At 74.1% G+C, this 111,477-nt stretch carries 103 protein-coding genes, 1 tRNA gene and 3 pseudogenes (2 of these 107 only partly in view); 53 read left to right on the top strand and 54 right to left on the bottom strand.

What is annotated here, in order from left to right; all coding sequences use genetic code 11:
- Positions 1-37, bottom strand: the 5' portion of a protein-coding gene (locus ACH499_RS26745) for a hypothetical protein (protein ID WP_399018846.1). The gene continues 374 nt to the left of window position 1, outside the view; 37 of the gene's 411 nt are visible here — the first part of the coding sequence; the start codon lies at positions 35-37; its stop codon lies beyond the left edge, outside the window.
- A 343-nt stretch (positions 38-380) separates the two neighbouring features.
- Here ACH499_RS26745 and ACH499_RS26740 point away from each other — a divergent pair.
- Positions 381-757, top strand: a pseudogene (locus ACH499_RS26740) (nuclear transport factor 2 family protein).
- A gap of 43 nt (positions 758-800) precedes the next feature.
- On the opposite strand, the gene mgrA reads toward ACH499_RS26740, so the two are convergent.
- The gene (gene mgrA, locus ACH499_RS26735) at positions 801-1,793 is read right to left on the bottom strand and encodes an L-glyceraldehyde 3-phosphate reductase (protein ID WP_356201301.1); all 993 of its coding nucleotides are present in this window, start codon (positions 1,791-1,793) and stop codon (positions 801-803) included.
- A 126-nt stretch (positions 1,794-1,919) separates the two neighbouring features.
- Between mgrA and ACH499_RS26730 the strand changes: the two genes are divergently transcribed.
- Positions 1,920-2,804 (top strand): LysR family transcriptional regulator, encoded by an 885-nt coding sequence (locus ACH499_RS26730; RefSeq protein WP_399018844.1) that lies wholly within the window; start codon positions 1,920-1,922, stop codon positions 2,802-2,804.
- A 25-nt stretch (positions 2,805-2,829) separates the two neighbouring features.
- Complete coding sequence (locus ACH499_RS26725; protein WP_399018842.1) at positions 2,830-3,345, top strand: DinB family protein; 516 nt, start codon at positions 2,830-2,832, stop codon at positions 3,343-3,345.
- Here the strand turns inward: ACH499_RS26725 and ACH499_RS26720 are convergent.
- The 5 genes and pseudogenes from ACH499_RS26720 to ACH499_RS26700 all read right to left on the bottom strand — a co-directional run bounded on the left by ACH499_RS26720 (position 3,327) and on the right by ACH499_RS26700 (position 6,660).
- A complete protein-coding gene (locus ACH499_RS26720; RefSeq protein ID WP_399018840.1) occupies positions 3,327-4,397 on the bottom strand; it encodes an adenosine deaminase in 1,071 nt (356 codons plus the stop codon). The two genes, ACH499_RS26725 and ACH499_RS26720, sit on opposite strands and share 19 nt — an antisense overlap.
- A 43-nt stretch (positions 4,398-4,440) precedes the next feature.
- Positions 4,441-4,836, bottom strand: coding sequence for a VOC family protein (locus tag ACH499_RS26715; protein WP_356201307.1), 396 nt, complete (start codon positions 4,834-4,836; stop codon positions 4,441-4,443).
- A gap of 111 nt (positions 4,837-4,947) precedes the next feature.
- Positions 4,948-5,877 carry an oxidoreductase gene (locus ACH499_RS26710; RefSeq protein WP_399018838.1) on the bottom strand — a complete coding sequence of 310 codons (930 nt, stop codon included), beginning with the start codon at positions 5,875-5,877 and terminating at the stop codon, positions 4,948-4,950.
- A gap of 28 nt (positions 5,878-5,905) precedes the next feature.
- Positions 5,906-6,280: pseudogene (locus ACH499_RS26705) on the bottom strand (chitinase); the annotation flags it as partial.
- 182 nt (positions 6,281-6,462) lie between these two features.
- Positions 6,463-6,660: a hypothetical protein gene (locus ACH499_RS26700; RefSeq protein ID WP_399018836.1), complete on the bottom strand. Its 198-nt coding sequence runs from the start codon at positions 6,658-6,660 to the stop codon at positions 6,463-6,465.
- A gap of 179 nt (positions 6,661-6,839) precedes the next feature.
- Between ACH499_RS26700 and ACH499_RS26695 the strand changes: the two genes are divergently transcribed.
- Entirely contained in the window at positions 6,840-7,280 is a 441-nt protein-coding gene (locus ACH499_RS26695; protein WP_356201312.1) for an SPW repeat protein, read from the top strand.
- 132 nt (positions 7,281-7,412) lie between these two features.
- Complete coding sequence (locus tag ACH499_RS26690; protein WP_399018834.1) at positions 7,413-7,898, top strand: nucleoside deaminase; 486 nt, start codon at positions 7,413-7,415, stop codon at positions 7,896-7,898.
- 168 nt (positions 7,899-8,066) lie between these two features.
- On the opposite strand, the gene ACH499_RS26685 is transcribed toward ACH499_RS26690, so the two are convergent.
- On the bottom strand, positions 8,067-8,765 hold the full coding sequence (locus ACH499_RS26685) for a TetR/AcrR family transcriptional regulator C-terminal domain-containing protein (protein WP_356201314.1): 699 nt from the start codon (positions 8,763-8,765) through the stop codon (positions 8,067-8,069).
- 134 nt (positions 8,766-8,899) lie between these two features.
- Between ACH499_RS26685 and ACH499_RS26680 the strand changes: the two genes are divergently transcribed.
- From ACH499_RS26680 to ACH499_RS26650, 7 genes are all read left to right on the top strand, one after another.
- The gene (locus tag ACH499_RS26680) at positions 8,900-10,729 is read left to right on the top strand and encodes a glycosyltransferase (protein WP_399018832.1); all 1,830 of its coding nucleotides are present in this window, start codon (positions 8,900-8,902) and stop codon (positions 10,727-10,729) included.
- Between the two features lie 14 nt (positions 10,730-10,743).
- On the top strand, positions 10,744-11,811 hold the full coding sequence (gene galE / locus ACH499_RS26675; protein WP_399018940.1) for a UDP-glucose 4-epimerase GalE: 1,068 nt from the start codon (positions 10,744-10,746) through the stop codon (positions 11,809-11,811).
- 6 nt (positions 11,812-11,817) lie between these two features.
- Positions 11,818-13,140, top strand: a complete 1,323-nt coding sequence (locus ACH499_RS26670; protein WP_356201319.1) for a UDP-glucose/GDP-mannose dehydrogenase family protein — start codon at positions 11,818-11,820, stop codon at positions 13,138-13,140.
- Positions 13,137-14,099, top strand: a complete 963-nt coding sequence (locus ACH499_RS26665) for a UDP-glucuronic acid decarboxylase family protein (RefSeq protein WP_399018830.1) — start codon at positions 13,137-13,139, stop codon at positions 14,097-14,099. The genes ACH499_RS26670 and ACH499_RS26665 overlap by 4 nt, the downstream gene beginning before the upstream one ends.
- Positions 14,100-14,104: 5 nt before the next feature.
- On the top strand, positions 14,105-15,724 hold the full coding sequence (locus ACH499_RS26660; protein WP_399018828.1) for a right-handed parallel beta-helix repeat-containing protein: 1,620 nt from the start codon (positions 14,105-14,107) through the stop codon (positions 15,722-15,724).
- A gap of 120 nt (positions 15,725-15,844) precedes the next feature.
- Positions 15,845-20,305, top strand: coding sequence for an aminotransferase class I/II-fold pyridoxal phosphate-dependent enzyme (locus ACH499_RS26655; protein ID WP_399018938.1), 4,461 nt, complete (start codon positions 15,845-15,847; stop codon positions 20,303-20,305).
- A 7-nt stretch (positions 20,306-20,312) separates the two neighbouring features.
- Complete coding sequence (locus ACH499_RS26650) at positions 20,313-21,050, top strand: class I SAM-dependent methyltransferase (protein ID WP_399018826.1); 738 nt, start codon at positions 20,313-20,315, stop codon at positions 21,048-21,050.
- Here the strand turns inward: ACH499_RS26650 and ACH499_RS26645 are convergent.
- Both ACH499_RS26645 and ACH499_RS26640 read right to left on the bottom strand, forming a co-directional pair.
- Positions 21,022-22,800 carry a glycoside hydrolase family 15 protein gene (locus ACH499_RS26645; protein WP_356201324.1) on the bottom strand — a complete coding sequence of 593 codons (1,779 nt, stop codon included), beginning with the start codon at positions 22,798-22,800 and terminating at the stop codon, positions 21,022-21,024. The genes ACH499_RS26650 and ACH499_RS26645 overlap by 29 nt on opposite strands.
- Positions 22,801-23,308: 508 nt before the next feature.
- Positions 23,309-24,007, bottom strand: coding sequence for a chaplin family protein (locus tag ACH499_RS26640; RefSeq protein ID WP_399018824.1), 699 nt, complete (start codon positions 24,005-24,007; stop codon positions 23,309-23,311).
- Positions 24,008-24,257: 250 nt separating this feature from the next.
- Here ACH499_RS26640 and ACH499_RS26635 point away from each other — a divergent pair, with 250 nt between their 5' ends.
- The 4 genes from ACH499_RS26635 (at position 24,258) to ACH499_RS26620 (ending at position 29,841) form a co-directional block, all read left to right on the top strand.
- Entirely contained in the window at positions 24,258-25,919 is a 1,662-nt protein-coding gene (locus ACH499_RS26635) for an alpha/beta hydrolase (RefSeq protein WP_399018822.1), read from the top strand.
- 90 nt (positions 25,920-26,009) lie between these two features.
- Positions 26,010-27,104: a chemotaxis protein gene (locus tag ACH499_RS26630; protein ID WP_356201330.1), complete on the top strand. Its 1,095-nt coding sequence runs from the start codon at positions 26,010-26,012 to the stop codon at positions 27,102-27,104.
- 107 nt (positions 27,105-27,211) lie between these two features.
- Positions 27,212-28,231, top strand: coding sequence for a Gfo/Idh/MocA family protein (locus tag ACH499_RS26625; RefSeq protein ID WP_399018820.1), 1,020 nt, complete (start codon positions 27,212-27,214; stop codon positions 28,229-28,231).
- A 272-nt stretch (positions 28,232-28,503) separates the two neighbouring features.
- Positions 28,504-29,841 carry a SpoIIE family protein phosphatase gene (locus tag ACH499_RS26620; protein ID WP_399018819.1) on the top strand — a complete coding sequence of 446 codons (1,338 nt, stop codon included), beginning with the start codon at positions 28,504-28,506 and terminating at the stop codon, positions 29,839-29,841.
- 14 nt (positions 29,842-29,855) lie between these two features.
- Here ACH499_RS26620 and ACH499_RS26615 read toward each other — a convergent pair whose 3' ends face one another.
- Entirely contained in the window at positions 29,856-31,403 is a 1,548-nt protein-coding gene (locus ACH499_RS26615; RefSeq protein ID WP_356201335.1) for a hypothetical protein, read from the bottom strand.
- A gap of 279 nt (positions 31,404-31,682) precedes the next feature.
- Between ACH499_RS26615 and ACH499_RS26610 the strand changes: the two genes are divergently transcribed.
- Positions 31,683-32,807 carry an aminoglycoside phosphotransferase family protein gene (locus ACH499_RS26610; RefSeq protein WP_399018817.1) on the top strand — a complete coding sequence of 375 codons (1,125 nt, stop codon included), beginning with the start codon at positions 31,683-31,685 and terminating at the stop codon, positions 32,805-32,807.
- 280 nt (positions 32,808-33,087) lie between these two features.
- Positions 33,088-35,064 carry an N-acetylmuramoyl-L-alanine amidase gene (locus tag ACH499_RS26605; RefSeq protein ID WP_399018815.1) on the top strand — a complete coding sequence of 659 codons (1,977 nt, stop codon included), beginning with the start codon at positions 33,088-33,090 and terminating at the stop codon, positions 35,062-35,064.
- 7 nt (positions 35,065-35,071) lie between these two features.
- On the opposite strand, the gene ACH499_RS26600 is transcribed toward ACH499_RS26605, so the two are convergent.
- From ACH499_RS26600 to ACH499_RS26575, 6 genes are all read right to left on the bottom strand, one after another.
- The gene (locus ACH499_RS26600; protein WP_356201339.1) at positions 35,072-35,569 is read right to left on the bottom strand and encodes a hypothetical protein; all 498 of its coding nucleotides are present in this window, start codon (positions 35,567-35,569) and stop codon (positions 35,072-35,074) included.
- A 106-nt stretch (positions 35,570-35,675) separates the two neighbouring features.
- The gene (locus ACH499_RS26595) at positions 35,676-36,578 is read right to left on the bottom strand and encodes a universal stress protein (RefSeq protein WP_399018812.1); all 903 of its coding nucleotides are present in this window, start codon (positions 36,576-36,578) and stop codon (positions 35,676-35,678) included.
- 160 nt (positions 36,579-36,738) lie between these two features.
- Positions 36,739-36,948 carry a DUF397 domain-containing protein gene (locus ACH499_RS26590; protein ID WP_392834892.1) on the bottom strand — a complete coding sequence of 70 codons (210 nt, stop codon included), beginning with the start codon at positions 36,946-36,948 and terminating at the stop codon, positions 36,739-36,741.
- Positions 36,949-37,104: 156 nt separating this feature from the next.
- Complete coding sequence (locus tag ACH499_RS26585) at positions 37,105-37,944, bottom strand: alpha/beta fold hydrolase (protein ID WP_399018811.1); 840 nt, start codon at positions 37,942-37,944, stop codon at positions 37,105-37,107.
- A gap of 59 nt (positions 37,945-38,003) precedes the next feature.
- The gene (locus tag ACH499_RS26580) at positions 38,004-38,561 is read right to left on the bottom strand and encodes a hypothetical protein (RefSeq protein ID WP_399018810.1); all 558 of its coding nucleotides are present in this window, start codon (positions 38,559-38,561) and stop codon (positions 38,004-38,006) included.
- 47 nt (positions 38,562-38,608) lie between these two features.
- On the bottom strand, positions 38,609-40,108 hold the full coding sequence (locus ACH499_RS26575) for an acyl-CoA synthetase (RefSeq protein ID WP_399018809.1): 1,500 nt from the start codon (positions 40,106-40,108) through the stop codon (positions 38,609-38,611).
- 293 nt (positions 40,109-40,401) lie between these two features.
- Between ACH499_RS26575 and ACH499_RS26570 the strand changes: the two genes are divergently transcribed.
- Positions 40,402-42,177: a serine hydrolase gene (locus tag ACH499_RS26570; RefSeq protein WP_399018808.1), complete on the top strand. Its 1,776-nt coding sequence runs from the start codon at positions 40,402-40,404 to the stop codon at positions 42,175-42,177.
- A 49-nt stretch (positions 42,178-42,226) separates the two neighbouring features.
- Here ACH499_RS26570 and ACH499_RS26565 read toward each other — a convergent pair whose 3' ends face one another.
- From ACH499_RS26565 to ACH499_RS26555, 3 genes are all read right to left on the bottom strand, one after another.
- On the bottom strand, positions 42,227-42,418 hold the full coding sequence (locus tag ACH499_RS26565; RefSeq protein ID WP_356201351.1) for a DUF2795 domain-containing protein: 192 nt from the start codon (positions 42,416-42,418) through the stop codon (positions 42,227-42,229).
- 91 nt (positions 42,419-42,509) lie between these two features.
- Positions 42,510-44,072 carry a phytoene desaturase family protein gene (locus tag ACH499_RS26560; RefSeq protein ID WP_399018806.1) on the bottom strand — a complete coding sequence of 521 codons (1,563 nt, stop codon included), beginning with the start codon at positions 44,070-44,072 and terminating at the stop codon, positions 42,510-42,512.
- Positions 44,073-44,453: 381 nt separating this feature from the next.
- Positions 44,454-44,828, bottom strand: a complete 375-nt coding sequence (locus ACH499_RS26555) for a four-helix bundle copper-binding protein (protein WP_356201355.1) — start codon at positions 44,826-44,828, stop codon at positions 44,454-44,456.
- A gap of 143 nt (positions 44,829-44,971) precedes the next feature.
- Here ACH499_RS26555 and ACH499_RS26550 point away from each other — a divergent pair, with 143 nt between their 5' ends.
- The 4 genes from ACH499_RS26550 to ACH499_RS26535 all read left to right on the top strand — a co-directional run bounded on the left by ACH499_RS26550 (position 44,972) and on the right by ACH499_RS26535 (position 47,874).
- Positions 44,972-45,376, top strand: coding sequence for a ChaB family protein (locus ACH499_RS26550; protein ID WP_399018805.1), 405 nt, complete (start codon positions 44,972-44,974; stop codon positions 45,374-45,376).
- Positions 45,377-45,413: 37 nt separating this feature from the next.
- Positions 45,414-45,773, top strand: a complete 360-nt coding sequence (locus ACH499_RS26545; RefSeq protein ID WP_356201359.1) for a DUF6479 family protein — start codon at positions 45,414-45,416, stop codon at positions 45,771-45,773.
- A gap of 81 nt (positions 45,774-45,854) precedes the next feature.
- A complete protein-coding gene (locus ACH499_RS26540; protein WP_356201361.1) occupies positions 45,855-46,205 on the top strand; it encodes a hypothetical protein in 351 nt (116 codons plus the stop codon).
- Positions 46,206-46,260: 55 nt separating this feature from the next.
- A complete protein-coding gene (locus ACH499_RS26535) occupies positions 46,261-47,874 on the top strand; it encodes a cytochrome bc complex cytochrome b subunit (protein ID WP_399018802.1) in 1,614 nt (537 codons plus the stop codon).
- Here the strand turns inward: ACH499_RS26535 and ACH499_RS26530 are convergent.
- From ACH499_RS26530 to ACH499_RS26510, 5 genes are all read right to left on the bottom strand, one after another.
- Entirely contained in the window at positions 47,802-48,260 is a 459-nt protein-coding gene (locus ACH499_RS26530; RefSeq protein WP_356201365.1) for a cytochrome c oxidase subunit 4, read from the bottom strand. The two genes, ACH499_RS26535 and ACH499_RS26530, sit on opposite strands and share 73 nt — an antisense overlap.
- Positions 48,257-49,933: a cytochrome c oxidase subunit I gene (gene ctaD / locus ACH499_RS26525; RefSeq protein ID WP_399018799.1), complete on the bottom strand. Its 1,677-nt coding sequence runs from the start codon at positions 49,931-49,933 to the stop codon at positions 48,257-48,259. The genes ACH499_RS26530 and ctaD overlap by 4 nt, the downstream gene beginning before the upstream one ends.
- 233 nt (positions 49,934-50,166) lie before the next feature.
- A complete protein-coding gene (locus tag ACH499_RS26520) occupies positions 50,167-50,745 on the bottom strand; it encodes a hypothetical protein (protein ID WP_399018797.1) in 579 nt (192 codons plus the stop codon).
- A complete protein-coding gene (locus tag ACH499_RS26515) occupies positions 50,742-52,256 on the bottom strand; it encodes a sensor histidine kinase (protein ID WP_399018795.1) in 1,515 nt (504 codons plus the stop codon). The genes ACH499_RS26520 and ACH499_RS26515 overlap by 4 nt, the downstream gene beginning before the upstream one ends.
- On the bottom strand, positions 52,253-52,942 hold the full coding sequence (locus ACH499_RS26510; protein ID WP_399018793.1) for a response regulator: 690 nt from the start codon (positions 52,940-52,942) through the stop codon (positions 52,253-52,255). Before ACH499_RS26510 ends, ACH499_RS26515 begins: the two co-directional genes overlap by 4 nt.
- 114 nt (positions 52,943-53,056) lie before the next feature.
- Here ACH499_RS26510 and ACH499_RS26505 point away from each other — a divergent pair, with 114 nt between their 5' ends.
- From ACH499_RS26505 to fdh, 4 genes are all read left to right on the top strand, one after another.
- Positions 53,057-53,977, top strand: a complete 921-nt coding sequence (locus tag ACH499_RS26505) for a DUF3152 domain-containing protein (RefSeq protein WP_399018791.1) — start codon at positions 53,057-53,059, stop codon at positions 53,975-53,977.
- 102 nt (positions 53,978-54,079) lie between these two features.
- Positions 54,080-55,111: a 4Fe-4S dicluster domain-containing protein gene (locus ACH499_RS26500; protein WP_399018789.1), complete on the top strand. Its 1,032-nt coding sequence runs from the start codon at positions 54,080-54,082 to the stop codon at positions 55,109-55,111.
- Positions 55,108-56,121 carry an NrfD/PsrC family molybdoenzyme membrane anchor subunit gene (gene nrfD, locus ACH499_RS26495; protein ID WP_399018787.1) on the top strand — a complete coding sequence of 338 codons (1,014 nt, stop codon included), beginning with the start codon at positions 55,108-55,110 and terminating at the stop codon, positions 56,119-56,121. The genes ACH499_RS26500 and nrfD overlap by 4 nt, the downstream gene beginning before the upstream one ends.
- 96 nt (positions 56,122-56,217) lie before the next feature.
- Positions 56,218-59,478: a formate dehydrogenase gene (gene fdh / locus ACH499_RS26490; RefSeq protein WP_399018785.1), complete on the top strand. Its 3,261-nt coding sequence runs from the start codon at positions 56,218-56,220 to the stop codon at positions 59,476-59,478.
- A gap of 25 nt (positions 59,479-59,503) precedes the next feature.
- On the opposite strand, the gene selD is transcribed toward fdh, so the two are convergent.
- Positions 59,504-60,529 (bottom strand): selenide, water dikinase SelD, encoded by a 1,026-nt coding sequence (selD, locus tag ACH499_RS26485; protein ID WP_399018782.1) that lies wholly within the window; start codon positions 60,527-60,529, stop codon positions 59,504-59,506.
- Positions 60,530-60,591: 62 nt separating this feature from the next.
- Here selD and ACH499_RS26480 point away from each other — a divergent pair.
- Positions 60,592-60,684 (top strand) — tRNA-Sec (locus tag ACH499_RS26480).
- Between the two features lie 35 nt (positions 60,685-60,719).
- Here ACH499_RS26480 and ACH499_RS26475 read toward each other — a convergent pair.
- The 5 genes and pseudogenes from ACH499_RS26475 to ACH499_RS26455 form a co-directional block, all read right to left on the bottom strand.
- Positions 60,720-62,453 (bottom strand): annotated as a pseudogene (locus tag ACH499_RS26475) (SelB C-terminal domain-containing protein); the annotation flags it as partial.
- Positions 62,453-63,760, bottom strand: a complete 1,308-nt coding sequence (gene selA / locus ACH499_RS26470) for an L-seryl-tRNA(Sec) selenium transferase (RefSeq protein ID WP_399018935.1) — start codon at positions 63,758-63,760, stop codon at positions 62,453-62,455. The gene selA and the pseudogene ACH499_RS26475, both read right to left, overlap by 1 nt.
- Before the next feature lie 228 nt (positions 63,761-63,988).
- Positions 63,989-65,380: a PP2C family protein-serine/threonine phosphatase gene (locus ACH499_RS26465; protein WP_399018779.1), complete on the bottom strand. Its 1,392-nt coding sequence runs from the start codon at positions 65,378-65,380 to the stop codon at positions 63,989-63,991.
- Positions 65,381-65,700: 320 nt separating this feature from the next.
- Positions 65,701-66,624, bottom strand: coding sequence for an aminoglycoside phosphotransferase family protein (locus tag ACH499_RS26460; protein WP_399018777.1), 924 nt, complete (start codon positions 66,622-66,624; stop codon positions 65,701-65,703).
- Positions 66,621-67,232 carry a DinB family protein gene (locus tag ACH499_RS26455; RefSeq protein WP_399018775.1) on the bottom strand — a complete coding sequence of 204 codons (612 nt, stop codon included), beginning with the start codon at positions 67,230-67,232 and terminating at the stop codon, positions 66,621-66,623. Before ACH499_RS26455 ends, ACH499_RS26460 begins: the two co-directional genes overlap by 4 nt.
- A 403-nt stretch (positions 67,233-67,635) precedes the next feature.
- Here ACH499_RS26455 and dhaK point away from each other — a divergent pair, with 403 nt between their 5' ends.
- The 3 genes from dhaK to ACH499_RS26440 are packed head-to-tail and all read left to right on the top strand — an operon-like array spanning position 67,636 to position 69,681.
- On the top strand, positions 67,636-68,628 hold the full coding sequence (gene dhaK, locus ACH499_RS26450; RefSeq protein WP_399018774.1) for a dihydroxyacetone kinase subunit DhaK: 993 nt from the start codon (positions 67,636-67,638) through the stop codon (positions 68,626-68,628).
- A gap of 50 nt (positions 68,629-68,678) precedes the next feature.
- Complete coding sequence (dhaL, locus tag ACH499_RS26445) at positions 68,679-69,278, top strand: dihydroxyacetone kinase subunit DhaL (RefSeq protein WP_356201384.1); 600 nt, start codon at positions 68,679-68,681, stop codon at positions 69,276-69,278.
- A complete protein-coding gene (locus ACH499_RS26440; protein ID WP_356201386.1) occupies positions 69,271-69,681 on the top strand; it encodes a PTS fructose transporter subunit IIA in 411 nt (136 codons plus the stop codon). The genes dhaL and ACH499_RS26440 overlap by 8 nt, the downstream gene beginning before the upstream one ends.
- A gap of 89 nt (positions 69,682-69,770) precedes the next feature.
- Here the strand turns inward: ACH499_RS26440 and ACH499_RS26435 are convergent, their stop codons facing one another.
- Positions 69,771-70,619, bottom strand: a complete 849-nt coding sequence (locus ACH499_RS26435; RefSeq protein ID WP_356201387.1) for a glycoside hydrolase family 75 protein — start codon at positions 70,617-70,619, stop codon at positions 69,771-69,773.
- A 419-nt stretch (positions 70,620-71,038) separates the two neighbouring features.
- Here ACH499_RS26435 and ACH499_RS26430 point away from each other — a divergent pair, with 419 nt between their 5' ends.
- Together ACH499_RS26430 and ACH499_RS26425 are read left to right on the top strand one after the other, a co-directional pair.
- Positions 71,039-72,034 (top strand): fibronectin type III domain-containing protein, encoded by a 996-nt coding sequence (locus ACH499_RS26430; protein ID WP_399018771.1) that lies wholly within the window; start codon positions 71,039-71,041, stop codon positions 72,032-72,034.
- A gap of 136 nt (positions 72,035-72,170) precedes the next feature.
- Positions 72,171-72,728 carry a hypothetical protein gene (locus ACH499_RS26425; protein WP_399018769.1) on the top strand — a complete coding sequence of 186 codons (558 nt, stop codon included), beginning with the start codon at positions 72,171-72,173 and terminating at the stop codon, positions 72,726-72,728.
- Positions 72,729-72,746: 18 nt separating this feature from the next.
- On the opposite strand, the gene ACH499_RS26420 is transcribed toward ACH499_RS26425, so the two are convergent.
- From ACH499_RS26420 to ACH499_RS26410, 3 genes are all read right to left on the bottom strand, one after another.
- The gene (locus ACH499_RS26420) at positions 72,747-73,298 is read right to left on the bottom strand and encodes a PadR family transcriptional regulator (RefSeq protein ID WP_356201393.1); all 552 of its coding nucleotides are present in this window, start codon (positions 73,296-73,298) and stop codon (positions 72,747-72,749) included.
- A 41-nt stretch (positions 73,299-73,339) separates the two neighbouring features.
- Complete coding sequence (locus ACH499_RS26415; RefSeq protein ID WP_399018767.1) at positions 73,340-75,355, bottom strand: FAD-dependent oxidoreductase; 2,016 nt, start codon at positions 75,353-75,355, stop codon at positions 73,340-73,342.
- Positions 75,356-75,465: 110 nt separating this feature from the next.
- Complete coding sequence (locus ACH499_RS26410) at positions 75,466-75,837, bottom strand: hypothetical protein (protein ID WP_356201396.1); 372 nt, start codon at positions 75,835-75,837, stop codon at positions 75,466-75,468.
- A 333-nt stretch (positions 75,838-76,170) separates the two neighbouring features.
- Here ACH499_RS26410 and ACH499_RS26405 point away from each other — a divergent pair, with 333 nt between their 5' ends.
- Positions 76,171-78,249: a SpoIIE family protein phosphatase gene (locus ACH499_RS26405; protein ID WP_356201397.1), complete on the top strand. Its 2,079-nt coding sequence runs from the start codon at positions 76,171-76,173 to the stop codon at positions 78,247-78,249.
- A 15-nt stretch (positions 78,250-78,264) separates the two neighbouring features.
- Here ACH499_RS26405 and ACH499_RS26400 read toward each other — a convergent pair whose 3' ends face one another.
- The gene (locus tag ACH499_RS26400) at positions 78,265-79,080 is read right to left on the bottom strand and encodes a putative protein N(5)-glutamine methyltransferase (RefSeq protein WP_399018764.1); all 816 of its coding nucleotides are present in this window, start codon (positions 79,078-79,080) and stop codon (positions 78,265-78,267) included.
- A 173-nt stretch (positions 79,081-79,253) separates the two neighbouring features.
- Complete coding sequence (locus tag ACH499_RS26395) at positions 79,254-80,351, bottom strand: hypothetical protein (RefSeq protein ID WP_399018762.1); 1,098 nt, start codon at positions 80,349-80,351, stop codon at positions 79,254-79,256.
- Positions 80,352-80,438: 87 nt separating this feature from the next.
- Between ACH499_RS26395 and ACH499_RS26390 the strand changes: the two genes are divergently transcribed.
- From ACH499_RS26390 to ACH499_RS26375, 4 genes are all read left to right on the top strand, one after another.
- The gene (locus tag ACH499_RS26390) at positions 80,439-80,921 is read left to right on the top strand and encodes a MarR family winged helix-turn-helix transcriptional regulator (protein ID WP_399018933.1); all 483 of its coding nucleotides are present in this window, start codon (positions 80,439-80,441) and stop codon (positions 80,919-80,921) included.
- A 92-nt stretch (positions 80,922-81,013) separates the two neighbouring features.
- Positions 81,014-81,619 (top strand): sulfite oxidase-like oxidoreductase, encoded by a 606-nt coding sequence (locus ACH499_RS26385; RefSeq protein WP_356201402.1) that lies wholly within the window; start codon positions 81,014-81,016, stop codon positions 81,617-81,619.
- Positions 81,612-82,391 carry a ferredoxin reductase gene (locus ACH499_RS26380; protein WP_399018761.1) on the top strand — a complete coding sequence of 260 codons (780 nt, stop codon included), beginning with the start codon at positions 81,612-81,614 and terminating at the stop codon, positions 82,389-82,391. The genes ACH499_RS26385 and ACH499_RS26380 overlap by 8 nt, the downstream gene beginning before the upstream one ends.
- A gap of 173 nt (positions 82,392-82,564) precedes the next feature.
- Complete coding sequence (locus ACH499_RS26375; protein ID WP_356201403.1) at positions 82,565-83,149, top strand: hypothetical protein; 585 nt, start codon at positions 82,565-82,567, stop codon at positions 83,147-83,149.
- 141 nt (positions 83,150-83,290) lie between these two features.
- Here ACH499_RS26375 and ACH499_RS26370 read toward each other — a convergent pair whose 3' ends face one another.
- From ACH499_RS26370 to ACH499_RS26360, 3 genes are all read right to left on the bottom strand, one after another.
- The gene (locus ACH499_RS26370; RefSeq protein ID WP_356201405.1) at positions 83,291-84,016 is read right to left on the bottom strand and encodes a class I SAM-dependent methyltransferase; all 726 of its coding nucleotides are present in this window, start codon (positions 84,014-84,016) and stop codon (positions 83,291-83,293) included.
- Between the two features lie 73 nt (positions 84,017-84,089).
- Complete coding sequence (locus ACH499_RS26365; RefSeq protein WP_399018758.1) at positions 84,090-84,485, bottom strand: DUF302 domain-containing protein; 396 nt, start codon at positions 84,483-84,485, stop codon at positions 84,090-84,092.
- 95 nt (positions 84,486-84,580) lie between these two features.
- Complete coding sequence (locus ACH499_RS26360) at positions 84,581-85,504, bottom strand: LysR family transcriptional regulator (protein WP_399018931.1); 924 nt, start codon at positions 85,502-85,504, stop codon at positions 84,581-84,583.
- Between the two features lie 206 nt (positions 85,505-85,710).
- Here ACH499_RS26360 and ACH499_RS26355 point away from each other — a divergent pair, with 206 nt between their 5' ends.
- From ACH499_RS26355 to ACH499_RS26345, 3 genes are all read left to right on the top strand, one after another.
- The gene (locus tag ACH499_RS26355) at positions 85,711-86,646 is read left to right on the top strand and encodes a ketopantoate reductase family protein (protein ID WP_399018756.1); all 936 of its coding nucleotides are present in this window, start codon (positions 85,711-85,713) and stop codon (positions 86,644-86,646) included.
- Positions 86,646-87,110: an ASCH domain-containing protein gene (locus ACH499_RS26350; RefSeq protein WP_399018755.1), complete on the top strand. Its 465-nt coding sequence runs from the start codon at positions 86,646-86,648 to the stop codon at positions 87,108-87,110. The genes ACH499_RS26355 and ACH499_RS26350 overlap by 1 nt, the downstream gene beginning before the upstream one ends.
- Positions 87,111-87,193: 83 nt before the next feature.
- Complete coding sequence (locus ACH499_RS26345; protein ID WP_399018753.1) at positions 87,194-87,733, top strand: SRPBCC family protein; 540 nt, start codon at positions 87,194-87,196, stop codon at positions 87,731-87,733.
- A gap of 70 nt (positions 87,734-87,803) precedes the next feature.
- Here ACH499_RS26345 and ACH499_RS26340 read toward each other — a convergent pair whose 3' ends face one another.
- Positions 87,804-88,391: a PadR family transcriptional regulator gene (locus ACH499_RS26340; protein ID WP_399018751.1), complete on the bottom strand. Its 588-nt coding sequence runs from the start codon at positions 88,389-88,391 to the stop codon at positions 87,804-87,806.
- Positions 88,392-88,461: 70 nt separating this feature from the next.
- Between ACH499_RS26340 and ACH499_RS26335 the strand changes: the two genes are divergently transcribed.
- From ACH499_RS26335 to ACH499_RS26325, 3 genes are all read left to right on the top strand, one after another.
- A complete protein-coding gene (locus tag ACH499_RS26335) occupies positions 88,462-88,854 on the top strand; it encodes a nuclear transport factor 2 family protein (RefSeq protein ID WP_399018749.1) in 393 nt (130 codons plus the stop codon).
- Between the two features lie 363 nt (positions 88,855-89,217).
- Complete coding sequence (gene rho, locus ACH499_RS26330; protein WP_399018747.1) at positions 89,218-90,357, top strand: transcription termination factor Rho; 1,140 nt, start codon at positions 89,218-89,220, stop codon at positions 90,355-90,357.
- A gap of 88 nt (positions 90,358-90,445) precedes the next feature.
- Positions 90,446-91,627, top strand: a complete 1,182-nt coding sequence (locus tag ACH499_RS26325; protein ID WP_399018745.1) for a D-alanyl-D-alanine carboxypeptidase family protein — start codon at positions 90,446-90,448, stop codon at positions 91,625-91,627.
- A 28-nt stretch (positions 91,628-91,655) separates the two neighbouring features.
- On the opposite strand, the gene ACH499_RS26320 is transcribed toward ACH499_RS26325, so the two are convergent.
- Positions 91,656-92,579, bottom strand: a complete 924-nt coding sequence (locus tag ACH499_RS26320) for a glutaminase (RefSeq protein WP_399018743.1) — start codon at positions 92,577-92,579, stop codon at positions 91,656-91,658.
- Positions 92,580-92,701: 122 nt separating this feature from the next.
- On the opposite strand from ACH499_RS26320, the gene ACH499_RS26315 reads away from it, so the two are divergent.
- Positions 92,702-93,760: an acyl-CoA desaturase gene (locus ACH499_RS26315; protein WP_356201420.1), complete on the top strand. Its 1,059-nt coding sequence runs from the start codon at positions 92,702-92,704 to the stop codon at positions 93,758-93,760.
- A 21-nt stretch (positions 93,761-93,781) separates the two neighbouring features.
- On the opposite strand, the gene crcB (ACH499_RS26310) is transcribed toward ACH499_RS26315, so the two are convergent.
- The 3 genes from crcB (ACH499_RS26310) to crcB (ACH499_RS26300) are packed head-to-tail and all read right to left on the bottom strand — an operon-like array spanning position 93,782 to position 94,973.
- Positions 93,782-94,153, bottom strand: coding sequence for a fluoride efflux transporter CrcB (gene crcB / locus ACH499_RS26310; protein ID WP_356201421.1), 372 nt, complete (start codon positions 94,151-94,153; stop codon positions 93,782-93,784).
- Positions 94,150-94,512, bottom strand: coding sequence for a DUF190 domain-containing protein (locus tag ACH499_RS26305; RefSeq protein ID WP_356201422.1), 363 nt, complete (start codon positions 94,510-94,512; stop codon positions 94,150-94,152). Before ACH499_RS26305 ends, crcB (ACH499_RS26310) begins: the two co-directional genes overlap by 4 nt.
- The gene (gene crcB, locus ACH499_RS26300) at positions 94,509-94,973 is read right to left on the bottom strand and encodes a fluoride efflux transporter CrcB (RefSeq protein ID WP_399018740.1); all 465 of its coding nucleotides are present in this window, start codon (positions 94,971-94,973) and stop codon (positions 94,509-94,511) included. Before crcB (ACH499_RS26300) ends, ACH499_RS26305 begins: the two co-directional genes overlap by 4 nt.
- Before the next feature lie 226 nt (positions 94,974-95,199).
- Here crcB (ACH499_RS26300) and ACH499_RS26295 point away from each other — a divergent pair, with 226 nt between their 5' ends.
- Positions 95,200-95,598, top strand: a complete 399-nt coding sequence (locus ACH499_RS26295; RefSeq protein WP_356201425.1) for a MarR family transcriptional regulator — start codon at positions 95,200-95,202, stop codon at positions 95,596-95,598.
- A gap of 64 nt (positions 95,599-95,662) precedes the next feature.
- On the opposite strand, the gene ACH499_RS26290 is transcribed toward ACH499_RS26295, so the two are convergent.
- On the bottom strand, positions 95,663-96,064 hold the full coding sequence (locus ACH499_RS26290) for an SseB family protein (protein WP_356201426.1): 402 nt from the start codon (positions 96,062-96,064) through the stop codon (positions 95,663-95,665).
- Between the two features lie 245 nt (positions 96,065-96,309).
- Here ACH499_RS26290 and ACH499_RS26285 point away from each other — a divergent pair, with 245 nt between their 5' ends.
- From ACH499_RS26285 to ACH499_RS26270, 4 genes are all read left to right on the top strand, one after another.
- Complete coding sequence (locus tag ACH499_RS26285) at positions 96,310-96,891, top strand: hypothetical protein (RefSeq protein WP_399018737.1); 582 nt, start codon at positions 96,310-96,312, stop codon at positions 96,889-96,891.
- Positions 96,892-97,064: 173 nt separating this feature from the next.
- The gene (locus ACH499_RS26280; RefSeq protein ID WP_399018735.1) at positions 97,065-98,510 is read left to right on the top strand and encodes a glyceraldehyde-3-phosphate dehydrogenase; all 1,446 of its coding nucleotides are present in this window, start codon (positions 97,065-97,067) and stop codon (positions 98,508-98,510) included.
- Positions 98,511-98,882: 372 nt separating this feature from the next.
- A complete protein-coding gene (locus ACH499_RS26275) occupies positions 98,883-101,096 on the top strand; it encodes a hypothetical protein (RefSeq protein ID WP_399018733.1) in 2,214 nt (737 codons plus the stop codon).
- 182 nt (positions 101,097-101,278) lie between these two features.
- A complete protein-coding gene (locus tag ACH499_RS26270) occupies positions 101,279-101,734 on the top strand; it encodes a cyclic nucleotide-binding domain-containing protein (protein ID WP_356201430.1) in 456 nt (151 codons plus the stop codon).
- A gap of 54 nt (positions 101,735-101,788) precedes the next feature.
- On the opposite strand, the gene ACH499_RS26265 is transcribed toward ACH499_RS26270, so the two are convergent.
- From ACH499_RS26265 to ACH499_RS26250, 4 genes are all read right to left on the bottom strand, one after another.
- Complete coding sequence (locus tag ACH499_RS26265) at positions 101,789-102,301, bottom strand: flavodoxin domain-containing protein (RefSeq protein WP_356201432.1); 513 nt, start codon at positions 102,299-102,301, stop codon at positions 101,789-101,791.
- Positions 102,302-102,338: 37 nt separating this feature from the next.
- A complete protein-coding gene (locus ACH499_RS26260) occupies positions 102,339-103,202 on the bottom strand; it encodes a universal stress protein (protein ID WP_399018730.1) in 864 nt (287 codons plus the stop codon).
- 61 nt (positions 103,203-103,263) lie between these two features.
- Positions 103,264-104,169 carry a universal stress protein gene (locus ACH499_RS26255; RefSeq protein WP_399018729.1) on the bottom strand — a complete coding sequence of 302 codons (906 nt, stop codon included), beginning with the start codon at positions 104,167-104,169 and terminating at the stop codon, positions 103,264-103,266.
- Positions 104,170-104,452: 283 nt separating this feature from the next.
- Positions 104,453-105,004 carry a YciI family protein gene (locus tag ACH499_RS26250; RefSeq protein ID WP_399018727.1) on the bottom strand — a complete coding sequence of 184 codons (552 nt, stop codon included), beginning with the start codon at positions 105,002-105,004 and terminating at the stop codon, positions 104,453-104,455.
- A gap of 141 nt (positions 105,005-105,145) precedes the next feature.
- On the opposite strand from ACH499_RS26250, the gene ACH499_RS26245 reads away from it, so the two are divergent.
- On the top strand, positions 105,146-105,559 hold the full coding sequence (locus ACH499_RS26245; protein WP_356201437.1) for a pyridoxamine 5'-phosphate oxidase family protein: 414 nt from the start codon (positions 105,146-105,148) through the stop codon (positions 105,557-105,559).
- A gap of 375 nt (positions 105,560-105,934) precedes the next feature.
- Here ACH499_RS26245 and ACH499_RS26240 read toward each other — a convergent pair whose 3' ends face one another.
- The gene (locus ACH499_RS26240) at positions 105,935-107,140 is read right to left on the bottom strand and encodes a globin domain-containing protein (protein ID WP_399018724.1); all 1,206 of its coding nucleotides are present in this window, start codon (positions 107,138-107,140) and stop codon (positions 105,935-105,937) included.
- 320 nt (positions 107,141-107,460) lie between these two features.
- On the opposite strand from ACH499_RS26240, the gene ACH499_RS26235 reads away from it, so the two are divergent.
- Both ACH499_RS26235 and ACH499_RS26230 read left to right on the top strand, forming a co-directional pair.
- Positions 107,461-107,691 (top strand): hypothetical protein, encoded by a 231-nt coding sequence (locus ACH499_RS26235; RefSeq protein ID WP_399018722.1) that lies wholly within the window; start codon positions 107,461-107,463, stop codon positions 107,689-107,691.
- Entirely contained in the window at positions 107,688-108,314 is a 627-nt protein-coding gene (locus tag ACH499_RS26230) for a CBS domain-containing protein (RefSeq protein ID WP_356201443.1), read from the top strand. The genes ACH499_RS26235 and ACH499_RS26230 overlap by 4 nt, the downstream gene beginning before the upstream one ends.
- A gap of 37 nt (positions 108,315-108,351) precedes the next feature.
- On the opposite strand, the gene ACH499_RS26225 is transcribed toward ACH499_RS26230, so the two are convergent.
- The 3 genes from ACH499_RS26225 to ACH499_RS26215 form a co-directional block, all read right to left on the bottom strand.
- Positions 108,352-110,079 carry a GAF domain-containing sensor histidine kinase gene (locus tag ACH499_RS26225; protein ID WP_356201444.1) on the bottom strand — a complete coding sequence of 576 codons (1,728 nt, stop codon included), beginning with the start codon at positions 110,077-110,079 and terminating at the stop codon, positions 108,352-108,354.
- 136 nt (positions 110,080-110,215) lie between these two features.
- Positions 110,216-110,905: a response regulator transcription factor gene (locus ACH499_RS26220; RefSeq protein WP_356201446.1), complete on the bottom strand. Its 690-nt coding sequence runs from the start codon at positions 110,903-110,905 to the stop codon at positions 110,216-110,218.
- A gap of 251 nt (positions 110,906-111,156) precedes the next feature.
- Positions 111,157-111,477: the end of an Acg family FMN-binding oxidoreductase gene (locus ACH499_RS26215; protein WP_399018718.1), read on the bottom strand. Its footprint extends 672 nt past the window's final position; the window shows 321 of its 993 coding nt (coding positions 673-993); its start codon lies off the right edge, out of view — the gene reads right to left on this strand; it ends in the stop codon at positions 111,157-111,159.

Genomic DNA, 111,477 nt, shown 5'->3' with positions numbered 1-111,477 from the left:
CGTAGGCGGTGACATGGCACAGGAATTCGTCGTGCACTGCTCCCCTCCCCCGTCGCCCAGCTCGCCTGCCGGTCGGGCCTGGCGTCCGGGCGGCTCGTGTGCTGTGCGTGAGGGCGCCGTCTCGTGGTGTGAGGCGCCTACGGGTGAGTATGTTCACTGCTGAATCACTGTCACCATGAGTTTTTGGCCAGTCTCCTGGCATATTCGGCCCGCCGGTTGGCCGAAACTCCGCGCAGGGCGGCAGGCGGGGGCGGAGGCGGGCATGACCTCCGGGGCAATCGACCGTGCCGACGGATGCGGGCATGGTTGCGGTACCGGGTCGCCGAGGCCGGCACCCGGTTCCTGACCAGCGCGAACACCGTCGATGGAGGCTGATCGCCATGTCCGCACCCACCCACCGTCACGAGGACGCCGTCGCCCGCTGCTTCGAGGCCTGGAACGCCGCACCGGAGGCTCTACCCTGGTCGCCGCGGCCTGGACCGAGGACGGCCACTACACCGACCCCCTCGCGGACGTCCGCGGGCACGAGGGGATCGCGGCCGTGATCGCGGCGGCGCACGAGCAGTTCCCCGGCTTCGCCGTCCGGCTCTCCGGTGCCGTCGACGGGCACCACGACACGGCGCGCTTCTCCTGGGAGCTGGTCCACGAGGCCGACGGCTCGGCGCCGGTGGCCGGCTCCGACGTGGTCACGCTGGACGACGAGGGGCGCATCCGGGCCGTGTTCGGCTTCCTGGACCGGGTGCCCGAGGGGGCGTGACCGTGCGCGGCGGCGCTCCCCCGCGCCGTCGCGCACGTGGGCTCTAACGGTTGACGATCTCGTCGATCCGGGCCAGTTCGTCGGCGGTGAACTCCAGGCGGGAGACGGCCGCGACGCTGTCCTCCAACTGCCGCGGGCTGCTCGCGCCGACCAGCGCCGAGGTCACCCGCCCCTCGCGCAGCACCCACGCGAGGGCCATCTGGGCGAGCGACTGGCCGCGGGACGTGGCGATCTCGTCCAGGGCGCGCAGCTTGCCGACCAGCTCCTCGGTGACCGCGTCGGAGTTCAGGAAGGGACTGTCGCTCGCGGCACGCGAGTCCTCGGGGATGCCGTCGAGGTAGCGGCCGGTCAGCAGGCCCTGCTCCAGCGGGGAGTAGGCGATGGAGCCGACCCGCAGCTCGTCGAGGGTGTCCAGCAGGCCGCTGGTCTCGGGGCGCCGGTCGAGCATGGAGTAGCGCGGCTGGTGGATGAGCAGCGGCGTGCCCAGCTCCGCGAGGATGCGCGCCGCCTCGCGGGTCTGCTCCGGCGAGTAGTTGGAGACGCCGACGTAGAGCGCCTTGCCCTGCTGCACCGCCGAGTGCAGGGCGCCCATCGTCTCCTCCAGCGGAGTCTCCGGGTCCGGGCGGTGCGAGTAGAAGACGTCGACGTGGTCGAGGCCCATGCGGGCCAGGCTCTGGTCGAGGGAGGACAGCAGGTACTTGCGTGAGCCCCATTCCCCGTACGGGCCGGGCCACATGAGGTAGCCGGCCTTGGTGGAGACGACCAGCTCGTCGCGGTACGGCGCGAAGTCGGCCTTCAGGGCCTCGCCGAGCGCGGACTCGGCGGCGCCGGGCGGCGGGCCGTAGTTGTTGGCGAGGTCAAAGTGGGTGACGCCGAGGTCGAAGGCGCGGCGCAGGATGGCGCGCTGGGTCTCCACGGGCCGGTCGGGGCCGAAGTTGTGCCACAGGCCGAGCGAGAGCGCGGGGAGTTTCAGGCCGCTGCGTCCGGTGCGCCGGTAGGGCATGTCCGCGTAGCGGTCGGGGTGTGCGGTGTACAACGCGACTCCAGAGGGGTTGGCCCCGAGGTACGGGGCGTGGCGGAACCGCCTCCCACTCTGTCGTGACCTGCGGGCAGTGGTCCAACAGGAGAATCCGATGGAATTCAGCGGATACGCTGCTCAGTCATGGAACTGCGTCATCTCCGGCACTTCGTGGCCGTCGCCGAGGACCAGCACTTCACCCGGGCGGCGGAACGGCTGATGGTGTCCCAGTCCGGTCTGTCCGCGTCCATCCGGGCCCTGGAACGGGAGCTGCGGGCGCCGCTGTTCGTGCGGACGACCCGGCGGGTGACGCTGACCGAGGCGGGGCGGGCGCTGCTGGACGAGGCACGGCGGATCCTGGCGCAGGTGAGGTCGGCGCACGAGGCGGTCGCCGCGGTGCAGGGCGTGCTGCGCGGCACGCTGTCGCTGGGCACCGAGCAGTGCATCGCCGGGGTGCCGGTGGCGGGGCTGCTGGCCGCGTTCCGGCGCCGGCACCCGGACGTGGAGATCCGGCTGCGGCAGGCGGGCTCGGGCGAGCTGGCGGAGGAGGTCGCGGCCGGGCGGCTGGACCTGGCCTTCGCCTACCGGACGCAGGCGGACACGGAGCAGTTGCGCTGCGTCTCGCTCGCCGGGGAGCCGATGACCGTCCTGTGCCATCCCGGCCACCGCCTGGCGACGGACGGGGCGGTGCTGACCCCGCGGGATCTCGCCGAGGAGGTCTTCGTCGACTTCCACCCGGACTGGGGCCCGCGGCGCGTCACCGACGCCGCCTTCGCCGCGGCGGGCGTACGGCGGACCGTCGCGCTGGAGGTGAACGACGTGCACGGGCTGCTCGACCTCCTCGACGAGAACCTCGGCATCGCGGTCGTGCCGCGGCACTTCCGGCACAAACGGGCCTCCCTCGCCTCGCTGCCGCTGGAGGGCTGCGACGGCACGGCGTACGAGACCATCGCCCTGCTGCCGCCCGACCGGTCCACCAGCCCGGGGGCGCGGGCGCTGATGGGGCTGCTGGAGACGGGGAGCGGGTGAGCGCCCGCCGCGAGATGGTGGACGCATGCACGCGAAGGACATCCTCATCGAGGGCTACGGCCGCATCCGGGAAGAAGTCCACGCCGCCGTCGGGGGCCTGGACCCCGACGGCCTGAACACCCGCCCCGCGGACGGCACCAACTCCGTCGCCTGGCTGGTCTGGCACCTCACCCGCGTCCAGGACGACCACGTCGCCGACGCCTTCGGCCTCGACCAGGTGTGGCTGGGCCAGGACTGGGAGAAGCGGTTCGGGCTCGGCCTGCCGCGCCGGGACACCGGGTACGGCCACACCCCGGCGAAGGTCGCCAAGGTACGGGTCGACTCGGCCGGCCTGCTGACCGGCTACTACGACGCCGTCCACGAGCAGACGCTCGGGGCCCTGCGGTCCCTGACCGCGAAGGACCTGGAGCGGGTCGTGGACGACTCCTGGGATCCGCCGGTCACGCTGGGCGTGCGGCTGGTCAGCGTCCTGTCCGACGATCTCCAGCACGTCGGACAGGCCGCCTATGTGCGCGGGCTCCTTCAGAGCGCCGCGGCGTAGCCCGGCAGGACGACGTCCTCGATCAGGGCGTTGCGCTCGTCGAAGGGGATGAACGCGCTCTTGAGGGCGTTCACGGTGACGGTGCGCAGGTCCCCGACGGTCCAGTCCGCCTGCTCGACCAGGAGCGACATCTCGCGCGTCATCGTCGTACCGGAGACGAGGCGGTTGTCGGTGTTGAGGGTGACGCGGAAGCCGAGGTCCTTGAGGGCGGTGATCGGGTGCTCGGCGATCGAGGCGGCCGCGCCGGTCTGGAGGTTGGAGGTGGGGCACATCTCCAGGGCGATGCGGCGGTCGCGGACCCAGCCCGCGAGGCGGCCGAGCTTGCCCTCCACGATGTCGTCGGTGATGCGCACGCCGTGCCCGATCCGCTGGGCGCCGCACACCTGGACGGCCTGGTGGATGCTGGACAGGCCGTCCGCCTCGCCGGCGTGGATGGTGAAGGGCACGTTCTCGCGGCGCAGGTGCTCGAAGGCGCCGAGGTGGTCGGCGGCCGGGAAGCCGTTCTCGGCGCCGGCGATGTCGAAGCCGACGACACCGGCGTCCCGGAACGCGACCGCGAGGTCGGCGGCCTCGCGGACGCGGTCGAACATCCGCATCCCGCACAGCAGGGTGCCGACGCGCACCGGGGTGCCCGCCGCCGCGGCCTTGGCCATGCCGGCGGCCAGGCCCTCCTGGACGGTCTCGACGACCTCGGCGAGGCTCAGCCCGCCGGTGGTCAGCAGCTCGGGGGCGTAGCGCACCTCGCCGTAGACGACGCCGTCGGCCGCGAGGTCGAGGACGTACTCCTCGGCGGTGCGCAGCAGGCCCTCGCGGTTCTGCATCACCGCGATGGTGTGTTCGAAGGTGGCGATGTAGCGCACCAGGTCACCGGAGTTGGCGGCGTCGAAGTACCAGGCGGCCAGTTCGTCGGGGTCGGTGGTGGGCAGGGTGTGGCCGATCGCCCCGGCCAGCTCGACCACGGTCGCGGGGCGCAGGCCGCCGTCGAGGTGGTCGTGCAGCACCGCCTTGGGGAGGCGGCGGAGCGTGTCGGTGTCTATGCGCGTAGATGCCATGTGCGGGTGATTCCTCGGCGGTTCGGTGCGGGGAGGGGACGGGTCAGGAGGCGGCGGGCTGGAGCAGGTCCCAGCGGTTGCCGTACAGGTCCTGGAAGACGGCGACCGAACCGTAGGGCTCGTGCCGGGGCTCCTCCAGGAAGGTCACGCCGGCGGCGCTCATGCGGGCGTGGTCGCGTGCGAAGTCGTCGGTGTACAGGAAGAACCCGACACGTCCGCCGGCCTGGTCGCCGACGCGCGCCGCCTGCGCCTCCCCCTTGGCGCGGGCCAGCAGCAGCCCGGTCCCGTGGGCGCCGGCGCCGGGCTCGACGACGACCCAGCGCGAGCCGTCGGGACGCGGGGCGTCCTCGGCGAGACGGAAGCCGAGCGCCTCGGTGTAGAAGCGGATCGCCTCGTCGTAGTCGTCGACGACGAGGGTGACCAGGGCGATGCGTCTCATCGGAACCTTCCGTGCGGGCGATTAGCCGGAGAGGTTATACGTAAAACTTCCCGGACGCCAGTCACCTCCGCGAGGCCTGCGCCGGTGGCTCTTCCTGCACGAACCTGCGACCTATCCGGTGACCGGCCGGGCGGGCCGGGCGGCCGGTGCGCCCAGGGCGTCCAGGCGGGACAGTTCCTCGTCGGTCAGGCGCAGGGCGCCCGCCGCGACGTTCTCGGCGAGGTGGTCGGGGTCGCCGGTGCCGGGGATGGCGAGCACGTGCGGACCCCGGTGCAGTGTCCAGGCGATGCGGACCTGCGCCGGGCTCGCGCCGTGGGCGCGGGCGACGGCGCGGACCTCCTCGTCGTGCGCGGTGCCGGCGCCCCTGGGACCGGCCTCGCCGGCGATGGCGTAGAACGGCACGAAGGCGATGCCCCGCTCGCGGCACAGGGTGATCAGTTCGTCGGTGGCGGGGTCGTGGAAGCCGATGCCGTAGCGATTCTGGACGCAGACCACGGGCGCGATGGCCTGGGCCTCGGCCAGGTGGCGGGGTTCCACGTCGGAGATCCCGAGGTGGCGGATCAGTCCCGCCTCGCGCAGTTCGGCGAGGGCGCCGAAGTGCTCGGCGATGGACTCCTGCCGCATGCGGCGCAGATTGACGACGTCGAGGTGGTCGCGGCCGAGCTGGCGGAGGTTCTCCTCGACGTGGGCGCGCAGGTCCTCGGGGCGGGCGGAGGTGCCCCACTCCCCCGACCACTCCCGGTACGGGCCGACCTTGGTGACGATCACCAGGTCGTCGGAGTACGGGGCGAGCGCGCTGTTGATCAGTTCGTTGGCGGATCGCAGGGAGGAGAAGTAGAAGGCGGCCGTGTCGATGTGGTTGACGCCCAGCTCGACGGCCCGGCGCAGCACGGCGAGGGAGCGTTCGCGGTCGCTCGGCGTGCCGAGGTGGAAGGCGGCGCTGCCCGTCAGCCGCATCGCGCCGAAGCCGACGCGGTTGACGGTCAGGTCGCCGAGCTGCCAGGTGCCCGCGGACTCCGCGGTGATCGTCTCCGAGGTCATCGGCGGAGTTTCGCACACCCGGACGGGGTCAGCAGGAGAGATCTCCTCCCGGCTGGACGCCGAGGATCCGGGTGAAGCGCTGGTACGTGGAGACTCGGCTCTGGACCTGCGCGGGGTTCTTGCCGTCGCACTCCAGGGAGCCGTTGATGGAGCGGATCGTCTGGCCGAAGCCGGCGCCGTCGACCATGGCGTTGTGCGGGGTCATGGTGCCGGGCCCGGACTGGGTGTTCCAGTACCACAGGGCCGTCTTCCAGGCGACGGCCGCGTCGTTCTGCACCAGCCAGGGGTTGTTGAGCAGATCGATGCCCAACGCGTCCCCCGCGGCCTTGTGGTTGAAGTTCCGGCTCAGCTGGATCGGGCCGCGCCCGCAGGAGGCGGCCTGGCCGGACCGGCAGGGCGTGGGGGCGGCCGTGGTGGGGGTGTGGAGGCACACTCAACCGCGTTTGGCCTGTACCAGTCAAGGGTGTAGACCAGTCAACTCCGCCGCGCCGAAGGAAGGTTGGGCCGCGCGTCGGCGCACGGACAGTCGGACCGCTCGGCCGCAAAGGCCCTGCGGCGGCCGCGGACCGATGGAACGGCGGGGCCTCACACGGCGGTCGGCGGCCCGCTCTCGTCACGGGACGGGACCACCACCAGAAAGGCGTCGGTCTCCAGGTCCATCACCACGGCGGCGGGCTGCCCCTCGGCGCGACGGCGGGCGGCGTACTCCTCCGCGGGCCACGATCCGCGCGGGGACCCCGCCGGAAACCGTTCCAGCACCTTCGCGCCCGTCACTGCCGCCACCCCCGGATTCCACCGCCGGTCCGCCGCTCCCGCACCTGTGCGCCTGCCCCGGATCCGGGGCGGCATGTACCGCCTCCCACCTCTACACATAAGGGAGAAATAAGAGCAGAATGGGGCACGTACGGCGCTGACGCACTGTGCCTGGCGCTGTCGGTCCGGCAAGTCGAAGGAGACGACTCATGGCCAACGTCTCTCACCACAGAGGGGACATCACCAGCCACCCCGACGCCCCGGAGATGCAGGCGCGCTACGCCCGCATGCTCGGCGGCCGTGACGTGGCACTCGTGGACGGGCCGGTGTTCCTGCTCGGCCTCTACTGTGCCGTGTCCCCGTGGATAGTCCACTTCACCGCGAGCCAGCCCTCGCTCGTCGCCCACAATCTGATCATCGGGATCGCCATCGGCCTGCTCGCCCTCGGCTTCACCCGCGCCCCCGACCGCATGTACGGCCTGAGCTGGGCCATGTGCGCGGTGGGCGTCTGGATGATCATCTCGCCGTGGATCGTCGGCACGAACCCGGACGCGGGCGTCATCTGGAACAACGTCGTGGTCGGCGCCCTGGCCCTGGTGCTGGGCGCGGTCTGTGCCGCCACGGCGGCGAGGAGCGCACCCAGGCCGTAGGCCGGCGAGTCCCGAGAAGGAGGGACGGTTCACACACGCGCGACGGCGCGCCGGACGACACCGGCGCGCCGCGTCATGTCCGGGGACGTTAGGGTGCCCGTCGAGCAGCCGATCTCGAGGAGGCCCTACGCCATGGTCGTGAAGGACGCCGAGCTGCACTACCTGCGCCGCTGTGTGGAGCTGTCGGCCGAGGCGCTGGAGGCCGGGGACGAGCCGTTCGGGTCGGTCCTGGTGAGCGCGGACGGCGCGGTCATGGCCGAGGACCACAACCGGGTGGCGTCCGGGGACCGCACCCGGCACCCCGAGTTCGCGCTGGCGCGCTGGGCCGCGGAGCACCTCACCCCCGGGGAACGGGCGGCGGCGACGGTCTACACCTCCGGCGAGCACTGCCCGATGTGCGCCGCCGCGCACGCCTGGGTGGGCCTCGGCCGCATCGTGTACGTCGCCTCGTCGGAGCAGCTCGGCACCTGGCTGGCCGAGCTGGGCGTCCCCGCCCCGCCGGTGCGGACACTGCCGGTCAACGAGGTCGCGCCCGGCGTGACCGTCGAGGGACCGGTACCGGAGCTGACGGAGGAGATCCGGGCCCTGCACCGCCGGTTCCACGCGGCGCGGGGCTGAACCGGGCGGAGTCTGAGCGGGGAACGGGCTGCCGGATCAACGGCGGCACCGCCCGCGCACACCCCAGCACGGCGACCCGGCACATACACATCAGGAGGGCTGCCGGACCGGGAACCCGCCGCCCGGTGACGACGCCCGCGCCGCCGGCCGGGCACCCCGCGAGCCCGGTCAGGCGATCCGGTCGAGGAGCGCGTCCAGGCCCGCGGCCAGGGCCTCGGGGCCACCCCGTTCCACCATGGCCGGCGCGGTGGCGCGCAGGTGCGGCAGGTCCGTCGCGGAGATGCGGTGCAGCCCGAGGCGGAAGGCGGGGTCCGGTTCCTCGGGGGCGTCGTCCATGGCGCGCAGTTCGACGATCAGGAAGCCGAGCAGCCAGGCGGTGAACGCCCGGTGCACCGCCACCGCCCCCCGGTCGTCCGTCCCCGCCTCCGCCAGCAGGCCGAGGATCCGTTCGTCGCCGCGCAGCACCGCCTCGGGACGCCGGGCCAGGGGCGTGGACAGCAGCCGGGTGGCGAGCAGCGGGACCACATTGGGGTGACGCAGGGCCACCCGGTACGTGGCGAGCGCGATCCGGTGCAGCTCCGCACGCCACCGTCCGGGCACCGGCTCCCCCAGCTCGTGCTCCAGCTCCAGGGCGAACGCCTCCACCAGCCCGTCGAGCAGCGCGTCCTTCCCCGGGGCGTAGCGGTACAGCGCCATCGCCTCGACGCCGAGTTCCGCGCCGAGCCGGCGCATGCTCAGGCCGGACAGCCCGTCGCGGTCCACCACCTCCAGGGCCGACAGCATGACCCGCTCCCGGTTCAGCTTCCCGTACCGCCCCCGGTCACTGGCGCGCCGCCCCCGGCCGCCGCCCGTCGTCCCGTTCTCCATGCGCGGTCACCTCCTCCTCACAGGCCGGCCGGCCCGGATCCAGACGTCTCTTGACGTACGCCCACCATAGGCGCAAAGTCGTACATATACGTCGTAAACATACGGCGTCCGCGTACAGCGTCGGGAGCGTCGTCATGACGCACAGCGGGCCGGAAGAACCGGCGGACCTCCTCCAGGTGGAGCGACATCTGACCAAGATCTCGGACGGCAACGTCGTCCGGGTCACCGCGGCGGGTCCCGTCTTCGGCAGGCCCTCCCCGCCCCGGGCCGTCCGCCCGACGACCTTCGTCCCCGCCCTCCCCCGGCTGGACCGGGGCATGCTCGCGGTGATCGCGCTCGGCTGGACGGCGAGCTTCGTGTGGTTCTGGACCTGGTGGCTGGAGCCGCAGCACCGGGCGGGCTGGGCCGGACTGGTCATCAACAGCGCCCTGCTGCTGTACCTGACCGCGCTGCCCGCCTACTTCTTCGTCACCGCGCTGCGGGTGCGCCGGGTCGATCCGGCGCTGCCCGTGCCGGCGCTGCCGGTCGCCTTCGCCGTGACCCGCGCGCCCTCGGAACCCTGGCCGACCGTCCGGCGCACGCTGGAGGCGATGCTCGCCCAGGACTTCCCGCACCCGTACGACGTGTGGCTGTGCGAGGAGCGTCCGACCGAGGAGTCGGCGCGCTGGTGCCGCGCCCACCACGTGCGGGTGTCCTCCCGGCTGGGCGTCACCGCGTACCACCGCCCCCACTGGCCGCGGCGCACCCGCTGCAAAGAGGGCAACCTCGCCTACTTCTACGACCATTGGGGTTACAAGAGGTACGCGGTGGTGGCCCAGCTCGACTGCGACCACGTGCCGGGGCCCAGGTATCTCGCCGAGATGGTCCGCCCGTTCGGGGATCCGGCGATCGGCTATGTCGCCGCGCCCAGCATGTGCGACGCGAACGCCGATCAGTCCTGGTCGGCGCGGGGCCGGCTGCACCGGGAGGCGGTGTGGCACGGCGCGGTCCAGCTCGGGCACAGCGACGGGCTCGCGCCGATGTGCATCGGCTCGCACTACGCGGTGCGCACCCGCGCCCTTCGGGACATCGGGGGCTTGGGGCCGGAGCTGGCCGAGGACTTCTCCACCACGTACCTGCTCAACTCGGCGGGCTGGCACGGGGCGTTCGCCGTCGACGCCGAGGCGCACGGCGACGGACCCCTGACTTTCGCCGACATGGTGACACAGGAGTACCAGTGGTCGCGGAGCCTGGCCACGATGCTGCTCGGACTGCTGCCGCGTCACCTGCGGCGGCTGTCCCCGCTGTTGCGACTGCGGTTCACCTACGCGCTGGCCTACTACCCGCTGCTCGGCCTCATGGTCATCGCCGGGCTGGTACTGCCGCCCGTCGCGGTCGTGACCGGCATTCCCTGGATGAACGTCGACTACTTCGACTTCCTGCTGCACTTCTGGTCGCTGCCCGGCTGGCTGCTGCTGACACTGCTCGTGCTGCGCCGCCGCGGACTCCTGCGGCCGCCCGACGCCCCGCTGGTGAGCTGGGAGGTGTGGCTGTTCGCGCTGGCCCGCTGGCCGTTCGTGGTCTGGGGCCTGGTGGGCGCCGTCGCCCAGCGGCTGCGGCCGCGTCCGCTCACCTTCAAGGTGACCCCCAAGGACGCGGAAGGGCCGCAGCCCCTGCTCGCCCGGCTCGTCCTGCCGTTCGCGGCACTCGCCGCCTGCCTCTCCGGCGTCGCCGTCTACGGCGAGCTGCGCAGCGCCTCGGTCGGCTACGTCTTCCTGTGCCTGCTCGCGGCGACCGGTTACGCGGCCGTCGCCCTGTGCGTGCCGGTCCTGCACCTGCGCGAGGCCGGGCGCGTCGCGGGCCTGCGGGCCACGGCCCTGCTGTCCATCGCCCGGCTGCCGCTGGCCCTCGGGATCCTCTCGGTCCTCCCGGTCGCGACCGCCCTCGTCCTCTACCCGGCGTACGCCGTCGCTGTCCTGAGGTGAGCACGGTGAACCACATCGCACGCAACGCAGGCGCACCGGCCACCGTCCTGGTGACCGGCGGGGCCGGCTTCATCGGCAGCCATGCCTGCGTCGACCTCCTCGACCACGGATACGAGGTGATCGTGGTCGACGACCACTCCAACAGCACCCCGCAGGTACTCAACCGGGTGGAACGGATCGCCGGCCGCTTCGTCGGCGCCGTCTACGAACTGGACATCCGTGATCGGCGCGCCCTGTCGGCCGTCTTCGACCGCCACCGTGTGGACGCCGTCGTGCACTTCGCCGCGCACAAGGCCGTCGGCGAGTCGACACGGATGCCCGTCGAGTACTACGACAACAACCTCGGAGGCACCACCTCCCTGCTCGCCGCCATGCGCGACCACGACGTCCGCCGGCTGGTGTTCTCCTCGTCCTGCTCCGTCTACGGCGACGCGGGCGGCGGCCCCCTCGACGAGTCGGCCCCGGCCCGCCCGACCAACCCCTACGCCGCCTCCAAGTGGCTGTGCGAACGCGTCCTCGCCGACGTCTGCCGCCACTGGACCTGTCTGGCGGTGCTGTGCCTGCGCTACTTCAACCCGACCGGCGCGCACCCCAGCGGGCTGCTGGGCGAGGACCCGAACGGCGAGCCCGACAACCTCATGCCCTACGTCGCCCAGGTCGCCGTCGGCCGCAGGAAGCGGCTGAGGGTCTTCGGCGGCGACTACCCGACCCCGGACGGCACCGCCGTCCGCGACTACCTCCACGTCATGGACACGGTCGAGGCGCACCGCATCGCGCTCGACCGGCTCTCCGGCTCGCGCGGCATGCGGGTGTTCAACCTGGGCTCCGGGCGGGGCAGTTCGGTGCTCGACGTGGTCGCCGCGTTCTCCGCCGCCTGCGGCCGGCCCATTCCGTACGACGTCGTCGAGCGCCGTCCGGGAGACGTGCCGGAACTGGTCGCGGACGCGCGCGCCGTCGGCCGTGCCTGGGGCTGGCGCCCCACCCGGGACCTGGCGGCGATGTGCCGGGACGCGTGGCACTTCCAGCAACTCAACCCCCACGGCTACGCCGGCTCGGCCCGGCGGCCGAGCATCAAGGAGTGAACCCTCATGCGGTTGACAGTCATCGGCACCGGATACGTAGGGACCGTGCACGCCGCGTGCATGGCGGACCTCGGTCACGACGTCCTCGGCATCGACGTCGACGCCGATCGGATCGCCACCCTCTCGGCCGGACGCCCACCGGTCCACGAGGCGGGCCTGAGCGATCTGCTCGCCCGCAACATCTCGGCCGGACGACTGCGGTTCACGACGTCCCTCGCGGCGGGCGCCCGCTTCGCCGACGTCCACTTCGTCTGTGTGGGAACCCCGCAGCGGCCGGACGGCAAGGAGGCCGACCTGCGCTACGTCGACGCCGTCGTCGACGGGCTCGTACCCCATCTGCGTCCCGGCGCGCTGATCGTCGGCAAGTCGACGGTCCCGGTCGGTACGGCGGCCCGGCTCGGGCGCCGCGTCGCCGCCGCCGCGCCCGGCTGCGAGGTGGCCTGGAACCCGGAGTTCCTCCGGGAGGGCTCGGCGGTCCACGACACCCTGCACCCCGAGCGGCTCGTCGTCGGCACCTTCTCCCGCCGCGCGGACGCGGTGCTGCGGGAGCTGTACGGGCCGATGCTGCGGGCCGGGGTGCCCTACTTCGGCACCGATCCGGCCACCGCCGAACTGGTGAAGGCGGCGGCGAACTCCTTCCTCGCCACCAAGATCTCGTTCATCAACGCCATGTCGGAGGTGTGCGAGGCCGCGGGCGCCGACGCCGCCCTGCTGGCCCGCGCCATCGGCGCCGACTCGCGGATCGGGTCCCTGTTCCTGGAGCCCGGCCTGGGCTTCGGCGGGAGCTGCTTCCCCAAGGACATCCGCGCCTTCGCGGCCCGCGCCGAGGAGCTGGGCGCCGGGGACTCGGTGGTCTTCCTGCACGAGGTCGACCGGATCAACACCCGGCAGCGCCGCCGCACCGTGGAACTGGCGCGCCGGCTGCTGGGCGGCTCGTTCGACGGCCACCGGGTCGGCGTGCTGGGCGCCGCCTTCAAGCCGGGCAGCGACGACGTGCGCGACTCGCCGGCGCTCGAGGTCGCCGCGGCCGTGCGGGCCGGCGGCGCCTCGGTCCGCGTCCACGACCCGGAGGCCCTGGACAACGCGCGGGCGGTCCTGCCCGAGGTGACGTACACCCTGGACGTGCCGAAGGCGTGCGAGGACGCGGACCTCGTCCTGCACCTGACGCCCTGGCCCCACTACGCCCGCCTGGACCCGGCGGCCCTGGCCTACGTGGTGCGCCGGCCGCTGCTCCTGGACGCCCGCGGCGCCCTGGACGCGGAGGCCTGGCGGGCCGGCGGCTGGACCGTGAACACGCTCGACCGGTACGGAACGGAGGCCGCGTCATGAAGGTCGTGGTGACCGGCGGCAGCGGTTTCGTCGGCTCGCACCTGTGCGAGGCGCTGCTGCGCCGCGGAGACAGCGTCTGGTGCCTGGACAACCACTGCACCGGCGAACCGGTGAACGTACTGCACCTCCTGGGCCACCCCCGCTTCCGGATGATCCGCGCGGACGTCTCCCGCCCCTTCCGGGTGCCGGGACGCGTGGACGCGGTGGCCCACCTGGCGAGCCCGGCCTCGCCCCCGGACTACCTGCGGATGCCGCTGCAGACCCTGGCGGCAGGCAGCCACGGCACGGAGAACGCCCTGCGCCTGGCCGCACGGCACGGCGCCCGCTTCCTGCTGGCCTCCACCAGCGAGGTGTACGGCGACCCAACGGTGCACCCGCAGCCCGAGGAGTACTGGGGCAACGTCAACCCGGTCGGCCCGCGCAGCGTGTACGACGAGGCCAAGCGGTACGCCGAGGCCCTCACCATGGCGTACCGGCGCGGCCGGGGCGTGGACACGGGCATCGTGCGGATCTTCAACACGTACGGCCCCCGGATGCGGCCCCACGACGGCCGGGTGGTGTCGACGTTCGTGCGGCAGGCCCGCGCGGGCGACCCGCTGACGATCCACGGCAACGGCGACCAGACCCGCAGCTTCTGCTACGTCGACGACCTGGTCCGCGGCCTCGTGGCGATGCTGGACACGTCGCACCCGGGCCCGGTGAACCTCGGCAACCCCGCCGAGTACACGGTGCGCGAGCTGGCCGACCTGGTGCTGAGCGTGACCGGCTCGGCCTCGCGGGTCGAGTACCTGCCGCTGCCCGTCGACGACCCGGTCCGCCGGCGGCCGGACATCACCCTGGCCCGCTCCCTGCTGGGCTGGGCGCCCGAGGTGCCCCTGGAGACGGGGCTGCGCCGCACGGTCCGCTGGTTCGCCGAGGAGGCGGCCTCCCCGCGCCTCGGGCACCCGGTGGGGGCCTGACACCGATGCGCCGCCGCCGTGCCGCCGTGTATCTGACCGCCGCCGTGGTGGTGGGCATCGCCGCGGGCTGCTCCACCCCGCACTACGTACCGCGGGGCACGACGTACTACGTCAGCCCCCGCGGCGACGACAGGGCGGACGGCACCTCGGCGGGCAAGGCCTGGCGTACCCTCGCGCGGGCCGACAAGGCGGCCCTGCACCCCGGTGACCGGCTGCTGCTGCAGGGCGGGGCGCGCTTCCCGGGCACGGTGACGATCGGGGCCCGCGACGCCGGGGACGCGCGGCGGCCGGTGACCGTAGGTTCCTACGGCGGCGGCCGGGCCACGATCGCCGCGACGGACACCCCGGGCGTCTCCGTGCACGACACGGCCGGCGTCGAGATCCGCGACCTCACGCTCAGCGGACCGGGCGCGCGCAGCACCGGCGAGGCGGGAGTCAACCTGTACGCCGACAAGGCGGGCGCCGGCGCCGAACGGCACGTCACGGTCATCGGCGTCGACGTCTCCGGGTTCCGGGTCGGTGTGGCCATGGGCTCGGCCGCCGTCGGCACCGGCTTCCGGGACGTGACCGTGCGCGACGCCGACCTGCACGGCAACCGGGACGCCGGACTTCTCACCTACGGGCCCGCCTTCGACGTCCACCACCCCGCCTACGCCCACGAGAACCTCCTGCTGGAGGACGTCCGGGCGTACGACAACCCCGGCGACCCGACCGCGAGCCACCGGCACACCGGCAACGGCATCGTCCTCGGCGGCGTACGGCACGCCACGGTCCGTGACTCCACCGCGCACGACAACGGTGACCAGTCGGCGCGGCACGCCCCCGCCGGGCCGGTCGGCATGTGGACGTACGACTCGACGCGGGTGCTGATCGAGCACAGTTCCTCCTACCGCAACCACACCGGCTCCAAGGTCGACGGCGGGGGCTTCGGCCTCGACTCGAACACCTCCCACTCGGTGGTCCAGTACAACGTGTCGTACCAGAACGACGGTTCCGGCTACTACGTGTACTCGCACCCGGCGAACGGGGCGCACGCCGACAACACCATCCGTTACAACGTCAGCGCCGACGACGCACGCAAACTGCCCCATCACGGAGCGCTGACGGTCTACGGCTCCCGCGTGCACGACCTGCGCGTCTACCAGAACACCGTCACCATGTCGCACTCCCCCGGCGGTGACGGCACCGTGGTGCTGCTGCGGCCCGGCAACAACGGGATCAGCCTGCGCAACAACATCCTGGTCTCCGACGGGGATCCGCTGGTGACGGCCGACCGGGTCCTCACCCCCGCCCAGGTCGTCTTCCAGGGCAACCAGTACTACGCCGCGTCCGGTCACTGGACCGTGCGGTGGGGCGGGCACCGCTACACGGACCTGGCCGCCTGGCGGGACGGCACCGGGCAGGAGCGCGTGAACGGCAAGGCCTCGGGGACGTCCGCCGACCCCTGTCCGAAGGGCGGCGCCCTGCCAGACCCGGCGACGCCCGGGGACGTGGGGCTGTTCACGCCCCGCTGTCCCCGGGACGGGCTGGACCTGACGGCCCTGTTCGGCATCGACCCGGGCACCGTCGACGTGCTCGGGCACAAGGTCCCGGCACCGCCGGCGATCGGTGCCGTACAGCCCTGAGACGCCGGTATTGCAGGGGTCTTCGGGCGCTCCTACTATCGGTTTCGGTACCCGACCAGGTGCACGGCCCGGTCCCCTGCCGGGGGGAGGCGCTTGCCCGTGCCGGCAGCACACCGGCTCATGGCCGCCCACATCTCGCTCGTGGCAGTCGCCACAGCCGTCTACATGACCGTCCCCGCCGCCCGTTCCCCCGTGTGGGCCGTCATCGGTCTCGCCGGCGCCACGGCCGTCGTCACCGGCACCCGGGTCAACCGGCCCGCCCATCCGTGGCCCTGGTGGTTCCTGGCCGGCGGGCTGGTCGCGTTCATCGCGGGCGACACGTACTACAACGTCCAGGAGACGTACTTCCAGGCCTCCAACCCCTTTCCGTCACCCGCGGACGCCTGCTATCTCGTCACGTACCCGCTGTTCGCCGTCGGCCTGTGGGGACTGGCGCGGTACCGGCGCTCGGGCCCCGACCTCCCCAGCGTGCTGGACGCGCTGATCCTCACCGCGGGGCTGGCGCTGCCCGTGTGGGTCTACCTGGTGCGCCCGCTGACGGAGGTGGAGGGGCTCACCTGGGAGCAGCGGGCCATCAGCATCGCCTATCCGCTCGGTGACGTCCTGGTGCTGGCGCTGCTCGCCCGGCTGCTGTCGCCCGGACAGGTCGACGGGCCGAGCCGCTCGGTGCAGCTCCTGGTCCTCGGCACGGTCACCCTGCTGGGCTTCGACATCGCCTACGGGATACTCCAGCTCAACGCGACGTGGCAGGCGGGGACCCTGCTGGACTCCGGCTGGATCGTCTTCTACACGGCCTGGGGCCTGGCGGCGCTGCATCCCTCCATGGCCGCGACCACCTCCCCGGTGCCCAACCACGAGTCGCTGCTGCCGCGGCGCAGCCGGCTGGTCGCGCTGGCCGCGGTCACCCTGATCGCACCGGGCATCCTGCTGTACGAGGGGCTGACCCGCGCCCCGCACGACGCCCCCGTCATCGCCGCGTTCTCCGCCCTGCTGTTCCTGCTGGTGATCCTCCGCCTGTCCGGCATGGTCGTGGCCCTGCGGCGGGCGGTCGCCCGGGAGCTGGCCCTGCGCCGGGCGGGCGCCTCCCTGGTGGCCGCCATCCGGCGCGAGGAGATCGTCGATGCCTGCGAGGCGGCCGTCGACCGGCTCCTGGGGCCCGCGGTCGGGCACCGGACGCTGCTGCTGCCGACCGAGCGCGCCACGGAAGCGACGAAACCGGGCCTGCTGCACACGCGTCTGACGGACCCCGCCGGCCTCGGTCCCCCGCTCGCCGCCGAACTGTCCGGCGCACCCGCCGTCCTGGTGTGCCCCATGACACCGCCGGGCCGGGCGGCCGGGGAGGGCCCCGGTGTCCTGCTGGTGGCCGGGCCCGCCGGACCGCTCACCGAGACCTGGCGCTCCCTGGAGATCCTCGCCTCGCACGCGGGACTGGCGATGCAACGCGTGGCCCTGCGCCAGGAGGTCATCCGCCGGGAGAGCGAGGCCTACTTCCGCACCCTGGTGCGCAACACGTCGGACGTCATCCTCATCGTGGACGACGACGACACCGTCCGTTACGCGAGTCCCTCGGCCGAGTCCGTGTTCGGCACCGCGGACCTGGCCGGCCGCTCCCTGCCGGCGCTGCTCGACCCCCGGGACCGCGGGCGGGCGTCCGAGGGGATGCGGGCGGTGCGCGAGCGCGGCCCGCGGGACGCCCACGACCACTGGTGGGTACCCCGCGGGAGCGGCCGGGTCGAGGTGGAGGCGCGGTTCAGCGACTTCCGCGACGAGCCCACCGTGTCGGGGATCGTGGTCACCCTGCGCGACGTCACGGAGCAGCGCCGGCTGGAGCACGAGCTGACGCAGCGGGCCTTCCACGACTCGCTGACGGGGCTGCCCAACCGCACGCTGCTGCTGGAGCGGGTCGAGCGCGCGATGCTGCGAGGCCGCCGCGAGCCGTCCCTGACCTGTCTGCTCTTCATCGACCTGGACGACTTCAAGCTGGTCAACGACACGATGGGGCACGCGGTCGGCGACCGTCTCCTGTCCGCCGTCGGCAACCGGCTGTCGCGGACGCTGCGCCGCTCCGACACCGCGGCGCGGCTCGGCGGCGACGAGTTCGCGGTGCTGATGGAGAACGCGCATGAGCCGCTGGACGCGGAACTCCTCGCGGCGCAGATCATCCAGACGCTGTCCCGGCCCTTCGAGCTGGCCGACGAGTCGGTGACCGTCTCCGCCAGTGTGGGTGTGGCCACCGCCCGCGACAGCGCGGACGCCCAGGAGCTGCTGCGCCACGCGGACCTCGCGCTGTACGCGGCCAAGGCGGCCGGCAAACGGCAGTGGCGGCGCTTCCGGCAGATCCTGCACACCCGGATGGCGGAACGGCACGACCTGCAGAGCAGACTCGCGCGGGCGGTGGCCGGCCACGAGTTCGCCCTGCGCTACCAGCCCGTCGTGGACATCACCGCCGGTGAGGTGGTGGGCTTCGAGGCGCTGGTCCGCTGGCCCAACCCGCCGGACCCGCTGGTGGATCCGGAGCAGTTCATCAGCCTGGCCGAGGAGACCGGGCACATCGCGCCGCTCGGGTCGTGGGTCCTGCGCAACGCGGTCAACGACGTGGCCGGGCTCCAGCGCCTGCCGGGCTCCGGCCGCCCGCCGTACATCAGCGTCAACGTCTCCGCCCGCCAGTTCCGGGACAACGGCTTCGTCGACCAGGTCGGCCAGGCGCTGCGCACCCCGGGACTGGCGCCGGGTTCCCTCCAGCTCGAGCTGACCGAGACGGTGCTGTTGCGCGCCGACGAACGGATCCGGACGGTGCTGCGTGCCCTCAAGGACCTCGGGGTGCTCATCGCCGTGGACGACTTCGGCACCGGATTCTCCTCGCTGCGGTACCTGCGGGACTTCCCCATCGACGTTCTGAAGATCGACAAGACGTTCATCGACGACATCCCGCACGACCGGAGGCAGATGGCGCTCGTCGAGGGCATCGTGCGGATCGCCGACACGCTGGGGCTTCAGGTGATCGCCGAGGGCATCGAGCACCCGGCGCAGCGGGACCTGCTGGCCGGCATGGGCTGCAGGTTCGGGCAGGGCTTCCTGTTCGCCCGCCCGATGACGGTGGGGCAGAGCGCGGGCGTGCTGCGGCGGACCAACGGCGCGTCGCGGACACCGGCCGCCGACCGGCCGCCGACGGCCGAGCGGCGCGAGCGGCCAGCGGAGCGGGGACGGCCACCGGAGCGCGAACGAGCTCCGGACCGCGAACGGCCGCCGGACGGAGGTCGAGCGACGGACCGGGAACGGCCGCCGGAGCGGGAGCGAGCGCCGGTCCGCGAACGGCCGCCGGGCGTCGAGCGGGCATCGGAGGCACAGCGGCCGCCGGGCCGCGGGCGCGCGAGCCGGACCGCGGACCTGGAGCAGTTGCAGCGGACCAGTCCCATGACCGACGCGGTCCTGGACGAGGTACGCGGCCGGCACATCCGCAGCGGCGACCACTGGCTGATCGACTTCGCGTCCTGCAACTACCTCGGCTTCGACTGGGACCCGGAGATCAGCGCCGCCGTCGAGCCCGCCGTGCGCCGCTGGGGCACGCATCCGAGCTGGTCGCGGATGCTGGGCAGTCCCCGGCTGTACCCGGAGATCGAGGAGCGGCTCTCCGCGCTGCTGGGCTCCGAGGAGACGCTGCTGCTGCCCACGCTCACCCTCATCCACTCGTCGGTGATCCCGGCGCTGGCCGAGGACGGCCACGTCTTCGTCGACGCGACGGCGCACCGGACGGTGTACGACGGCGCCCTGATGGCGCGCGGTCAGGGCGCGACGCTGCACCGCTTCCACTCCGACCGTCCGGACGAGCTGGCCGCCCTGCTGTCCTCGGCGACCGGGACCGGTCCGCGGCTGGTGTGCCTGGACGGTGTCGACAGCATGACCGGCAACGTGCCCGACCTGTCCGCGCTGGCCGCGGTCTGCCGCCCGCGGGGGGCCACGCTGTACGTGGACGACGCGCACGGCTTCGGTGTGATCGGGGAACGCGGCCCCGAGGAGCCGTGCCCGTACGGCCTGCGGGGCAACAGCATCGTGCGGCACACCGGGGAGTCGTACGAGGGGATCGTGCTCACCGGCGGGTTCTCCAAGGCGTACTCGTCGCTGCTGGCCTTCGTGGCGCTGCCCCGGGCGATGAAGGAGCGGCTGAAGACCGCGGCGGCGCCCTACCTGTACTCGGGCCCGTCACCGACGGCGTCGCTGGCCACGGCGATGGCCGGGCTGGACGTCAACGACCGACGGGGCGACGCCCTGCGCGCCGATCTGTACCGCAGGACGGTCCGGGTGCTCGACCACCTGGACGGCCTGGGCGTGGCCACCCTGAACCGGGACCGGCTGCCGATCGTGGAGATCCCGCTGGCCGATCCCGACGACCTCGACGCGGTCGGGCTGTTCCTGTGGGACGAGGGCATCTACGTCACGCTGGCCGCGCATCCCCTCGTGCCCCGCAACCGGGTGGGTTTCCGCGTCCAGATCACGACGGCCAACTCGGACGAGGACATCGACCGGCTGAACGGGACGCTGACGCGGCTGGCCGCGCGCTTCCCGCTGCGGGCGAAGGGGTGAGGGCACGGTGCCGACCTACAACGACGACGTGGACTGGGACCGCTGGCCGGTCGCCGACTACCTCGAAGAGAACTACCGTGCCCTGCATCCCTCGGACGCCGCGGTCATCGCCCACCACTCCGCGTTCTACCGGCGCCTGCCGCCGGGGAGCATCGAGCGCTCGGTGGAGTTCGGGGCGGGACCCAACCTGTATCCGCTGATCCTCGCCTCGGGGGTGAGCCGCCGGGTGGACGCCGTGGAGACGGGGGCGGGCAACGTGGCCTATCTGGAGCGTCAGCTCACGGTCCGTCCCGACGAGAGCTGGCTGCCCTTCCACGAACTGTGCCGGCGGCTCAACCCCGCGGTGCCGGACACGCTGGCCGGGGCCCTCGCGCCGGTGGAGGTGGTGCGCGGTGACGTCCGGTCGCTGCCGCCGGGGACGTACGGGCTGGCGTCGATGCACTTCGTCGCGGAGGGGGCCACCGAGGACGTCGGCGAGTTCGCGGAGTTCTGCCGGGCGTTCGCGCGCTGTGTCGTGCCGGGCGGGTTCCTGGTGGCGGCCTTCATGGAGAACATGCCGACGTACCGCATCGGTTCCGCGTCCCGCTGGCCCGGCTGTCCCGTGGACCCGCGCACGGTCGAGGAGGTGTTCGCGCCGCTGACGGAGGAGCTGGAAGTGACCCGTATCGACTCCGATCCGACCCTGCCGGACTACGGGGACTCGGGCATGGTGCTGCTCACCGCCGTGACGGCGTCCGGGTCGTGAGGGCGAACGCGGTCTGCACCAGTGCGAGGTGGCTGAACGCCTGGGGGGTGTTGCCCAGTTGGCGGCCCTCGTCCGGGTCCCACTGCTCCGACAGCAGACCGACGTCGTTGCGGATCGCCAGTACGCGTTCGAAGGCGTCCCGGGCCCGCCCCGGCTCGCCGACGGCGGCGAGCGCGTCCGCGTACCACAGGGAGCAGGCCACGGACGTCGCCTCTCCGTCGGGCGCGCCGATCAGGTGCTGGTAGCGCCGGACGAAGCCGCCGTGTTCGAGGGAGCCGATCGCACGCACGGTGCCGCGTATGCGGGCGTCGCGGGCCGGCAGGAACCCCAGGGACGGCATGAGCAGGGCGGAGGCGTCGAGCCGGGTCGAGCCGTAGGCCTGGACGAAGGCTCCCCTGCGGGTGCTCCAGCCGAACCGGCACACCTGCCGGCGCACCTCGTCGCGCAGGGCCGTCCAGGCGTCGGGCACGTCTGCACCGAGCAGGGCGCCGAGGCGCAGCACCCGGTCGGCGGCCACCCAGGTCATCACCTTGGAGTGCACGAACTGCCGGGCCGGGCCGCGGTCCTGCCACAGCCCCTGGTCGGGTTCGCGCCAGTGCTCCTGGAGGTATTCCATGAGGGAGCGGGCCAGGCTCCACACGTGCGGGGGTACGTCGATGCCGGCCCGCAGGGACAGCCAGAGGGTGTCGAGCACTTCGCCGTGCACGTCGAGCTGGCGCTGGCTCACGGCGGCGTTGCCGAAGCGGACGGGGCGCGAGCCCTCGTACCCGGGCAGCCAGGGGGCCTCGGACTCCGGCAGCAGGCGCTGGCCGGCGACGCCGTAGACGGTCTGGAGGCGGGCGGGGTCCCCGGCGACCGCGCGGACCAGCCAGCCGAGCCAGGCGGTGGCCTCCTCGCGGTAGCCGCTGCGCAGCAGGCAGGAGAGGGTGAGGGTGGAGTCGCGCAGCCAGCAGTAGCGGTGGTCGAAGTTGAGGGTGCCGCCGATGCGGGCGGGCAGCGAGGTGGTGGGGGCGGCGACGATGCCGCCGGTGGGTGCGTAGGTGAGCGCCTTGAGGGTGATCAGGGAGCGCACCACGGCCTCGCGCCAGGGCCCTTCGTAGCGGCACTGGGCGGCCCAGCCGCGCCAGAAGGCGACGCTCTCCTTCAGGGCGGTCTCGGCGGGCACGGACAGCGCCGAGGGTGGACTCGCGCGGTGGGACGGCGCCCACACGAGGGTGAGGGCGAGCCGCCGGCCGGCGGTGACGGTGAAGTCGGCGACCGCGGTGCCCGCCTCCGGACGCTGCGTCACCGGTCCGTCGGCGCCCAGCCAGACGGCGTCCGGCCCCGCGACGGCGACGCTGCGGCCCTCGCTGCCGCGGGTCCAGGGCACGACGCGGCCCTGGTGGAAACGGAGCCTGAGTTCGCTGCGCACGGTGACGGCGCCGGACAGCCCTTCCACCACGCGGACGAGGCAGGGGCGTTCGGTGCGGGGCGGCATGAAGTCCGTGACGCGCACGGTGCCGGAGGCGGTGCGCCACTCGGTGTCCAGGACGAGGGTGTCGGGCCGGTAGGCGCGGTGCGTGCAGGGTCGGGTGGCTCCGCGGGGGGCGACCCGCCAGAACCCGTTGTCGGCGGTGCCCACCAGGGCCGCGAGACACGCGGGCGAGTCGAAGCGGGGCAGACACAGCCAGTCGACGGACCCGTTCCTGCCGATCATTCCGGCGGTTTCCAGGTCGCTGAGGAGGGCGTAGTCCTCGATGAGACTGCTCATGATCGGACCCACGCCGTCATACACCTGGCCGCACTTCCAGGTTACGCCCGTCGGCCGTGCCGTGCAGTGGGTGCGGGGCGATGGCCGGGGGCAGTTGGACGGGCACGCCGGTGCCGGGCCGCTGGTTGCGAGGACGGCACGCCCGTCGCGGACGGCGGGTGCCGCCCTCACCGGGCCGTACGACCCTCACCCGGACCCGCGATGCGACGGTCACCGCACGGACTGGCGCGGACCGGGCCGGGCGCCGCCCTCTCCGGGCCGACGGATCCCGGCCGGTAGGCCCTCGCAGAGGGGCCGGTTGGCGCCGGCGGGCCCTGGCCCCGCCGGGCCGGTGGGTGCCTGTCCTCACCGGGCCGGCGGTGTCCGAGGCCGGTACGGCCTCTCGCCGGGATCGCCTGTGGCGCGCGCCGCACCGGCGGGTGCCGTGGGCGAGGCCGGGCCGCCCGGTGACCGCCGCCCGGACCGTGGCGGGGCCGGGCGGCGAACGGTGTATCGGCCGGGGGCCGGGTCAGGCCCGCGCCCCCGGGCGGTAGCGCCGGTACAGGACCGCCCCGCCGAGGACCAGCGCGGCTCCGCCCGCCAGGGCGGGGAGGGTCGCGTCGGCGCCCGTGTGGGCGAGGGCCTCCACGGTCCGCGGCGGCGCCTGCCGCGGGGACGGTTCCGACCGCTCGGGCTCCTCGACGGGGGCGGTGGGCTCCGGCCTCTCGGGCTGCCGCGGCTCCTCGGGACGCTCGCCGGGGCCGTTCACCGACTCGTTGCCCGTGGCCGGGTTGCCGATGCCGACGACGTTGACGCTGTTGCCGCCGACGTTCACGGGAACCTCGACCGGCAGTCGCACACCGTTGCCGGAGAGCACGCCCGGCGAGTCCTGCGTCCCGCCCCCGGCGACCTCGGCGCCGGACGGGCCGGCCGTGCCGGACGAGGCGTCCGCCTCCCCGCTCGCCGTGCCGCCCGTGCCCGTGACGGCGCAGCCGTTGCCCGCGGCGGGGTTGAGGAGCCCGACCACGTTGAGCGTGTTCCCGCACACGTTCACCGGGACGCTCACGGGGACCTGGACGGTGTTGCCGGAGACCGCCCCCGCGGAACCGGCCGCGGAGCCGTCCGCGGTGGCGCCGTCGGCGGCGAACGCCGCGTACGCCGGCAGCGTCACGGCCAGTGCGCCGGAGGCCGCGACAGCGAAGACACCGTTTCGGGTAACCCTTCTCATGAGTTCCCTGCCTTCCAGACATCGTGGCGGGCGCTCGCCCGCACCGGTTAAAACGCGGGCGCACCATCCGAGTTATGGCTTATCAGCCTTTCACTCCGTCGAGTGACCGGTTCATCGAACAACCGCCCATGGGCGCCCCGGGCCCCCTCCGGGCCCGCGAAACCGCCCGGAGGCGAGCCGCCCGAGGCCCGCTTATGGTGAGCGAGGGCGCCGGCCACCGGCCCGCGACGGGGCGCCCCGGGAGGCATCGATGCTGGCCAAGCTGTCGAATCGGCCGTCGGTCCGGCGCCGCGCCGTCACCGCGGCGCTCGGGCTCGCCCTGCTGGGCGCGGGACTGCCCGCCGCGACCGCCACCGGCACCGAACAACCGCACCGGTCCCCGCGACCGGACCTGGCGCGGCACCCCGCAGCGTCCGGGCAGCCGGACCTCTCCCGGCGACCGGACCTCTCCCGGTTCTACGACCAGGACGTCACCTGGTCGGCCTGCGAAGGCATGGACATGCCGAAGGATCTCCAGTGCGGGAAGGTCACCGTCCCCCTCGACTACGGACGGCCCCGCGCCGGCACGCTGGACCTGGCCCTCGCCCGGTACCGGGCGACCGGTGACGCACGGGGCTCGGTGCTGCTGAACTTCGGCGGGCCGGGGGGCTCCGGCGTCAGCGAGCTCGCGGCCGCGGGCAAGGAGTTCATGCACCTCACCAACGGCTACGACGTGGTGACGTTCGACCCCCGCGGCGTCGGCCGGTCCTCACCGGTGACCTGCGGTCCCGCCACGATGCGGATCATCGAGGCGACGGACGGCGACGAGGAGATCGCCGAGCCCAGGGACGTGCTGCGGCACCTGCGGGATGCCGCCGCCGAGTGCGCGAAGCACTCGGGTCCCGTACTGCCCCACATAGGCACGGTCAACGCCGCCCGGGACATGGACGTGATGCGCGCGGCCCTCGGCGACGACCGGCTCAACTACCTCGGTTTCTCCTACGGCACCCGGCTCGGCGCGGTCTACGCCGCCCAGTTCCCCGACAGGGTGGGCCGGGTCGCCCTCGACGGCGTGGACACGTTGACGGAACCGCTCGCCGAGCAGGGCCTGGCCGGTGCGCGGGGGCAGCAGACCGCGCTGGAGAACTTCCTCGCCTGGTGCGCGGAGGACATCGCCTGCCCGTTCGGGCAGGACGCCCGGGAGGCCCGCGGCCAGATCGTCCGGCTCATCGCCTCGATGGACGAGAATCCGGTGCCGTCGGCCTTCGGCGACCCGTTCTCCGGGCAGGACCTGGTCGGCGCCGTCGGCCAGGCGCTCTACAGCCGGGAGCTGTGGCCCCTGCTGGAGCGCGCCCTCGCGCAGTTGCTGGAGGACGGGGACACCCGGGGCCTGGAGAGCTTCACCACCGGCGGCGTGACCTTCCCGGTGCGCGGCGAGAACCGCCGGGACGGCGGCGGCCTCACCGCCGAGGAGGACGTCCCCCTGGACAACCTGCCGGCCGCCCTCATGGCCATCAACTGCGCGGACGACCCCGACCGCCCCGGCGCGGAGCAGGTCACCCGGTCCCTGGGGCGGCTGCGCGAGCGGTACGAGGAGGCCTCGCCGGTCTTCGGCCGCTACCGGCTCACGCAGGTGCTGATGTGCTACGGCCGCCCGAAGGGCACCGACTACATACGCGACGAGGTGCGCGACGTCGACACCGCGAAGATGCTCCTGGTCGGCACGCGGGGCGACCCGGCGACGCCGTACCGCTGGACCGAGGAGACGGCCGGGCGGCTCGGCCCCTCGGCCGTGGTGCTCGACAACAAGGGCGAGGGGCACACCGGTTACGCCTCCTCGGAGTGCGTGCACCGCAAGGTCGACGACTTCCTGCTCTACGGTTCCCTGCCGCCCGACGGCAGCTCCTGCGGCGCCGAGGACCAGGCCGGCTGAGCCGCCGGTCCCGTGGAGCGGGCGCAGTCCATCCGGGTGACACCGATTGCCCCGAATGCCTGATACGTCCATTCGCTCTATGGTGCTGACATGGAGCACGATCTGAGTCCCGCCACCCTCGCCGAGCTGCGGCGCCCCCGCCCGTACCCGGCGGTGTCCGTGCTGACGCCGACGCACCGCCGCGAACCGGACAACGCCCAGGACCCGGTCCGCCTGCGCAACGTGGTCGCCGAGGCCAAGAAACAACTCGAGGACGATCCCGCGGTCACCCGGGAACGGCGCATCGAGGTCGCCAGGGAACTGGACCGGGCCCTCGCCGAGGTCGACCTCGCGCACGCCGAGGACGGCCTGGCGATCTTCGCCGCCCCGGGCGAGCACCAGGTCTGGACGCTGGCCCGTTCCGTGCCCGAGCGCGTGGTGCTCTCGGACACCTTCCTCACCCGCAACCTCGTCGCCGCCCACGCCGCCGAACGGCCGTTCTGGGTGCTGTCGGTCGCGGCCGACCGCGTCACGCTGTGGAACGGCGGCGGAGACCGGGTCGTCGAGGAGCGCAGCGGCGGCTTCCCGATGGACCGGCCGCCGGAGGACTTCGACCCGGAGCGCCAGGAGCGGATCGGCGACACGCCGAGCAGCTTCCGCGAGGAGGGCACCCGCCGGTTCCTGCGCGACGCCGACGCCGCCATGGAGAAGGTGCTGCGCGCCCACCCCCGACCGCTGTACGTCACCGGGCCCGAGGCAGCGCTGTCGCTGTTCGAGGAGGCCGGCGCGATCGCCGCGAACGCGGTGCTCGTCCCGCACGGCGGCCTCGCCCACGGCACCGCCGAGGCCGTACGGCAGGCGGTGCGGCCGGTGCTCGACGACGAGGCGCGCGGCGCCGTCGAGGCCGTCGCCAGGGAACTGGTGGCCGCGCGCGGGCGCAAGGACTTCGCGGCCGGCGTGGACGAGCTGTGGGAGAGCGCGCACACCGGCCGGGTCCGCCTGCTCGCCGTCGAGGAGAACTTCCGGGTGACGATGCGCGAGGACGGCGAGCACCTGACGCCCGCCGACAGCGGCGACCTCGACGCCCGCGAGGACATCGTGGACGAGATCGTCGAGCAGTGCCTGGAGACCGGCGCCGACGTCCGCTTCGTCCCGGACGGCACGCTGGGCGACGTGGACGGCATCGCCGCGGTGCTGCGGTACTGACCCTCCGCGGCCGTCCGCGCGGGCGCCCTTGACGGCCGTGAAACCCTGTTCGCCGTACACGTACCCGACTCCGGGGTGCGCGGCGGACAGGGAGGAGCGGCCGGAGCGTGAGCGGACTTCTGGGTGTGGCGGTCCTGGGCGCGGGCCACATGGGCGCCGATCACATACGACGACTCGACCGAAGGGTGAGCGGTGCCAGGGTCGCCGCCGTCGCGGACCCCGACACGGAGCGGGCGAAGGAGGCCGTGGCCGGGATCGACGGCGTCCTCGTGCACGCGGAGACGCAGGCCGCGCTGGACGCGCCCGGAGTCGAGGCCGTGGTGATCGCCTCGCCCGGCGAGGCGCACGAGGAGGCGCTGCTGGCCGCCTTCGCACGGGGTCTGCCGGTGCTGTGCGAGAAGCCGATGGTGCCCGACTCCGCGGGCGCGCTGCGCGTGGTGGAGGCGGAGGCGCGGCTCGGCCGCAGGCTGGCGCAGATCGGTTTCATGCGGCGCTACGACACCGAGTACCGGGAACTGAAGTTGCTGCTGGACGGCGGGCGGCTGGGCCGGCCGCTGATGCTGCACTGCGTGCACCGCAACGTCTCCTCCCCGCCGGACTTCACCTCGGCGATGCTGGTCAACAGCTCCGTGTCGCACGAGATCGACGCCGCCCGCTGGCTGCTGGGCCAAGAGCTGACCGCAGTGACCGTGCTGCGGCCGCGGCCGTCCGGGGGCGCGCCCGCGGGGCTGCTCGACCCGCAGTTCGTGGTCTTCGAGACCGACGGGGGCGCCCTGGTGGACGTGGAGGTCTTCGTCAACTGCGGCTTCGGCTACGAGGTCCGCTGCGAGGCCGTCTGCGAGGCGGGCAGCGCCCGGATCGGCGAGGCGCGCACCATGACGGTGACCCGGGCGGGCGGCGCCGGGCAGGAGGTGCCGCAGGACTGTCTCGTGCGGTTCGCGGACGCCTACGACCGCGAGGTGCGGGCCTGGGTCGACGCCACCCGGCGGGGGCGGGTCACGGGGGCGAGCGCGTGGGACGGATACGCGGCCTCCGTGGTCGCCGAGGCCGGCGTACGGGCCCTGGAGACGGGCGTCCGCACGGTGGTCGAGACGGCTCCCCGCCCGGCGCCGCACTCCCCGGCCTAGAACAGGGATCCGTCGAACGTCCGGGCGACGATGCCCCGGAGCGCCGAGGACCCCCAACTCGCGTAGATGAGCTACGACTTGATGCGCCGAGCGCGTACACCGGGAACGCGCCCGGGCCACTTCGGCAGGACACTGGCATATGCCGGAAGCACCACCGGATCGTGTGCTGCCAAATCCCTTACGGCGCGTCGTGGGCTGTGCAACAGTCGTAGCGGTCGTTACGCCCCCCTTCGGTCCCGCCCTGGTCGACCGTCAGCACACCGGAGTGCGTCATGTCGTCTCCCCTCTCCGCGGACCGCCCGGCCGCCCCACCGCCGGAACGCGGCTCGGTCGAGGCACTGATCACTCAGGCGCGGCGGCTGCGGGGCGACGTGGACGCCGTACGGCGGGGAATGCGGTGCGACACGGCGGACCCACGGGGACGATGGCAGCGAGCGCTGTACGAGCTGGCGCTGCATCAGCTCAGCGACCTCGACGCGCACCTGGCACAACTGCGGGACGGCCCGGCGCCCGCGCCCCGGAGCGGATCACTGATCGGCCGGGTCGGCAGCGCGGAGTGGAACCTGCTGACCGACGAGGCCGACTGGTCCGGGGAGCTGTACCGGATCCTCGGCCTGGACCCGGCCGCCACCGCCCCGCTCGGCCTCGACGAACTGCCGTCCCGGGTGCTCCCCGCGGACCGGCCGAAGCTGACCGCGATGGTCACGGACTGCCTCGTGGACGCCCGGCCCGTCGACGGTGAGTTCCGCGTCGTACGCCCCGACGGCACCGTGCGCACCGTGCACATGATGGGCGAGCCCGTGCTCGACGCCGACGGCAGCACCGCCTCGATGTGGGCGGTGCTGCGGGACGTCAGCGAACTGCGCCGCAGCCAGCGGGCGGTGAGCGAGACCCGTGACTCGCTCCACCGCCGCCCGTGGCCCGCGGGCGACGAGCGGCGGGCCGCGACGGAACCGCGGGAGGCCGTGCCGCGCTCCTGGCGCGCCCTCCTGCGGTTCCCCGCGCGGGACCGGCCCGCCCTGGACCTCGCCGCCGCGCACCTGCCCGCACCCGGCGCCCCCGGGGGCGGCGGCTGGTACGACGCGTGCGCGCTCGCCGGCGACGGGACCCTGCTCAGCGTCGGCGAACTCGCCGGCTCCGCCCCCGACGGCACCCACCTGCTGCTCGGAGCCCTGCGCGGCCTGGCCGCGGCGGGCACCCCGCCCGAGGACGTGCCGGATCTGCTCGGCAGGCTGCTCGAGGACACCGCGCTGCCGCCCCTCGCCGGCGTCCTGTGCTGCGGCTACCGGCCCGGCACGCGCACCCTGACGTGGGCGCACGGCGGACACCCCGTCCCGCTGCTGTTCCGCGACGGGACGGGGCGCGCGCTGAGCGGGCGGACCCGGGAGACCCTGGAGACCGGTGACCTGCTGCTCCTGCACACCCGCGGCCTGGTGCCCGGGCGGCGGGGACAGGACCCGCGGGCAGGACGGGACCGGCTCCTCGCCCTCGCCCCGCGACTGGCCGACGTGCGCTCGGCGCGGGACGGCGTACGGATCCTGACGGAGGAGTTCGGCACACCCGTGCGTGAGGGCGACGCCTGCCTGCTGGTCGCGCGGGTGACCGCGTAGCAGCGGCTCCGGCGCTACGCCTGTGCCGTCCGGCCGCCCTTCTGCCCGCCCTTGGGCGAGCCCTTGGCCGCAGCCTTGGACGAGCCCTTGGCGGACCTCGCCCTGGGCAGCGCGAGTTCGATCTCCTCCCGCAATTCCTGGATCTTCGGATAGCCCGCGTACTCGGCGGTGAGCCGGTACATCTCGCGCAGCCGGTCCCAGGTCCGCTGGGAGGAGTTGGAGCCCATCGACATCAGGGCCAGCCGGGCGTAGCGGTCCGCCTGTTCCGGGTCGTCCGCGATGAAGCAGGCCGACGCCATGGACAGATGGTCGAAGATCTTCGACCGCTCGCGGCCGTCGACCCGCAGCTCCAGCGCCTTCTCGGCGTAGTGCCGGGCGTGCACCGCCGCGCCCGGGTCGAACTCCGCCAGCGTGCGGTAGGCGAGCGCCGTCATGCCGTACAGATCCTCGTCCTTGAAGGTCTGCATCCAGTCCGGCGGCTCGGTGTCGTTCCGGTCGGAGACGAACAGGTCCTCGGCCTGCCCGAGCGTGCGGCGCATCGCCTGGCCCTTGCCCATCGACGCCTGCGCCCACGCCTCGATGGTGTGGAACATCGCCCGGGTGCGCGGCAGCAGTCGGTCGCCGGAGCCGGACTGGGCGAGCTTCATCAGGTCCAGCGCCTCGTCGGGCCGGCCCAGGTGCACCATCTGGCGGGCCGCCCGGGACAGGGCCTCCCCGGCCCGGGGACGGTCGCCGCCCTCGCGGGCGGCGTGCGCGGCGATGACGAAGTACTTCTGCGCCGTGGGTTCCAGGCCCACGTCGTGGGACATCCAGCCCGCGAGGACGGCGAGGTTGGCGGCGACGCCCCACAGGCGCCGCTGGAGATGCGGCGGGTGGTGGTAGGCGAGGATGCCGCCCACCTCGTTGAGCTGGCCCACCACCGCCTTGCGCTGGAGCCCGCCTCCCCGGGCGGCGTCCCAGGCGCGGAACACCTCCACCGAGCGCTCCAGTTCCTCGATCTCCTGCCACCCGACGGGGGCGGCCTCGTACCGGTCGAACCCGGCGGGGTCCGCGTGCAGGGGGTCGGTGGAGTGGGGGGCTTCGGCAGCAAGGGCCGGGTCGGTGTGCAGCCAGTCGTGCATGGCGCTGCTGAGTGCTGATCCCGCGGCGAGCGCGGCACCCGCGCCCACCAAGCCGCGTCGGTTGAGCATGAGGTCCATTCCCGTGAATTCGGTGAGGACCGCCGCTGTCCGCTCGGGCGCCCACGGCACGCCGTCGGGATGCTGCTCGCTCCCGCCGTCCGGCTGCCGTTTCCCCGCACGCCCGTGCCGGACCAGACCCAGGTCCTCGATGGTCACGACACGGCCGAGACGCTCGGTGAACAGAACCGCCAGCACCCGCGGTACCGGATCGCGCGGGATCTCTCCCATGTCGATCCACCTCCGCACCCGCGAGGTGTCGGTCGCGAGCTGGGGGTGGCCCATGGCCGCCGCCCGCCGGTTGACCAGCCTCGCGAGTTCGCCCTTGGACCAGCCGGCCAGGCCGAACAGGTCCGACAGACGGGTGTTGGGTTCTCCGCTCACGTCAAGCCCCCAGGTTCTCGGCTGAGTTGACAGTAGCCCGGTGGGGGTTGCCGGGCGACTATTCGCCACCGTTCGCCAGGGTGCGCCAGATGGTGTGCCACGGGCGGCCGGGTGTCAGGTAGGAATGCGCCACCTGACCCGGTCACCGCGGGGGTACTCCCCAGGGTGGCCTCCGGCGGCCGGGCGGGTGGCGCGACGGCTTCTCGGAAGGCGCGCCCGTTCCGGCGGGCGGCGCCTCCAGACAGGCACAGCAGGCACACGAAGGGATCTGTATCGCCCATGTACGCAGCATCGTCCTCCGTGGCCGCCCCGCAGCGATCGCTCCACCCCCGCCCGGCGGGTGGCGGCCCCTACCTCGCCCCCGCGCGTCCGGCGGCCCCGGTGCTCGGGGCGGGCAGGGCACGTCGGGGCCCGGGAGCCGGCGCGCAGCCGCTCAGCGGCAGAATCGACCTGTCCGGCGCCCAGGGTGCCGAGCTGCGCACGGCGATCGCCTCCGTGCACCGGATCTGCCCCGAGTTCACCCCGGTGCAGGTGCTGCGCCGCAGCGGGCGGTCCGTCCTCCTGGTCGGCACGACCGGACGCAGCACGGCGGTGGCCAAGTGCTTACTGGACCACTCCCCCGCGTGGTCGGAGCGGATCCGGCACGAGATAGGGGCATACCGCTCGTTCGTCCGGCTCCGCCCTCCGGTGCGGGTGCCGAGGCTGATCGCGGCGGATCCGGACAACGGCACACTGGTGATCGAGCGGATGCCGGGGCGTCCCGCGGCACTGCACCGGCACCCGAGGGAGGCGCCGCCGCGGACGGACATCAGGGCGGCGCTGGGGGCGATCTGCCGGCTCAACGCCTGGCGCCCGCCGGCGGGGACCTTCGACGCCCCGCTGGACTACGCGGCGCGGATCTCCCGCTACCACGAACTGGGGCTGCTCACCGACCGGGACCTGGGGGACCTCCAGAAGCTGCTGCACGGCATCGCCCACGCGGCGGGGCGCCAGGGCATGGGGCAGTTCTGCCACGGCGACGCGCTGCTGTCCAACATCCTGATGTCGCCGGCCGGTCCGGTGCTGGTCGACTGGGAGCACGCGGGCTGGTACCTGCCGGGGTACGACCTGGCGACCCTGTGGTCGGTCCTCGGTGACGCCCCGGTGGCCCGCCGCCAGATCAGCCAGATCGCCCAGGCCCAGGGGACCGCGGCGCGCGACGCGTTCCTGGTGAACCTGATGCTCGTGCTGACGCGGGAGATCCGCACGTACGAGACGGCCGTGCAGCGGTCGATGCAGGAGGCGGCGCCGGCTCCCGCGGGCGCCGTGCCGTCCGGTGAGGAGCAGCGGCTGCTGCTGCGGCGGCTGCACGACGACTGCCAGTTGGCCCGGCGGGCCGTACGCGCGGCGGTCGGCACGCGCTGACGCGGCCGGCGGCGAAGCGCGCGACGGGAATCCGCGGTGCGCCCTCGAGGGCGCACCGCGGATTTCGTCTGTCCGGGACGGTCCGCCAGGGTCATTGGTGTACGCCAGTGACGCCCCGCAGGCCCGCGTGCCGCCGCCGCGAAACTCGCCGCGCCCCCAGCTGACATGGGAAATCACCCCGCGGTCGGCATGATTGACGGATCGTCGGACCGGCGGGTACCACTGACCCCACGTCCGGACCCGCACGCCCCGTCACGCCCGACCGTCACAGGAGGCCGCTTTGCGAGGATCCGCCACCGTTCCCCAGCCCTCTCCCGACGGCAGACGCCTCCGTGCGACGGCGGGTGCCCTGGCCGCCGCGGCACTGGTGCTGCCGCTGCTCGGCGCGGCCCCGCCCGCCGAGCCGGCAGGGGCGCCGCCCGCCCCGGACCGGCTCCAGCGGGCGTTCGCCGCGGCGGCGGCCGAGTACCACGTGCCGCAGTCCGTCCTGCTCGGCGTCTCCTACCTCCAGTCCCGCTGGGACGCGCACGCCGGGGCGCCGAGCGTGACCGGCGGCTACGGCCCCATGCACCTCACGGACGCCCGGACCGCGCTGGCCGGGGCGTCGCACCACAGCGAGGGCACGGAGGATCCGCGCGGCGACGACGCCCGCCCCCCGCTGCGCCCGCGTGAGGCGCGGCCCCCGGCGGCCGGTGCGCTGCCGGCCCGGCTGACCACGCTGCCGAGGGCGGCCGAGCTGACCGGCCTGAGCCCCGGGGAACTGCGCACCGACCCGGCCGCGAACGTGGCGGGCGGTGCCGCCCTGCTCGCCGCCGCGCAGCGGGAGGCGGGCGAGCCGCTCAGCGCGGACCCGGCGGACTGGTACGGGGCGGTGGCCCGCTTCTCCGGCGCCGACGACTCCGCGACGGCGGCGGCGTACGCGAACGACGTGTTCGAGGTGATCCGCACGGGTGAGCGGCGGACCACGGACGCCGGCCAGCGGGTCGCGCTGGCCGCCCGCCCGGACGTGGCGCCGGACACGGCGCAGCTCGCGCGCACCGGCCTGCGGGCCGCCGCCTCGGCCGGCACCGAGTGCCCGCGGTCGGTGTCCTGCGAGTGGATCCCGGCGCCGTACGAGGAGTTCGGGGACGGCGACTACGGAAACCACGACCTGGGGAACCGCCCCGCCTCCCAGCGCATCCGGTACATCGTCGTGCACGACACGGAGGGCGCCTGGGACGGCGTGCTGAACATGGTGCAGGACCCGACGTACGTGTCGTGGAACTACACGCTGCGCTCCACCGACGGCCACATCGCCCAGCACGTGAAGGCGGAGGACGTGGCCTGGCACGCGGGCAACTGGTACGTCAACGCGAACTCCGTCGGCCTGGAGCACGAGGGCTTCCTCGCCGAGCCGGACGCCTGGTACACGGAGGCGATGTACCGGTCGTCGGCCCGGCTGGTGAAGTACCTCGCCCGGAAGTACGGCATCCCGCTGGACCGCCAGCACATCCTGGGCCACGACAACGTGCCCGGCCCGACCACGTCCACGGTCCCGGGCATGCACACCGACCCGGGCCCGTACTGGGACTGGCGGCACTACTTCCGGCTTCTGGGCCGCCCCTTCGAGCCGACCGCGGGACCGAACTCCCCCATGGTGACGATCCGGCCCGACTACGCGGCGAACCGCCCGGAGTACACCGGCTGCGACACGGCCGGCGAGCCCTGCGCGGCGCACGGCTCCAGCGAGGTGCGGCTGTACTCCGACCACGACGTGAACGCGCCGCTGATCAAGGACATCGGCCTGGGCTCCGCCCCGACGACCGGCGTGAACGACCTGTCCTCGCGGGTCTCCACGGGCCAGCAGTTCGCGGTGGCCGACCGGTGGGGCGACTGGACCGCGATCTGGTACCTGGGGCAGAAGGCCTGGTTCCACAACCCGGGGCGCAGCCCGGCGGCGGTTCCCGCGTCCGGCCGGCTGATCACCCCGCGCGCCGGTCTGGAGAGCGTGCCGGTGTACGGGCGCGCCTATCCCGAGAAGGCCGCCTATCCGGCGGGAGTGCCCGCCCAGGCCGTGTCACCGCTGCGGTACACGCTGCCGAAGGGGCAGAAGTACGTGGCCGGTGACAAGGTGCCCGGCGAGTACTTCTACGCGGTCACCTTCGACGAGGCGAACCACCGGGTGGTGACCGGCCAGGACCTGTACTACGAGATCCAGTACGGCCACCGGGTCGCGTACGTGCGCGCCGCCGACGTCACGCTCGTCCCCGCGCGGTAGCCGCCGGTCAGCCCTGCTGGAAAAGCTCCGCCGGGAGCGGCTTCAGCAGGGCGTACAGGTCGTCGGTGATGGGGCGGTCCCAGGCGGCGATGGTCACCAGGACGCCGTCGCTGCGGTCGAACTGCACACAGGAGATCCGGCTCTCGGAGAGCTTGAGGCGGCGCACGATGAGCAGGTTGTCGCCCTGCATCACCGGGACGTCCTCGGTGCCGACGACGGTGATCTCCTCGTCGTTCTCCAGGGCGAGGAGGAGCTGGCCCACCTCGAAGGGGATCTCGCCCTCGGGGACGTCGCGGGCCGGGGAGCCCTCCGGCAGATTGCCGATGATCATGGCGGGGCCGCGGCCGCCGAACAGGTCGTAGCGCAGGAAGACGCCCTGGCAGCTCCCGTCGGGGGCGGGCAGCAGTCCGGCGCCCAGGTTCCCGGGCCAGTCACCCGGGTCCATGGCCAGTACGTCGAAGTCGGGCCCGGCGGGCGTGGCACTGCGGCGGCGGAGGAACGACATGCCGCCATGGTACGTGGCCGGGCCCCCCGGACGGAGTGCGGGCGGGCGTCCGGTGCGCGCGGTGCCCGGCGGCGGGTGCGCCGGGTCGCCGGCGAGCCGTGCGCGCTCACTCCTGCGCCGGGGCGGGTGGCACCACCGCGACCGGGGACGCCGCGTGCAGCAGGACTGCGTGGGTGACCGACCCCATCATGCGGGCGGGGGCCAGCAGCCGGCGGCGGTGCCGGCCGACGACGACCAGGTCGGCGTCGCGGGAGGCGGCGACGAGGTGCCCCGCCGCGTCCCCGGCCAGGACGGACGTGTCGGCGCGGACGCCGGGGTGGCGTCCCCGGTAGGGCGCGAGGCAGCCGTCGGCCAGGACACGGGTCTCGCTCTCGACGGAGACCTCGTCGATCACCAGAGGCATCATCTGGCCCGCGGCGGCCCAGGTCTGCACCGGCCAGGGGTAGGCGGCCACGACCTGGAGGCGGGCGCCACGCCGCTCGGCCTCGGCGAAGGCGAAGGACAGCAGCGCGTCGTCGGGGCTGTCCACGAGCAGGCCGACGACCACCCTCGGGCCGGGCTCGGCCGGTGGCTCGCCGTGCACCTCGCGGCCGGGGCGGGGCACCACGACGACGGGGCATTCGGCGTCCCGGGCGGCGGCCATGCCGTTGGAGCCGAGCAGCAGGCTGGCGAAGCCGCCGCGGCCCCGGGAGCCGAGCACCAGCAACTGGGCGTCGGCGCCCAGTTCGGGCAGGACGGCGCCCGGTACGCCCTCCATGCTCAGGTACTCGGTCCGCGGCGCGCCGGCCCGCTCGCCCAGGTGGGCACGGGCCTCCTCGAGCACCGGGTCCTCGCCGGTGTCCGGTGGGCCCGCGACCAGCACGTCGGTCTGCGCCCAGGCGGCGTACTGCCGTACGTGCACCACCCGCAGCGGCGCCCCGCGCCCGCGGGCCGCGTCGAGGGCCCAGTCCAGGGCGCGCAGGCTGTCCTGCGAACCGTCGACCGCCGCGATGACCGGCAGGGTGCTCATGGGTTCCTCACCTCCGGGAGTACGACCTTCCCCCCTCGGACGCCAGCCTCGCTCAGGCGTCGGCCCCGACGGGGCGCTCACGGTCGCGTGTCCGGAAAACGGGGCGGAACACCCCCGGATCGGCCGGACGGCTCCGGCCTCGGTTCCTCGCCCCGCCGGGTCAGGTGAGGTCGAACTCCCCTTCCCGCGCTCCGGAGACGAACGCGCCCCACTCCGCGGGGGTGAAGATCAGGGAGGGGCTGCCCGGGCTGCCGCTGTTGCGCATGGCGATGAACCCCTCGACGAAGGCGATCTGGACATCCCCCAGGCCCCGGCTGCTGGACTGCCACTGCGCGTTGCTGAGATCCAGCTCCGGCTTGTGCCAGCCCATGAGCGGGCGCTGGTGGGTGGTGCTGTCGGCCACGTCCGTGCTCCTCCCTCTGTCGTCGTCCGCGGGCCAGCCTAGCGACCGGTCCGGACGGCCGACAGGCCGCACGAGGGGCTCCTTTCGGGGGATCCGCGCCCCCGCTTCCCGGTGCCGGACGGCTCAGCCGTCCCCGAGGAAGGCGGCGACCCGGTGGACGAAGCGGCGCGGGTCGTCGAGCCAGGGGTAGTGCCCGGCTCCCTGCTGGACCGCGACCTCGGCGTGCGGGAGGACGCGGGCGGCACGCCGGGCGAGTTCCGGACGGGGCCCGCCGTCGAGTTCGCCCGCGAGGACGAGGACGCGGGCGGTGCAGCGGGCGAGGGCGGCGCGGGTGGCGGGCGGGTCGAAGGCCTCCGGGGACAGGAAGACGTCGGCGGCCTCGTCGTTGGTCTCCTCGTCGCCGCGGGCCTCGTGGGCGCGGGCGGTGTCGTCCCAGCGCCCGTGGAAGAAGGGGGCGAAGGCCGGGTCGTAGTCGCCGGTCCCGGCCGGCCAGGCCCGGAAGGGCCCGTACGCCTCCTCGAACCAGGGTTCGTCCTCGCGCAGCAGCGCCGCCGCGAGCCGGTCCTCGGCGGTGGCGGGCATCCCGAGCGCCCACGGCGTGGCGGTGACCAGGACGAGCCGCCGGACGCGGGTGGGGTGACGGGCCGCGTACAGCAGGGCGAGGCTGCCGCCCGCCGAGTGCGCGAGGACGTCCATGCGCTCCAGGCCGAGGTGGACACGCAGTGCCTCCACGTCGTCCACGAGCCGGTCGCAGCGGTACGTCGCCGGGTCCGCGGGGACGGCGGAGTCGCCGGTGCCGCGCAGGTCGAGCAGGACCAGGCGCCGGTGGTCCGCGAGACCGCCGAGGTCGCCCAGGTAGGCGGAGGCCCGCATGGGGCCGCCCGGCAGGACGACCAGGGGCTCCCCCTCGCCCCGGACGTGGTGGGCGAGCGGGGTCCCGTCGTACGCGGTGAAGATCGGCATGGCGTCGATCATGACCGCCGCCCGCATCGCGCCGCAACGGGGTTGCCGCGCCGCCGCCGTCAGGATCCGAGGATCTCGCCGGCCGGGGTGAAGCGGTGCGCGGACGGCTCCAGCGCCTCGTGGAGGTGGCCGAAGTACTCCGTCTGCGCGGTCCCGCCGAGCACCGCCGAAAGGAAGGCGAGGCATCCGGTGTCGTGGTGCTCCCACAGGGGGCCGCGGCCCTCGTTGCAGAGGACCGTCCAGTCGTCGGGATGCCGCCCGGGGAGCACCAGCCAGTACAGGAAGGCGCCCGTGCCTTCCTCGTGCGCCCACGGCAGGACACGCGCGCCCTCCTCCAGCAGGCAGGCGGGCCTCTCCTCGCCCGCGCCCCACAACCGGGCGAGTGTCCCGTCCTGTTCGGCGGTCCGGGCGAGCAGGTCGCAGTCGTCGTGGGCGGAGCCGGGCACGAGCAGCCAGACCATCTCGTCGAAGACGCCGTCGCCGTACGTCTCCACGAGCCGCTTGTAGTCGGAGGGCAGCGCCGTGCCCAGGGCCCGTTCGGCCCCGGCCCAGTCCACGGCGGGCGGCGGCCCGGTGGGCGGCGGGCACATACGGACGAGTGCGTCGAGCGCTGTCACCCGCCGGACCCTATCGGAGGGGGCGCAGGCGCGGCCGCACGCGGTCCTCAGGAACCGGCGAAGCGGTCGCGCAGCTCCCGTTTGAGGATCTTGCCGCTGGCGTTGCGGGGCAGGGTGTCGACGAACAGGACCCGCTTGGGGGCCTTGAAGGGCGTCAGCCTGTCGCGGGTGTGGGCGATCAGTTCGTCCTCCGTGACCTCGCCGCGGCGGACGACGACCGCCGTGACCGCCTCGATCCAGCGTTCGTCGGGCAGCCCCACCACGGCGGCCTCGGCGACGGCCTCGTGGGTGTAGAGGGCGTCCTCCACCTGGCGGGAGGCGACCAGCACGCCGCCGGAGTTGATGACGTCCTTCACCCGGTCGACGATGGTGAGGTAGCCGTCGGCGTCCCGCACGGCGAGGTCGCCGGAGTGGAACCAGCCGTCGCGGAAGGCCGCTTCGGTCTCCTCGGGCTTGTCCCAGTAGCCCTCGCACAACTGCGGGGAGCGGTAGACGACTTCGCCGGGGGTCCCGTCGGGCACGTCCTTGCCGTCCTCGTCGACCACCCGTGCCTCGACGAACAGGACGGGCCGGCCGCAGGAGTCCATGCGGCCCTCGTGCTCGCCGGGGCCGAGGACGGTGGCGAGGGGACCGATCTCGCTCTGGCCGAAGCAGTTGTAGAACGCCAGGTGCGGCAGGCGCTCGCGCAGGCGCTCCAGCACGGGCACCGGCATGATCGACGCCCCGTAGTAGGCCTTGCGCAGGCCGTCGAGGTCGCGGGTGGCGAAGTCGGGGCGGCCCGCGAGGGCGATCCACACCGTGGGCGGCGCGAACAGGCTGTCCACGCGGCCGGCCTCGATCAGGTCGAGGAGGCGGTCCCCGTCCGGGGCGTCCAGGATGACGTTGGTCGCGCCGACGGCGAGGTAGGGCAGCAGGAAGACGTGCGTCTGCGCCGAGTGGTAGAGGGGCAGCGCGTGCGCGGGGCGGTCGTCCGCGGCGAGGTCCAGCGCGGTGATGGCGCTGAGGTACTCGTGCACCAGGGCCCGGTGCGTCATCATCGCGCCCTTGGGCAGCGCGGTGGTGCCCGAGGTGTACAGGAGCTGCACCAGGTCCTCGCCGTCGGGCTCGGGCCCGTCGTACGCGGGTGCCGCGGCCAGCAGGTCGAGCAGGGAGCCGTCGGCGTCGCGCAGCGGCAGGACGGGCACGCCCTCGGGCAGGCGTCCGGCGAGGTCCGGGTCGGCGAGGACGAGCGCGCTGCCGGACTGGCCGACGAGGTAGGCGAGGTCGTCGCCGGTGAGGTTCTGGTTGACGGGGACGTGCACGAGGCCGGCGCGGGCGCAGGCGAGGAAGGCGATCAGATAGGCGTCGGAGTTGTGCCCGTAGGCGCCGACCCGGTCGCCGGGCGCCAGTCCGCGCTCCCTCAGGACGCTCGCCGCGCGGGAGACCGCGGTGTCGAGTTCCTCGTACGTCCAGGTGCGGTCGCGGTACTCCACCGCGACGCGTGCGGGGGTGCGGCGGGCGCTGCGTCGCAGCACCCCGTCGACCGTGCTGCGGTGTCCGGGCTTCATGAGCTGATCCTGGGCCGGGCGGCTGGGCGGGTCAAGCCACCCGGCGCGGAACGTCCGGGCCGGTCGGAAGCGGGTCACGTCGCGCTGTCGGGAGCGGGACGTCCCGTCGTCCCCCACGCCGAGGGGGTGCGCCGGGCCGGGCCGTCCCGCCGCCCGTGCGGCGGGCACCGTGCGCCCACGGCCCCCCGGGTCCCGCGCGACCCATTGACACGACCCGTCACTGACAGGAAAGTTTCACTCCGCACGGCGATCCGGGAAAGATACTTTCAGCTTCGGCGGCGGGAGGCTCTTCGATGGCCGGTCAGGGGACGAGCGGATTCAGCCGACGGCAACTGGGCGCCGGGGCCCTGGCGTTGGGCGGTGCGCTGGCCATCGCCCCGTTCGCGGCCGGACCCGCGCGGGCCGCCGCGGACAGGTCCGGCCACCCGACCCTGAGCCGCGGTTCGGCGGAGCGGGCCGGGCTGCTGCGCGGACACCTGCGCCAACTGGTCAGCGACGCCGAGGCGTTCCTCGGCCCCTCCCCCAAGCACCCGTGGTACGCGGGCGCCGTGCTCCTCGCCGGGCGCGGCGGCACGGTGGCGCTGCACGAGCCGATCGGCATGGCGGTGCGCTACCGGGCGTACGACGAGGCGACCGACACCGGCGTGGAGTTCCCGGCCGGGCAGCAGATCCCCATGGCCGAGGACACGGTGTTCGACCTGGCGTCGATCTCCAAGCTGTTCACCTCGCTGCTCGCCGTGCAGCAGATCGAGCGGGGAGCACTGGAGCTGGAGGCGCCGGTCGCCTCGTACCTGCCGGACTTCGGGCGTGCGGGCAAGCGGGACGTGACGTTACGTCACCTGCTGACCCACACCTCGGGTTTCCGTGCGTGGATCCCGCTCTACAGCGCGCCGACGTACGAGGAGAAGGTCCGACTGGTCTTCGACGAGGCGCCGGTCAGCCCGCCCGGCACCGCGTACCTCTACTCGGACCTGAACATGATCTCGCTCCAACTGGTGCTGGAGGAGGTCACCGGCCGCACGCTGGACGTCCTGTTGCGCGAGGAGGTCACCGGCCCCCTCGGACTGCGCCGCACGCGCTACAACCCGCCCGCCTCCTGGCGGCCGAAGATCGCGGCCACCGAGGACGCCCGGCGGCCCTGGTCCGGCCTCGACCGGGGGCTGGTGTGGGGCGAGGTGCACGACGAGAACGCCTTCAGCCTGGGCGGGGTCGCCGGCCACGCGGGGGTGTTCTCCTGCGCGTGGGACCTCGCGGTGCTCGGCCGTACCCTCCTGAACGGCGGCGTCTACGGGCGGGCGCGGATCCTGCGGCCCGAGTCGGTGGAGCTGATGTTCACGGACTTCAACACCGACTTCCCCGGCGACGAGCACGGCCTCGGCTTCGAGCTCTACCAGCACTGGTACATGGGCGCCATGGCCACCCCGCGCACGGCCGGGCACACCGGCTTCACCGGCACCTCGCTGGTGCTCGACCCGACGACCGACTCGTTCCTGGTGGTTCTCGGCAACTCCGTCCATCCGGTGCGCAGTTGGCGTTCGGGGTCGGCCCCCCGGGTCGCCGCCGGCACCAACATGGCGCGTGCGGTGCCCGTCCGCCCGGCGCACGGGCGTACCGCCTGGTTCTCGGGCACGGCGAACTCCGCGTCGGCCACCCTCACGCTGCCCGCGCTGGACACCTCCGCCGGGCGGGCGCGGCTGCGGTGCGCGCTGTGGTGGGACACCGAGCCCGGGTCGGACCCGCTCGCCCTGGAGGCCTCCACGGACGGCGGCGCCACCTGGCGGCCGGTGCCCTTCACGACCACGCGCCGCGGCGGGGAGCCCGAGGCGCATCCGGCCGGCGCGGTCTCGGGGTGGTCGGGGCGCGCGTGGCACCGGCTGACGGCGGAGCTGCCGGCCGCGCGGGGGCTCGTCCTGCGCTGGCGGTACACCACCGACCGGCTGTACGTGGGCCGCGGGGCGTACGTCGACGGGCTGCGCCTGGAGGCGGCCGACGGCGTCCTGTTCGACGGCGCGCGTCCGGCGGACGCGGCGCGGATCGAGGCGGTGGGCTGGACGCCGTCGGCCGACTAGACCGGGCCCGGGCCGGCCTCCGCGGCGGGGCCGGCCCACGGGGGCGGGGCTATCCGTTGAACACGGCCTTCTGCACCTCGTTCGGCCCGTCGAAGCGGTTCTCCTTCAGGCCGTCGAGACGGCTGACGACCTTGTCGTCGGCCTTGTTCCTGCGGGCGCAGTCGACGAGCGCCTTCTTGTCCGCCGGGTAGTCCATGCCGCTGAGGGCCTTCTGCAGGTCGATGGGGCTGAGGTCCGCCATGACGGGCTCCTTGTCGTACGGATCATGCGTCCGGAATTTCCGTTATGTCGCGGTACCCGGACCGGCCCGACACATGCGTCCGGTCCCCCTCTCAGCCGTGCTCCAGGACGGCCATCGCCGCGTTGTGCCCCGGCACCCCGCTCACCCCTCCCCCGCGCACCGCGCCCGCCCCGCACAGCAGGACGTTCGGCTGCCCGGTCTCCACACCCCAGCGGCCGGTGCCCTCGGCGGCATGGGGCCAGGACAGCTCGCGGTGGAAGATGTTGCCGCCGGGCAGCCGCAGGTCGCGCTCCAGGTCCAGCGGCGATCTGGCCTCGATGCAGGGCCGTCCGTCGGCGTCGGTGGCGAGGCAGTCCGCGAGGGGCTCGGCCAGATGGGCGTCGAGCTGGGCGAGCGTCGCCTTCAGCAGCTCGTCCCGGACTGCGTCGTTGTCGTGGGCGAAGAGCCGGGCGGGGGTGTGGAGACCGAACAGGGTGAGGGTGTGCAGGCCCCGCTCGGCGAGGTCGGGGGCGAGGATCGTGGGGTCGGTCAGCGAGTGGCAGTAGATCTCGGAGGGCGGCGCGGCCGGCGGCTCGCCGGCCGCGGCGTCGGCGTAGGCGGCGGCCAGTTGCTCGTAGCCCTCCGCGATGTGGAAGGTCCCGGCGAAGGCCTCGCGCGGGTCGGCCGCGGGATCGCGCAGTCTCGGCAGCCGCGTCAGCAGCATGTTGACCTTGAGCTGGGCGCCCTCTGCGGGCGCGGGCGGCGCCTGGCCGGCGAGGGCGGCCAGCTCGCGCGGCGCGGCGTTCACCAGGACGTGGCGCGCGGCGGCGACGCCCTCGCCGTCGGCCGTCCGGTAGGTGACCTCGGCCGTCGTCCCGTCCGTGTCGACGCGTACCGCCTCGTGCCCGGTGGCGAGCACGGCGCCCGCTGCGCGCGCCGCACCGGCCAGGGCGTCGGTGAGGGCGCCCATGCCGCCGACGGGGACGTCCCAGGCGCCCGTGCCGCCGCCGATCACGTGGTACAGGAAACAGCGGTTCTGCCGCAGCGTGGGGTCGTGGGCGTCGGCGAAGGTACCGATCAGCGCGTCGGTGAGGGCCACTCCCCGTACCAGGTCGTCCGCGAAGTGCTCCTCGATCGCGACGCCGACCGGCTCCTCGAACAGGGCCCGCCAGGCGTCCTCGTCGTCGATCCGGCGGCGCAGCTCGTCCCGGGTGGGCAGTGGTTCGGTGAGGGTCGGGAAGACCCGGCGGGCGACGTGACCGGTCATGCCGTAGAAGCGCTGCCAGGCGGCGTACTCCCGGTCCGCCCCGGTCAGCGCGGCGAAGGACTCCCTGGTCCGCCGCTCGTCCCCGCCGACCAGCAGACCGGTGGGCCGCCCGTGCCGCTCGGCCGGCGTGTACGAGGAGACGGTGCGGGCGCGTACCCGGAAGTCGAGGCCCAGGTCCCGCACGATCTTCGGGGGCAGCAGGCTGACCAGGTACGAGTACCGGGACAGCCGTGCGTCGACCCCGGCGAACGGGCGGGTGGACACGGCCGCGCCCCCGGTGTGCCCGAGCCGCTCCAGCACCAGCACGGAGCGCCCCGCTCGGGCCAGGTAGGCGGCGGCGACCAGTCCGTTGTGGCCGCCGCCGACGATGACGGCGTCGTAGGCGCGGGAGGCGCGGGGCGGGGTCATGGCTCTTGGTAGCACGAGGGGTCGCCGGGCGGCCAGGGTCCGGTCAGGGGTACGGCCGGTGGGCCCCCCGGCGGGGCGCACGGGGAGGCCGGCCCGCCGGTGGGTGCGCATCAGCAGGGCGGTGCGCCTGGAACCCCTGCGCGAACGCCCCCGTGCCGACGCCACCCGCCGCCAGGACGACGTCCTCGCCCTCAGCCACAGCCTGCACGCCGAGCCGGAGACCGCCTACGAGGAGCACCGGTCGGCCCGGAAGATCGCCGACCTGGTGGAGGCCGCCGGGCCGGACGTGACGCGGGGCGCCCACGGTCTCGACACGGCGGCGGCCCCGTACGGCCGTCCGGCACCCGCCCGCCCGGACCGGCGGCACCGGACCCGCCCGGGTCAGCGCAAGGTGTCGAGGAACTCTCCGCAGGCCCGGGCGCAGGCGCGGCACGCCTCCGCGCTCTCCTCGGCGCCCTGCTGCTTGTCGAAGACGTGCGCGCTCTCCAGGCACACCTGGCGGCACCACTCCACCTGGACGCGGATGGCGGCCTCGTCGACCTGGTTCTGCTCGGACAGCACCCGGCAGGTCGCGTCGCACACCTCCGCGCACATGATGCCCTTGCGTCGCACGAGCTCCTGGTACTCCGTCCCGTCCGGGTCGACGAGGCTCGCCCGCACCGCGCACGCCCGCGCGCACTCGGCGCAGGCCTGCGCGCAGGCGAAGCGGTCCTCGAGGAAGCGGAACAGTTCCTGCTGGGAAGTCGTCGGTGTCACACCTCGCGGGTTGCCGCCGGGTCCGCCGCCAAACCCCGGAGGCCGGTGTTCCCAAGGGCTCGGGCCCGTTTTCCCGGGGGTCCGGAGGGCACCCGGGAGCCCTCCGGAAGCAGGAACCCGACGACGCACGGAGGTGTGCACCCATGCCGGGACGAGAGGAACTGCCGTCGACCCTGGAACGGTCCCCCGAGGAAGCCCGGCGCACCTGGATCAAGGCCCACGACTCGGCGGTCGAGGAGTACGGCGAGGGCGAGCGGGCCCACCGGGTGGCCTACGGGGCGCTGAAGCACAAGTACGAGAAGGTCGGCGACCACTGGGAGCGCAAGGAGGGCGGCCGGAAAGGACCCTCCGACCCGCAGTCGGCCCGGCCCCGCGGCCAGGGCGGACGCAGCGGCGAGGGCGTGGACGAGAGCGCCTCGAAGGAGCACCTGTACGGCATCGCGAAGCGGCTGGAGGTGTCGGGGCGCTCGCGGATGAGCAAGCCGGAACTGCTCGCCGCGATCCGCAAGGCGAACCGTTCGCGGACGCGGGCCGCCCGGTCGGGCTGATCAGGTTGGCCGCGGGACCGACGGGTACCCGCGCTCCATGACTAGCGCATCGATGGACATGGCCGCGGGCTCCGGCGCCGCCGGCGTCTGGCTGGTGGTGGCGGCCGTCGTGGTGGTGGCGGTCCTGATCGGCGCCTTCGCCTTCGGCAGCCGCCTCAAGCGCAGGGAGTCACCGCCTCCGCTGCCCGAGGAGCAGCCCCGGATGCCGGACGGCGGACCGGTCCGCGAGGTCCGGGAGAACAGGGAGCCCGAGGAGATGCCGAGGAGCGACGAGCGGACCCTGCCGCACGAGCTGAGGCACCAGGGCAGCCGCACCGCGTCCGGCCAGGACCGGCCGCGCTGGGGCGAGGGCAGCAGCGGTTCGTTCGGCGGCGGCGGGCCGGGCGGCGCCCGCTGACCCGCCGGACGCTGGCCCGCCCCCGGCCGGGCCGACGTACACACCGACGCACACGCCGTCGCACACAGGGAAGTGAGAACCATGGCCGACCACGCCCGCGAGACCCTGCCGCTGCCCGACTACGACCACCTGCCGATCGGCGGGCTGGAGGGCCGCATCCGGTCCCTGGACGCGGACCAGGTGGAGGAACTGCTCGCGTACGAGCGGTCCCACGCCCACCGGCTCCCGGTGACGGAGATGCTGGGTGCCCGCCTGGAGCAGTTGAGGTCCGGGGCCCAGCCGTCCTCCGGCGACCCGGGCGCGCTGCGCCCGGAGCAGGGGCAGGGACGCAAGGGCTCGCCCGTGACCCCCGCGACGTCCCCGCAGCCGTTCAGCGCACCGCCGCACGGCACCCCCGACCAGCGCGGCAGGCCGAAGGGTGACCGTACGTAGTGCGGATGTAGGAGGAGCGTAGTTTCCGGCACGGACGGCAGGGAACCCATGCGCCGTGCTGTTGAAGAAGAGAAGGGCCCGCGCTGGCGCGCGGGCCCGTCGCGCGGCCGAACACACCGTCGACTGGGCCGACGGCCGCCTCCCCGTGTCCGAGAGCGGCGGGCTGCTGCGCAAGGCCTTCCCCGAGCACTGGTCGTTCATGCTGGGCGAGATCGCCCTCTACAGCTTCGTCGTCCTGCTGCTCACCGGGGTCTGGCTGACCCTGTTCTTCCACCCCTCGATGACGGAGATCGTCTACAACGGCTCGTACGAGCCGCTGCTCGGGGTGCGCATGACGGAGGCGTACAGCTCGACGCTGGACATCAGTTTCGACGTGCGCGGCGGGCTGCTGATCCGCCAGATGCACCACTGGGCGGCCCTGGTGTTCCTGTCGGCCATCGGGGTGCATCTGCTGCGGATCTTCTTCACCGGCGCCTTCCGCCGTCCCCGGGAGGTCAACTGGCTGATCGGCGTCACCCTGTTCACGCTGGCCCTCGCCGAGGGCTTCGCCGGCTACTCGCTCCCCGACGACCTGCTGTCCGGGACCGGGCTGCGCATCGCGCAGGGCATCATGCTCTCCATCCCCGTGGTCGGCACGTACATCAGCATGTTCGTGTTCGGCGGCGAGTACCCCGGCCACGACTTCATCCCGCGGCTGTACTCGGTGCACATCCTGCTGATCCCCGGCCTGCTGCTGGCGCTCGTCACCCTCCACCTGGTCCTGGTCTTCTACCTGAAGCACACCCAGTGGGCGGGGCGGGGCCGCACCGAACGCAACGTGATCGGCAAGCCGATGTTCCCGCAGTTCGCGGCGAGTTCGACCGGCCTGTTCCTCATGGTGTTCGGGGTGCTGGCCGTGCTCTCGGCGGTGGCGCAGATCAACCCCATCTGGGCGTACGGCCCCTACCGGACCGACATCGTCTCCACGGGCTCGCAGCCTGACTGGTACGTCGGCTTCCTGGAGGGCTCGCTGCGCCTGATGCCGCCCTTCGAGACGACGGTGGCCGGGCACACCCTGATGTGGAACGTGCTGGTCCCGGCGGTGCTGCTGCCGCTCGCCCTGTTCGCCGTGCTGTACGCCTACCCGTTCTTCGAGCGGTGGGTGACGGGCGACCACGACGAGCACCACCTGTGCGACCGGCCCCGCGACATGCCGGTGCGGACCGGTCTGGGCGTCGCCGCGATCGTCTTCTACGCCGTGCTGCTCGCCGCGGGCGGCAACGACATCATCGCCCACACCTTCGACGTCTCCCTGAACGTGCTCACCTGGGTGTTCCGCATCTCCCTGGTGGTGCTGCCGCCGGCCGCCTTCGCGGTGACCAAGCGGGTCTGCCTGGCGATGCAGGAGTCGGAGCGCGACCGGCTGGCCGAGGGCGAGGAGACGGGCGAGCTGCGGCAGACCCTCGCGGGCGGCTACGCCGAGAGCCACGAGCCGCTCGGCGCGGAGGAGCGCCACGTCCTGCGGTCGCGCAGGGAGCCGGCGCCGCTCGCCCGGACCGCGCCCGGCGAGGAGGCACCGCACGTCGGCCGGCTGCGGGCGACGCTCAGCCAGTGGTACTACGACGACCGGGTCGACGCCGGCGGGGAGGAGACGGAACCGGAGCCTTCCCCGGGCGACGTGGAGCGCTGAACGCCCCGGCCGGCGTACTGGAAGACCAGGCCGAACACGGCGGGGACGAGCACGCCGAAGCCGATCAGGGCGAGCCACAGGCCGAAGACGATGCCGAGGGCGAGGAGGACCACGCCCAGCGCGACGGTGATCGGCCACGGGCTGTGGGGCGGGAAGAAGTCCAGCGGGCCGGCCCCGTCGGCGACCTCGGCGTCGGCGAGGTCCTGGGCGCGCATGCCGCGCTTGTGGTGCTGCACGCGGCAGAAGAACGCCACGAGCGAGGCCATCAGGAAGGCGACCGTCAGGGCGACGGTGCCGGCGGGCTCGGCCGACCACCAGCCGTACAGGGCGGCGGTGACGGCGAAGAAGGCGGCCACACCGGTGAAGAGACGGGCTTCGGTCCTCACTGCACGTGCCTCTGGTCGTGTCGGGTGATGTCGGGGTGGTGCAGGTCGAACGCCGGGGACTCGGAACGCACCCGGGGCAGGGACGTGAAGTTGTGGCGCGGGGGCGGGCAGGAGGTCGCCCATTCGAGGGAACGGCCGTAGCCCCAGGGGTCGTCGTGCTCCACCGGGGTGCCGTGGCGGTGGGTGCGCCACACGTTGTAGAGGAACGGCAGGGTCGAGGTGCCCAGCAGGAACGCGCCGATGGAGCTGACGGTGTTGAGCGCCGTGAAACCGTCGGCGGCCAGGTAGTCGGCGTAGCGGCGCGGCATCCCCTGCTCGCCGAGCCAGTGCTGGACGAGGAACGTGGTCTGGAAGCCGACGAAGAGCGTCCAGAAGTGGATCCGGCCGAGGCGTTCGTCGAGGAGTCTGCCGGTGAACTTGGGCCACCAGAAGTAGAAGCCGGCGAACATCGCGAACACGACCGTGCCGAACAGCACGTAGTGCAGGTGGGCGACGATGAAGTACGAGTCCGTCAGGTGGAAGTCCAGGGGCGGCGAGGCGATGATGACACCGCTCATGCCGCCGAGCAGGAACGTCACCATGAAGCCGAGCGACCACAGCATCGGTGTCTCGAAGGACAGCGAGCCGTGGATCATCGTGCCGATCCAGTTGAAGAACTTCACTCCCGTCGGTACCGCGATGAGGAACGACATCACCGAGAAGAACGGCAGCAGCACGGCTCCGGTGGCGAACATGTGATGGGCCCACACCACGGCGGACAGCATGGTGATGGCGATGGTGGCGCCGATGAGGCTGACGTAGCCGAAGATCGGTTTGCGGCTGAAGACCGGGATGATCTCGGAGACGATGCCGAAGAACGGCAGCGCGACGATGTACACCTCCGGATGGCCGAAGAACCAGAACAGGTGCTGCCACAGCAGTGCCCCGCCGTTCGGCGCGTCGAAGATGTGCGCGCCGAACTTCCGGTCGGCCTCCAGCGCGAACAGGGCGGCCGTCAGCACGGGGAACGCGGGCAGCGCCAGGATCGACGTGAACAGCACGTTCCAGGTGAAGATCGGCATCCGGAACATGGTCATGCCGGGTGCGCGCAGGCACACGATGGTGGTGATGAAGTTGACCGCGCTGAGCGTGGTGGACACACCGCTCACCACCAGGCCCATGGTCCACAGGTCGCCGCCGGGTCCCGGGCTGAACCTGGCGCTGTTCAGCGGCGCGTAGGCGAACCAGCCGAAGGAGGCCGCCCCGCCCGGGGTGAGGAAGCCGGACACCACGATCAGGCCGCCGAACAGGTACATCCAGTACGACAGGGCGTTGAGCCGGGGGAACGCCATGTCCGGGGCGCCGATCTGCAGCGGCATGATCGCGTTGGTGAATCCGGCGAACAGCGGGGTCGCGAACAGCAGCATCATGATGGTGCCGTGCACGGTGAAGAGCTGGTTGTACTGCTCGGCGGAGAACAGTTGCAGCCCGGGCCGGGCGAGTTCACTGCGCATCAGCAGGGCGAGGACGCCGGCGAAGAGGAAGAACGTGAACGACGTCGTCATGTAGAGATTGCCGATCACCTTGTGATCGGTCGTGGTCGCCCACCGCACCAGTACGCGCCCGAGCGTGCGGTTCGTCCGCTGCCGCGCCGGTGCCCGGCGCGGCGGCTCGGTCCTCTCGTCCACCGCCATGCGGCGGAGGGTACCCAGGGGTCCGGGCGTCAGTCGCAGGGCCACGCCGCAGCGGCGCGGGGCATCCTCGCAGGCTACGGCGCGGAACCCGCCGCCGGGGTGTCGTCCCAGCTCAGACGGTGCGAGCCGGCGCCGGGCGGGGGACGGTGGGGGTGGGCCACCCGGGGGGTGGGGGTTCCCTGACGGCGCGTCGGGCGTGGCACGGGGGACGGGCGGGGATCGGGCGGAGGTGGTCAGGCCGTGGGCTTCGGGACCGCGGGCGTGGCGGTGGCCGGGCCGGGGCAGTCGTCGCTCGAGCGGCCCGCGAGCCGGCCGCCGGGCTGCTCCACGGTCACCTGCACGCTCCCCAGTTCGGGGTCCTGGTGCAGCCGGGCGCCGGCGACCGTGCAGGCCAGTTGGTCGACGGCGGTGTCGCTCAGTCCCGCGGCGGCCTCCGGGAGCTGGACGGTGACGCTCGCGCCGTCGGTGCGCAGGGTGGGCACGGTGCTCAGGCGCGGCAGCCCGGTCGTCAGTCCCCGTCCGCGTTCCTCGGCGTCGGGGCCCTTGAACAGCATCAGCACGGTGGTGCCGAGTTCGGCCGGGCCGGGCACGGTGCGGGGCACGGCCACCAGGGAGCCGTCGTCCAGGAAGTAGAGCGGGACCGTGGTGAACGGCAGGGCCCGGGTCTCGGTGGGGGCGGGGGTGCTGCCGGGCGGTTCGAGGACGCCGGTGGCGGGTTCGCCCGCCTCGACCACCCCGGTCGCGGGGATGTCGCAGGCCGACAGCGCGAGGGCCGCCGTCAGCAGGGCGGGCAGCGCACGGCGGACGTTCATGACCGGTCCTCCTCCTTCGCCGGGTGGCCCGCCCCCCGCGCGGTGCCGTCCTGGCGCAGGGGGAGGACGACCGTGAAGACGGCGCCGCCGTCCGGGTGGTTGGCCGCCCGGACGGTACCGCCGTGCAGGCGGACGTTCTCCGTGGTGATGGCGAGCCCGAGCCCGCTGCCCTCGCTGCGCGCCCGGGCCGAGTCGGACTTGTAGAAGCGGTCGAAGACGTGCGGCAGGACGCTGTCGGGGATGCCGTCCCCGCTGTCCTCGACCTCGATGACCGCGGATCCCTCCCCGCCGGTGCCGTCCTGCCGGCGCAGGTGCAGGCGGACCGGGGGGCGGCCGTGGCGGAGGGCGTTGGCGACGAGGTTGGCGACGACGACGTCGAGGCGGCGCGGGTCGACGCGGGCGCGCAGGGTGCCGGGTTCCGGCAGGAGGGTCTCCACCGTGTGCGTCCAGCCCCGGGTGGCGAGCGTGCGCCGTACGGACTCGGCGAGGTCGATGTCGTCCAGGTGGAGGGCGGCGGCGCCCGCGTCGAACCGGGAGATCTCCATGAGGTCGTTGACCAGGGTGGCCAGCTTGGTGGTCTCCTCGCTGATGAGGCGTACGGCCGTCGCGGTGTCCTCGTCGAGGCCCGCGGCGTCCTCGTCCAGCACGTCGGTCACCGCCGACATCGCCGCCAGCGGGGTGCGCAGCTCGTGGGAGACGTCCGCGGCGAAGCGCCGGGCGCCGGCCTCCATGCGGCGCAGTTCCGCGACCGAGCCCTCGAGGGCCTCGGCGGTCTCGTTGAAGGTACGGGAGAGGTCGGCGAGTTCGTCGGTGCCCTGGACGGTGAGCCGGGTGTCGAGGTGGCCCTCGGCGATGCTGCGGGTCGCCCGGCGCAGTTCCCTGACCGGCCGCAGCACCCCGCGGGCGGCCAGCAGGGCGAGGAGGACGGCCAGGGCGAGGGCCGGCACGGTGGCGCGTTCGGTGGCGGTGACGAGGGCGTCGACGTACCCCTGCTCCTCGCTCTGGGGGACGGTCAGGTAGACCTCGAGGCCGGAGGCGCGGCCGGAGGTGCCGTAGGGCCCGGCGAAGGTGACGGGCATGCCGACGACGAGGGAGGACCGGCCGTCCCGTGTCACCCGCTGGAAGACCGTGGCGCGGCGCGAGCGCACGGACTCGCGCATGCCCGGGGACAGCTCGCGGAAGGCGTCCGCGGGAACGGAGGTCGCGCTCAGCTCCCGGTAGACGGCCAGCACCCGCCAGTTCTGGGAGCGTCCGCCGCGGGCGACGTCGGTGGCGAAGGTCTCCAGGTCGCTCCCGTCGGGCGGGAAGCGGTAGTTGGGCACCAGGATGTTGACCCGGTCGCGGAAGTCCTCGATCACCGTGTCCTGGCTCTGCTGGAGGATCCCGGTCCGCGCCTCGCGGAAGGTCAGCGCGCCGGTGGTCACCGTGGCCGTGGCGGCGACGAAGGCGAAGGCCACCACCAGCCGCACGCGCAGGCCGCCCAACGCGCGCAGGAGCCGCGGGACCCTCACCGGGTGCCGAAGCGGTAGCCGAAGCCGCGCACGGTGTGGATGTGGCGCGGCTGCCCCGCGGGCTCGCCGATCTTGGAGCGGAGGCGTTTGACGCACGCGTCCACGAGGCGTGCGTCGCCGTGGTAGTTGTGCTCCCACACGGCCTCCAGGAGCTGCTGGCGGCTGAACACCTGACCGGGCGAGGCGGACAGGGTGAGCAGCAGCCGCAGTTCGGAGGGGGCGAGGGCGACGGGCCGCCCCCGGTGGGTGACGGTGAGTCCGGCGCGGTCGATGGTCAGGTCGCCGTGGTGCTCGGTCCGGGGCCCGCCCCGGTCGTCCGGCGGGCCCCCGGCGCGGCGCAGCACCGCGCGGATGCGGGCGTCCAGGACGCGGGCGCGGACGGGCTTGACCACGTAGTCGTCCGCCCCGGCCTCCAGACCGACGACGACGTCGGTGTCGTCGCCGCGTGCGGTGGCCATGATGATGGGCACCTGGTGCTGGTCGCGGATGCGGCGGCACACCTCCAGTCCGGACATGCCGGGCAGCATCAGGTCGAGGACGACGGCGTCGGGCCGGAACGTGCGCAGTTCCCGCAGGCCGTCCTCGCCGGTCGCCGCCGCGGCGACCTCGTGTCCCTGGCGGCGCAGGGCGAGTCGCACGCCCTCCCGGACGGCGCGGTCGTCTTCGATGATCAGGACCCGTGGCATGAGTCTCAGTATGCGTGGAGGCGAACGGGTGTTCGCGCACGGGTGGGCGGCTGTTACAGACCGGTCCCATTGCGGTCCACCCGCCATCACACGGCCGGGGCACGCTGCGTGATCATGAACGCGCACCGATCGACGTCCTCACCGTCCCCCGACAGGGCCCGCAGGCGCCGTCGCGGAAGCCGGGCCCGACGCAGGCGCGGGCGGAGGACACCGGTGCTGTGGGCGGCACTCGCGGCCGGCGGCGCGCTCGCGCTCGCCGGCGGTCTGGTCCTGAAGGGCGTCACCTCCGGCTCCGAAGCCCCCGCCGGCGCGGCCTCGCCGGTACCGACGGAGGAGACGGAGCCGTCCGGCGCCGCCCCGTCGCGGGCCGGGCGGCCCGCGCCGGACACCACCGCCGGGCAGCCGGACTCCGGCGCCGGGCGCGAGAAGGACAATCCGCCGGCGCGCTCCGGGAGTCCGGCCGCCATCCCGTCCTCGGGGCCGGGCACGTTCACCACCGCCGGGGGCGGGGGCGAGCGGGTCGGCGGCAGCGGGCGCACGCTGACCTACGTGGTCCAGGTGGAGGACGGCATCGGGCTGTCGGCGCGGGACGTCGCCGTCGAGGTGGAGGGGATCCTCGCCGACGAGCGGGGCTGGACGGCCGACGGCGAGGTGGGGTTCCGCCGGGTGCCGGGCGGCGCCTCCGACTTCCGGGTGCGGCTCGCCACGGCGGCGACGGTGGACCGGATCTGCGGCCAGTACGGCCTGGACACCGGCGGCGAGGTCAACTGCAACGTCGGCCAGGACGTGATGGTCAACCTCAAACGGTGGCTGCTGGCCACGCAGTACTACGCGGACGACGTGACGTCGTACCGGGCGCTCATCGTCAACCACGAGGTCGGGCACTTCCTGGGCCACGGGCACGAGGGCTGTCCCGGGCCGGGGCGGCCCGCGCCGGTGATGATGCAGCAGATCAAGGGACTCCACGGCTGCGCCACGAACGTCTGGCCCTACGACGAGAGGGGCCGGCCGGTCACCGGCCCCTCCGTCGCCTGAACGTCCCCGTGCGGGCGCCCCGGTGGCCGTTTCGGGCGCGCGGGCCGGGGGCACCCGTGCCAGGCTGAGGATCCGGGGGCCGCGAACGGCGTGGAGGTGGGCATGACCGAGGGGAGCGCCGGCACCGGGCACCGCGCGCACGACCACCGGTGGTCCGGTCCGGAGCCGGACGTGGCGGCCGGGGCAGGACACGTCGATCCGCCGCCCCGGGTGGGCTTCTTCACCGACACCTCCGTGTGCATCGGCTGCAAGGCCTGCGAGGTCGCCTGCAAGGAGTGGAACGCCGTCCCCGAGGACGGCCTGCTGCTGACCGGCATGTCCTACGACAACACGCAGGGGCTCGGCGCCGACACCTGGCGGCACGTCGCCTTCATCGAGCAGCGTAAGCCGTTCGGCGGCCAGGAGCCGGGCGTCGGCCACGAGGACGTGGACGTCTTCGAGGCCGCCCGGACCCTGGGCACCTCGCCCTCCTCCCCCGGCCCCGGAGCCACCGCCCCGCCCCCCGACGGGGCCCCGGCGGCGGCCCCGGCCGGGGAGGTCCCGCCGGTGGCGCCGGACGGGCGCACCGAGCTGCGCTGGCTCATGGCCTCCGACGTCTGCAAGCACTGCACGCACGCCGCGTGCCTGGACGTGTGCCCCACCGGCTCCCTGTTCCGCACCGAGTTCGGCACGGTCGTCGTGCAGGAGGACATCTGCAACGGCTGCGGCTACTGCGTGCCGGCCTGCCCGTACGGCGTCATCGACCAGCGCCGGGACGACGGGCGCGCCTGGAAGTGCACGCTGTGCTACGACCGGCTCGGCGTCGGCATGGAACCGGCCTGCGCGAAGGCGTGCCCGACGGACTCCATCCAGTTCGGGCCGCTGGACGAGCTGCGGGAGCGGGCGGCGTCCCGCCTCGCCCGGTTGCAGGCGGCCGGGGTGAGCGACGCGCGCCTGTACGGGGAGAGCCCGGACGACGGCGTCGGCGGCGACGGCGCCTTCTTCCTGCTGCTGGACGAGCCGGAGGTGTACGGGCTGCCGCCGGACCCGGTGGTCACCACCCGCGACCTGCCCTCGATGTGGCGGCACGCCGCGGTGGCCGCCGCCTCGCTCGCCGTGATGACCGTCGCCGGTTTCGCGAGGAGGCCCCGATGAGCGGTTCCCCCGTCGACCGCGACGGCGTCGGCGGTGCGCGCCCCGGGCGCGACGCCCCGACGGGAGCGCACACCGGACGCCGCCGGCGCCGCCGGGAGCGCGGTGAGCAACCGGTGGTGCCGCGGGCCGAGTTCTCCTCGTACTACGGCAAGCCGGTGCTGAACAAGCCCACGTGGGCGGCGCTCGACATCGCCGGCTATCTGTTCCTCGGCGGGCTCGCGGGCGCGTCGTCGCCGCTGGCGGCCGGCGGGCACGTCACGGGGCGTACGGCCCTGGCGCGGACGGCGAAGCTGGGGGCGGCGGGAGGCGTCTCGCTGTCGCTGGCCGCGCTGGTGCACGACCTGGGACGGCCCGCCCGCTTCCTGAACATGCTGCGCGTCTTCAAGCCCACCTCGCCGATGAGCACGGGCTCCTGGCTGCTGGCCGGCTACGCCCCGCTCACCGTGGCCGCCGCGGCGGCCGACCTGACCGGCCGGTGGCGTCCGGCCGGGGCCGCCGCCACGGCCGCGGCGGCCGTGCTCGGCCCGGCGGTCGCCACGTACACGGCCGTGCTGCTGTCCGACACGGCGGTGCCCTCCTGGCACGAGGGGCACCGGGAACTGCCGTACGTCTTCGCGGGGTCCGCGGCGAGCGCGGCCGCGGGGCTGGCGGTGGCCTGTGTGCCGACCGCGCAGTCGGGACCCGCGCGCCGGACGGCGGTGCTCGGCGCGGCGCTGGAACTGGGTGCCTTCCGGCTGATGAAGCGCCGGATGGGAATGGTGGCGGAGCCCTTCGGGCGGGGCAGGGCGCGCGGGCTGCTGCGCGCGGCGGAGGCGCTGACCGCCGGGGGCGCCGCGCTGGCCGCCGTGGCGGGCCGGCGCCGCGGCGCGGCAGCGGTGGCCGGGACGGCGCTGCTCGCGGGGTCCGCGGCCCTCAGGTTCGGGGTGTTCCACGCCGGGGTGGCCTCCGCGGAGGACCCGGCGTACACGGTCGTGCCCCAGCGCGAGCGGCTGGCACGCGGGGCGGGGTGAGCGGTCCGCCTGCATGCGGCGCCGGACGAGGATTGGACCGCCGGGAACGGGACACCCGGCGCGGCAGAGCACACCGTGGGAAGGACGGAGGACGGTATGGGCGTACGCACCTGGATCGACTCCTGGCCGGTCTACCGCCAGCTCAAGGGCACCGATCCCCTGGGCCGTGGTGCCGCGGCCAAGAGCGGGACCAGTGCCCGGCTCACCCCGCGGGTCGCCACGGCGGACCGCGTCGTGAAGTCCGTCTGCCCGTACTGCGCCGTCGGCTGCGGCCAGAACGTGTACGTCGAGGACGGGCGCGTCACCCAGATCGAGGGCGACCCCGACTCGCCGATCTCCCGCGGCCGGCTCTGCCCCAAGGGCTCGGCGAGCCTCCAGCTCACCACGGGCGGCGCCCGCGAGCACCACGTCCTGTACCGGCGCCCGCACGGCACCGACTGGGAGCGGCTCGACCTGGACACGGCGATGGACATGATCGCCGACCGGGTGATCGAGGCGCGGCGCGCGGGCTGGCAGTGGGAGGTCGACGAGACCCGCACCCGCCGCACGCTGGGCATCGCGAGTCTCGGCGGCGCGACGCTGGACAACGAGGAGAACTACCTGATCAAGAAGCTGTTCACCGCGCTGGGAGCGGTGCAGATCGAGAATCAGGCCCGTATTTGACACTCCTCCACCGTTCCCGGTCTGGGAACCTCGTTCGGCCGCGGCGGCGCGACCACCTTCCAGCAGGACCTCCAGAACTCCGACTGCATCGTCATCCAGGGCTCGAACATGGCCGAGTGCCATCCGGTCGGGTTCCAGTGGGTGATGGAGGCCAAGGCACGCGGCGCGAAGGTGATCCACGTCGACCCGCGGTTCACCCGCACCAGCGCGCTGGCCGACGTGCACGTGCCGCTGCGCGCGGGCTCGGACATCGCCTTCCTCGGCGGGATCGTCAACTACGTCCTCGGCAACGGCAAGTACTTCCACGACTACGTGGTGGCCTACACCAACGGGCCCGTGGTGCTGCGCGAGGACTTCCGCGACACCGAGGACCTCGACGGCGTCTTCTCCGGCCTCGATCCCGACAGCCGCAGCTACGACAACGGCAGCTGGCAGTACGAGGGCACGGAGATGCAGGCCGCCTCGGGTGAGCGCGACCAGGAGTTCGAGACCCGGACGGGCGGCGGTTCCTCGGTGACGGAGGCGGCGCGCGGCGAGGCCCACGGGTCGGGCGGCGCCGCCATCGGCGAGGGCGAGGTCGAGCGGGACGAGACGATGACGCACCCGCGCTGCGTCTTCCAGGTGCTGAAGCGGCACTACGCCCGCTACACGCCCGAGATGGTCGAGCGGATCTGCGGGGTGCCGCAGGACCTGTTCCGGCAGGTGTGCGAGCTGGTCACGGACAACTCCGGCCGCGACCGGACCACCGCGTTCGCCTACGCGGTCGGCTGGACGCAGCACACGGTGGGCGTGCAGTACATCCGCGCCGCCTCCGTGCTGCAGAGCCTGCTCGGCAACATCGGCCGGCCGGGCGGCGGCATCCTCGCGCTGCGCGGACACGCGTCCATCCAGGGCTCCACGGACATCCCGACCCTGTTCAACCTGCTGCCGGGCTACATCCCGATGCCGCACGCGCACCAGCGGGACGACCTGGACGCGTTCGTGCGGGGCGACGCGGCCCGCAAGGGCTACTGGGGCAACATGCGCGCCTATCTGGTGAGCCTGCTGAAGGCCTACTGGGGTGACGCGGCGACGGCGGAGAACGACTTCTGCTTCGACTACCTGCCGCGGCTGACGGGTTCGCACTCCACGTACGAGACGGTCATGGCCCAGTTGGACGGGACCTGCAAGGGCTACTTCCTGATGGGCGAGAACCCGGCGGTCGGCTCGGCCAACGCCAAACTCCAGCGGCTCGGGATGGCGAACCTGGACTGGCTGGTGGTGCGGGACTTCTCGCTCATCGAGTCGGCGACCTGGTGGAAGGACGGCCCGGAGACGGAGACGGGCGAGCTGCGCACGGAGGACATCGGCACCGAGGTGTTCTTCCTGCCGGCCGCCGCGCACACCGAGAAGGACGGCAGCTTCACCAACACGCAGCGCCTGCTCCAGTGGCACCACCAGGCCGTCGAGCCGCCCGGCGACGCGCGCAGCGACCTGTGGTTCACCTACCACCTGGGGCGGATCATCCGCCGCAAGCTCGCCGGGTCGACGGACCCGATGGACCGGCCGGTCCTCGATCTGGCGTGGGACTACCCCGTCAGCGGCGACCTGCGCGAACCCGTCGCGGAGGCGGTCCTCGCCGAGATCAACGGGCACGACGCCGAGGGGCGTCCGCTGTCCTCGTACGAGCAGCTCAGCGACGACGGCTCCACGGTCTGCGGCTGCTGGATCTACTGCGGGGTGCGCGCCGACGGCGTCAACCAGGCGGCCCGCCGCAAGCCCGGCGGCCGGCAGGACTGGGTGGCGGCCGAGTGGGGCTGGGCGTGGCCGGCCAACCGGCGCGTGCTCTACAACCGGGCCTCGGCGGACCCGGACGGCAGGCCGTGGAGCGAGCGCAAGGCGCTGGTGTGGTGGGACGAGGACCAGGAGAAGTGGGTGGGGCACGACGTCCCGGACTTCCCCGCCGGCAAGTCCCCGGACCATGTGCCGCCGCCGGACGCGACCGGGCCCGAGGCCCTGTCGGGCACCGACGCGTTCATCATGCAGGCCGACGGAAAGGCCTGGCTGTACGTGCCCTCCGGACTCACCGACGGCCCGCTGCCCGCGCACTACGAACCGCAGGACTCCCCCTTCCCCAACCTGCTGTACGACAGGCAGCGCAACCCGGTACGGCACTTGCCGCCCCCGCACCCGGACAACCGCTACCAGCCGAGCGCGGGCGCTCCCGGCTCCGAGGTGTTCCCGTACGTGGCCACCACGTACCGGCTCACCGAGCACCACACGGCGGGCGGCATGTCGCGCTGGCAGCCGTATCTCGCCGAGCTGCAGCCGGAGTTCTTCTGCGAGGTCTCGCCCGAGCTGGCCGCCGAGCGGGCCCTGGAGCACACCGGCTGGGCGACGATCGTCACCGCCCGCGGGGTGATCGAGGCCCGGGTGCTGGTGACCGACCGGATGGCGCCGCTGACCGTGCACGGCCGGCCGCTGCACCAGGTGGGGCTGCCCTACCACTGGGGCCCCAACGGCTACAGCACGGGCGACGCGGCCAACGAGCTGCTGCACCTGTCCCTGGACCCGAACACACACATCCAGGAGGCGAAGGCGCTCGCCGTGGACATCCGTCCGGGGCGGCGCCCCCGGGGCCCGGCCGCCGTGGCGCTGGTGCGCGAGTACCGGGCGCGCGCGGGCATCGACGCGCACACGGGCACGGAGCTGTGACGGACGGTCCGCGGGCGCGCCCGGGTCAGCGCAGGACGACCGAGTGGGGCCCGCGGGCGACCAGTTCGCCGATCACCGGCGCCCCGGGCACCTCCCCGGCCACGAGCAGCCCGCCCGAGGTCTGGGCGTCGGCCAGCAGGAGGCGGGTGTCGGCGTCGGTGTCCCCGAAGTCGGTGAACGGCGCCACCCACTCCAGGTTGCGCCGGGTGCCTCCGCTCACGTAGCCCTCGCGCACCGCCTCGCGGGCGCCGTCCAGGTAGGGCACGGCGGCGGTGTCCAGCACGGCGGTCACTCCCGAGGCGCGGGCCAGCTTGTGCAGATGGCCGAGGAGGCCGAAGCCGGTGACGTCGGTGGCGCAGACCGCCCCGGCGTCCAGGGCCGCCGCGGCGGCGTCCCGGTTGAGGGCGGTCATGGTGGCAATCGCCTGCTCGAACCGTTCACCGGTGGCCTTGTGACGGTTGTTCAGGACCCCCAGGCCGAGCGGCTTGGTCAGCGACAGCGGCACGCCGGGCCGGCCGGCGTCGTTGCGCAGCAGCCGGTGGGGGTCGGCGAGCCCGGTGACGGCCATGCCGTACTTGGGTTCGGGGTCGTCGACGCTGTGCCCGCCTCCCACGTGACAGCCGGCCCGAGCGGCGATGTCGAGCCCGCCGCGCAGCACCTCGCGGGCCAGCTCGAAGGGCAGCACGTCGCGGGGCCAGGCCAGCAGGTTGACCGCGAGGACGGGCCGTCCGCCCATCGCGTACACGTCGGAGAGCGCGTTGGCGGCGGCGATGCGCCCCCAGTCGTAGGGGTCGTCGACGACCGGGGTGAAGAAGTCGGCGGTGGACACCATGGCCTGCGCGGCCCCGCCGGGCGGCGCGGGCAGGGCGACGACGGCCGCGTCGTCCCCGGTGGTCAGCCCCACCAGCAGCGGCGTGTCGCTCACGGCGGCCCGGGCGCCGGCCAACGGGCCGAGCACGTCCTCCAGTTCCCCGGGCGGGATCTTGCAGGCACAGCCTCCGCCGTGGGCGTACTGGGTGAGGCGTACGGCGGTCTCGGGCGTCGATGTCATGCCGCTGCTCCTTGGTGGTGACGGGACGGTGGCGGGGTGTCCGTGTAGCCTGGCCGGGCGGTGGAGGCGTGTGGGTGCCTGGTGGCCCTCCCGGTCTTCAAAACCGAGGTGTCCGAGGATCTCGGGCAGGCAGGTTCGATTCCTGTCCGCCTCCGTTTCCGCCGGCCGGCCGGCAGCGCCGGTGGTGGTCGTCCAGCCGCTCCGTCAGGCCCCGCGCGTCCAGGTGCTCCAGCAGCGGTACGGCCGTGCGTCGGGTCGTGTCCAGGGCGCGGCGGGCCTCGCTCAGGGTGAACGGCTGCGGGAGGCGGGCGAGGACGGCGGCGGCCTCGGTGTCCGCGCCGGGCAGCAGCACGACACCGTCGCCGACCCGCAGGAGCGCACCGGCGGCGACGGCCGCGGCCAGGGCCTTGCGGTTCAGTCCGAGTTCCGCCAGCCGGTCCGCGTCGGGTGCGCGGAAGGGGGCGCGGCTCAGGTCGCGGCGTACGGCGTCCACGGCCGCGTGCAGGGGCGGCGGCAGGGTGGGTGTGGGGTCGGATCCGTACAGCCGTCCCCGGCGGCAGTGGAGTCGCCCGTCGCCGGGGGTCCGGGCGAGGGCGTCGATCAGCACGCGGTCGGGGAGGCCGAGCAGGTGGCGTGCGGCCTCGGCGGGCAGGCCGGGTTCCATCGGGTGCCGGCGCGCGTGCCGTTCCACCTCCTCGGCGAGGCGGGCGCGCAGCCGTGCCCAGTGGTCCGGGTCGGCCAGCCAGTCCCCGGCGACGGGGGCGGCCGGCGGGTCCACGCCCATCGCCAGCAGTTCGGCGCCCCGGGCGAGCCGGCGCCGGCGCAGCTCGGCGGTGCCGTCGGGGCGTCCGGTCATGGCGGCCAGTTCCCCGGCGCGGGCGCGGCCGGCTCCGCGCCGGGTGAGGCCGGGCGGCCGGACGTCGAGGACGGTCACCGCGCGGGGGACGCGGGTGCCGCCCGGTTCGCGCAGGACGGCGCGGTCGCCGACGCGCAGGGGCAGTGGGCGGCCGAGGGCCAGGCGGGCGGTGTCCTCGCCGAGCGGGCGGACGGTCACCGGCACCGCGGCCGTGCCGATGTGCAGGGTCGACGCCCGGGGCAGCGCGGCGACCGGTTCCCCGGTGACGCGGACGTCGGTGAGTTCGGTGAGCAGCCAGCGGTCCGGTGTCAGCAGGACCTGGCCGCGGCGCAGGGTGCCGTCGGCGGCCCCGTGCACGTCGACCGCCACGCGGGCCACCGCGCTCACCGAGCCGTGTTCCTCGTGCAGGCACTGGAGCCCGCGCACCCGCAGCTCCCCCGTGCCGTCTCCCGTCAGCAGCCGGTCACCGACGCGCAGCGTGCCGGCGCCGAGGGTGCCGGTGACGACCGTGCCGCGGCCGCGCACGGTGAAGGCGCGGTCCAGCCACAGCCGTACGTCGGCGTCGGCGGGCGGCGCGGGCAGGGAGCGGGCCATGCGTCCCAGCTCCGCGCGCAACTCGTCGAGTCCGGCCCCGGTCACCGAACTCACGGCGACGGACGGCACCTTGCCGAGACACGTCGCGGCGAGGCGTTCGACGGCGTCGGCGCGTACGGGCTCGGGGTCGGCGAGGTCGCTGCGGGTGACGGCGAGGACGGCGTGCCGTACGCCGAGGGCGTCGATGACGGCGAGGTGTTCCTGCGACTGCTGCTGCCAGCCCTGGTCGGCGGCGACGACGAAGAGCACGGCGGGCACCGGTCCGACGCCGGCCAGCATGGTGGCGACGAACCGCTCGTGTCCGGGCACGTCCACGAAGGCGAGGTCCTCGCCCTCCCCGGTGCGGGTCCACACGAAGCCGAGGTCCAGGGTGAGGCCGCGGCGGCGTTCCTCCTCGTGGCGGTCGGGTTCCATGCCCGTCAGCGCCCGTACCAGGGCGGACTTGCCGTGGTCGACGTGGCCGGCGGTGGCCATCACCCGCATGACGCCCGCCCTTCCGACGCGGCCCGTACGGCTTCGGCCAGCCGTTCGTCGTCCTCGGCCGGCACGGCGCGCAGGTCGAGCAGGCACCGGCCGCCCTCCAGGCGTCCCACCACGGGAGTGGGGCCGGTCCGCAGCGCGGTGGCGTACGTCTGGGGCAGGGACAGGGCGGCGCTCGGCAGCGTCACGCCGGGGGCCCCGCCGCCGCCCACCGTCGCCTCGCTCGGCACGGCCCGCGCGTCGACGCCGTCGGCGCTCAGCGCGCGGGCCAGCCGTTCGGCCCGGTGCCGCAGGCGCGCCGGGTCGGCGGACAGGGCGTCGGCCGTCGGGGTTCCGGGGCCGGTCAGGGTCGCCTCCAGGGCGGCCAGGGTCAGCTTGTCCACCCGCAGGGCGCGGGCGAGGGGGTGCCGGGACAGGGTGCGTACGAGGGCGTCGTCACCGAGCAGCAGTCCGCACTGGGGGCCGCCGAGCAGTTTGTCGCCGCTCGCGGTCACCAGGGAGGCACCGGCCCGCAGTTGGCCTTCGGCGTCGGGTTCGTCGGGCAGCAGCGGGTGGGGGGCGAGCAGCCCGGAGCCGATGTCGACGACGACGGGCACGCCCAGGGCGGCCAGTTCACGGGTTCCGGCGGCGCGGGTGAAGCCGGTGATGCGGAAGTTGGAGGGGTGGACCTTGAGGACGAAGCCGGTCCGCGGGCCGAGGGCGTCGGCGTAGTCGGCGACGGAGGTGCGGTTGGTGGTGCCGACCTCGCGCAGCCGGGCCCCGGTGGACACCAGCAGGTCGGGCAGCCGGAATCCGTCTCCGATCTCCACCATCTCCCCCCGGCTGATGACGATCTCGCGGCCTGCGGCGAGCGCGGTGGCGGCGAGGACCAGCGCGGCGGCCCCGTTGTTCACGACGTGGACGGCGCGGGCCGCGGGCACCCGTGCGCCGAGGGCGTCGAGCGCGGTGCGTCCCCGGCGGGCGCGTACGCCGGTGGCCAGGTCGAGTTCGACGTCCGTGGGTCCCGCGGCCTCCCGCACGGCGCTGCGGGCCGCCCGTGACAGGGGGGCGCGGCCGAGGTTGGTGTGCAGCAGCACCCCGGTCGCGTTGATGACGGGGCGCAGTCCCCCGACCGTGGACGGCAGCAGGGCGACGGCCGTGTCCGTCACGTCCTCGGGCGGGACCTCGCCCCGGCGGGCGCTGTCCTGGGCCCGCCGGACGGCCGACTTCACCGCCTCGGGACCGAGCCGCCGCACCGCCTCGGCCAGTCTCGGGTCCCGCAGGACGGCGTCGGTGCGGGGAATGCGCCGCCGGGTGTCCACCGCTTCCCGGTGCCGGCCGGCGTCGCTGCCGTCGGTGCCGGCCGGGTGAGGTCCGCCCGTCGCCTCCTGTGTGACCCGCTGGTGCACGCGCCCCTCCCTGTCCGGCCGGTCCCGTGTCTGCCCGGGGAACCCCCATGCTCCCCCAGTGCCCCTGACGGGGATCACGACACGCCGGGCGGCCGCGGCCTCGCCCCGTCGCCCGGTGGTGCCGGTGCGCGTCGGGCGGTGTCAGGAGCGGGCGTAGCCCGTGAGGGGAGGGGTGCGCAGGGCGAGGACCGCCTTGTCGTCGTGGCCGTCGCCGGGCCGGTGGTCGGCCAGTGCCCGGCACAGTTCCTCCGGTGGATGCCCGGCGTACCGGGAAGCGGTGACGGCCAGGGCGTCCAGTCCCCGGTCCAGCGGCCGGCCGGGGTCCTCCACCAGGCCGTCGGTGTAGAGGATGACGGTGCTGTCCACCGGTACCGCCTGGCAGTGGTCGGGGCGGTTCAGGCCGGCCGCCACGCCCAGCGGGACTCCGGGATCCGTCTCCAGGTAGTGCACCCGTCCGTCGGGCAGCAGCAGGAGCGGGGGCGGGTGTCCCGCGCTGGACCAGCGCAGTCGCCAGGCCCCTTCGACGGGTTCCAGACGGGCCAGGAGGGCGGTGGCGATGGGTGCCTGCTCCAGGGCGGCGTCCATGATGCGGTCCAGCCGGGCGAGGGAGGAGCTGGGCGGGGCGTTGCGGTCGAAGTACAGGGCGCGCAGCATGTTGCGGATCTGGGCCATGTCCGCCGCGGCCCGCAGGTCGTGCCCCACGACGTCACCGATGACCGCGGCGCAGGCTCCGTCGGGGAGCAGCATGGCGTCGTACCAGTCGCCGCCGACGGCCGCCGGGGCGCTCGCCGGGCGGTAGGCCGCCCCTGCGGTGAAGGGCCGCAGGTCGGGCAGGCGGGGCAGCAGCAGCCGCTGGAACTGCTCGGCGCTGTTGCGGACCTGCTGGTAGAGGCGGGCGTTCTCGATCGCCACCCCGGCGGTGCCGGCGAGTGCCCGGATGACCCCCTCGTCGTGCCGGTCGAAGGGCCGGCCGTCCTTGCGTTCGGAGAGGTAGAGGTTGCCGTAGATCCGTCCGCGCACGCTGATGGCCACCCCGAGCAGGCTGCGCATGGGCGGGTGGCCGGGCGGGAAGCCCGCCGATTCCGGGTGGCGCGCGATGTCCTTGACCCGCAAGGGCTCGGGGTGGTGGATCAGATGTCCGAGCAGGCCCCTCCCGCGGGGCAGTTCCACGCCCTCCAGGTCGGCCAGCTCCCGCGCGCCGAGCCCGAGGGGGATGAACTCCTCCAGGTACCTTCCCTCCTCGTCGAGCACCCCCATGGCGCCGTAGCGGGCGCCGACCAGGTCCATGGCGGTGCGGACGATGCGGCGCAGCACCATCGGCAGTTCCAGCTCGCCGGTGATGTTCACGACCGCCTGGAGCAGTTCCTGGAGCGTGCTCTGGGCACGGGCGAGGGCGTGGAGCTGTTCGCCGATGCGGTTCAGGTCGGAGGTGAGCGGCAGGTCGAGCAGCGACATGTACGGCTCCACCTCCGGCGGGGTGCCCGGGCCCTGCGGGGCGTCGCCCCCGCGCGGCTCCTGCCGGTCGTCCGCCATCGCCCCTGCCTTCGCTGTCCGCCGTCCGCCGTGTCGCCGTCCGCTCCGGACGTCCGTCTGCGCGCCCACGGGCGGCGCGCCGCCGTGGCCAGGCCCCGGCTCGTGCACCACGTCCCCCACCATCGCCCGGCGGTGGGCCGCACGCCGTTCACGGACAGCCACTCGGCGTAACACGTCCGGTGCCCGGCCCGCGGCCTGCCCCGGGCGCCGCGCGGTGTGTCCCGGAGCGCCCCAGGGCGAGGAGCGGGGCGGGGGGCGGCCTGCCGCACATCCCTGCAAGCAGCGCCGCCCGCGGGTGAGTCGAGGGCGCGGCGGGCCGGTCACCGGTTGCGCAGTGCCTCGGAGATCGTGACGGAGGCCGGGTCGAGCGTGGTCTCGCCGTCGGCGATGTCCCACAGGGCGTTCTGCAGCAGCCGTCCGAGGGTCCAGCCGGTCGCGCGGGCGCGGTCCAGGCCGAGGACCTCGGTGAGCAGGTCGAAGCGGCGGCGCACCACGCGCGGTGCGCCGCCCTTCACGACGACGTCGTCCCATCTGCTGTCCAGCGCGGGCCAGAGGTCGAAGCCGGGATCGCCGGCGAGCGGTTCGGGGTCGATGGCGAGCCACGGCTCACGCTCGGCGGCGAGGACGTTGTCGTAGTGCAGGTCCCAGTGCAGCATCCGGTCTCCGGGCTCGCCGGCCAGTTCGGCCACCGCCGACGCCCAGTCGCGCAGGAGCCGCCGGTCCGCCGGGTCGGCCAGCGCCCCGGCCGCCCGGGGGACCTCCTCCAGCATCCTGGTGGCGATGTCGCCGAGGCCGCGCAGCCCCGGCGGCGCGGGCACGCGGACCAGACGGGCCTGGAGTCCGGCGAGGATGCCGAGCGCGACGTCGTCGTCCTCGATCGAGGTCAGCGTGCGCGTGGCGTCCAGCCGCTCCAGGAGCATGGCGCCGGTGCCGGGATCGTGGTCGAGCAGGCGCACCGTTCCCTCGCCGTTCCAGGTGCGCAGCCCGATGAGCGCGGCGGTGGTCTGCTCGCGGGGGATCTGCAGTCCGAGGACCGCGCGCGTACCGTCCCGGCGCAGCACCGGCAGAACCAGCGACGCCTGTCCGGCCCCGGCGGCGCCGTCCCGTTGCAGCTCCCAGCGGTCCAGGAGTTCCGCGGCGAGAGCCGGCAGCCCCGCGATCCACACCCTCCCCGCCTCGCCGAAGCTCCTGGCGTACGACGCTGCCAGCGACCGCGGGACCTCGACCACTCCCTCCCCGCTCATTCCCCGTACCCGCCGGCCTGGGCCGCCTCGCCCGCCGCACCTCGGCCCGTGACCGCCGCCGGGCGGCCGGCGGCCCGCTGGAGACGGAGCTGGCCGATCTCCGCGGCGTTCTTCATCAGTTCGGCGTTCACCCAGGCGAGCATGTGCGCGACGGTGTGCCGGGGGTCGTCCTGCCAGGGGAACGGGGCGCTCGGTTCCAGCTCGTCGTCGGTGAGACGGTCGAGGGCCTCCAGCCAGTCCGCACGCAGACGCCGCAGCCACTCGACGGCCGGCCGGCCCGCGCCCGGCCAGGTGATGTCGCCCCGCTCCCGGGGCGCCCTGCCGTGGACGTGGTCGGCGGCCACACTCCACCACCAGCCGATGTGCCAGCTCAGCCAGCCGATGGTCGGTACGGGGACGGGGTCGGGTTCGGTCTCGGCCCAGTCCGGCACCCATGCCCCGTCCTCGGACCGGCGCACCGTCCAGCACAGCGCGGCGGGCTCCCACAGGAAGTCGTCGGGGCCGAGTCGTTCGAGGTGATATTCGAACAGCGACCAGGTCAGGTCGAACTGCCAGCGCAGCAGGTCGACTCGGTGCCGCGGGGCTGATGCGTTCGGGGCGGTGACCACCGGCCGACTGTCGCACGGCAACCGTGCAAAGGTGAAGCGAGTTTCCGTACGGCTCCACCCGCCCCTCCGTCCGCTCCGGCGCCGACGGGGACGTCGGGCGGGACGGGTCCGGGCTCCGCCGGAAGGGTGACCCGGGGCCGGTGGCCGGCGGTGGCGAGCGCCCGGGCGGGGCCGAGGCCGGCGGCCCCCGCCCCGGGCCCGCGTCACGCCTGGGACGTCCCCGCACGTGACCTTCGCCGCCACAGGGCCGATACTGCCGAGAGAGTCACCGAGTCGGCACCGACTCCGCCGCCGCCCGCCCCGGGTCACCGCTGACCGCCCGGGCCAAGACCCGCCCATACCTACTCTGAGCAGCACAAACGCAGGTCGAAGACCCATCCGTCAGGCTTCCCAGGAGGTACCCGTGAAGATGCTCATAAACGTCCCCGAGACCGTGGTGGCGGACGCCCTGCGGGGGATGGCCGCCGCCCATCCCGAGCTGATCGTGGATGTCGAGAACCGGGTGATCGTGCGGCGGGACGCGCCCGTGGCCGGGAAGGTCGCCCTGGTGTCCGGCGGCGGGTCGGGGCACGAACCGCTGCACGGCGGGTTCGTGGGGCGGGGGATGCTGTCGGCCGCCTGCCCGGGCGAGGTGTTCACCTCGCCGGTGCCGGACCAGATGGTGCGGGCCGCGGCGGCCGTGGACAGCGGCGCCGGGGTGCTGTTCGTCGTCAAGAACTACACGGGCGACGTCCTGAACTTCGACATGGCCGCCGAGCTGGCCGAGGACGAGGGCATCCAGGTCGCCAAGGTGCTGGTCAACGACGACGTGGCGGTGACGGACAGCCTCTACACGGCCGGGCGGCGCGGAACGGGCGCCACGCTCTTCGTGGAGAAGATCGCGGGCGCCGCCGCCGAGGAGGGCCGTCCGCTGGAGCAGGTGGAGGCCGTCGCACGGCGGGTCAACGAGAACTCCCGCAGCTTCGGCATCGCCCTCAGCGCCTCCACCACGCCCGCCAAGGGCAGCCCCACCTTCGACCTGCCCGCCGGTGAGCTGGAGCTCGGCATCGGCATCCACGGCGAGCCGGGCCGGGAGCGGCGGGCGATGATGACCGCGGGCGAGATCGCCGAGGCCGCCGTGGACGCGGTGCTGACCGACCGCGGTCCCCGCGGTCCCGTCCTGGTCCTCGTCAACGGCATGGGCGCGACGCCCCTGCTGGAGCTGTACGGCTTCAACGCCGAGGTCCAGCGCGTCCTGTCCGAGCGCGGCGTGGCCGTCGCCCGCACCCTCGTCGGCAACTACGTGACCTCCCTCGACATGGCGGGCGCCTCGGTCACGCTGTGCGAGGTCGACGAGGAGCTGCTCGGGCTGTGGGACGCGCCCGTGAGCACGCCCGGCCTGAGGTGGGGCATCTGAGCACGGACGGGGAAGGGATCGTCGACATACCTACCAGGCAAGGAGATCCAGTGCTCGACGCCGACTTCTTCCGCCGTTGGATGACGGCGACCGCCGCGTTGGTCGACCGCGACGCGGAGCGGCTCACCGCTCTCGACTCGCCGATCGGGGACGCCGACCACGGCAGCAATCTCCAGCGCGGGTTCACGGCCGTGGTGGCCACGCTGGAGAAGGAGGCGCCCGGCACGCCCTCGGCGATCCTGACGCTCGCCGGACGGCAGCTCATCTCGTCCGTCGGCGGCGCCTCCGGACCGCTGTACGGGACGTTGCTGCGCCGGACCGGCAAGGCGCTCGGGGACGCCGCCGAGGTGAGCCGGGAGCAGCTCGCGGAGGCGTTGCGGACGGGGGTGGACGCGGTGCGCACGCTCGGCGGCGCGGCGCCCGGCGACAAGACGATGATCGATGCCCTGGTGCCGGCCGTGGACGCCCTGGACGAGTCCTTCGCCGCGGCCCGCGCCGCCGCGCTGGCGGGTGCGGAGGCGACCACGCCGTTGCTGGCCCGCAAGGGCAGGGCGAGTTATCTGGGCGAGCGCAGCATCGGGCACCAGGATCCCGGTGCCACCTCGTCCGCACTGCTGATCGAGGGACTTCAGGAGGCGTCCGGTGAGTGACGAGCGGCTGGTCGGGATCGTGCTGGTGTCGCACAGCGCCGAGGTGGCGGCGTCGGTGGCCGAGCTGGCGAAGGCGCTGTCGGGCGGTGGGGTGGCGGTGCCCGTCGCGGCCGCGGGCGGCACCGCTGGCGGCGGGTTCGGCACCAGCTCGGAGCTGGTCTCCGCGGCCGCCGCGTCGGTGGACCGGGGCGCGGGGGTCGCCGTGCTCACCGATCTGGGAAGCGCGGTGCTCACCGTCAAGGCCCTGCTGGCGGAGGGTGACGAGCTGCCGGAGGCCACCCGCCTGGTCGACGCCCCGTTCCTCGAGGGCGCGGTGGCCGCCGTCGTCACGGCCGCGACGGGGGCCGATCTCGACGCGGTGGAGGCGGCGGCGGCGGAGGCGTACTCGTACCGGAAGGCGTAGCCGGCCACCGGGCGGGCGGTGTGCCGGGCGGCGCCCGTCTCCGTCCGCCGCGGCACGGGATCCGGGGCCGGGGGCCGGGGCCGGTCCGCTCAGTCGCCGTCGACGAAGTCCCGGGCCAGCTTCTCCCCGGTGCGCTCGGTGGCGGCCGCGTCCTCGACGGGACCGGTCCCGCTGTCCTTGAACACGATGTACGTCACCCCGGACGCGGCCCCGCCGCTGACCGGGTCGGCGGGGACGCCGACCGACTCGGCGGCGGCGTAGGACGCCTCGCCGATGATGTCGCGGGGGCCGACGTCGCCGACGACGGCGTATCCGACCCGGTCCCCGTGGACGACGGCCACGACCGATCCGCCGTGCACGCCGTCCTCCCGGTGGTCCCAGACGCCGCTGGGCTGCGGCACGACGACGTAGGGCAGCTTCTCCGCGTCCAGGGGGCCGCCGTCGGACTGCGTGTACGCCGTGGCGGCCGTGAAGTGCGGGTCGGTGCGGGAGTTGCAGCGCTCGCCGGGCCGGCCGTCGCAGTCGACGTCCAGGTCGGCCTTCCAGAACACGGCGTCGCGGGTGCCGCAGACGGGGATGCGGGCCGGTGTCCCGGCGTCGCTGCGGTAGCGGCCGTGCGACACGGGTTCGCAGTCCCGGGTCCTGGCCAGCAGGTCGGCGGCGCTGACGGCTCCCCCGGTGTCGCTCTCCGCCTTCCGGTCCTCGTCCGGGGCGTCGGCCTCGGGCCGGAGCCGGGCGCGGGCACCGGCGTCCCGCGCGACCCGGTCGGTGAGCCGGGGGCCGATGACGGGCAGCGGGCGGGCCGGGGAGCGCACGGCCTCGGGCGCGGGCCGGGCCTGGGCGAGCAGGACCGGACGCGGCGACGGGGCGGTGAGGAACGTCGCGGGGGCGAGCAGGGCGGCGCTGGCCGCGGCCAGTGTCAGCGACTGGACACGCACGTGGTGGCCTCTCCTGGGGGGCGGGGACGGACATTCGGGCCCATCTGTCCCCGAATTGCCCGCGAGGACCACCAGGACACGGCCAGACGGCGCATGCCCGGGCGTGCGACCGGGGCCGGGCGGGCCGTGCCCTGCACCGGATCCGGCCCGCCCGGCCGCCCGCGCCGGCGCGGCGGCAGCGACGACAGCAGTCCGCGCCTGGGGCCGCAACTCCCCTGAGCGTCAGGGGACTTCGGCCGCGAGGGGACTCAGCATACGTAACCCGTACGGGTGATCGGGAACGGCCACCCCCCGGCCGCTCCTCCGCCCCCGCTCGGACCGCCCCCGCCCGCAACCCTGACGGCCCCCTCTTGATGTGATCGCGTCACGACGGCATATTGGTCCGGACCATTGCCGTCTGGCCGCCCGGAGGCAGCACCGTGCGAGGCGTTCCCTCTTCCACCCGCCACCACGTCCCGCGCCGCGTCGCCCTGCTCTGCGGCGCCGTCACCCTGGTCGCGTCCTGCGGCTGGGGCACGGGCGGCGACGGCGGCGGCCGTCCGCCCGGGACGCCGACGGGCGTCACCGCCGAGGCCGGCAGCGCGACGAGCGTGCACGTGATGTGGAACGCCGTCGAGGGCGCCGAGGTCTACGAGGTCTACCGCGGCACCACCAGGGTGAAGGAGGTCCCCGCCGCCCACCGCATGGTGGACGTGACCCGCCTGACCCCCTCGACGGCCTACGTGTTCACGGTGCGGGCGCGCGACGCCGACGGGCGGCGCGGCCCGGACAGCGAGAAGGTCCGCGCCACGACCCCGGCCGCCGCGGCCGCCGACCGCTCGGCCCCGACGCCCCCGGCGAACGCCCGGGGCCGGGCCGCGGGCAGCCGGGCCGTCCAGCTCACCTGGACCGCCGCCGAGGACGACCGGGGCGTCGTCTCGTACGACGTCTACCAGGGAGACACCAAGATCCACAGTGTCGGCGGCACCCAGACGGCCGCCGTCGTGACCGGTCTGCGCCCCGGCACCCGTTACTCCTTCACCGTCCGGGCGCGCGACGCCGCCGACAACCTCTCCCCCGCCAGTGGCGCCGTCCGCCTCACCACGCCGGGCTCCGACGACGGCCGGGCCTCCGCTCCCACCGCCCTGCGCGCACGGACCCACCGCGCCGACGGGGCGTTCCACATCGATCTCGACTGGGTCCCGCCGCGCACGGACGGTGTGGTCGTCGAGTACGAGATCCACCTGGACGGCGCGAAGGCCACCTCGCTCGTGTACGGCGGCGACGCGCCCCGCGAACGGGCCGAGTACAGCTTCTACGCGGGCCGGGAGGCCGGTGTCACGCACCGCGTGCGGGTGCGGGCCAAGCTGCCCGACGGCACCTGGGGCGGCTTCTCGGCGGAACGGACGGTGACGACCGGCGGGGCGGGCCGCTGAGGGCGTCACCTGGCCGGTCGCACTCGGCATGCGGGCCCCGCCGCCGCCCTGTTGGCTGCCTTGGAGGGGGCACGGGCGATCCGATGTCGGCGGCGCGAGGGATGTCCGCCAACCGTGCCGCCGGAGGGCAGTCCACATGCGCATCTCATCGCCACTTCTCCGCTCCGGCCCGATCGTGGCAGCCGCCGCGGCACTGCCCGTCGCCCTGGCCGCGGGGCCGGCCGCCGCGGGCCCGGGGATCTCCGTGAGCACCACCGGGACGACGGTGTCGGTCACGACCACGGCCTGCGCCCAGCTCAACGGCAGTTGGGGCACGGCCTCGCTGCTCACCGCCAGTCAGGGCAGCTTCGCCGAGGGACGCCAGGTCGCGCTGTCGGGGACCGCCGCGGGCCAGTCCGCCGCATGGTCGGGCATCTCCCCGGGCACGTACACGGTCGTCGTCATGTGCTCGAACAACAGCACCGCCGGAACCCAGACCGTCATCGTCTCCTCGGCGCCCTCCCCCTCGGCGTCCCCCGGCCGCTCCGCCTCCCCCTCGCCCTCCGCGTCGCCGCGCGGGGTGCTGGGCGGGGTCGGCGGGGCCGTCCAGGACTACGGCACCGCCACCCTCGTGACGGGCGGCGCGCTGGTCGGGGCGGGCGTCATCGCCGCGGCCTGGTGCCTGCGCCGGCGTTCGAAGCCGTACCGGTTCTGAGCGCGCCGGGCCGCGCCGTCAGGTCCTCCCGTCACCGGGCAGCTCGGCGAACTCGTCCAGCGCGTGCCTGAGCCACTGGGTCCAGAAGGTCTCCAGGTCGATGCCGGCCCGCAGCACCAAGTGGCGCAGCCGGTCCTCGGTGCTGTCCTTCTCCGGCGGGAAGTCCCGCTCCTCGATCTCCTCGTACGTGGCCAACTGCCGCTCGTGCAGCTCCAGATGGCGCCGCAGGTCGTCCTCGATCCCGGTGGTGCCGACCACGGCGGCGGCGCGCAGGCGCAGCAGCATCGTGTCCCGCAGGGGCCGCGGGTCCTGTGCCGTCGCGGCCCAGCGGGCGAGTTCGTCGCGGCCCGCGGGCAGGACCTCGTAGCTCTTCTTCTGCCCCCGGGCGGGCTGCTCCGCGGGCAGTGCGCGGATCAGCCCCTGCGCCTCCAGTTTTCCCAGCTCGCGGTAGATCTGCTGGTGCGTCGCCGACCAGAAGTAGCCGATCGACTTGTCGAACCGGCGGGTCAGCTCCAGCCCGGACGACGGCTTTTCGACCAGGGCGGTGAGGATCGCGTGCGGGAGAGACATGGGCTCATCCTAGGGACGGCCCGGGCCCCGCCCCAGGTCTCCTACAGCGTCGCCGCCAGCTCGGTGCCCTGCTTGACGGCGCGCTTGGCGTCCAGTTCGGCGGCCACGTCGGCGCCGCCGATGAGGTGGACGCTGCGGCCGGCGGCGACCAGCTCGTCGTACAGGTCGCGGCGCGGCTCCTGACCGGTGCACAGGACGATCGTGTCGACCTCCAGGACGGTGGACTCGTCGCCCACGGTGATGTGCAGGCCGGCGTCGTCGATCCGGTCGTAGCGCACGCCGGGGACCATGGTGACGCCGCGGTGCTTCAGCTCGGTGCGGTGGATCCAGCCGGTGGTCCTGCCGAGGCCGGCGCCGACCTTCGTGGTCTTGCGCTGGAGCAGGTGGACGGTGCGCGGCGGTGCGGGGCGCTCGGGCGCGGCGAGGCCGCCGGGCGCGCGGTAGTCGGTGTCGACGCCCCAGAGGCGGAAGTACGTCCCGGGATCCTCGTGCGCCTTGTCACCGCCGTCGGTGAGGAACTCGGCGACGTCGAAGCCGATGCCGCCCGCGCCGAGGACGGCGACGCGGTCGCCGACGGGGGCGCCGTCGCGCAGGACGTCCAGGTAGCCGAGGACGCTCGGGTGGTCGACGCCGGGGATGTCCGGGGTGCGGGGGGTGACGCCGGTGGCGACCACGACCTCGTCGTGGCCGGCGAGGTCGTCCGCGCCGACGCGGGTGCCGAGCCGTACGTCGACGCCGTGCGCCTCCAGTTGCGTACGGAAGTAGCGCAGCGTCTCGTCGAACTCCTGCTTGCCGGGGACCTTCCGGGCCACGTTGAGCTGGCCGCCGATCTCGTCCGCCGCGTCGAACAGGGTGACCTCGTGGCCGCGTTCGGCCGCGCCGACGGCACAGGCCAGTCCGGCGGGACCGGCGCCGACGACGGCGACGCGCTTGCGCAGCCGGGTCGGGGAGAGGACCAGTTCGGTCTCGTGGCAGGCGCGCGGGTTGACCAGGCAGGAGGTGATCTGCCCGCTGAACGTGTGGTCCAGGCAGGCCTGGTTGCAGCCGATGCAGGTGTTGATGGCCTCGGGCCGGCCCGCCTCGGCCTTGGCGACGAAGTCGGGGTCGGCGAGCATCGGGCGGGCCATCGACACCATGTCCGCGGTGCCCTCGGCGAGCAACCGCTCGGCCAGGTCGGGGGTGTTGATGCGGTTGGTGGCGACCAGCGGCACGGAGACCTCGCCCATCAGCCGCCCGGTGACCCAGGTGTAGGCGCCGCGCGGCACGGAGGTGGCGATGGTCGGGATGCGGGCCTCGTGCCAGCCGATGCCGGTGTTGATGATCGTGGCACCGGCGGCCTCGACGGCCTTGGCGAGGGTGACGACCTCGTCGAGGGTGGAGCCGCCGGGGACCAGGTCGAGCATGGACAGGCGGTAGATGACGATGAAGTCCTCGCCGACCGCCTCGCGCACGCGGCGGACGATCTCGACGGGGAAGCGCATGCGGTTCTCGTAGGAGCCGCCCCAGCGGTCGGTGCGCCGGTTGGTGTGCGCGGCGATGAACTCGTTGATCAGGTAGCCCTCGGAGCCCATGATCTCGACGCCGTCGTAGCCGGCCTCGCGGGCGAGGCGGGCGGTGCGGGCGTAGTCGTCGATGGTGCGCTCGACCTCGGCGCCGGTCAGCTCGCGGGGCACGTGGGGGCTGATCGGCGCCTGGAGCGGGCTCGGGGCGACCAGGTCGGGATGGTAGGCGTAGCGGCCGAAGTGCAGGATCTGCATCGCGATCCGGCCGCCCTCGCGGTGCACGGCGTCGGTGACCGTGCGGTGGCGCTCGGCCTCCGCCCCGGTGGTGAGGCGGGCACCTCCCGGGTAGGGGCGGCCCTCGTCGTTGGGGGCGATGCCGCCGGTGACGATCAGGCCCACTCCCCCGCGGGCGCGGGCCGCGTAGAAGGCGGCCATGCGCTCGAAGCCGCGCTCGGCCTCCTCCAGGCCCACGTGCATGGAGCCCATCAGGACCCGGTTGGGCAGGGTGGTGAAGCCCAGGTCCAGCGGGCTCAGCAGGTGGGGGTAACGGCTCATCGGGCCCTCCGTGCGCGGTGTCGTGCCTCAGTTCTAGAGGACGACCACCATCTTTTGCAACTAGTTGCATAAGGTGGCGTCGCACACAGGGAGGGCCCGGTGGGCCCGTCTCAGCGGCTCTCCAGCCGCACGTGCAGCTCCCGTTCCTGGTCTCCGGAGGCCATGCTCAGGTCCTGCACCGTGAACAGGGAGTCGAGGGTGTTGCGGAACCGCTCGATCGCCCAGTAGCCGCCCTGCACGTCGGCCTCCACGGACCGCGCGAGCCGGGCGGGCCCGCACTCGCCGCCCCGGGCGTCGGCCACGTCGAAGGTGCCGAGCCACACGGTCGGGCGCACCTCGTCGTACTCCCGGGTCACGTCGCCCGCGTGCCGGTCGGAGGAGAAGCACGCGCACAGGGCGTCGAACACGGTCCGGGCGTCCTCCTTGCTGCAAGCGCTCAGCTCCACCGAGACGGACTCCGGGTGCAGTCGCTCACCGGCCATCGTGATCGCTCCTCTCCTGGCAGCGCTGCGTTCCGCGGGCCGTGCCACGGCGTGGCCGCCCCGCGAATGCCGCGTACCCCTAGAAAAGCACCACCTCGGGCGGAGCACTACCGGCACGGACCGGCGAGGGCCGGTTGAACCACCGACGAGAGCCGACGGTCGTCGGCGGACCGGAGTCGGGCCGTCCCGTGCGGCGCGCGGCGCGGTGCGGGGAGATGCTGGAGGGAGCCGTCCGGGGCCAGCGGGAAACGGCCCTGTGCACGGTGGAACGCGGTAGAACAGGAGTCGGCATCGGGAGACGTGCCGCGCGCAGCGGCGAAGGCGGGGCGTGGGATGAGTGCAGCCGGGTCGGCCGGGTTCGAGGGCGCCGAGCCGCCACGCGGGCCGGTGCGTCCCAGCGGGCTGCTGGACGTGCTCAACGTGGCCTCGGTGGTGCTGGACTCCGACGGGCGGATCGTGCTGTGGAGCCCCCAGGCCGAGGAGCTGTTCGGCTATTCCGCCGAGGAGGCGCTGGGCGAGCGCGCCGCCCGGATCATGGTGCACGACGAGAACGTCGACCTGGTCGTGAAGCTGTTCACCGACGTCATGAGGACCGGCCAGAGCTGGGCCGGCGCCTTTCCGGTCCGCTGCAAGAACGGCGACACGCGGCTGGTGGAGTTCCGCAACATGCGGCTGCTCGACGACCGGGGCGACGTCTACGCGCTGGGGCTCGCCGCCGACCGGTCCACCGTGCTCCGGCTGGAGCGCGACGTGGCGCTGTCGTCACGGGTGATCAACCAGTCCCCCATCGGGCTCGCCGTCCTGGACACCGGTCTGCGCTACGTCTCGGTCAACCCCGCGCTGGAGCGGATGAACGGCCTGCCCGCCGAGGACCACATCGGCCGCACGGTGCGCGAGGTGCTGCCGGAGGCGGACCACGAAGGCATGGAGGGGCAGGCGTTGCGGGTCCTGGAGACCGGACGGCCGGTCATCGACGTGCCCGCGATCGGGCGGACCCCCGCGGACCCGGACGAGGACCACGCCTGGTCGGTCTCGCTGTACCGGCTGGAGGACTCCTTCGGTTCCGTGCTCGGCGTGGCCGTGTCGATCGTGGACATCACCGAGCAGTACCGCGCGGGCGTGGCGGCGGAGACCGCGCGGCGCCGGCTGGCCGCCGTCGCCGACGCCTCCGCGCGCATCGGCACGACGCTGGAGCTGGAGCGCACCGCGCACGAGCTGGCCGACGTGGCCGTGCCGGACCTCGCCGACGTCGCGGCCGTCGATCTCCTGGAGTCCGTCGTCAAGGGCCGGCGCAGCACCCTCGGCCCGGCCGAACCGGCGGTGATCCGGGCCCTCGCGGTCCAGGCGGAGGCCGCCCCCGAGGCACTGGAGGCGGCCGACCCGCCCGGCCAGGTCGCCCGGTACGGACCGGACCGCCTGGTCACCGAGTGCGTCCGCACGGGCGAGGCCGTGATGGTGGCGCGGGTGACGGACGAGGACCTGACCCGCATAGCCCGCTCGCCGGAGGCCGCCGCGATGCTGCGTCGGGCCGGTGTGCACTCGTACCTGGCCGTGCCGCTGATCGCCCGCGGCGAGGTGCTCGGCGCCCTGGATCTGAAGCGGATCCGCAATCCGCTGCCGTTCGGCGAGGACGACCTGCTGCTGGCGCGTGAGCTGGCCGCGCGCGCGGCGCTCCAGATCGACAACGCCCGCTGGTACCAGAACGCCCGCGACGCCGCGCTCACTCTCCAGCGCAGCATGCTGCCGAGCCACCCTCCGGTGACGGGCGGCCTGGAGGTCGCGTCCCGATACCAGCCGGCCGAGGCCACCAGCGAGGTCGGCGGCGACTGGTTCGACGTGATCGAGCTGGAGGGCGGCAAGACCGCGCTGGTCGTCGGGGACGTGATGGGCAGCGGCATCACGGCGGCGGCGTCCATGGGGCGGCTGCGCACCGCGACCAACACGCTGGCCTCGCTGGACCTGGATCCGGCGGTGCTGCTCGAACACCTCGACCGGACCGCGGCCGGCCTGGACCAGGCCATCGCCACCTGCGTCTACGCCGTGCACGATCCGCACGCCAGGCAGTGCCGCATCGCCAACGCCGGGCATCTGCCGCCGGTACGGGTACGCGCCGGCCGCCCGCCCGAGCTGCTGGACCTGCCCACCGGGGTGCCGCTCGGGGTCGGCGGTGTCCCGTTCTCCACCACCGCCGTCGACCTGGAACCGGGCGACCTTCTGGTGCTGTACACCGACGGCCTGGTGGAGACGCGGCAGCACGCGATCGACGAGCGGCTGTCCACGCTCCTGGCGCTGCTCGAGGGCCCTGAGCGGCCCCTGGAGGAGATCTGCGACCTGCTGCTGCGCACGCTGCACGAGCCGCAGAACTCCGACGACGTGGCCCTGCTGATCGCCCGGGCCACGCCACCGGAGTAGACGGGGGCCGCGCCCTCACGCGGTCGGTCTGCTCCCGATCACCACGTGGGCGTACAGCTCCTCGCTGACCGCGAGACGGGCCGTCAGGCCGCTGCGGGTGAAGGCGTCGACGGCCGCGGCGGCCTGGCGCTCGCCGGTCTCGACCAGCAGGCAGCCGCCGGGCGCGAGCCAGCCGGGGGCCTCGGCGGCGACCCTGCGGAGCACGTCGAGGCCGTCGGCGCCGCCGTCGAGGGCGGCCAGCGGCTCGTGGTCGCGGGCCTCGGCGGGCAGCAGCGGGACCTCGCCGCTGGGGACGTAGGGCACGTTGGCGGCGAGTATGCCGATCCGGCCGCGCAGGGCGGTGGGCAGCGCCTCGAACAGGTCGCCGGTGTACACCCGGCCGCCGGCGGCGGCGAGGTTGCCCCGGGCGCAGCGCACGGCGACCGGGTCGACGTCGGCGGCGTGCACCTCGGGCCGGCCGAGGGCCGCGGCCAGGGCGGCGCCGACGGCGCCCGAGCCGCAGCACAGGTCGACCACGACGGAGGCGTCCGGCGCGTGGGCGAGGGCCTGCTCCACGAGGAACTCGGTACGGCGGCGGGGGACGAAGACCCCGGGGGTCACGGCGATGCGCAGGCCGCGGAACTCGGCCCAGCCGAGGACGAGTTCGAGGGGCAGGCCGGCCACGCGGCGGCCGACCAGGGAGGTGAGTTCCGCGGGGGTGCGCGCCGCGGCGAGGAGCAGCTCCGCCTCGTCCTCGGCGAAGACGCAGCCGGCGGCGCGGAGCGCGGTCACGACGGACTCGCGGGACGGGCGTGCGGAGCCGAAGGGGGAGGCGGGGGACAGTGGAGGCATGGAGGCCGAGAGCCTTTCGAGAACCGAAGGGCGCTCTCCGGGTCACCTGTCGCCGGTGACCGCACTGCCGAGAGGGGAGAGCACCCGGGCCGACACAGCGGTAATGGGTCTCACCTCCCGGATGTCCGGCGGCCGGGACGGTCCGCGGCCGTGGGCCACCCTACCCCAGACGATCAGACGCCGACGCTCTCCTCGGCCTCTTCCTCCGCCTCCGTCTCCGCTTCCTTCCCGGCCCTTTCCTCCGCCTCCGTCACGGCGTCCCGTCCGGCGTTCGCCCCCTTCGGCCCCGCGGGCCGCGCCGGGGCGGAGACGGGCCCGGTGGACCGCTCGCGCAGGGCGGCGGCGCCCGTCACCGCGAGACCGAGCAGCAGCCAGGCGGCCAGCGTCCAGAGGTTGCGGCCGAGGCCGTCGCCGCCGAAGTAGAGCAGGCTGCGGGCGCCCTCGACGAAGCCGGCGCCGTTCCAGAAGGCGTGCAGGGTGCCGAAGAAGCCGCTCTGCAGCTCGGGACGGAACAGGCCGCCGGAGCTCGTGAAGTTGAGCATCACGAACAGCACCATCATGGCGAGGGTGGTCCAGCGCTTGAGGAAGGTGTGCAGGCCGACGCCGAGGAAGAGGATGCCGGCCGCGTAGAGCCAGGCCATGCCCCACAGTCCGGCGAGGTCGTGGTGCGCGAGGTGGAACACGGGCCCGGCGAGCAGGGCGCCGATGCCGCTGACGACGGCCGAGACGCCGAGCGTCAGCAGGGCGCGGATCCGCATGGGCAGCGCCGCCCCGGCGGCGCCGAGCGCGGCCACGGAGGCGTAGGAGCCGATGCTGACGGCGATCAGCAGGAAGAACAGGCCCTGCCCGGTGGGGTCGTCGTCGACGGGTGTGGCGACGTCGGTCACCTTCAACGGGACCCCCCGGTCCTCGGCGAGGGGGGTGAAGACCTTCTCGGCGGCCAGGGCGCCCATGTCGGAGGCGGCGGTGGCCACGACGACCTCGGGGTCCTCGCCGCCGGGCACGTAGGCCCCGGTGATGTCGCGGTGCCGGAGCAGGTCGACGGCCTCGGCGCGGGTGGGGACGGTCCGGACGTCGAGCGCGTCGCCGCCCGCGTCCTTGACCGTCTGGGCGAGCACCTTGGCCTCGGGACCGGATCCGACGACGGCGACCGGCAGGTGGTTCGGCTCGGGGGTGACGAAGGCCCCCATGTACGCGAGCCCCATGCCGACGCACATCAACAGCGGAGTGATCAGGTGCGTGAGGACGTGGCGCAGGGCGTGCGACCTCATCGGCCCACTCCGATGGTTGGCTTATACAACTCTCTATCAAGTTGTACTATACAACCAAGAGAGGGAGGATCCGTGACGGCGGCCGAGATGCCCGAAGAGACGACTGTCACCCCCGGTGCCCGCCAGGCGGCGGACGCGGCCGTGGAGACCATCCAGCGGGAGATGACGGCCTTCGCGCGCCGCGCCCGCGCCTCCGCGGGACGGATGCACCCGGAGCTGTCGCTGGTGTCGTACACGCTGCTGGGGCACCTGGAGGAGCGGGACGGCTGCCGGGCCACCGACCTGGCCGCCCACTACGCGCTGGACAAGTCCACCGTCAGCCGCCAGGTGGCCGCCCTGGAGCGCGCCGGCCTGGTGGAGCGGCGCGTCGACCCGGAGGACCACCGGGTCCAGGTGCTGCATCTGACGGACGCCGGGCGGCGCATCCTCGCGCAGGTCACGGAGAGCCGCCGCGCGGCGTTCCGGGAACGCCTCGCGCACTGGCCCGAGGAGGACCTGATCCGCTTCGCCGCGTATCTGGAGCGGTACAACGCGTGGCCGCAGGCCGGCCCCGGCGCGGACCGGGACTGAGCGGCCCCTCGCGGACACGTACGGTGGACCGCGTACGCACCGATCACGCCGGCGCGGGCCGCCCGCCCCGCCGGTCCGAAAGGCCCGACCGCATGAACACCACCCGAGGCTTCACCGGGCGCCCGCGCGCCGCCCGGCCGGGGCTGCCGCCCGGCCAGTACGACGCGGGCGACGACTGGCCCGTCCTGTCCGCCGAGGTCACCCCCGACCTGGCCCCCGGCGACTGGTCCTTCCGCGTCGGCGGACTGGTGGCCGAGCCCCGCACCTGGAACGCCGCCGACCTGGACCGGCTGCCCGCGTCGGCGTACACGGGCGACATCCACTGCGTCACCGGCTGGTCGAAGTTCGGGGTCCGGTTCGCCGGCGTGTCCCTGGACGCGTTCCTGGACGCGGCCGGCCCGCTGCCGTCCGCCACGCACGCCGTCGCCTACGCGCACACCGGCTACACCGCCAACCTGCCGCTGGCGGACCTGACCGGCGGGCGCGCCTGGATCGTCAGGGAGTACGACGGGCGGCCGCTGAGCCCCGAGCACGGCGGCCCGGCGCGGCTGGTGGTGCCGCACCTGTACTTCTGGAAGAGCGTCAAGTGGATCGCGGGCCTGGAGCTGCTCGACCACGACGAGCCGGGCTTCTGGGAGCAGAACGGCTACCACGCGCGCGGCAACCCCTGGGAGGAGCAGCGGTACTCCGGTGACTGAGACGGCGACGACACACGGTGCCCGCACCTTCACTCCCCCGACGCCGTTCGCGGTGCCCGGACGCATCGAGGTGAGCGGCCGCGTGGCGGGACGGTGGCAGACGGCCACGCTCACGGAGATCCGCCGGGAGACGCCCCGCGCGGCCACCTTCCGGCTGGCGGTGCCCGGCTGGGCCGGCCACCTGCCCGGCCAGCACCTGATGCTGCGGCTGACCGCGCCCGACGGGTACGCGGCCCAGCGCCACTACTCGCTGGCGTCCGCGCCCGACGGCTCGGGGCACATCGAGCTGACCCTCGACCACGCCGAGGGCGGCGAGGTGTCCGGCTGGTTCCACGAGGTGGCCCGGCCCGGGGACCGGATCGAGGTGCGCGGGCCGCTGAGCGGGTTCTTCGCCTGGCCGGGCGACCGGCCCGCGCTGCTGCTCGGCGCCGGCTCCGGGGTGGTGCCGCTGATGTCGATGGTGCGCCACCACCGGGCGCGGGGCCTGTCGGTGCCGCTGCGGCTGCTGGTGTCGGCGCGCAGCCCGGAGGACCTGATCTACGCGCGGGAGTTCGGCGCGGAGACGACACCCGTGTTCACCCGGAGCGCCCCGGACGGAACGCCGGTGGGACGGCTGTCGGCCGCCCACCTGGCGCCGCTGCTCGCCGACCCGCCCGCCGGGGGCTGGGAGGCGTACGTGTGCGGCTCGAACGCGTTCGCGGAGCACGCCTCGCGGCTGCTGGTGGCGGGGGGACAGCCGGTGGACCGCATCCGGATCGAGCGCTTCGGCTGACCCGCACGGCACCTCGGGAGCCCGCCCCGCGATCCGGTGAGCAGGTCCGTGGGACGGGGTACCCAGGTCTGTGCGGGCACTCGCACGCGTGACGCGACGCGGAGACGAGGGCGGCCCCGCCCGCTCACGGGCCGCCCGCCGCCCCCGGTCGCGGTGATCGCGAGGAGGTCGACATGCGAACCCGGGTGCGCGGCTGGCGCTGGCGGCGCAATCCGCTGCGGCGCCGGTCGGATCTCGTGGAGGCGTGGACGCTGCTGGTCGTCGCCGTGCTCCTGTTCGTCGGCGCCCCGCTGCTGGGGGCGATGTCGGCCTCGTGGGCCGAGGGCCAGGCGCGGGCGACCGTCGCCCAGCAGCGGGCCGACCGCCACCGCGTCCACGCCACGGTGGTCTCCCGGGCCGCCGAGGCGGTGCCGTCGGTCGAAGGCGGCGGGCAGCACGCGTACCGGGTGACGGTGCGCTGGACGCCGCCGGGCGGGGAGGCACGGACCACCTCGGCCCTCGTGCCCGCCGGCACCCGGACCGGCCAGGTGATCGACCTGTGGCTCGACGACCGGGGCCGGAGCGTGCCGCCGCCGGCCGGTGACACCGCGATCTGGCAGAACACGGTCACGGTCGGCGCCTGCACGTCGCTGGGCGCCGCCTGCACGGTCCTCGCCGCGCACTGCGCCGTGCGCCGGACGGCACTGCGGCACCGCATGGCCGAATGGGAACGCGACTGGGAACGCACGGAACCGCAGTGGACCCACCGCCGGGCGTGATGGCGTGATCACCGCACTGACCCGGACGGCAGGCCCGGTCCCCCGCGTAGGCGGTTCCCGATGGCCTGTTCGACCCTCCGCTCGACGAACTGCCCACCTACCGCGGCGAGTCGGCCGAGCCCGAGGACTTCGCGGCCCCGCTCACGGCAGGCGCCGGGCCACGACCAGACGGGCGCGGGGGCTGCCGTCGGGGCGGTCCCCGAACCCGGGCAGGGGGTGCAGTTCCACGCGGAAGCCGGCGCGGGCCAGCTCGCGGCCCACGTCGCCGAGACGGAACGTCCGGTAGTACATGACGAACGGCGGCCGCCACAGCGCGTTGCGCACGCGCATCGCCGCGTCGAAGCCCAGCAGGGCCCAGTACGCCCTGGAGCCCGGGCGCGGCGGGGCGCCGACGGGGAAGGCGAAGCGGCCGCCGGGCCGCAGCACGGAGCGCACCTGGGCGAACAGGCCCGGCAGTTCGCGCGGCAGGAAGTGGCCGAACGCCCCGAAGCTCACCACGAGGTCGAAGGCGGGCCCGAACGGCAGGGCGCGGGCGTCCGCGCGCACCCAGGAGACCGCCGGCCCCGCGGGGACGGGGCGCTCGCGGGCGACCGCGAGCATCCCCGCGCTGAAGTCGGCCCCCGTGACCCGCTCCCGGCACACCCTCGCCAGGACGCGCACGCCCGCGCCGGTGCCGCAGCACAGGTCGAGTCCGGCGCCGAACGGCCCCATCGGCTCCAGCACCGAGGCCACGGCGTCCAGCACCCGGTCCGGCGTGCGGTACGGGGTGTGGTCGAACTTGGGGGCGAGCAGGTCGTAGCCGCGCTCGACCGACGACAGCGCCTGGACGGCGAGTTCGCGCAGGCTGGGGCCCTCGGGGCTGAACATCCCGCCAGCCTAGTGGCCTTCCCCGCTCCGGCCCACCGCTGCCGGTCGCCGTGCCCGGCCCCCCGCCGGCGGGTCAGGTGACGGACAGGGCGTTCAGCGCGGCGTCCAGTCGGGCGGTGGCCTCCTCGGCGACGGGCCCGAGGGCGTCGAGGCCGGTGAGGGTGACCATGGTGCCCGGGTCGAGGGCCTGGACGAGCATGTGGTCGCCCTCGGGGCGGACGACGACGTTGCACGGCAGGAGCAGGCCGATGGAGCGGTCCGCTTCCAGCGCGCGGTGGGCCAGGGACGGGTTGCAGGCGCCGAGGATCAGGTAGTCCTCCATGTCGTGGCCGAGTTTGGTCTTCAGGGTGGCCCTCACGTCGATCTCGGTGAGGACACCGAATCCCTGGTCGGCCAGGGCCCGGCGGACCGCGGCGACGGCGGCGGCGAAGTCGGTGGTGGACAGGCGGACGGTGCGGTCGTAGGGCACGGGGCGCTGCTCCTTCGGTGCGGAGGACCTCGTTCCTTGATACCCCGCCGGGTTGCCCACCGCAGGGGATGCGCTCGCCCGGGCGTGCGCCCCGGTCAGCACCCGGGCCCGTCGGTCGCCTCGCGGGCAGCCCGGCAGTGCCGCCGGACCATGTCCGCGAAGGTGCGGGAGAGCGGGGTCAGCGCGTCCCCACGGCGGACCGCCCATCCGACCGGGAGCGGCGGCAGGTCCGGCAGCGGAAGGAACCGCAACGGACCGTCCTGCGCTTGCGCGGAGACCTGTCCGGGCAGAGCGGGCACGACGGCGCGTCCGACACCGAGCCCGGCCAGCAGGATCGCCGTGTCCCAGTCGGCGACGCCGGTGTCGGACGTCGGGCGGACACCCAGACGTGCCAGGGCGGTCTCCAGGTGGGCGCGGGAGGAGGAGTTGGCCGGGAGCCGGATGAGCGGGACGCCGACCAGGTCGGCGGCCGTCACCCGCGTCCGCGGGGCCAGCGGATCGTCGGCCCGTACCGCCAGCACCCACGGCAGTTCCACGACCGTGCTCTGCTCGATGCCCGGGACCGGAGGACCGACGGTCACCCAGGCCAGGTCGACCGCGCCCGCCGCGAGCGCGTCGAAGCAGCCGCGCGTGGCGGTCTCCGTCCGGAACTCCAGGCTGGCCCGGGGGTGCCGTGCCCGGAAGTCGACGACCGCCTCGGACATGAAGTGCCGCACCGTCGTCGCGCCCGTCGTCACGCGGACCGATCCGGCTTCGCCGCGCGCGAGTTCGCCGAGCCGGCGCAGGGCCAGGTCCAGCCCGGTGATCCCCTCCTGCGCCGCGTCCTGGAGCACCAGGCCCTCCGGGGTGGGCACCACACCGCGGGCCCTGCGTTCCAGCAGCCGGACCCCGGTCGTCCGTTCCAGCCGCTTGATGTGCTGGCTCACCGCGGACTGGGTGCAGGACAGCTCGCGGGCGACGGCGCTCAGGCTTCCCGCCCGGCAGACCGCCACGAACACGCGCAGGTCGTCGAGGGTCATCGGCACGCGCACCACGGTAGCCCGGGGTGTGACCCAAGCTGTGACTGGGGGCTTTCCAAGCAAGCCCGAGGATTGACTTGCCTGTTGGTCCTCGTCGAGGATCACCGCGGGCCCAGGCGGCAACCCTGCCCCGCCTTGCCCGCCACGTCCGGACGTGGCGGGAAGGGCGGGGCGGGTGCCGACCACCGAGCTGAGAGGAACCACCCGTGCAGCACCCCGTGTCCGCGGACGACCCCGCCTCCTCCCCTCCTCCCGCCACGACGGTGGCCGTGCTCGGCCCGGGAGGAGTCGGCGGCCTGCTCGCGGCGCTGCTCTCCCGGGCCGGCCACCGCGTGATCTGCGTCGCACGCGAGGAGACCGCCGGTGAGCTGCGCCGCGACGGGATCAGTGTGCGCAGTGAACGGTTCGGGGACTTCACCGCCCCGGTGGAGGCGGACACCGCGCTGCGCGAGCCGGTCGGGCTGTGCCTGGTGACCGTCAAGCACACCGCGCTCGACGCGGCACTCCGCCGCGTTCCCGCCCACCATCTGGACGGCGGCCTGCTGCTGCCTCTCCTCAACGGCGTCGAACACGTGGCAGCGCTGCGGACCCGCTACGGGGCACAGCGGGTGGTCCCGGCCGTGATCCGCGTGGAGTCCACCCGCTCCGCCCCGGGCGTGATCGAGCACGGCAGCCCCTTCGCCGAGATCGACCTCGCGGGTCCGCCGGCCCGGCTCGCCGGACTTGCCGCACGGCTCACCGCGGCCGGTGTCGAGACGCGCGTGGTGCCCGACGAGAACACCGTGCTGTGGGCCAAGTTGGCCTTCCTGGCTCCCTTCGCCCTGCTCACCACACGCCACCGGCTGACCATCGGCGGTGTCCGTACCGAACGGCGCGAAGAGCTCGCGGCCCTGGTCGAGGAGACCGCGGCCGTCGCCCGCGCCTGCGGAGCACGGACGGACGCCGCTCAGATCCTCGGCCGGTACGACGCCTTCCCGGCGGGAACCAGGTCGTCCATGCAGCGCGACGCGGAGGCGGGGCGCCCGCTGGAGCTCGACGCGGTCGGCGGCGCCCTGCTCCGGGCGGCCGAACGGCACGGCATCCGGGTGCCACACGCCGAGCGGCTCGTGAGGGAGCTGGCCGAAGGCAGGGGTGACACCTGATGGACACGAGCCCGGACGCGCACCCTCGGCCGGGGGACCACGACGGCCTTCCGGCTCTCGAACTCGCCTTCCCCGGCCCGGAACGCGACCGTGGCGTGGCCGCGATCACCGACGGCCTCAAAACCGCGCTCACCGGCCTCCTGGAGATCTACGAACACGCCGGCGAGGAGGTACCGGTGGCCGGACAGCGCTTCTCGGTGCTCGATTCCGAGGGCCGCCCGGCCGTCACCATCGAGCTCGTCGAGGTACGCGTGGTCCCCATGAAGGAGATCGACGACGACTTCGCGCGCGCCGAGGGGCGCGGCTACGCGGACGTGGCCGAGTGGCGGGCCGCCCACGAGGACTTCTTCCGGAGCGAGGGCGTGAGCGAGTTCCTGGGGCGGACCCCGGTCGTCGACGACGACACCCCCGTCGTCGCCCAGCGCTTCCGAGTGGTCGGGCCCGACGGCTCGGCCACGTGCTGACCGGAGGGGCGCCCCGCCCCGCCGATCGCTTCCCACCCAGAGCGGCAGGGTGCCTGCCGGCACCGGACGATCCAGGAGACGAGATGCGGTACACGGACGCACCGGCCACCCGGTGCGAGGTCTTCGTCGCGGCGGCCGCGGCGCTGGTGTGGGAGATCGTGACCGACATCGAGGCCCCCGCCCACTTCAGTCCCGAGCTGCGCCGTACGGAGTGGCTCGACGGCGCGGTGGCTCCCGCGCCGGGGGCACGCTTCGCGGGTCACAACCAGCACCCGGTGCTCGGTACCTGGCGCACGGTCTCGCAGATCACCGAACTCGACCCGGAGCGGGCGTTCGCCTGGTGCGTCCTCGACGCGGACGGACGCTTCGGCACGGCGGCGCCGGACCCGGCCGAGCCGATGGCGACATGGCGCTTCGCGCTCGCCCCGCAGGCCGGTGGCACCCTGCTGCGGCAGACCGTGCGCATCGGGCCGGGGCGCTCGGGGCTGAGCGCCGCCATCGACCGGATGCCGGAGAAGGAGGAGCATCTCGTGGCCCACCGCCTCCGTGAACTGCGCGAGGGCATGCACGCCACCCTGAACGGGATCAAGGCGGCGGCGGAGCGGAGGCAGCAGGCCCTCTGAGCAGGGCGCCCGGGCTCGTCCGCGCAACCCGGGCCGACGGGCGCCCTTCCCCACCGTCACGGCATCGGGCTCAATCGGCCGTGGCGTGCCGGGCCGGCCGCGCGGGAGCGCGCCGCTCCAGCACCGTGAGCACGCGTTCGCACCAGCGGACGCTCTCCTGCTCGTACGTGATCCCGGCGGCCAGCGTGAGATAGGGGCCCACGCGGTCCGCCCCGCGCAGGTACTCCTCCTCGGTGCGGCCGTCGAGCAGCCCCTCGCGGACGCGTTCGTAGCGGGCGAGCTTGCCCAGCGCCCAGGACCGGCGCTCCTCGACCAGCGCGCGCACCTCCTCGGGTCCGACGCCGTCCATGGCCTGCATCTTGATCAGGAACTCGTCGCGGAGGGCGGCGGGGCGCCGGGTCGGCTCGGCGGCGAAGGCGCTCAACTGCTCCCGGCCGGCCTGCGTCAGCGAGAAGACGCGCTTGGTGGGCCGGCGTTCCTGCGGCACCGTCCGCGCCTCGATCAGTCCGTCGCCCGCGAGGCGGTCCAGCTCCCGGTAGAGCTGCTGGGGGGTGGCGGGCCAGAAGTTGGCGAGCGACACGTCGAACACCTTGGACAGCTCGTAGCCCGACGCCTCCCCCTCCAGCAGGGCGGCCAGGACGGCGTACTTGAGAGACATGTCGACACGCTAGCAAGGGATGACTACTCTACTCCGCACCTATTCAAATAGTTTAATAGGAGGGCGAGCGATGCACGCATTCCGCGCGGCCGTCGAGGCGCACGACTTCGACGCCGTCGAGGCGCTGCTGGCCGACGACGTGGTCTTCAGCAGCCCCGTCGTCTTCCGGCCGTACCACGGCAAGGCGACCACGACGGCGATCCTGCGCGCGGTGGAGCGCGTCTTCGAGGACTTCCGGTACGAGAGGGTCATCGGCGAGGCCGGCGGCCGGGACCACGCGCTCGTGTTCAGCGCACGGGTCGGCGACCGGGACATCGGCGGCTGCGACTTCCTGCGCCTCGACGACGACGGCCGGATCGCCGAGTTCACCGTGATGGTGCGTCCCCTGTCCGGCGCACTGGCGCTTCAGGCGGCCATGGCCGAGGAGTTCGAGCGGATCGCCGAGGAGGCCGGAAAGCCCTGACGGCCGGCGCCCGGCCCGGCGCCCGAGAGCCGGAGGAGCCGCGGCGCCCGTCGTCCCGGCGCGGGGCGGGACGACCGTCCCGCCGCCGTTCCACCGCACACTGTGGTACGTTGCCTGTGCACCTGTGTACGCCCCCTCATTCGGGGCGCCGGTGCGATCTTCCCTTCAGCCGACCCGCCCGTCGTGACCGACCGGCGCGTCCGCTTCTCGGCGCGACCTCGCGAGCAGGGTCCCTCCCGTCGCCTGCGAGCCGCCGTTCCCCGCCGCCCCGGGGCGCCGTCCGGCCCCTCCCGCGGCCTCTCTCCCCCTTCCTTCTTCCTTCCGCATGTCTCATGCCCGCGTCCGTGAAAGGACCCGATCACCATGACCGCCACACTCGAACACCCCTCCGTGCGACACTCGCCCGCCGAGATCGCCTCCGGAGTCCTCGACATCGACGCGGGAGGCAAGGGCCGGCTGCGCGGCACGAGCCTGCTGCCGGAGCCGTCCGACCCGTCCCTGTCCCCCGCGCTGATCCGCCGTCACGGCCTGCGCAGGGGCGACCTGGTCGACGGCGTACGCGGCGACCGCCGCACCCTCACCGGCGTCGTCCGCGTCAACGGGCGCGCTGCCGCCGGGCTGGGCGACCGGCGGCACTTCCGGGACCTGACCCCGCTGCACCCCTGCGAGCGGCTGCGCCTGGAACACCCGGCAGCCGCCCTGACCGGCCGCGTCGCCGATCTGATCGCCCCGGTCGGCAAGGGGCAGCGCGGGCTGATCGTGGCCCCGCCCAAGACCGGCAAGACCGTCCTGCTCCAGCAGATCGCCGCCGCCGTCGCCGGCAACCACCCCGAGGCCCGCCTGATGGTGATGCTGCTCGACGAGCGGCCCGAAGAGGTCACCGACATGCGCCGCTCCGTGCGGGGCGACGTGTACGCCTCGACGTTCGACCGGAACGCCGGGGAGCACATCGCCCTCGCCGAGCTGGTGATCGAACGGGCCAAACGCCTCGTCGAGGCCGGTGAGGACGTCGTCGTCCTCCTCGACTCCCTCACCCGGCTGTGCAGGGCGCACAACAACGCCGCCTCGTCCGGCGGCCGTACGCTCAGCGGCGGTGTCGACGCCCGCGCGCTGACCGGGCCGAAGCGCCTCTTCGGCGCCGCCCGCAACACCGAGGAGGCCGGCTCCCTCACCATCCTCGCCACCGCGCTGGTGGAGACCGGCTCGCGCGCGGACGACTTCTGGTTCGAGGAGCTCAAGAGCACCGGCAACATGGAGCTGCGGCTCAGCCGGGAACTCGCCTCCCGCCGGGTGTTCCCGGCCGTGGACGTGACCGGCTCCGGGACCCGCCGCGAGGAACTCCTGCTCTCCGCCGCCGAGTCGACGGCCGTACGCGGTCTGCGGCGCGCCCTCGTGACCCGGGACGCGCAGTCCGGCATGGAGACCCTGCTCGACCGGATGCGCCGCACGCCGGACAACGCCGCGTTCCTGCGGCAGGTCCAGCCGACCCTCCCCGACGGCTGACGGGTCCCCTACGGCATCCGGGTGCTCGCGGGCGCCCTTCCGGCCGGGGCAGCGTGGCGTGGCGGGGCCACGTTCCTACGTTTGCGGTATGACTATCGGATTCTCGGCCCGAGCGACACGTTCCACCTGTGTGCTCTGTGTGGCGGGCCTGCTGACGCTGATGCCCGTCGCCGCGGCCGCCCGTCCGGCGCGGCCGGACCCCGGCGGGCCCGGCGGGCCACGGGCGACGGAACCGCAGCCGTCCGCGCTGTACCGCTCCGGCACCCAGGTCCGGCCGCGCCCCGGCGCCCCCGTGGTCCCCCGTGTCTCCGCCCTGTCCTGGGTGGTGGCCGACGCCGGCAGCGGCGCGGTGCTGGCCGCGCACGACGCGCACCGCAGGCTGCCGCCGGCGAGCACCCTCAAGACGCTGTTCGCGCTCACCGTGCTGCCGGTGCTGCCCGGCGGCATCCGCCACCGGGTGGGCACCGAGGAGCTGACCGGGATCGGGCCCGGCAGCAGCCTGGTCGGTGTCGCGGAGGGGACCACGTACCGCGTCTCCGACCTGTGGAACGGGGTGTTCCTCCACTCCGGCAACGACGCCGTGCGCGTGCTGGCCGGCCTCACCGGCGGCTGGAGCGCCACCGCCGCCCGCATGCAGGCCGAGGCCCGCAAGCTCGGCGCCCGCGACACACGTGTGCTCTCCCCCGACGGCTACGACGCCCCCGGCCAGGTCTCCTCCGCGTACGACCTGGCGGTCTTCGGCCGGGCGGGGCTGCGCAACGCGGACTTCGCGCGGTACTGCGCCAGGATCGAAGCGATGTTCCCGGGCGACGGCGGGGAGCCGTACGGGATCCGGAACACCAACCGGCTGCTCACCGGCGAGGACGGGGTGGAGCCGTACCCGGGTCTGATCGGCATCAAGAACGGCTACACCAGCAGCGCCGGCAACACGCTGGTCGCCGCCGCCCGGCGGGACGGGCGGACGCTGGTGGTGACCGTGATGAACCCTCAGGAGGGCGGCGGCCTCGCCGTGTACGAGGAGGCCCGAGCGCTGCTCGACTGGGGGTTCGGCGCGGCCGGCCGGGTCGAACCGGTGGGTTCGCTGGCGCCCCGGCCCGCCCGCCCCCGCCCGCGGCCCGGCCCCGAGCCCGTGACCGTGAAAGCGGCACGACCGGGGCCGCGCGAGCCCGGCTGGCCCGAGTCCGGGGCGATCCTGGGCGCCGCCGGGCTCGGCGCGGGCGCCGTGGCGCTGGTGCTGCGGCTCATGTTCGGCCGTGTGGAGCGGGTCTGACCGGGCGGGGCGGGGACGCGGGCGCCCGTCAGAAGACCGACAGGCCGGTCAGCGTCGTGAAGCGGTCCAGCGCCGCGACTCCGGCGACCGAGTTGCCCCGCTCGTCCAGACCGGGACTCCACACGCACAGCGTGCAGCGGCCCGGCACCACCGCGACGATGCCGCCGCCGACCCCGCTCTTGCCCGGCAGACCCACCCGGTAGGCGAAGTCGCCGGCCGCGTCGTACGTCCCACAGGTCAGCATCACCGCGTTGACCTGCTTGGCCTGACTGCGGCTCAGCAGCCGGGAGCCGTCGGCGCGGACGCCGTGGCGGGCGAGGAACCCGGTGGCGAGGGCGAGGTCGGCGCAGGACGCGGCGACGGAGCACTGGCGGAAGTACTGCTCCAGCAGCACCGGCACCGGGTTGTCGATGTTGCCGTAGGACGCCATGAAGTGTCCGAGGGCCGCGTTCCGGTCGCCGTGCGCCGTCTCGGACGCGGCGACCTCCTCGTCGAAGGTCAGCTCCGGGTTGCCGCTCTCGGCGCGGAGGAAGGCGAGGAGTTCACCCGCCGCGTCGCCGGTACGGGTGTGCAGCCGGTCGGTGACGACGAGGGCGCCCGCGTTGATGAACGGGTTGCGCGGGATGCCGTTCTCGTACTCGAGCTGCACCAGGGAGTTGAAGGGGTTGCCGGACGGTTCCCGGCCCACGTGCTCCCACAGGTCGTCACCCTCCAGGGCCAGGTCGAGGGCGAGGGTGAAGACCTTGGTGATGGACTGCGCGGAGAACGGCTCCCTCCACTCCCCGACGCCGTACACCGTGCCGTCCGGCTCGGCGACGGCCATGCCGAAGCGGCGCGGATCGCAGGCGGCGAGCGCCGGGATGTAGTCGGCGGGGCGGCCGCTGCCGGGCGTCCGCGCGATCTCCTCGGCGATGCGGTCCAGGACGGACTGGAAGGTCTTCGTCGTGCTCATGGTGGCCATCCTCCCTGCTCCCTCCGGGTGCGTCCCGGCGTACGGGGGGTGGGGCTGGCTCCACCCCGCTTCGGGGGAAAGCGTCATTCTGCGGGCCGGCGCCGGTTCACATACTGGAGCGCATGGCCAATCCCACGGTGCTCGTCGTCGATTCAGCCACGCCCGGACAGGAAAAGGAGCGGGACAGAGGGAGCGATTTCTCCGAACTCTCACGACGTATTTCAGAAGCGGGGCTGCTGCGGCGGCGCCCGCTGTATTACACGGTGCGTTTCGGTCTCGTCGCCCTGGCGCTCGCGGGCGGTGTCACCGCCTTCCTCGCCCTGGGGGACAGCTGGGCCCAGCTCCTCGTCGCGGTCGGGCTGGCCGTCGTCTTCGGGCAGCTCGGGCTGGCGGCCCACGACCTCGCCCACCGCCAGGTCTTCTCGCGCCGGCGCCCCAGCGAGGCCGGCGGTCTGCTGGTGGCCGATCTGCTGCTGGGCATGAGCTACGGCTGGTGGATGAACAAGCACACCCGTCACCACGCCAATCCCAATCACGAGGAGAAGGACCCGGACGTCTCCCCCGACATCCTGGTGTGGTCACGGCGCCAGGCGAGCAGGGCGCAGGGAATTCCGCGTTTCATAGGAAAGCACCAGGCCGCCCTGTTCTTCCCGTTGCTGACGCTGGAAGGCCTCAATCTGAGTTTCAACAGCTTCAAGGCGCTGCGCAGCCCGTCCATGAAGCGGCCGGTGCTGGAGGGCACGCTGCTCGTCGCGCATTTCGCGCTGTACTTCGGCGGACTGTTCACCGTCCTCTCCCCCGGCAAGGCGCTCGCCTTCGTCGCCGTGCACCAGGGCCTGTTCGGGATCTACCTGGGCTCGGTCTTCGCGCCCAACCACAAGGGCATGCCGATGATCGAGGAGGGCACCCGGCTCGACTTCCTGCGCCGGCAGGTCCTCACCTCCCGCAACGTGCGCGGCGGGGCGGTCGTCGACGCGTTCATGGGCGGCCTCAACTACCAGATCGAGCACCACCTCTTCCCCAGCATGCCGACGCCCGCCCTCGCCGAGGCCCAGGTCATCACCGAGCGGTACTGCCACGAACTGGGCGTTCCGTACCACCAGACCGGGCTGCTCGCCTCGCACCGCGAGGCCCTGCGGCACATGAGGAGCGTCGGGGAGCCGCTGCGCGCCGCGCGCTGAGCCGCGTACGGGCGGGCGGTGTCACCGGAGCGCGTGGGCCAGTGCCACCCCGGCGAAGGCCGCGCCGAGGCCGGCCGCCACACTCGCCGCCACGTTGACTGCGGCGTCGAGGCGGGCTCCCGCCTCGGCCAGCCGCAGCGTCTCGTAGGAGAACGTCGAGTACGTGGTCAGCGCCCCGCACAGACCGGTGCCCAGCAGCAGCTGGACGCGGGAGCCGGCCGCCCCGGACAGCGCCGCGCCGGCCAGCACGCCGAGGACCAGGCTGCCGACGACGTTCACCGTGAAGGTGCCCCAGGGGAAGACCGAGTCGTGCCGCGACTGCACCGCGCGGTCGGTGAGGTAGCGCAGCGGGGCACCGATCATGCCGCCCGCGACGACGAGCAGCCAGTTCACGAGGCTCCCCCGCCCCTGGCGTCCGTCCTGCCGGCGTACCTGATGACCTCGCAGTCGTCGAGGACGACCAGGCCCTCAGTGACGAGTTCGTCGAGCTGCGGCAGGAAGTCGCGCACGCGCTCCTCGGTGTCGACGATGACGACGGCCACCGGCAGGTCCTCGCTCAGGGACAGCAGCCGGGTGGTGTGGACCCGGGACGAGGCGCCGAAGCCCTCCACCCCGCGGAAGACGCTCGCGCCCGCGAGGCCGGCCGCGTGGGCGCGGTGGACGATCTCCGAGTACAGGGGGCGGTGGTGCCAGGTGTCGTTCTCGCCGACGAAGACGGTCACGCGCAGGGCGCTGCCGGTCAGCCTCGTCATGGCTGCCTCCACTTCAGGACGCGGCGGGCCGCCCATGCGGCGAGCCACACCGCCGTGAGTGCCGCCACCGGGGTCGCGGCGAGGTAGGCCAGGCCCGTGGGGACCCGGCCGTCGGCCAGCAGGTGCCGGCTGTCCACGGCGTAGGTGGAGAAGGTGGTGAAGCCGCCGAGGACACCGGTGCCGAAGAAGGGCCGGACCAGCCGGTGGGCGGCCCACACCTCGGTGATGACCACCATGAACACGCCGATCACGGCACAGCCGGTGATGTTCACCCAGAAGGTCGTCCACGGGAAACCGCCGGGCCGGGCCGGCCACCACAGGGACGCCGCGTAGCGGGCGCAGGCGCCGGTCGCCCCGCCGAGGGCGACGACCGCGACGACCGGTGCCTGTGCGCGCCACGCCCTCCGTCCGGTGGCGGCCGCCCGCACCTCGCCGAAGCTCTCGGTCCGCGGGGCTGTCATCGTCGTACGTCTCCTACTCGCCGGGCAGGGGGGTGCCCTGGTTCGCAAGCAGGGACCGTCGGCGGCACCGGTGCCGCGGTTCGGGTACGGCGGGCCCCACCGCCGCGCCGGGCTCAAGGGCCGCGGCCAGGGGTCAGCGTAACGCCGGGGCGAGGGCCGGGTCACTTCGGGAGGAGGCGCTCGTTGCCCGCTCAGGCGAACGTTTGTCCGGTGCTACCGTGCAGGTATGGCAGCCAAGACGGCCGGGGCCCGGCTCGAGGAGCGCTGGCGGGAGATCCTCTCGGTGCACGCCCGCACCATGTGCGAGATCGATCGCGTGCTGCATCCGCACGGGCTGGGGGCGAGCGACTTCGAGGTGCTCGACATCCTGGTGACCGAGGGGCCCGGGGAGGGCGCCCAGTGCCGGGTCCAGAATCTGGCCGGCCGGGTGCACCTCAGCCAGAGCGCGCTGTCCCGCCTCATCGCCCGGCTGGAGAAGGACGGGCTGGTGGAGCGCTCCATGTGCGCGGAGGACCGGCGCGGTGTGTGGGTGGCGCTGACCGGCAGGGGGCGCGCACTGCACGCCGAGGTGCTGCCGCTGCAGCGGGAGGTGCTGGCCCGGATGCTCGGCGAGCACCAGCCGTAGGGCGGCTCCGGCCGTACGGCGCAGAGGTCCGGCCCGGCTGCCCGGGCCGGTTCCGTGATCCTGGCTAGGGACGGGCGAGCAGGGTGCGCACACCGTCCGACGTGAGGGTGAGCCGGTGCTCCGAGCCGGCGTCGATGGTCAGCGACAGGTCGTCGGCCGGCCACTGCGCGGCGAGCGCGCCCAGCGGCACCATGCGGTAGCGAGAGACGTACGGCAGCAGGCCTGCCATCTCCAGCTCCGAGGTGAACACGGGCACCACCTGGCGGCCGCCCTGCTGCTCCAGCACCGGCAGGGCCAGCATCCCGGGGTCGGCGGCGTCCTGGTCGTTCGCGTCGTCCGGGACGGGGACGAGCACGTCGCTGCTCGCGAGCGTGTCGAGCGCCGCCGTGTCCTCGGTGTTCTCGGCGAGCGCGTCCAGCGCCCGCTGGGCGGGCGTGACGCGGTGTTCGTTCGCGGGTGTCTCCATGGCAGATTCCCTGGTAGCGGCGGTGGTACAGGGCCCGCACGATGATCGGCGCGGGCGCGGTCCAGCCTCGCGTACCCGATCGGACTCGGCGCAACCCTGTTCGACGGCCCGGAGTCCGTGCGACCGAGGCGGGCACACGAGCCCGGCCGGGGACCGTCCGGGCGTCTTCGGGACGGACCACCGCAACCTTTCGGGCAATCGGCTCGTCCCATCCGATAACGGAAGAACTCGCCCCGGGGGGCATCATGCGACGCAGCAGAGCAGCACTGATGGCGGTCGTGCTCGCGACCACCGCCTCGGGGACGGCCGCGGTCACGGCCGACGCCGCCCCCGCCTCCGCCACGCGGGCGACGGCCTGCCCCACCGGCTGGGGCAGCCTCGCCGAGGCCCGCGCCGCGGCGACCACCGTGCCCGTGCGGGACGTCGGGACCGGCCGCCACGCGTGCTTCGACCGGCTCGTCGTCCACGTGCCGGGCGCGAGCGCCGCCTCGCTGGGCCACCGGGTCCGGTACGTCGACCGGCTCCGCCAGGACGGTTCGGGCCGCACGATCGCGGTCGGCGGCGGCGCCGTCCTGGAGATCCGGGTCGCCGCCCCCGGCTACCGGCCCGAGACCGGCGCCCCCACGTACCCCGGGCGGGCCGGACGCCCGCTGCCGGGCGTGGACCTCACCGGCTACAGCGCCTTCCGGAACACCCGGTACGCGGGCAGCTTCGAGGGGGAGACGCAGTTCGGGCTGGGGGTCCGGGCGCGGCTGCCCTTCCGGGTGCTGGTCCTGGACGGCCGTGTGGTGGTGGACGTCGCCCATTCCTGGGGCGCGGCGCGCTGACCGGGGCGGCGCCGCCCGTGCGGGCCGGCCTCCGACGGCCCGGCCCGCACGGGGCCGCACCTGTCGTGCGCACGGCGGAATCGGTCTCATGTGATAGGTGCGTCACCCACTTGATCGATCAGAGAGCCGATGGGGTTAGCATATGAGCGCCGCCTAGCTCGAAAGATAGAGACGTGACTGTCAACGAGGACTCGTTCACCAATTGGAAGAACCGCGAGGAGATCGCGGAGTCGATGATCCCGATGATCGGGAAGCTGCACCGCGAGCGGGACGTCACCGTCCTGCTGCACAGCCGCTCCCTGGTGAACAAGTCGGTGGTCAGCATCCTGAAGACCCATCGCTTCGCCCGGCAGATCGCCGGCGCGGAGCTGTCGGTCACGGAGACGCTCCCCTTCGTCCAGGCCCTCACCACGCTCGACCTCGGCCCCTCGCAGATCGACATCGGCATGCTGGCGTCGACCTACAAGGAGGACGACCGCGGCCTCACCGTGGCCGAGTTCACCGCCGAGGCGGTCGCGGGCGCCACCGGCGCGAACAAGATCGACCGCCGCGAGCCGCGCGACGTCGTCCTGTACGGCTTCGGCCGCATCGGCCGGCTCGTCGCCCGCCTGCTCATCGAGAAGGCCGGTTCGGGCAACGGCCTGCGCCTGCGCGCCATCGTCGTGCGGGGCGGCGGCGAGCAGGACCTCGTCAAGCGGGCCTCGCTGCTGCGCCGCGACTCGGTGCACGGCCAGTTCCAGGGCACGATCACCGTCGACGAGGACACGAGCACCATCCTCGCCAACGGCAACGCGATCAAGGTGATCTACGCCGACGACCCGACGCAGGTCGACTACACGGCGTACGGCATCAAGAACGCCATCCTCATCGACAACACCGGCAAGTGGCGCGACCGCGAGGGCCTGTCCAAGCACCTGCGCCCCGGCATCGACAAGGTCGTGCTGACCGCGCCGGGCAAGGGCGACGTCCCGAACATCGTGCACGGCGTCAACCACGACACCATCAAGCCGGACGAGCAGATCCTGTCGTGCGCGTCCTGCACCACCAACGCGATCGTGCCGCCGCTGAAGGCCATGGACGACGAGTACGGCGTGCTGCGGGGCCACGTGGAGACCGTCCACTCGTTCACCAACGACCAGAACCTGCTGGACAACTACCACAAGTCCGAGCGCCGCGGCCGTTCCGCGCCGCTCAACATGGTCATCACCGAGACCGGTGCCGCCTCGGCCGTCGCCAAGGCACTGCCGGACCTCAAGGCCCGGATCACCGGCAGCTCGATCCGCGTCCCGGTGCCGGACGTCTCGATCGCGATCCTCAACCTCCAGCTCGCCCGCGAGGCGACCCGCGAGGAGGTCCTCGACCACCTGCGCGAGGTGTCGCTGACCTCGCCGCTCAAGCGCCAGATCGACTTCATCAGCGCCCCCGACGCGGTCTCCAGCGACTTCATCGGCTCGCGCCACGCCTCGATCGTCGACGCCGGCGCGCTCAAGGTCGAGGGCGACAACGCGATCCTCTACCTCTGGTACGACAACGAGTTCGGCTACTCCTGCCAGGTCGTCCGCGTCGTCCAGCACGTCTCCGGGGTGGAGTACCCGACCTACCCGGCCCCGGCTGTCTGAGCCGAGCGCCGCGGCGCACGACGCCCGAGGGGCGGTGGGAGTCCGTCTCCCGCCGCCCCTCGGGCGTTCCCGGTCACGCGTGCGCCACCGCGTTCCCCGCGGCGACGGAGGGCCCCGGCGGCCATCGCCGGCACTGCGTGCACCCGCAGTCCGCCGATGCCCGGGCGGAGGCCGCGGTGAGCGGCTTCCGAGGGCCAGGGCCCGTCGTTCGGATCCGGCCCCGGGCGGGGTCGGGAGCGGCGGGTGGGGTGACCTGCCCGCCGTTCGGGGAACGGGGAGGGGGCCGGTCCGTGGGTCCGCGGACGGTGCCCGCCGGGCGCCCGCGGCGGTGCCTGTGGCCGGTACCGAGCCGGCGGGGACCAGAATGGGGCCATGGACGCACTGGTTCACCGCTCGGCGTGGGTCCGCGTCCTGGCCTGGAGCGTCGCCGTGCTGAGCCTGACCGTCCTCGCCGCGGCGGCCGTCGTGCGCGCCACCGTGCTCGACCCCTCGTTCTACGGCCGGGCGCTGGAGGAGGAGCACGCCTACCAGCGCTTCTACGACGAGGTACTCGTCGATCCGCACAGCACGCCGCTGACCCAGGAGCTGCTGGACCGGCTGCCCGTGCCGCAGTCCACCATCACCTCGAACATCAAGGTCGTCATCCCGCCCGAGACGCTGCGGACCCTCGGCGACCGCCAGATCGCCGAGGTGATCCACTACCTGGCGGGCGAGGGCGACGGACTGCGCGTGACGGTGGACCTCGAACCCGTCGTCGCCAACCTCGAGCGGCTCAGCCAGGCCTACTTCGGCGACGCGGTCGCCGCCCTCCAGCAGCGTTCCGAGCCCGACTTCCGGGCCTTCGTCCAGCGTCTGTCCGACGTGGCCGCGCAGGTCGTGGCGGGCGAGGCCCCGCTCGACGACCTGCCGACCCTGCCGCTCTCCCCCGCCCAGGCCGCCGCGGCCACCGAGGCCCTGCTCCGGCTCGTGCCGCATGAGGCGCGGCCCGGTCTCGAACCCACGCTGGAGGCCGCGCTGGACCGGGGCGACGTGGCCGCTGCGCTGGCCGCGCTCACACCGGTCGCGCTGACGGACCAGGTCCGGGCGACCGCCGCGCAGTTCCTGCGGGAGGCGCGCGACGGCACCTGGGTCATCACCGTCCGCGTCGACCCGTCCCGCGACGAGCTGGCCCCCGTGCAGCGGGCGCGTGCGGTCACCCGGCTGTTCCAGGAGGTGGTGGAGCCGGCCGCCGCGATCCTGTGCGCCACCGCCCTGGCGCTGCTGTGGTTCACCACGTCCTCCCCCGTCAAGCGGCGGCTGACGCCGCTGGGCTGGGTACCGGCCGCCGCCGCGTCCCTCATGGCGCTGGCCGTGTTCCTGCTGCGGCTCACGCTCGGCGACGCGCTGTTCCGCGCGCCTCCTTCCTGGCCCCCGACGGCCGCCCGCCTCCTCGCCGACGTCCAGGCCACCGCCCTCGACCGGCTGCTGACCACGGCCACCGTCGTCGCCGTCATCCTGCTCGCCGCCGGGGCGCTGCTGATCACCGTCGCCTGGGTGTGGCAGACCAGGCCGACGGTCCCGGCGTTCACCGACCCCCGGCACGGTCCGGCGCTGACCGTCGTCGTGTCGGCCTGCGCGCTGGCCGGGACGGTGTTCGCGCCGGTCGCGCTGACGGGGCCCTCACCGCGCATCTGCCAGGGCAGTACCGAGCTGTGCGACGCCCGCTACGACGAGATCGCCCAGCTCGCGGCGCACAACGCGATGGCCACGACGGCGGACCGCTTCATCGGCCCCCTCCAGGATCCCGACCTCGTCGGCCAGCTCGACGCCGGGGTGCGCGCGCTGCTGCTCGACACGCACTACTGGGAGCGGCCCGAGGAGGTCGCGGAGCGGCTGAACACCTCCGAGTTCTCCCCGGAGCTGAGGCGGCGGCTCACCGGGATCCTGGAGCGGGTCAATCCGCCCCATCTGGGCCTGTGGCTGTGCCACTCGGTGTGCGGCGCGGGCGCGCTGGAGCTGACGCCCACGCTGCGTCAGATCGGCGACTGGCTGCGCGCGCATCCCACGGAGGTCGTGACGCTGATCGTGCAGGACGGTGTGGACCCGGTGGCGACCGGGCGTGCCTTCGAACGGGCGGGACTCGCCGGCCTGCTGTACGTGCCGGACCCCGACCCGGACCGTCCGTGGCCGAAGCTGAAGGACATGATCGACAGCGGGCGGCGCCTGGTGGTGTTCGCGGAGAAGGGGGACGGGCCGGCGCCGTGGTACCCGAACTTCTACCGGTACGGCATGGAGACCCCGTTCGCCTTCCGCAGCCCCGGCGAGATGAACTGCCTGCCCAACCGGGGCGGCACCGACAAACGGCTGTTCCTGCTCAACCACTTCGTCACGGCCGGCGGCGGACGGCGCCTGGACGCCGGCACGGTCAACGCCCGGCAGCGGGTGCTGGAGCGGGCGCACGAGTGCGAGCTGCGGCGCGGCAGGCCCGTCAACTTCATCGCCGTCGACTACGCCACGGTCGGGGACGCGCGCGGCGCGGTGGACGACCTCAACACCGAGCGCCTCCAGGACGACGCGCGCGTTCCCGCGCGGCGCTCGCCGGGGTAGCCCCGGGGCGTCCGCGTCGGCGGCGCCGTGGGAATGGGGCCGAACGACCCGTGCCCGGGCCCGTGCGGCCCGTGGCCGGCACGCGCGAGGAGGTTCACGCTGGAGGCAGAAGAACCCACCGACCGCACCGTGTGACCGACCGACGGCCGCAGACCGCGGAATCGCGGAAAGGAACCGGAACCATGACCATCACCACGATGAGCGCGGCGCTGCCGATCGGCCACCGCGACCGGATGATGCGGATCGCCCGCGAGGTGTCCTTCCCGGCGGGCACCAGGCTGTTCGAGGAGGGCCGGCGGGCCGACCGGTTCTGGGTCGTCAAGAGCGGCACCGTCACGCTCGATCTCCACGTACCCGGGCGCCGGCCCGCGGTCATCGAGTCGCTGGGCCACGGACAGCTCCTCGGCTGGTCCTGGCTCTACCCTCCCTACCAGTGGCACCTGGGCGCCGAGACGCTGAGCCCGGTGCGCGCCTGGGAGTTCGACGCGGCGGACGTACGGGCCATGTGCGAAGAGGATCCGGAGTTCGGCCGGGCGGTCGCCGTCTGGGTGGGCTCCGTGGTCGCGCACCGGCTGCACGCCGCGCGGGTCCGGCTGCTCGACCTGTACGGCCCCAACGGCAGCGGGAGCCGCGACTGAGCGCCAACGGCAGCGGGAGCCGCGACTGAGGCCGCGCTCCCGCGCCGCCCCCCTTCACCCGTGAGGCGTGCCGCCGAGGTCCCCGGCGACGCGCCTCGCCCATGTCTCGACGGCGGCGAAGTCGCGGTGGTCCCCGCCCTTCCCGTTGCGCAGGAGCATGCGGGCCATCCGTCCGCCGGCGCCGTCGGTGAGACAGCCGCCGAAGGTGACGTGCTCGTCGACGTCCGCGTCGGCCATGGCCCTCCTGACGCCGGGGACGGGCGGGATGTCGCGCTGGGAGGCGGTGGCGTCGAGCGGGCCGCTGCTGAAGAACCACACCGGCCGGCCGGTCAGTTCCCCGCGGTGACGCCGTACGAAGCGGCGGGCGTCCTTGTGCCAGCGACCGCCGTACAGCGCGCCGCCGACGACCACGGCGTCGTAGGGGGTCAGGTCGGTCACGGTCCGGGCGGGCAGCGCCTCGGCCGCCAGGCCCCGCGAGCGGAGGACCGAGGCGACGGTCTCGGCGATCCGCCCGGTCGATCCGTTGGCCGTTCCGTAGGCGACCAGCACGCTTCTCCGCGTCTTCATGGTCCGTCTCCTTCCGCTCCGCCGGCGCCGCCGGAGCTCAGTCGTCGTCCGGCACGATCACGACCGGGCAGCCGCGGTGGTGCAGGACCGTGTGGGCGACCCGTCCGAGATGGGGGCCGAGATGCCTGCTGCGCCGCCGGCCGACGGCCAGGAGGTCGGCGTCGGCGCCGACGTCGAGCAGCACCCGGCGGGCGGGGCCCTCGACGACGCGCCGGCGCAGGGTCACGTCGCCCGGAGCGCCGGCGAGAGCGGCGTCCAGTTCCTTGGCGGCCCGTTCCTCGTACAGCCGCTCGGGCCCGCCCGTGAGCGGGGGGTGGCCGGCCGTCTCCCGCGCGGGTCCCCGCCAGGCCCGTACGGCTTCGAGCACGGCGTCGCGCCGACGCGCCTCCGCGCAGGCGAAGCGCACCGCCGCCGTCGGTGTGTCGGCCACCCCGACGACGATGCGGCCGTGGCGGCCGGTGACGGCCGCGTCGTCGTGGTCGTCGCGGATCACGACGACCGGGCAGTCCGCCCGGGTGGCCACCGTCAGGCCGACGGAGCCGAGGACCAGTCCGGCGAATCCGCCGCGGCCGCGGGAGCCGACGACGAGGAGGGAGGCGTTGCGGCTCTCGCGCAGGAGCACGTACTCGGGTTCCTCGCGCACCACCGCGGTGGTCACGGGCAGGCCGCCCCGGGCGCGCCGGGCGCGGCGGACGGCGGCGGCGAGGACGTCCTCGGCGGTCACCTGGGCGGCGGGTCCGCCGAACTCCCGCGCGAAGGCGGCGCCCTCGTACCGCTCCCACAGGGAGGCGTACACGATCCGCAGCGCGACCCCGTGCAGGTCGGCTTCTCCGGTCGCCCAGTCGACGGCCCCGAGGCTGGATTCCGAGCCGTCGACGCCGACGACCACCGGCAGGTACATCGTCCTCACCTTCCGTGCCCGGCTCGGGGGAGCCGGCCCTGTCCGCTGGCGCGCGGCCGGGTCAGCCGTGCGCGACGACGGCGACGGGTGCGGTGGCGTGGTGCAGCACCGCGTGGGTGACGGCGCCGATGTGCACGCCGAAGGGGCGGCGGCGCACGCGCCGTCCGACGACGACCAGCGAGGCGTCGCGGGAGGCGTCGATCAGCAGGTTCGCGGGGCTGTCGAGGCGGGACGTCTCGACGACCTCGACGTCCGGGTACTTCTGCCGCCAGGGCCGGAGGACGGCGGCCAGTTCGGCCGCCTGCTGCGCGGCGACGTCGGCGCTCGTGTCGACTCCCGCGGCCAGGCTGTACAGGTAGTACGGGGGCAGGCTCCAGCCCTGGACGACGTGCAGGGCGGTGTCGCGGCCGAGTGCCGCCTCGAAGGCGAAGGCGATGACCGTGTCGTCGGGGCTCGCCGTGTCGAGGCCGAGGACGACGGGCCGGAACGCGGTCGCCGCGGACGGTATGCCGGTGGGGTCCGCCACGTGCTCGTCGGACGCCGTCTCCCCGGCCCGGACCAGGACGACGGGGACGTCCGTCCGGGCGATCACGGACTGCCCGACGGAACCGACCAGGAAGCCCCCGAGCCGGCCGAGCGCCCGGGAGCCCAGGACCAGCAGCTCGGCCCCGTCCGCCGCGTCGGCCAGGACGTCGGCGGGTGCGCCGGTGCGCTGCTCGATGATCACCTCGACGCCGGGGTGGCGCAGCCCCAGTCCCTCGGCGGTCTCGCGGGGGACGCGCTCCGAGAAGTGCTGAAGCGTCTCGGCACCGAGGAAGGGGGCCCGGGCGACGGGCTCCGGATCGGGCTGCCGGACGTGGAGCAGCCGCACCCGCAGGCCGCGGAGTGCCGCCTCCCGGGCGGCCCACTCGGCGGCGGCCCGGCTCTCGGGCGAGCCGTCGAGTCCTACGGTGATGGTGCGGGGCATGTCGCCCACCTCCCGTGTCTGGCGGTCTGCTTCGAGCATCGCCCGCGGCCGGTGCCCGGGGCAGGGGCCACTGGTCCCCGGCCGGGCCCGACGGACCCCATCGGCGCGCGGGGACGGCGGGCCCGTCGGCGGGCGGCGACAGCCCGGCCGGCCGGGAACGGAGGCAGGTCACGAAGACCGGCCCGAGGGGCTCGGGGCAGCGAAGACCGGGGAGCGGGCTCTGGGCACGGCGGCCGACCTCAGCGGGCTCGGGGCACGAGGCGCGTCCGGCAGTGGGCTCGGGTCACGAGGGCCGGCCGCCGAACCGCCAGCGGTGGACCTCGACGTCCGCGTATCTCCCCGGGGCCAGGACGGAGCGCGCCGCCCGTGCGTCCTTGGCCCTGACGAGTGCCGCCGTACCCAGCCACGCGCTCGCGTCGTCGGAGAGCAACGGCCCGTAGGCGATCAGGTCGTCGCGGCCGGGCGGCACGGCGGCGTCCACGGGCTCGCCCGAGCCGAGGCCGAGCACCAGGAACCTGTCGCCGCCGGTCCGGCCCCCGGGGAACTCCCCCATCGTGCGCCCCAGCAGGTTGCGCCAGCGCCGCAGGATGACGTCCCGGTAGACGCCGGCCTGGTAGCCGGGCTCGTCGAAGGCGAACGCGCGGGCGGCGGCCACGTCGGGCAGGCCGAGGATGTGCACGCTGCCGGTCGGCACGTCGTCGGGCCCCGCGAGCGTCGGCCCGCGGGCGATCATCCGGGAGGCGTACCCGTCCATGTAGGACCAGTGACGTTCGAGCAGTTCCCTGCGCAGGGGCAGGGATCCGGGCCGGTCGCGGTGGTAGCAGAAGAACTCCATGCCGGGCAGTCTCACGGGCGCGGGAGCCCCGGTACAGCGGATATCGGCCGGACCGCCGGCGGCGACGGCGCCCCGCCCACCGGGCGGGAATGGGGCCGACCGGCCCTAACCAAGTACCGGGCGGCGGGGAACGATGGAGGAATGTTGAAGAACGACGGCTTTCGCGCCATGGACCGGCACGAGTGCCTGCGTCTGCTGGCGAAGGCGCCCGTCGGGCGTGTCGTGTACACGTTGCAGGCGCTGCCGGCGGTGCTGCCGGTGAACTTCGCCCTGGACGCGGACTCCTCCGTCGTGCTGCGCACCTCGGCGGGGTCGGAGCTGGTGCGTGCCGTCGACGGATTCGTGGTCGCCTTCGAGGCGGACGACTTCGACGCCGCCAGCCGGTCCGGCTGGAGCGTCGTCGTCACCGGGCAGGCCACCGTCGTCACCGACCCGGCCGAGCACGAGCGCCTGATGCGCACCGGCCCGCGGTCGTGGATGCCCATCCAGGACGACGTCTTCGTGCGGATCGAGGCGGCGATGGTCACCGGCCGGGAGCTGGCCGGCACCGGCTGACCGCGGCCGGGGGTGCCGAGGCTCCGGCCCCGGCGCCCGTACGGGCCCGGTGCCCGCGGGCATACGTCCGGCCGCCGTGAGTCAGGGCAGACGTGACCGGCGGCCGGACGGCGATCGAACCGGAGCGGCACGCGCGGCGTGTCCGTCATCCCGGGACGGCGGGGTGCCCGGCCGCCACCGCGCGCTCTCGCACCCGCGCCGCGTCCGTTTCGATCGACATCAGCATGCCCGAGCCGACGGTGTCCCCGCGACGCCGAACGGGCCCTGGGTTGAGGGCCGTTGGTCCCTGCCCGGGACGGTCGGCGAGGACCTTCGGCCCGGGCGGGGCCGGCCCCGGCAGCGGGCTACGGCTGCCGGGGCCTCCGTGAGCGGGCGTCAGTCCTCCGTGTGGGCCAGCCACAGGTCGGGGCCGAAGACCTCGTAGCGGACGCGCCGGGCGGGGACGCCGGACGCGAGGAGCTGCGTGCGGACGGCGCGCATGAAGGGCAGGGGCCCGCAGAGGTAGACGTCGGGGTCGGCGGGCAGGTCGAGGCCGTTCAGGTCCATCAGCCCCTCGTGGGCGCCGGGTTCGGCACCGGCGTCCCGCTCGTACCAGAACTCGGCGCGGGCGTCGACCAGTTCGCGCACCAGGCGGTGCGTGTCGGCGCGCAGGGCGTGGTGGGCCGGGGAGCGGTCCGCGTGCAGGACCCACACCTGACGGTCGGAGCCGATGGCCGCGAGGTGCTCCAGCATCCCGGTCATCGGGGTGCATCCGATGCCGGCGGACACCAGCAGCAGCGGCGCCCCGGAGTCGTCGAGGGCCACGTCGCCGAACGGGGCGGACAGGGTGAGTTCGTCACCGGCGCGCACCGTGCGGTGGAGCTGGTTGGACACCTCGCCCTCGGGCGCGTCCGCCACGCTCTCGACGCGCTTGACGGTGATGCGGCGCAGGGCGTCGCCGGGGGCGCCGGAGAGGCTGTACTGACGGAGTTGGTGGACGCCGTCGGGCATCGGGACGCGGACGCTGACGTACTGGCCCGCCCTGGCCGGCGGCACCGGGTCGCCGTCGGCCGGGCGCAGCAGGAACGACACCACGTCGTCGGTCTCCTCCCGGCGCTCGACCACGGTCCACTGCCGCCAGGGGTGACGCGGGTCCACGCCGGCCTCCTGGTAGAGGCGGGCCTCGCGGGCGATGAGCGCGCCGGCCATCAGCCAGTACACCTCGTCCCAGGCGCCGGCGACCTCAGGGGTGACGGCGTCCCCGAGGACGTCGCCGATGGCGCGGAAGAGGTACTTGTGGACGATCGTGTACTGGTCCTCGGTGACGCCGAGGGCAGCGTGCTTGTGCGCGATCCGGGACAGCAGCGCGTCCGGGCGGGCGTCGGGGTCGGCGAGCAGCGCCTGGGCGAAGGCGGCTATGGAGCCCGCCAGGGCCTTGCGTTGCTCACCGTTGGCCTGGTTGGCGCGGTTGAACAACCCGTCCAGGAGTTCCGGCCGTTCCGCGAACATCGTGCCGTAGAAGCGGGCCGTGATCTCGTCGAGGGCTCCGCCCACGGCGGGCAGGGTGGCGTGGACGACGGCGGCGGACTCGGGGGAAAGCATGGGTCTCCTCGGGGAGTAGGGAGGTCGGGGGGCGCTGCTCACACATCGCAACTCCCTTCGTCTACCAGTCCTCCGGGCCCCCGCGGCGGCTCTCGCCCCCGATCGGGGACGTACGGCCCCGGAGTCGGGGCCGTACGTCCCCCTGACCGCGGTGGCCACGGGCCGTCCGGCCCCCCTGCTCGGCCCGGTGGTCCCGGGCCGGGGCGGGGGACGGCCGCGGGGACTCCCGGCCCCCGTACTCGGACCGGGCGGCCCTGGGCCGGGGGCGTCGTGCGGGGCAGCCTGGGGATCCGGTGGTTCGACGCGAGGAGGACAGACCCATGTGTGCCACGGACTTCGGCGGCCGTACCCGGGCCGGGCGGGAGCCGGCGCGTACGGCGGGCCGGCTGCCCGGCGTCGCGGGGTGCCTCCCCCACTGGCGGCCGGGCCCGGCCTTCCCGGCGTACCGCCCCGGCTGCACGACCGCCCCCGGCCGTGACGGCGGGCGGGGCCCCGGACGGCGGCGCCTGCGCCGGATCGCGGTCCGCGACGGCGCGGGGGCCGGGTCGTGAACTCGCACCGTGTGGGCGACGTGATGACGCCCGAGGTCGTCCGGGCGCGTCGGACGACCTCGTTCGACAAGGCGGTCCGGCTGCTGGACCGGCACCGGATCAGCGGGCTCCCGGTCGTCGACCACGACGACAAGGTGATCGGCGTGATCTCCCGGACCGGCCTGCTGCGGATGCGGGTGGAGGGGGCCGGCGGCGGCCGGGGCCCCGCCGTCACGGCCCAGCACCTGATGACGTCCCCGGCGATCACGGTCCACCCCGAGCAGAAGGTCCCGGACGCGGCCCGGTTGATGGAGCGTCAGGGCGTGGGGCGGCTGCCCGTCGTCGACGAGGAGGACCGGCTCGTCGGCATCGTCACCCGCCGTGATCTCCTCCGGGTCTTCCTGCGCTCGGACGAGCACATCCGGCTGGAGGTCCTGCACGCGCTCATGGCCGAGGAACCGAGCCCGGAGCCCGCAGCGGTCGCGGTCCACGTCCGGGACGGTCTCGTCACCCTGCGGGGCCGGGTCGAACTGCGGACCCAGGTGCCCCGGGCCCTCTACTCGTCGTGGCGCGTGGAGGGCGTCGTCGGCGTGGTCAGCTTCCTGACCTACCGGGTGGACGACAGCGGGGCGGCGGCGACGTAGCGAGCCCGCCCGGGGCGGGAGCCGGGGCGCCGCCCCGTCACGCCTGCGCCCCGCCCACCGGCGCGTGCCAGACCAGCCTCGTCCCCCCGCCGTCGGGCGAGCTCCACTCCAGGTCGCCGCCGAGCTTGCGGGCCCGCTCGGCCATGTTGGCCAGACCGCTGCGGCGGCCCCCGGCCGGGATGCCGACGCCGTTGTCCGTGACGGTGAGGCGGACGCTCCTGCCGTCGGTCTCCAGCGTCACGTCGGCACGGTCCGCCCGGGCGTGCCGGGCGACGTTGGTCAGCGACTCCGACAGCACGGCCACGACGTGATCGGCGGTTTCCCTGGTGACGTGGGTGTCGAGCAGGCCCTCCATGCGCACGCTCGGCGCGAAGCCCAGCACCGGTGCGGCCTGTCCGATCACCCGCACCGCGCGTGCCCGCAGACCGGGGGCCGTCTCGTCGTCACGGGTGCGCAGACCGAAGATCGTCGAGCGAATGATCTTGATCGTCTCGTCGAGGTCGTCCACGGCCCGCAGAACCCGCTCCTTGGCCCCGGCGTGCTCGACGAAGCGGCCCGCGCTCTGCAGGGTCATGCCGGTGGCGAAGAGCCGCTGGATGGCCAGGTCGTGCAGGTCCCGCGCGATCCGGTCGCGGTCCTCCAGCAGGGCGATCTGCTCCGCGTCCTGCCGCCGCTCGGCCAGCTCCATGGCGAGGGCGGCCTGCGCGGCGAAGCTCTTGAGGGGATCGAGTTCCTTGTCGGAGAAGTCCCGGGCTCCCGCCTCCCGCGCGAGCAGGACCACGCCGCGGATGTGCTCGCCGGCGCCGATGGGCACGGCGACGGCGGGGCCGAGGCCGGTGAACCTCGTGGGCCCGGCCGACACCCGCTGGTCGCGGGAGACGTCCTGGCTGCTGACGGGCGCACCGCTGGCGAACGCCTCGCCCGTCAGGGTGCCCTCGAGGGGAAGGACCAGCCCGCGGTGGGCGTCCGCCCCCTGTCCGATGGCGAGTTCCACCGTGAGCGTGTCCGTGTCCTGCACGGGCGTGGACATCGCGGCGAGCGCGGCGCCCGTGATCTCCCGCGCCCGTTCCGCTATCAGCTTGAGGACCTGCCCCTGTCCGGCACCGGACATCAGGCTGTGCGTGATCTCCGCGCTGGCCTGGAGCCAGCGCTCGCGCAGCCGCGAGTCCTCGTAGAGCCGGGCGTTGTCGATCGCCACGCCGGCCGCCACCGCCAGGGTGGACAGGACCGACTCGTCGTCCTCGTCGAACTCCTGGCCGCCCCGCTTCTCGGTCAGGTACAGGTTGCCGAACACCTGGTCCCGGACGAGGACGGGGACGCCGAGGAAGGTGTTCATCGGCGGGTGGTGGGCGGGGAAGCCGTACGACGCCGAGTGCTCCGACAGCTTGGCGAGCCGCAGCGGCTCGGGGTGCCGGATCAGTTCGCCGAGGATGCCGTGGCCCTCCGGGTAGGAACCGATGCGCGCGGCCACCTCGTCGCTCACGCCGACCGTGAGGAAGTCGGACAGCCTCTTGCCGTCCGGTCCGATCACCCCGAGCGCCGCGTACTCGGCGTCGACCAGGACCGCGGCGGCCTCCACGATGCGGCGCAGCGCCTGTTCCAGGTCCAGTTCGCGGCCGACCGACAGCACCGCCTCCAGCAGGCTGCGCACCCGGTCCCGGGTGCCGCGGGCGGCGTCCAGGCGTGCCTGCACCTCGTCCAGCAGCTCGTCCAGCCGCAACTGCGGCAGCCGTATCCGGGCTTCTCCCGCCTCGGATCCTTCCACTGCTGATCCTCCAAGCCCCTGTGGTGTGGGAACGCCGTTCCGTTCACCAGTCACAGTATCGGCCGGGGGCGGGCACGGCGGGAGTCGCGGTGGCGGGGGCGGTACGACCGCGGGACGGGTCCGAGGGGGCCGGAGGTCAGCGGCTCTCGCCGCGTGCCCGGTCGCGGGCCTGGGTGGCCAGTACGGCGGCCTGGATGCGGCGCTCCACGCCGAGCTTGGCGAGCAGGCGGGAGATGTGGTTCTTCACCGTCTTCTCGGCCAGGTAGAGGCGCTGGCCGATCTGCCGGTTGGTGAGTCCCTCGCCGATCAGGGCGAGGATCTCGCGCTCCCGGTCGGTGAGGCCCGGCAGCGTGTCCGGCTCCTCCTGCGGCTGTCCGCCCCGCAGGCGGGCCATGAGCTTGGTGGTGGCGCTGGGGTCGAGCAGCGACTGGCCGCGGGCCACGGTGCGCACGGCGGAGACCAGGTCGGAGCCCTGGATCTGCTTGAGCACATAGCCGGAGGCACCCGCCATGATCGAGTCGAGCAGCGCCTCCTCGTCGTCGAACGAGGTCAGCATCAGACAGGCCAGTTCCGGCAGGCGGGAGCGCAGTTCGCGGCAGACGGTGACGCCGTCGCCGTCCGGCAGCCGCACGTCCAGCACCGCCACGTGGGGACGCAGGGCGGGGACGCGGGCGAGGGCCTGGTCGGCGGTGGCGGCCTCGCCCACGACCTCGATGTCGGGCTCGTCGCTCAGCAGGTCGTGCACCCCGCGGCGTACCACCTCGTGGTCGTCGAGGAGGAAGACGCGGATCGGGGTGTCGGGGCCGGCCTGCTCTCGGTCCGCCATCGAATGTGCTCCTTGTCGGTGGGATCGGGTCCAGCGAGGGATTCTTCCCGGAACACGGGACCTGTGACCAGGGCCGGTCGGCCCTCTTCCGCCGTCCTCCGGGTCCCCCCGTCCACGCGGGCCGGCACCGGCTGCGGCGCTCCCTCAACGGTACCGTCGGGCCCCGGCGGGCGATCACCTCGTGTCCCTCCGTCCGCCGTCCCCGGTTCCGCCCGGGGAGTCCGGCTCGACGGCCGACGCCGGGGCGGCCGTCAGGTGATCTCGAGTACGTCCCGCACGGGCCGGCGGGGTGTGCCGGGGCCCCTGGGTCCGTAGCCGAGGCGCAGCACCATCTGCACGTGGCCCATGCCCGCCCGCGGATCGCGGGCCAGCAGGCGCAGCTCCCGGTCCTCCAGGGGGTGCGAGGTCAGGGAGGTGGACAGTCCGGCCAGGGTGCTCTCCAGCAGGACGCGCTCCAGTGCCTGACCGGCCCTGAGCCAGTCGGCGGGACCGTCGCCGCGGGTGCTGAGCAGGGCCAGGTGCGGGGTGCGCTCGAAGACCGTGCTGCCGCGGTCCGCCACCGGCGCCCGCCC

Origin of the sequence: Streptomyces sp. NPDC018947, from assembly GCF_044390505.1 — a bacterium.
GTDB lineage: Bacteria > Actinomycetota > Actinomycetes > Streptomycetales > Streptomycetaceae > Streptomyces.
Note: the sequence above shows the minus strand (reverse complement) of the source record. Positions and strands in the feature narration are given on the sequence as shown.

Bases quoted from the DNA above. Each gene is read 5' to 3' on its own strand.
- ACH499_RS26410 (WP_356201396.1), bottom strand. From the start codon at position 75,837: ATGGCCGGTGAGCGACTGCACCCGGAGTCCGTCTCGGTGGAGCTGAGC.
- ACH499_RS26245 (WP_356201437.1), top strand. From the start codon at position 105,146: ATGTTGAAGAACGACGGCTTTCGCGCCATGGACCGGCACGAGTGCCTG.
- crcB (WP_399018740.1), bottom strand. From the start codon at position 94,973: ATGACAGCCCCGCGGACCGAGAGCTTCGGCGAGGTGCGGGCGGCCGCC.
- ACH499_RS26235 (WP_399018722.1), top strand. From the start codon at position 107,461: ATGTGTGCCACGGACTTCGGCGGCCGTACCCGGGCCGGGCGGGAGCCG.
- ACH499_RS26510 (WP_399018793.1), bottom strand. From the start codon at position 52,942: ATGCCACGGGTCCTGATCATCGAAGACGACCGCGCCGTCCGGGAGGGC.
- ACH499_RS26385 (WP_356201402.1), top strand. From the start codon at position 81,014: ATGAACACCACCCGAGGCTTCACCGGGCGCCCGCGCGCCGCCCGGCCG.
- ACH499_RS26340 (WP_399018751.1), bottom strand. From the start codon at position 88,391: ATGTCTCTCAAGTACGCCGTCCTGGCCGCCCTGCTGGAGGGGGAGGCG.
- ACH499_RS26565 (WP_356201351.1), bottom strand. From the start codon at position 42,418: ATGGCGGACCTCAGCCCCATCGACCTGCAGAAGGCCCTCAGCGGCATG.
- ACH499_RS26395 (WP_399018762.1), bottom strand. From the start codon at position 80,351: ATGAGGTCGCACGCCCTGCGCCACGTCCTCACGCACCTGATCACTCCG.
- ACH499_RS26360 (WP_399018931.1), bottom strand. From the start codon at position 85,504: ATGACCCTCGACGACCTGCGCGTGTTCGTGGCGGTCTGCCGGGCGGGA.
- ACH499_RS26460 (WP_399018777.1), bottom strand. From the start codon at position 66,624: ATGAGCGGGGAGGGAGTGGTCGAGGTCCCGCGGTCGCTGGCAGCGTCG.
- ACH499_RS26415 (WP_399018767.1), bottom strand. From the start codon at position 75,355: ATGAGCCGTTACCCCCACCTGCTGAGCCCGCTGGACCTGGGCTTCACC.
- ACH499_RS26720 (WP_399018840.1), bottom strand. From the start codon at position 4,397: ATGGCATCTACGCGCATAGACACCGACACGCTCCGCCGCCTCCCCAAG.
- ACH499_RS26715 (WP_356201307.1), bottom strand. From the start codon at position 4,836: ATGAGACGCATCGCCCTGGTCACCCTCGTCGTCGACGACTACGACGAG.
- ACH499_RS26610 (WP_399018817.1), top strand. From the start codon at position 31,683: ATGTACGCAGCATCGTCCTCCGTGGCCGCCCCGCAGCGATCGCTCCAC.
- ACH499_RS26425 (WP_399018769.1), top strand. From the start codon at position 72,171: ATGCGCATCTCATCGCCACTTCTCCGCTCCGGCCCGATCGTGGCAGCC.
- ACH499_RS26570 (WP_399018808.1), top strand. From the start codon at position 40,402: ATGGCCGGTCAGGGGACGAGCGGATTCAGCCGACGGCAACTGGGCGCC.
- ACH499_RS26350 (WP_399018755.1), top strand. From the start codon at position 86,646: ATGGACACGAGCCCGGACGCGCACCCTCGGCCGGGGGACCACGACGGC.
- ACH499_RS26335 (WP_399018749.1), top strand. From the start codon at position 88,462: ATGCACGCATTCCGCGCGGCCGTCGAGGCGCACGACTTCGACGCCGTC.
- ACH499_RS26285 (WP_399018737.1), top strand. From the start codon at position 96,310: ATGCGACGCAGCAGAGCAGCACTGATGGCGGTCGTGCTCGCGACCACC.
- ACH499_RS26665 (WP_399018830.1), top strand. From the start codon at position 13,137: ATGAAGGTCGTGGTGACCGGCGGCAGCGGTTTCGTCGGCTCGCACCTG.
- ACH499_RS26275 (WP_399018733.1), top strand. From the start codon at position 98,883: ATGGACGCACTGGTTCACCGCTCGGCGTGGGTCCGCGTCCTGGCCTGG.
- ACH499_RS26545 (WP_356201359.1), top strand. From the start codon at position 45,414: ATGACTAGCGCATCGATGGACATGGCCGCGGGCTCCGGCGCCGCCGGC.
- ctaD (WP_399018799.1), bottom strand. From the start codon at position 49,933: ATGGCGGTGGACGAGAGGACCGAGCCGCCGCGCCGGGCACCGGCGCGG.
- ACH499_RS26520 (WP_399018797.1), bottom strand. From the start codon at position 50,745: ATGAACGTCCGCCGTGCGCTGCCCGCCCTGCTGACGGCGGCCCTCGCG.
- ACH499_RS26305 (WP_356201422.1), bottom strand. From the start codon at position 94,512: ATGACGAGGCTGACCGGCAGCGCCCTGCGCGTGACCGTCTTCGTCGGC.
- ACH499_RS26390 (WP_399018933.1), top strand. From the start codon at position 80,439: ATGCCCGAAGAGACGACTGTCACCCCCGGTGCCCGCCAGGCGGCGGAC.
- ACH499_RS26345 (WP_399018753.1), top strand. From the start codon at position 87,194: ATGCGGTACACGGACGCACCGGCCACCCGGTGCGAGGTCTTCGTCGCG.
- ACH499_RS26220 (WP_356201446.1), bottom strand. From the start codon at position 110,905: ATGGCGGACCGAGAGCAGGCCGGCCCCGACACCCCGATCCGCGTCTTC.
- ACH499_RS26585 (WP_399018811.1), bottom strand. From the start codon at position 37,944: ATGCCGATCTTCACCGCGTACGACGGGACCCCGCTCGCCCACCACGTC.
- ACH499_RS26315 (WP_356201420.1), top strand. From the start codon at position 92,702: ATGGCCAATCCCACGGTGCTCGTCGTCGATTCAGCCACGCCCGGACAG.
- ACH499_RS26590 (WP_392834892.1), bottom strand. From the start codon at position 36,948: ATGGGCTGGCACAAGCCGGAGCTGGATCTCAGCAACGCGCAGTGGCAG.
- ACH499_RS26595 (WP_399018812.1), bottom strand. From the start codon at position 36,578: ATGAGCACCCTGCCGGTCATCGCGGCGGTCGACGGTTCGCAGGACAGC.
- ACH499_RS26635 (WP_399018822.1), top strand. From the start codon at position 24,258: ATGCTGGCCAAGCTGTCGAATCGGCCGTCGGTCCGGCGCCGCGCCGTC.
- ACH499_RS26550 (WP_399018805.1), top strand. From the start codon at position 44,972: ATGCCGGGACGAGAGGAACTGCCGTCGACCCTGGAACGGTCCCCCGAG.
- ACH499_RS26660 (WP_399018828.1), top strand. From the start codon at position 14,105: ATGCGCCGCCGCCGTGCCGCCGTGTATCTGACCGCCGCCGTGGTGGTG.
- ACH499_RS26270 (WP_356201430.1), top strand. From the start codon at position 101,279: ATGACCATCACCACGATGAGCGCGGCGCTGCCGATCGGCCACCGCGAC.
- ACH499_RS26420 (WP_356201393.1), bottom strand. From the start codon at position 73,298: ATGTCTCTCCCGCACGCGATCCTCACCGCCCTGGTCGAAAAGCCGTCG.
- ACH499_RS26255 (WP_399018729.1), bottom strand. From the start codon at position 104,169: ATGCCCCGCACCATCACCGTAGGACTCGACGGCTCGCCCGAGAGCCGG.
- rho (WP_399018747.1), top strand. From the start codon at position 89,218: ATGACCGCCACACTCGAACACCCCTCCGTGCGACACTCGCCCGCCGAG.
- ACH499_RS26540 (WP_356201361.1), top strand. From the start codon at position 45,855: ATGGCCGACCACGCCCGCGAGACCCTGCCGCTGCCCGACTACGACCAC.
- ACH499_RS26375 (WP_356201403.1), top strand. From the start codon at position 82,565: ATGCGAACCCGGGTGCGCGGCTGGCGCTGGCGGCGCAATCCGCTGCGG.
- ACH499_RS26265 (WP_356201432.1), bottom strand. From the start codon at position 102,301: ATGAAGACGCGGAGAAGCGTGCTGGTCGCCTACGGAACGGCCAACGGA.
- ACH499_RS26260 (WP_399018730.1), bottom strand. From the start codon at position 103,202: ATGTACCTGCCGGTGGTCGTCGGCGTCGACGGCTCGGAATCCAGCCTC.
- ACH499_RS26575 (WP_399018809.1), bottom strand. From the start codon at position 40,108: ATGAAGCCCGGACACCGCAGCACGGTCGACGGGGTGCTGCGACGCAGC.
- ACH499_RS26695 (WP_356201312.1), top strand. From the start codon at position 6,840: ATGGCCAACGTCTCTCACCACAGAGGGGACATCACCAGCCACCCCGAC.
- ACH499_RS26505 (WP_399018791.1), top strand. From the start codon at position 53,057: ATGAACGCGCACCGATCGACGTCCTCACCGTCCCCCGACAGGGCCCGC.
- ACH499_RS26320 (WP_399018743.1), bottom strand. From the start codon at position 92,579: ATGAGCACGACGAAGACCTTCCAGTCCGTCCTGGACCGCATCGCCGAG.
- ACH499_RS26500 (WP_399018789.1), top strand. From the start codon at position 54,080: ATGACCGAGGGGAGCGCCGGCACCGGGCACCGCGCGCACGACCACCGG.
- ACH499_RS26655 (WP_399018938.1), top strand. From the start codon at position 15,845: ATGGCCGCCCACATCTCGCTCGTGGCAGTCGCCACAGCCGTCTACATG.
- ACH499_RS26680 (WP_399018832.1), top strand. From the start codon at position 8,900: ATGACGCACAGCGGGCCGGAAGAACCGGCGGACCTCCTCCAGGTGGAG.
- ACH499_RS26240 (WP_399018724.1), bottom strand. From the start codon at position 107,140: ATGCTTTCCCCCGAGTCCGCCGCCGTCGTCCACGCCACCCTGCCCGCC.
- ACH499_RS26730 (WP_399018844.1), top strand. From the start codon at position 1,920: ATGGAACTGCGTCATCTCCGGCACTTCGTGGCCGTCGCCGAGGACCAG.
- ACH499_RS26600 (WP_356201339.1), bottom strand. From the start codon at position 35,569: ATGTCGTTCCTCCGCCGCCGCAGTGCCACGCCCGCCGGGCCCGACTTC.
- ACH499_RS26620 (WP_399018819.1), top strand. From the start codon at position 28,504: ATGTCGTCTCCCCTCTCCGCGGACCGCCCGGCCGCCCCACCGCCGGAA.
- ACH499_RS26250 (WP_399018727.1), bottom strand. From the start codon at position 105,004: ATGGAGTTCTTCTGCTACCACCGCGACCGGCCCGGATCCCTGCCCCTG.
- ACH499_RS26690 (WP_399018834.1), top strand. From the start codon at position 7,413: ATGGTCGTGAAGGACGCCGAGCTGCACTACCTGCGCCGCTGTGTGGAG.
- ACH499_RS26710 (WP_399018838.1), bottom strand. From the start codon at position 5,877: ATGACCTCGGAGACGATCACCGCGGAGTCCGCGGGCACCTGGCAGCTC.
- ACH499_RS26370 (WP_356201405.1), bottom strand. From the start codon at position 84,016: ATGTTCAGCCCCGAGGGCCCCAGCCTGCGCGAACTCGCCGTCCAGGCG.
- ACH499_RS26290 (WP_356201426.1), bottom strand. From the start codon at position 96,064: ATGGAGACACCCGCGAACGAACACCGCGTCACGCCCGCCCAGCGGGCG.
- ACH499_RS26295 (WP_356201425.1), top strand. From the start codon at position 95,200: ATGGCAGCCAAGACGGCCGGGGCCCGGCTCGAGGAGCGCTGGCGGGAG.
- ACH499_RS26630 (WP_356201330.1), top strand. From the start codon at position 26,010: ATGGAGCACGATCTGAGTCCCGCCACCCTCGCCGAGCTGCGGCGCCCC.
- ACH499_RS26465 (WP_399018779.1), bottom strand. From the start codon at position 65,380: ATGGCGGACGACCGGCAGGAGCCGCGCGGGGGCGACGCCCCGCAGGGC.
- ACH499_RS26725 (WP_399018842.1), top strand. From the start codon at position 2,830: ATGCACGCGAAGGACATCCTCATCGAGGGCTACGGCCGCATCCGGGAA.
- ACH499_RS26560 (WP_399018806.1), bottom strand. From the start codon at position 44,072: ATGACCCCGCCCCGCGCCTCCCGCGCCTACGACGCCGTCATCGTCGGC.
- ACH499_RS26670 (WP_356201319.1), top strand. From the start codon at position 11,818: ATGCGGTTGACAGTCATCGGCACCGGATACGTAGGGACCGTGCACGCC.
- ACH499_RS26405 (WP_356201397.1), top strand. From the start codon at position 76,171: ATGAGTGCAGCCGGGTCGGCCGGGTTCGAGGGCGCCGAGCCGCCACGC.
- ACH499_RS26685 (WP_356201314.1), bottom strand. From the start codon at position 8,765: ATGGAGAACGGGACGACGGGCGGCGGCCGGGGGCGGCGCGCCAGTGAC.
- ACH499_RS26400 (WP_399018764.1), bottom strand. From the start codon at position 79,080: ATGCCTCCACTGTCCCCCGCCTCCCCCTTCGGCTCCGCACGCCCGTCC.
- ACH499_RS26645 (WP_356201324.1), bottom strand. From the start codon at position 22,800: ATGAGCAGTCTCATCGAGGACTACGCCCTCCTCAGCGACCTGGAAACC.
- selD (WP_399018782.1), bottom strand. From the start codon at position 60,529: ATGACATCGACGCCCGAGACCGCCGTACGCCTCACCCAGTACGCCCAC.
- nrfD (WP_399018787.1), top strand. From the start codon at position 55,108: ATGAGCGGTTCCCCCGTCGACCGCGACGGCGTCGGCGGTGCGCGCCCC.
- ACH499_RS26640 (WP_399018824.1), bottom strand. From the start codon at position 24,007: ATGAGAAGGGTTACCCGAAACGGTGTCTTCGCTGTCGCGGCCTCCGGC.
- ACH499_RS26325 (WP_399018745.1), top strand. From the start codon at position 90,446: ATGACTATCGGATTCTCGGCCCGAGCGACACGTTCCACCTGTGTGCTC.